Here is a 111697-nt window from a genome sequence, read left to right as displayed (position 1 = left end):
GCTCGGGGCGATCCTGCTGGAGGACCCGGTGCGCCCGGACGCCCGCCGCACCGTGCGGCGGCTGCGCGAGGCGGGGCTGACCCGGCTGGTCATGGTCACCGGGGACCGGCCCGGCACCGCCGACCAGGTCGCGCAGGCCGTCGGCGTCGACGACGTGCTGGCCCGGTGCACCCCGCAGGAGAAGACCGCCCGGGTCCGCGAGGAGTCCCGCCGGGCCGTGACCGTGATGGTCGGCGACGGGGTGAACGACGCCCCCGCCCTGGCGGAGGCCGACGTCGGGGTGGCGATGGGCGCGACCGGGGCGACCGCCTCCGCCGACGTCGCCGACGCGGTGCTCACCGTCGACCGGCTCGACCGGCTCGCCGACGCCGTGGAGATCGCCCGGTACGCCCGCCGCATCGCCACCCAGAGCGCCGTCGTCGGGATGGCGCTGGCCGTGGCGGCGATGCTGGTCGCCGCCGCCGGGAGGCTGCCGCCGGTGGCCGGGGCGTTCCTCCAGGAGGGCATCGACGTCGTGGTGATCCTCAACGCGCTGCGGGCCCTCGGCGGCGGGCTGCGCCGCCGGGACGTCCCGCCGGACACCCGGGAGCTGCTCGACCGGTACGCCGGCGAGCACGCCGCGATCCGCGACGTGCTCGCCGCCCTGCGCGACACCGCCGACCTGGTCGCCACGCACCCCGACTCGCCCGACTGCCTGCCGGCCCTGCGCGCGGTGCACGGGCGGCTCACCGCGCGGGTGCTGCCGCACGAGGCCGCCGAGGAGCGGCAGCTCTACCCGGCGCTGGCCGGGCCGCTCGGCAGCGACGAGGCGACCTCGCCGATGAGCCGGGGGCACGTGGAGATCCGCCGGCTGGTCGACCGGATCGGCGGGCACCTCGCCCAGGCCGGTGCCGGGCCGCTGCGCGGCGACCAGGTCACCGACCTGCTCGCCGCGCTGTACGGCCTCGACGCCGTCCTGCGCCTGCACCTGGCCCAGGAAGAGGAGGACTACTTCTCCCTCCCCGACTGAGGTGTAAGGAAGGGCCCCTTGTTAACGCATTCTGTAGAGGAAGGGCCCCCTCCTAACACCGGGTGTTAAGAGGGGGCCCTTCCTTGCGCGTCAGCGTTCGCGGACCACCGCGACCGGGCAGTGGGCGTGGTGCAGGAGCTGCTGGCCGACCGAGCCGAGCAGCATGCCGCGCAGCCCGCCCCGGCCCCGGCTGCCGACCACCACGAGCTGGGCGTCCCGGCTCGCCTCGACCAGCGCGCCGGCCGGGCGGCCGGCCACCACGTCGACGGTCACCGCGACGTCGGGGAACGTCTCCCGCCAGCCGGCCAGCGGCTCGTCCAGCGCGGCGCGTTCCGCCGCCGCCGCGTCGTCGGCGGCCAGTCCCCGGTCGGCCGACGGCTCCCAGGCCCGCACCACGTGCAGCGGCACGCCCCGCTGGGCCGCCCGCTCGACGGCGAACCCGAGGGCCAGCAGGGAGGTCTCGGAGCCGTCGACGCCCACCACGACCCGGCCGGTGCGCCCGGCGGGGGTGTCGCCGTCGCGGACCACCACGACCGGGCAGTGCGCGTGGGCGGTCACCGACACGGCCGTGGAGCCGGCGAGCAGGCCGCCGAACCCGCCGTGGCCCCGGCTGCCGAGCACCAGCAGGCCCGCCTCGGCGGAGCGTTCCTCCAGCACCAGGGCCGGCGGCCCGTCGAACACCTCCCCGCGCACGGTCACCGTGGGCCGCGCGGCGGCGGCGTCGGCGGCTGCCTTGCCGACCAGCTCCTCCACCTGTCGGCGGGCGGTCTCGTCGGGCCAGACTCCGGGGGCCACGCCGGGGCCGACCCAGCCGGCCACGGTCACCCACTCGAACACGTACGCCAGGCGGACCGGCCGGCCGCTGTGCTCCGCCTCGCCGAGCGCCCAGTTCAGGGCGACGGTGGCGTCGGCGGAACCGTCGTAGCCGACGAGGATCTCGTCACGGCTCACTTCTCGCTCCTCAGTTCGGCGTCGGTCTCCCGGATCCACCGCCACTCGGCGACCCGGGGGTCGTCGGAGCCGTGCTCGCGGGTGTAGTCGCGGCACGCCTGCCGGGTGTCCACCATCTCCTGCCGCAGGTGCGCGGCCCGCGCGGCCAGCCCCGGCACCCGGTCGATCACGTCGATGACCAGGTGGAACCGGTCCAGGTCGTTGAGCATCACCATGTCGAACGGCGTGGTGGTGGTGCCCTCCTCCTTGTACCCGCGCACGTGCAGGTTGTCGTGGTTGGCGCGCCGGTAGGTGAGCCGGTGGATCAGCCACGGGTAGCCGTGGTAGGCGAAGATGACCGGCTTGTCGCTGGTGAAGATGGTGTCGAACTCGTTGTCGGGCAGGCCGTGCGGGTGCTCCGACGGCGGCTGGAGGCGCATCAGGTCGACCACGTTGACCACCCGCACCTTCAGCTCGGGCAGCCGTTGGCGCAGCAGCTCGGCGGCGGCGAGGGTCTCCAGCGTCGGCACGTCGCCGGCGCAGGCGAGCACCACGTCCGGCTCCTCGCCGTCGTCGGTGCTGGCCCAGTCCCAGATGCCCAGGCCGCGCCGGCAGTGCTGGACCGCCTCGTTCATGGTCAGCCAGTTCGGGGCGGGCTGCTTGCCGGCCACCACCACGTTGATGTAGTGCCGGCTGCGCAGGCAGTGGTCCATGGTGGAGAGCAGGGTGTTGCCGTCCGGCGGCAGGTAGACCCGCACCACCTCGGCCTTCTTGTTGACCACGTGGTCGATGAAGCCCGGGTCCTGGTGCGAGAAGCCGTTGTGGTCCTGCCGCCACACGTGGCTGGACAGCAGGTAGTTCAGCGACGCCACCGGCTCCCGCCACGGGATGCCCCGGGTCACCTTCAGCCACTTGGCGTGCTGGTTGACCATCGAGTCGACGATGTGGATGAACGCCTCGTAGCTGGTGAAGATGCCGTGCCGGCCGGTCAGCAGGTAGCCCTCCAGCCAGCCCTGGCACAGGTGCTCCGACAGCACCTCCATCACCCGGCCGTCGGGCGAGAGGTGGTCGTCGCCGTCGACCCGGCCGGCGACGAACGCCCGGTCGGTGACCTCGAAGGCCGCGCCGAGCCGGTTGGAGGCGACCTCGTCGGGGCCGAACAGCCGGAACGTGCGCGGGTTGGCGGTGATCACGTCGCGGACCCACGCGCCGAGCGTCCCGGTCGCGCCCGCCACCGGCTCGCCGGGCTGCTGGACGTCGACGGCGTACCGGCGGAAGTCCGGCAGCTCCAGGTCGCGCAGCACCCGCCCGCCGTTGGCGACCGGGTTGGCGCTCATCCGCAGGTCACCGGTCGGCGGCAGCGCGGTCAGCTCGGCGACGGGCGCGCCGGTCGGATCGAACAGCTCCTCCGGCCGGTAGCTGCGCAGCCAGCGCTCCAGCTCGGCCAGGTGCTCCGGGTTGTCGCGCACCTCGGCGATGGGCACCTGGTGGGCGCGGTAGGTGCCCTCCACCTGCTTGCCGTCGACGACCGCCGGGCCGGTCCAGCCCTTCGGCGTACGCAGGACGATCATCGGCCAGCGGGGGCGCTCGACGGGCGCGCCGGAGCGGGCCCGGCGCTGGATGTCGGCGATCTCGTCGACGGCCCGGTCGAGGGTGGCGGCGAGGGCCTGGTGCACGGTGGCCGGGTCGTCACCCGCGACGACGTACGGCTGGTAGCCGAAGCCGCGCATCATGTCCAGCAGGTCGTCGGTGGGGATGCGGTCCAGCACCGTCGGGTTGGCGATCTTGTAGCCGTTGAGGTGCAGGATGGGCAGCACCGCCCCGTCGCGGGCCGGGTTGAGGAAGACGTTGGACAGCCAGCTACCGGCCAGCGGGCCGGTCTCGGCCTCCCCGTCGCCGATGACGCAGGCGACCAGCAGGTCGGGGTTGTCGAACGCCGCGCCGTAGGCGTGGCTCAGCGCGTACCCCAGCTCGCCGCCCTCGTGGATCGAACCCGGCACCTCCGGCGCCACGTGGCTCGGGATGCCGCCGGGGAAGGAGAACTGGCGGAACAGCCGCTGCATGCCGGTCTCGTCGCGGCTCACCGAGTGGTAGAGCTCGCTGTAGGTGCCCTCCAGCCAGGTGTTGGCCACCAGGGCGGGGCCGCCGTGGCCGGGGCCGGTGATGAAGATCGTCGGCAGCTTCCGGTTGACGATGACCCGGTTGAGGTGGGCGTAGAGCAGGTTGAGGCCCGGGCTGGTGCCCCAGTGGCCCAGCAGGCGGGGCTTGACGTGCTCGGGCCGCAGCGGCTCCCGCAGCAGCGGGTTGTCCAGCAGATAGATCTGCCCGACGGTCAGGTAGTTCGCGGCCCGCCAGTAGGCGTCCAGCCGGCGCAGCTCGTCTTCGGTCAGGGGGCTGTGCAGGTCTACAGCGGTGTCCATGCTGCGTTAGCCTCTCGCGGATCGGGGACGTTCGCATCCGGGGTGCCGGGTTTTCCCGGCCACGTCCAGCTTCGCGGCGCGGGCGGAGATCGATCAGGGCCGTAGGTCCTGGACCGTGGGGGCGTCATGCCCCGCCCGGCGCGGTGGCCACCAGTCCACGCACGACGATGACCGGCGCGGGGGAGTGGTAGAGCAGCGACTGGCTGACCGCGCCGAGCATCCCGCGCAGCGGCTCGTCGCCCCGGGGGGCGACCACGGTGAGCTGCGCGGAGCGGGACTGCTCGACCAGCACCCGGCCGGGGTCGCCGACGACGACGTGGCACTCGACCGGCACCTCCGGGTGCCGGCCTCCGCACCGGGCCACCAGGTCGGCCAGCTCGGCGTGCGCGCTGTCCAGGCCGTGCCGGTCGTACGCGTCGGGCCGGCCGGACGTGCCGTGCGGGCCGGGGCCCGGCGGCGGGGCGGCGGCGGGCGGCCGGTCCTCGGGCGGTGGCTCGACGACCCGCACGGCGAGCAGCCGGGCCGACCGGCGGGCGGCGCAGCCGAAGGCGAACGCCAGCGCCGTGCGGGAGCTGCGCGAACCGTCGACGCCGACGAGGACGGGGCCCTGCGGCGGCGGCTCGGGGCGCACCACCAGCACCGGGCAGCCGGCGCGGGCGGCGAGCTGCACCGCCGGGGCGTCGGCCGGGATGCAGGCCCCGCAGCGCGCCATGCCGCCGTCACCGACGACGACGAGGAACGCCGACTCGGAGCGGCGGACCAGGGCGGCGACCGGCGCGCCCTCGACGATCTCGCCGCTGACCGGCACCGCCGACTCCGCCTCGCCGGCGGCTGCGGCGGCCTCTTCGAGCAGCTCCTCGGCCCGGGCGCGCGGGTTGACCACCGACGGGGCCTCCAGCGCCGCCGACCAGTTGAAGGCGTGCAGCAGGCGCAGCGGGCGGCCGTGACCGGCGGCCTCCCGCGCGGCCAGCCGGGCGACCTGCGGCGCGGTCTCCGGTGAGCCGAGCGCGGCCACCACGGGCGCGTCGGCGGGCGGGGTCATCCGGCCTCACCTCCCCGACAGGCGTGCGCGGCGGGTCCGATCACTGCAACCGAGCGTAGTGGCCGCCGGCCGGGCCGGGGCGGGTATCGCGCCGGCTCCTGCCGACTCCGGTGACCGGCCGGTCCGGGCAACCCTGGCAACCCCGGAGATCCTGGCGATCCTGGCGATCCAGGCGGTCCTGGCGTCAACTTTGGTTGACGGCGGCCCGTTGTCAACGTATGTTGACAGCATGAGTCACGCGACGGAACTCGCGGCGGCGGCCGGCAGCACCGACCCCCGGGTCGGCCTGCGCGCCGTGCGCGCCCTGCGCCGGCTCCTCGAACGGCTGGAGGTGGTCCAGGTGGACAACGCCCGACGGCAGGGCTGGTCCTGGCAGGAGATCGCCGACGCGCTGGAGGTCAGCCGGCAGGCGGTCCACAAGAAGCACGCCGGGCGACCGGCGGTCCCGAGCACCTGGGAGGAATGATGTTCGAACGGTTCACCGGCCGGGCCCGCGAGGCGGTCAGGCAGGCCGCCCACGAGGCGCGGGCCGCCGGGCAGCGCCCGATCGGCACCGAGCACCTGCTGCTCGCCGTCCTCGCCGACCCCGACAACCTCGCGACCCGGGTGCTGCACGACGCCGGAGTCCGCGCCGCCGACCTGCGCGCCGCCGTGGCCCGGCACACCGCCGAGGGCGGCGCGGGGCTCGCCGAGGCCGACGCCGCCGCGCTGCGCGAGATCGGCATCGACCTGGCCGCGATCGTCGCCCGGATCGAGGAGTCCTTCGGCCCCGGCGCGCTGCGTGCCGCGCCGCCCGCCCCGCGCCGCCGCTGGGGGCGGCGGCACCGGCCCGGCGGCCCGTTCTCGCCCCGGTCGAAGAAGGCGCTGGAGCTCTCGCTGCGCGAGGCGCTGCGGCTGCGGCACCGGCACATCGGCACCGAGCACCTCCTGCTCGGGCTGCTGCGCGAGGGCGGCGGCCCGGCCGCGCTGGTGCTCGCCGAGGCCGGGCTGGAGCTGGACGACCTGCGCCGCCGGGTCGAGCTGGCCCTGCGGGCCGCAGCCTAGCCACCCGGCCCGGTAAACCTGTTTTCGGTGCGCGCAACCTCACCGGCCGTCGGCTCGCCGCCTGCACCGAGTTGCTGCACACTGACGCCGTGGATGCTGAGCAGAACACGCGTTCGACGCCGGACGCGCGCGCGACCGACCACCACGGCGGGCTGCGTTCCGCCGTGGTGGTCAATCCGGCGAAGGTCGCCGACCTCGACGAGCTGCGCGCGACGGTCGACGGGGCGCTCGCCGCCGCCGGCTGGCCGACGCCGCTGTGGTTCGAGACCACCCCGGAGGACCCGGGCCGCGGCCAGACCGGCAAGGCCGTTGCCGCCGGGGTCGACGTCGTCTTCGCCTGCGGCGGCGACGGCACCGTGATGTCCTGCGTCAGCGCGCTGGTCGGCACCGACGTGGCCCTCGCCGTCCTGCCCCAGGGCACCGGCAACCTGCTCGCCGCCAACCTCGGCCTCTCCACCGACCTGGCCGCTGGGCTGGAGGTGGCCGTCGAGCGGGGCCGCCGCCAGCTCGACGTCGGCGCGGTCGACGACGCCTACTTCACCGTCATGGCCGGGATGGGCTTCGACGCCCAGATGCTCGACGCCACCTCGGAGACGACCAAGGCCCGCATCGGCTGGCCGGCGTACGTGATGGGGGCCGCCCGGCACCTGCGCGACCGGCCGATGCGCGTCACCATCCGCCTCGACGACCGGCCGCCGCTGCGCCGCCGGGCCCGCTCGGTGCTGGTGGCCAACGTCGGCCGCCTCCAGGGCGGCGTCACCCTGCTCACCGACGCCGAACCGGACGACGGCTGGCTCGACGTCGCGGTGCTCACCCCGCGTGCCCTGCGGCACTGGCTGGCGATGGGCTGGGCGCTGGTGCGCCGCCGGGGCAGCGTCCCCCGGATGGAGGTCTACCGCGCCCGCCGGGTGGAGGTGACCAGCAACCGGGCCCAGCCGCGCGAGCTCGACGGGGACCTCATCGCCCCGGGCCGGCGGCTGGCCGTCGAGATCCGCCCCCGCGCCCTCTGGCTCTGCGTGCCGCAGCCGCAGGAGGCGCCCGACCTGGCCGCCGACGCCGAAGCCGCCGGGGAGCGGGGCGAGGAGCTGGTCGAGGAGGCCCGCCGTGAGTAGCACCCGGATGGTGCCCGAGACCCGGCTCATGGCCGCCGAGGAGCTCTCCGCCGACGACGCCTGGCACACACTGCGCCGCCACGGCGGCTGGCGGCTGCTGCGGGACGCGTTCGTCCGGTTCCGCTACGGCGACGGGTTCAGCCACTCCCGGGCCCTCGCGTTGCAGCTCTGCCTCGCCGTGGTGCCGTTCCTGATCGCCCTCACCGGCCTCATCACCGACCTCGGCGCCGACGAGGGCGGCCGGGTCGTCGCCGACACGGTGCTCGCCCTCACCCCCGGGCAGAGCGAGCAGGTGGTCGGTGAGCTGCTCGACTCCGGCGAGCGCACCGAGGACGCCGGCGAGTTGGCGCTGACCCTCGGCCTGCTGACCGGCCTCGTCGCGCTCACCACCACGATGGCCCAGATCGAGCGCGGCGCGAACCGGATCTACGGCGTGGAGCGGGACCGCCCGGCCCTGTGGAAATACCTGCGCGCCGCCGTCCTCGCGCTCGTCGCGGGCGTCCCGGCGCTCGCCGGGTTCCTCATCCTGGTCGGCGGCGGGACGATGGGCGACTCGGTACGCCGCAACTACGCCTGGGGCGACGTCGCCACCTTCGCCTGGGAGGTGGTCCGCTGGCCGCTGAGCCTCGGCCTGACCGTGCTCGCCGTGGCCCTGCTGTTCCGGCACGCCCCCCGCCGCAAGCAGCCCGGCCTGTCCTGGCTGTTCCTCGGCGCCGGCATCGCCACCGCCCTGTGGTGGCTGGCCAGCCTGCTGCTCGCCGCGTACGTGCGGTTCAGCGACGGGTTCGGGCAGACCTACGGCGCGCTGACCGGGATGATGGCGCTGCTGCTCTGGGCCAACCTCACCGGGATGGCGCTCTTCGGCGGGCTGGCCTTCGCCGCCCAGCTGGAGGCGATGCGGATCGGCGCTCCCGAGCCGGCCCAGCCGGACCTGTGGCAGCCCGAGACGGAGCGTGAGGAGATCCACGACACCGGCGAGATGACCGCCCTCTGACGGCGCGACGCCCCGCGCGACACCCCCGGTGTGCGGGCGGCCCGGATCGGGTAAAGGGCCTCGCCAGAGCCGACAAGGGAGGTGCGGGGTGACCGCGGTCAAAGAGGTGGTGCGGCGGCCACTCGGCCATTTCGCCGAGCGGAGCATCGCCGGCCTGGTGGCCGTCGTCGGCGCGGGGGTCGCCTTCGGCCTGCTGCTGATGCTGGTGCGGTTCCGGTGGAGCCCGCTCCAGCACGCCGACCACGAGGCCGCCGAGTGGTTCAACGGGCTCGTCGCCCCCCATCACGCCCTGGTCACCGTGTTGCAGGCGATCACCGACCTCGGCGGGCGGCCCGTGCTGATCTGGCTGGTCAGCGTCGCCGTCCTCGGGCTGCTGATCCGCCGTCAGGCCCGGCTCGCCGTCTACCTCATCATCACCGGGGTCGGCGGGCTGATCCTCGACCCGTCGCTGAAGACCCTGGTCGGCCGCCTGCGTCCCGTGGTGGACGTGCCGCTGGCCAGCGCCCCCGGCAACAGCTTCCCCAGCGGCCACGCCCTCGGCTCGTTCGTCGCGTACGGGGCGATCCTGCTGGTCTTCCTCCCCGCCATGGCGCCCCGCTGGCGCAGGCCCGCCATCGCCGTCGCCGCCGTGCTGGTGGCCCTGATCGGGCTGACCCGGATCGCGCTGGGCGTGCACTTCGTCTCCGACGTGCTGGGCGGCTGGCTGCTCGGCGCGGCCTGGCTGGGCGTCACCGCGTACGCCTTCCGGCTCTGGCGGCGCGAGCGCGGCCGGCCGGTGCCGCCGCTGACGGAGGGCCTGGAGCCGGAGGCGGGCCGCGACATCGCCCCGGCCCCCGCCGAGGAGCGCGTGCTGGAGCACCCCCGCTCGGCCGTCGCGGAGCTGCTGGTCGGCTGGGTGCTGGTGTTCGGCGCGCTGTACGCCTTCGGCATGTTCGTCAGCTACCACGCCAAGGACACGTTCTTCGGCACCCTCGACACCGGGGTCCCGCGCTGGTTCGCCGACCGGCACACCGCCGCGTCGACCGACCTGAGCTGGTGGTGGAGCAAGTTCGGCGACACCCACGCGATCCTGCTGGTGTCGCTGGTCTTCTGCCCGCTGGTGCTCGCCGTGTGGCGGCGCTGGCGGCCGGTGCTGTTCGTGGCGCTGGCGATGTTCGGCGAGCTGACCCTCTTCCTCGCCTCCGCCCGCGCCGTCGACCGGCCCCGCCCGCCCGTGGAGAACCTCGACGGGCAGATGCCCACCTCGTCGTTCCCGTCCGGGCACATCGCCGCCACCATCTGCCTCTGGCTCGCCATCGCCGTCATCGTGTTCCCCCGCACCGACCGCTGGTGGCGGTGGCTGTTCGTGGCCGCCGCGGTGGTCATGCCGGTCGGCGTGGCGGTCTCCCGGATGTACCGGGGCATGCACCACCCGACCGACTTCATGGGGGCGATCCTGCTCAGCGCCCTGTGGATCGGCCTGCTCTACTGGGTGATCCGCCCCAACGCCGACCTCGCCGAGGGCAACCGGCCGGCGATCGAGTCCGAACAGGTCGACGAGCTCGACGACGAGCTGGCCACCGCCGGCCGTCCCGACTGATCCGGCGATGCTGCGGGTGATGACCTGGAACATCAGGACCGGCGGCCGGGACCGGACGGGCCCCGGCCGCCTGGACCGGGTGGCCCGGGTCGTCGCCGCGCACCGGCCGGACGTGCTCGCCGCGCAGGAGCTGCGCGGCTTCGACTCCGGCGGCGTGCTGGCCGGCTTCGCCGCCGCCGTGGGCATGGAGCCGCACCTGGCCCGGTCGTGCTTCGGCCAGCCCGTGGCGGTGCTGGTCCGCCCGCCGCTGCGGGTCGTCGCGGCCGGCCCGGTCCGCCGCCCGTTCCACCACGCCGCCGTACGTGTCACCGTGGCCACCGACGCCGGGCCGCTCACCGTGCTCGCCGCGCACCTCGACCCGTACTCGGGGCTGCGGCGGCGGGTCGAGGCGGGCTGGCTGGCGCGGGCCGTCGGCCGGGCCCCCGGCGGGTCGGGCGCGCTGGCGCTGCTGGCCGGGGACCTGAACACCCTCGCCCCGGGCGTCGACCACACCGACCGCGTCGCCCGGCTGCCGGCCGCGTACCGTCGTCGGCACCTGCGCCGCGACGGGCGCACGGTGGACACCCGGGCGGTGGCCCGGCTCGCCGCCGCGGGCCTGGTCGACCTGTACGCCGCGCTCGCCCCCGGCGACGAGGGGCGCACCGCGCCGACGCGGCACGGCGGCGGCGCGGAGTTCTCCGGCATGCGGCTGGACTACCTGTTCGGCACGCCCACCCTGGCCGGGCTGGCCCGGTCCTGCGTCGTCGTGCGCGGCGGCGACACCGAGCACGCCTCCGACCACTACCCGGTGCTCGCCGACCTCGACCTGCACCCGGCCTGACCGCCCGCCCGGCCGCGCCGGCCCTGCGCCGCCCGCGCCGCCCGCGCCGCCGGGGGTTGCCGCCGGCCGCTACGCTCGCCGCCGTGACCGGCCACCCCGACGACCGACCCGCCGCCCGTCCCGAGCCGCCGCTCCCGCCGATCGCCCTGCTCGCCCGGGGCATCGCCCTCGTCGTGGTGCTGCCCGTGCGGCTGCTGTGGGAGCTGCTCGTCGCGGCCGTCCGGCTGCTGCGCCGCTGGCTGCTCAGCCCGCTGGGCAGGGCCCTGCGCGACTGGGTGCTGCGCCCGCTCGCCTGGCTGGCGCACCACCTGCTCTGGGTGCCCCTGGCCTGGCTGGCGCGACACCTGCTGTGGCGCCCGCTGGGCTGGGTGTTCCGGACGCTGGTCCGGCCCCTGGCGCGGTTGGTCGTGGTGGCGGTCGACTGGCTGATCCGGCACCTGCTGGTGCCCCTGCTGCGCCTGCTGCGGCGGGCGTTCGGCCCGGCGTTGACGGCCCTTGGGCGTGGCCTGTGGTGGCTGCTGCGGGTGGTCGCCGGTGCCCTCTGGCACGCCTGGCGGCTCGCCGGGCGCATCCTGCGCGCCGTGTACCGGCTGCTGCTGCGCCCGGTCGGGCGCGCGCTGCGCTGGGTCTGGCGGCACACGGTCGCCCCGCTCGGCCGCGCCCTGCGCGCCGCCTGGCGGGTCACGGTCGCCCCGGCGGCCCGCTGGCTGAACGCGTCGGTCCTGACCCCGGTCCGCCAGGCGACCCGGGCCCTCCTGGCCGCCCTGCGCCTCCGCCCCTGACACCCGCCCGCGTCGTTGTGGCGTCATCACCGTCCGTGAGGGCGGTGGCGTTCCGCTGCGAGGGCCGGCTGGCCTCACTCTGCGCGATGCCCCAGCGGCACCACCGGAGTGCCCTCGTTCCCTTTGCTCTGCACCCATCGGCGCACCACCCCGGCGAGCTGCGCAGGAAGGAGGGCTGCTGGCGGCGCGCGGCGGCCGGCTCGGTCGCGCTGCGTGAGCGCTGCGTATGTGGGTGCAGAGCAAAGGGGCCGGGGGGATTGGTGTCGCCGGGCGCGCGGGTGGCGCTGAGTCACCGGTGGATGCCCGGAGCGGGCGGGCCGTCGCCGGCCGGTGGACTACCGGGCCAGGTTGAGCAGGACGGTCAGCACGATCGAGGCGACGACCGAGAACAGGATCATCAGGAGACAGCCGAGGCCCCCGCCCGCCGGGCGGATCTCCGTGTTGCCGATGCGCATCAGGTCACCTTTCGAAGGGATGGGGCGAGCGGAGCGCGTACCGCCGCGGCGACCCCGACCGTCACAGCTCGCGGAGCCGGGGGAGCAGCTCCTCCCGGGCCCAGTCGAGGAACATCGCCTGGGTGTCGCCGCCGACCTGCACCAGCGCCACGTGGGTGAACCCGGCGTCGACGAAATTCTTGAACGCCGCGACGTGCCGGTCGGTGTCCGGGCCGCAGGAGATCCCGTCGGCGACGTCGTCCTCGCGGACGTACTGGGTCGCGGCGGCGAACGACTCCGGGCCGGGTAGCTCGGCGTTGACCTTCCACCCCATGCCGAACCAGCGGAACTGGTCGTGCGCGATCTTGCGGCACTCCGCCTCGTCGGGGCCGTAGCAGATGGCGACCTGGCCGAACCGGGGCTGCCCCACGCCGCCCGCGTCGTCGTACATCTGGATCAGTTGGGCGTCGGGCTCGGTGGCGACGAGGCCGTCGCCGTAGTCGGCGGCGAGCGTCGCCGACTGCCGGCCGGACGCGGCCACGGCCATCGGCACCGGACGGTCGGGCCGGTCCCAGACGTACGCGTCGGGCACGTCGAAGTGGTTGCCGGAGAAGGTTAGCGTCTCCCCGTTCAGCAGGGGCCGGATGATCTGGAGCGCCTCCTCGAACATCTCGTGCCGCTGCTGCACGTGCGGCCAGCCGCCGACGACGTGCTCGTTGAGGTTCTCCCCGGCGCCCAGGCCGAGGGTGAACCGGCCGTCCGACAGCACCCCGATCGTGCTGGCCTTCTGCGCCACCACGGCGGGGTGGTAGCGGCGGATCGGGCAGGTCACGAAGGACATCAGCTCGGCCCGGCTGGTGGCGTGGGCGACCGCGCCGAGCACCGACCAGGCGTACGGGGAGTGGCCCTGGGAATCCAGCCAGGGATAGTAGTGGTCGGAGATCACCAGCTGGTCGAAGCCGGCGGCCTCGGCGCGCACCGCGTAGTCGACCAGTTCCTTCGGCCCGGCCTGCTCGCACATCAGGGTGTAGCCGACGTTGACCATGGCGCATCTCCTTCGCTCTGCCGATCCACCCCGCTTACCCCCGTGGGCGTCGGTCAACCCTCGACGGCCGTCGAGGCCTTGACGGGGCGGCTCTGGGTGGTAAGGTCCGGCCTTAACCGGTTCAGGCTGGGGGCGTCGCATCCTGTGGTGGGGATGACCGCACCTGTGGCGGCTCGCTGCCCCGCGAGCCGCCACAGGACATCCCTCCGCTGAGTGGCGAGTCACTGAACCGGTTGCCCCCCCTCACTGATCGGCCTACGCTGATGCCTGCGCTGCCGCGGAGCCGGACGGCGGCTGACGGGCCAGCCGCCTTCTTCGTCACCACCGCACCCCCGCCGGGCACGGGGCTCGACCCTCCCTGAGGAAGGCCATGAGAAAACGTCTCTCCGTCGCGGGCGTCGCCCTGCTGACGGTCCTCGCCGCCGTGTTCGCCTTCGGGCAGCCCGCGCACGCCGCCGCCGGCTTCTCCGTCGCCAACGGCAAGCTCTACGACGCCAACGGCAACGAGTTCGTCATGCGCGGCGTCAACCACGCGCATACCTGGTACCCGCAGCAGACCAGCTCCTTCGCCAACATCAAGGCCCTCGGCGCGAACACGGTGCGGGTGGTGCTGGCCAGCGGGGACCGCTGGGCGAAGAACGACACGGCCGACGTCGCCAACGTCATCTCCCTGTGCAAGGCGAACAAGCTGATCTGCGTCCTGGAGGTGCACGACACCACCGGCTACGGCGAGCAGAGCGGCGCGATCACCCTGGACCGGGCGGTCGACTACTGGCTGAGCATCTCCAGCGCCCTCGCCGGCCAGGAGAAGTACGTGATCGTCAACATCGGCAACGAGCCCTACGGCAACCAGGGCTACGGCACCTGGGCCACCGACTCGGCCAACGCGATCAAGCGGCTGCGCGCCGCCGGCCTCGCGCACACCATCATGGTCGACGCCCCCAACTGGGGCCAGGACTGGTCGTTCACCATGCGCGACAACGCGGCGTCGGTGTTCGCGGCCGACCCGCAGAAGAACACCGTCTTCTCCATCCACATGTACGGCGTCTTCGACACCGCCGCCGAGATCTCCGACTACCTCGGCCGGTTCCGCACCGCGAAGCTGCCGATCGTGGTGGGCGAGTTCGGCTTCGACCACTCCGACGGCAACCCCGACGAGGACGCCATCCTGGCGTACACGCAGGCCAACGGCATCGGCTACCTCGGCTGGTCGTGGAGCGGCAACGGCGGCGGCGTCGAATACCTCGACATGACCACCAACTTCAACCCGAACGCCCTGACCACGTGGGGCCAGCGCATCTTCAACGGCGCCAACGGCATCAAGGCGACGTCGAAGGAGGCGTCGGTCTACGGCGGCATCGTCACGCCCACGCCGTCGACGACCGTGACCCCGACCCTCCCGCCGCCGACCACGACGCCCCCGCCGACCACCCCGCCGGCCAGCGGCGGCTGCACGGCGACGTACACGATCATCGGCCAGTGGCAGGGCGGCTTCCAGGGTGAGGTGAAGGTGACCGCCGGCTCCGCCGCCATCAACGGCTGGACGGCGAAGTGGACCCTCGGCAGCGGCCAGTCCATCAGCCAGGCGTGGAACGCGACGCTGACCAGCAGCGGGTCGAACGTCACCGCCACCAACGTCAGCTACAACGGCAAGCTCGGGGCCGGGGCCAGCACCAGCTTCGGCTTCCTCGGCAGCTCCACCGGCACCCCCGCCGCCCCCGCGGTGACCTGCACGGCGAGCTGACCCCTCCGCACCACCAGCGGTGGCCGGGCCCGCACGGGCCCGGCCACCGCGTCCGTCCGGGCTACGCCGCGACGACGTCGGCGACCACGCAGGCGACGTTGTCGGGCGCGCCGGCGGCGTACGCGAGTGCGACCAGCCGCTCCACGGCCTCGTCCGGTCCGCCGGCCCCGCCCAGCGCGTCGCGCACCGCCGCCGGGTCGACCACCGCCGAGAGCCCGTCGGAGCAGAGCAGGTACCGGTCACCGGGGCGGGCGTCGCGCAGCGCCAGGTCCGCCTCGACGTGCTCGCCGCCGGCCCCGAGGGCGCGCACCAGCACGGCCCGCTGCGGGTGGGCGGCGACCGCCTCCGGGGCCAGCCGGCCGGCGTCGACCAGCGACTGCACGTACGTGTGGTCCCGGGTGAGTTGGTGCAGCTCGCCCTCGCGCAGCAGGTACGCCCGGCTGTCGCCGACGTGCACCAGCGCCACCCAGGAGCCGGAGCGCAGCAGCGCGGTCAGCGTGGTGACCGGCTGGTGCGCGTCCACCGCCAGCCCGCGCACGGCCCGGTGGGCCTCGTCGACGCCGCCGGCCAGCAGCGCGAGCAGGTCGGCGGCCGGCACGTCGGCGGGCTCCAGCGCCCGCAGGACGTCGATCGCGGCGGTGCTGGCCGCCGCGCCGCCGGGCCCGCGCATGCCGTCGGCGACGGCCAACAGCCGCTCGTCGGCGTACGCGGCGTCCTCGTTGCTGTCCCGCGCGGCCCCGGTGTCGCACCGGGTGGCGTGGCGGACGGCGAGAGCGGTGTGGTCCATGGCGGACCCCTTTCCGGACAGGTTGCCGACGAGGAGGGTGGCGAGGCGACCGCGCTGCGCCGTGTCGGCGACGACCCGCCGCCAGTACGCGTCGACGGCCTCGGCCGCCGCCTCGGGCCGCAGCCCGCACACGGTGCGGATCTCGGCCAGCGGCATGCCGATGCGCCGCAGCGAGGCGATCAGCCGGGCCCGCTCCAGCTGGGCCGGGTCGTAGAGCCGGTAGCCCGACTCGGGATCGACCGCCGCCGGCCGGAGCAGGCCCAGCTCGTCGTACAGGCGCAGCGCCTTCGGCGTCAGCCGCGCGGCCCGGGCGAACCCTCCGATGGTCAGCAGCCCCACGTCACGTCCTCCTCGTGCCGGTCACCGCGACCGGCAGGCACCAGCCTGTGGCTTGCCCGAGGGGGAAGGTCAAGGCGGGGGATCAGTCGACCGCGTGGACCTCCAGCAGCAGGGTCTGCTCGGGGTGCAGGGCCGGCAGTTGCAGGCCGACGGAGGCGAGCACCGCGCCCGGCAGGGTCACCCCGGGCAGCCAGCCCGGCTCCGTCAGCTCCAGCGTCGCCGGCTCCGGCACGCCGGCCGCCGGCCGGACCGCGTACCGGCGGGCTGGGTCGAGCCCCGGCAGCCGCAGCGCGCCCGGCGTCTGGGCGACCGAGGTGGCGACGCGCGCCACGGCGTACACCGCGTGGGTGTGGTCTGCGGCGACGACGCCGTGCGCCCAGACGGCCGGGTCGGGGTGGTCGACCCGGACCACCCGGCCGGCGTGCAGCAGCGGTCGCAGCCGCTTGTGCAGCGCCACCCAGGCCGACAGCTCGACCCGGTCGGCGGCGCTGGCAGAGCCGATGTCCCACTCGACGCCGAAGTGGCCGAACAGCGCGGTGGCGGCCCGGAAGCCCAGGTCGTGCACCCGGCGCGTGGTGTGCGAGCGGTCGGGCCCGACGTGGCTGCCGACCAGCTCCGGCGGCAGCAGCAGCCCGGTCCACCGCTGGATGGCCAGCCGCTCCAGGGCGTCGTTGCAGTCGCTGGCCCAGACCCGGTCGGTGCGGCGCAGGATCTCCAGGTCGACCCGCGCGCCGCCGGAGGAGCAGCTCTCGATCTCCAGCCCCGGGTGGCGGGCGCGCAGCTCGTCGAGCAGCCGGTAGGCGGCGGCGGTCTGCGCGTGCACCCCGGGCCGCCCGGCGTGGCCGGCCTCCGTGAGGTCCCGGTTGTGGTCCCACTTCAGGTACGCGATGCCGTCGTGGTCGCGCAGCAGCGCGTCGAGCCGCCCCAGCACGTACGCGTACGCGGCCGGGTTGGCCAGGTCGAGCACCTGCTGGTGTCGCCACGGGGGCGGCAGCCGGCCGGGCACGGCGAGCACCCAGTCGGGGCGGGCGCGGAACAGGTCGGAGTCGGGGTTGACCATCTCCGGCTCGACCCAGAGGCCGAACTGCATGCCGTGCCCGCGCACGTGGTCGATCAGCGGTTGCAGCCCGCCCGGCCAGACCGTCTCGTCGACGTACCAGTCGCCGAGCCCGGCCCGGTCGTGCCGGCGGCCGACGAACCAGCCGTCGTCGAGCACGAACCGTTCCACCCCGACGGCGGCGGCGTGGTCGGCGAGGGCGCGCAGCCGGTCGAGGTCGTGGTCGAAGTAGACGGCCTCCCACACGTTGAGGGTGACCGGCCGCGCCGAACGCGGATGCCCCGGTCGGGCGCGCAGGTGGGCGTGCAGCGCGTCGCTGAGCCCGTCCAGGCCGGCGGTCGAGTGCGCGGCGTAGAGCAGGGGGGTGGCGTAGGACTCGCCGGGGCCGAGCGTGATCTCGCCGCTGCCCAGCAGCTCGCCGCCGCCCAGCGTGGCCTCCCCGGTGGGCCGCCGCTCGGCGAACGTGACGTGGTCGCCGCTCCACGCGGTGTGCACCGCCCACACCTCGCCGTGCCGGAAGCCGAACCCGGCCGTGCCGGCCACCAGCAGCAGCGTCGCGTCGTGCCCGGTGCGCCCGTGCCGGCCCTCCCGCACCCACGCGCCCATCGGCCACGGGTGCCGCTGCGGCGACCGTTCCCGGCACCACCGGCCGGTCAGGTCGAGCAGCTCGGTGGCGACCGCCGGCACCGGCAGCACGCCGGTCAGCTCCCGCAGCTCGTACGGGGTGTCGCCGTCGTTGCGCAGCCGGTGCCGCAGCAGCACCAGCCCGGCCGGGTCCAGCGCGACCTCGACGGTCAGCGTCAGCGCCGCGGCGGGGTCGCTGGCCGTCACGGTCACCCGGGCCGAGCCGGCCGGACCGGCCGGGTCGGCGGGGTCCCCGGTCCCGTCGGGCTCGTCGGTGACGGCGAGGGCGTCGAGGCGGAACGCCGTGGACCAGGCGGCGCCGGCGCGGTGCCCGGCCAGCCCGGGCCGCCCGCTCCAGCCGGCGCTGGCCTCGGGCAGCAGCGACAGGACGGTCGGGGCGTCGAAGCTGCTCGGCACCACCGGCGGCACGCCTGCCGCGACGAGCGCGGTCAGGTCGTCGGCGGCGAGTGGGCCGAGGTCGGCGCCCCAGTGTGCGACCCGGGGCAGCCCGGGGCCGCGCGCGTCGAGCACCAGGCTGGTCGCGGCCCGGCGCAGGTGGACGATCGTCATCCCTTTGAGGCTCCCAGCGTCAGGCCCCGGACGAACTGCTTCTGCAACAGGAAGAAGATCACCAGGGTGGGGATCGCGACCAGCACCGAGCCGGCCGAGACGAGGTTGTTGTCGGTGAAGAACTCGCCGCGCAGGTTGTTCAGCGAGCTGGTCACCGGGAACTTGTCGCCGGTGCGCATGAGCACGGTGGCCCAGAAGAACTCGTTGTAGATCCAGGTCACCTCCAGCGTGGCCAGCGCCGCCAGGGCGGGCCGGCACAGCGGCATGGTCACCTGCCAGTACTGCCGCCACACGCTGGCCCCGTCGACCATCGCCGCCTCGTACAGCTCGTGCGGCAGGGCCTTCATGTAGTTGCTGAGCACGAAGACGCAGAAGCCGCACTGGAAGGCGACGTTGACCAGGATCAGCCCCCAGTAGCTGTCGTAGAGCAGCTCGGAGTCGCTCATGAACGGCGGCAGCGGCACCTCGGTGAACAGCCGGAACAACGGGATCAGCAGGGCCTGCTGGGGCAGCAGGTTCGCGGCGGTGAACAGGCCGAGCAGGACGATGTTGAGCTTCCAGCTGAACCGGGCGATGACGAACGCGACGCAGGAGGCCAGGAACAGCGTCAGCAGCACGGCCGGGACGGTGATGTAGACGGAGTTGAGGAAGTGCTTGCCGAACTCGGCGGTGCGCCACGCGGTGACGTAGTTGTCGAGGGTCCAGCCGCCGAGGGAGACGTAGCCGTTGGCGGCGGTGTACTCGTAGGAGCGCAGCGAGGTCAGCACCGCCCAGAGGATCGGGAACAGCCAGCCGACGGCGACCGCGCCCAGGAAGAGGTGCAGGACGACCCGGGCGGGCCGCAGCGGGCGGCGGCCGGACGCGGCGGCGTCCGGCTCGCGGGTCGGGGCAGCGGCGGTCACTTCCGGTTCTCCCTCATGACGGTCGCCAGGTAGACGGTGATGAAGACCAGCGAGACGGCCAGCATGAGCGTCGCCAGCGCCGAGCCGAAGCCGATGCGGCTGGCCTCGCCGACGACGTTCTGGGTGACCAGCGCGGAGATCAGCTCCAGCCCGTTGCGGCCCTTGTTGACGACCCAGACCAGGTCGAACGCGCGCAGCGACTCGATGACGGTCACCACCAGCACGATGATGTTGATCGGCCGTAGCACCGGGAAGACCACCTTGAAGAAGGTGGTGGCCTCGGACGCGCCGTCGACGGCGGCGGCCTCCCGCAGCGACGGGTCGACGCCCTTCAGCCCGGCCAGGTAGAGCAGCATGATGTAGCCGACGTGCCGCCAGCCGGCGGCGACGAGCACCGCCCAGATGTTGACGTCCGGGTCGCCGTACCAGTCGGTGCTGGTGCCCAGCGCCGCGTTGAGCAGGCCCTGGTCGCGGGAGTAGATGAGCTGCCAGACGAAGCCGATGAGCGCCAGCGAGAGCACCACCGGCAGGTAGAGCGCGGTCTGGTAGAAGCGGCTGCCCCGGATCTCCTTGTCCAGCAGCACGGCGAGGAACATGCCGAACGGGGTGGCGACCACGAACAGCGCCGCGAGCCAGAGCAGGTTGTTCTGCACGGCCGGCACGAACGGCGGATAGATGTTGATCACGTCGGAGTAGTTGCGGCCGCCGACCCACTCGATCTCGCCGATCGGGCCGATGCCGTCCCAGTTCGTGCCGGACAGCGCCACCGTGGCCAGGGCCGGGAACCACACCAGGCCGACGACCAGCAGCAGCGGTACGAGCACCATCAGCGCGATCACCACGCGGTCGGTGCGGGACAGGAGCCGTGACCCGCGGCCGCGACCACCCTTGCGGGTGGTCGCGGCCGGCGACGACACGGCGGGATCCGCTTGGATCAGGGGCAGGTCGGACACGTGTCCTCGCCTCTCGCCGTCGTCAGTCGGTGAAGATCGACTTCTTCTGGTTCTCGATGCTGGTGAGCAGCCCGCCGATGTCCTTCGGGTCCTTGATGAACTGCTGGAGCGCCGGGATCATCACGGTGGAGGCGAAGTCGGGCCGGGTGTCCCGGTCGAGGAACTGGGCGATCTCGGTGGCCGAGCCGACCAGCTCGGCGGCCTTCTTCTGCAACGCGGTGTAGCCGCTGACGTCGGCCCCGCTGTTGGCGACGAGCGTGTTCGGGTCGTTCTTGACGGTGACGTCGGCGGCGTCCTTCGAGCCGAGGTACTCCATCAGCTTCTTCGCGTTGGCCGCGGACTTCGGCTTGCGGGCCATCATGTAGCCGTCGATCGGCGCGTCCAGGGCCTTCGCCCCGATCGCCGGGTCGATCTCGGGGAAGGTGAAGAAGTCGAGGTCGTCCTGCTCGTCGTCGTTGAACTGCTGGCCCACGAAGAGGCCGAGGAGGTACATGCCGGACTTCTTCTGCTGCAACGACTGGGCCGCCTCCTGCCACGTCCGGCCGAGGCTGTCGGCCTGGTGCAGCGGCAGCAGCCCCGCCCAGGTGTCGAAGACCTTCTTCACCTTGTCGGAGGTCCACGCCTCCTTGCCGGCCATCAGGTCGATGTGGAACTGGTAGCCGTTGATCCGCAGGTTGAGGATGTCGAAGGTGCCCATCGCCGGCCAGCCGTCCTTGTCGCCGAAGGCGATCGGGTTGAGGCCGTCCCGCTTCATCTGCGCGCCGAGGGCGTTCAGCTCGTCCAGGGTCTTCGGCACCTGGTAGCCGCGCTGCTGCCACACCGACTTGCGGTAGAACATCGCCCACGGGTAGTACGACGCCGGCACGAAGTACTGCTTGCCGTCGTCGCCGGTCGACGCCTTCTTGAACGCGTCGGAGTAGCCGGAGAGCTTGCCCCACACGTCGCTGACGTCGCCGGCCAGGCCCTTCGCCGCGAAGAACCGCATGCGGTAGCCGGCGAACCAGGTGTAGACGTCGTCCGGCTTGCCCTGGAGGTAGTTGTTGATGTTCTCCTGGAACGTGTTGTGGTCGACGGTGTTGATCGCGACCTCGACGCCGGAGGCGGTCTGGAACCCGGCCATGACCTTGGCGAGCACGTCCTTGGGCTTGGGGTCGGACTGGTTCGAGCCGAGCGACACCGTCTTCGACTCCGCCCCGCCGGACTCGGAGTCCGAGCCGCAGCCGGCGAGCAGGCCGGTGCCGAGCAGGGCGCCCGTTCCGGCCGCGCCGGCCAGCAGGGAGCGCCGGCGCAGGCCGGCGACGGACGGGGGTACGAGCCGGGCGAGGTACTCGGCCTGGGTGCGGGGACGGGACATGGTGCCTCCTGCGGCTGAGAAGGGGTGCGGCACCCGGGGGTGGGGTGGTGGGGGTGGTGGGTGTTCGGCGTTCGGGAATGCCACAGCGGATCCACCGTGAACCCACATCAGCGAACACGAACGGCCATAGGGGCCTCAAGCTACTCGTCCGTCGGGCGCTGTCAAGGGTCGATCTGTCGATCGAAACCGCGCTGTGACAAGGGGATCGGCGCGGTAAACGTTGTAAAGAAGCCCGATGTTGAAAAGTGTTGACTTGGGTGTGCTACGCGGGCACGCTGTGCCCTCATGCGGGATCGACACGACACCGGCGGGCAGCGCGACACCGGCTGGCAGGGCGACGGCTGGCAGGGCGACGGCATCTACTACGGCGCCGACTACAACCCCGAGCAGTGGCCCGAGCAGACCTGGGCCGAGGACGTGGAGCTCATGCGCCGCGCCGGGGTCAACCTGGTCTCCGTCGGCATCTTCTCCTGGGCGCTGCTGGAGCCCACCCCGGGCACGTACGACTTCGGCTGGCTCGACCGTGCCCTCGACACCCTGCACGCCGGGGGGATCTCGGTCGACCTCGCCACCGCCACCGCCAGCCCGCCGCCGTGGCTGGCCCACGCCCACCCCGAGACGCTGCCCCGCCGCGCCGACGGCACCGTCCTGTGGCCGGGCGGCCGGCAGGCGTACTGCCCCAGCTCGCCGGTGTTCCGCGAGCGTTCGCTCACCCTCGTCGAGGCCGTCGCCACCCGCTACGCCGACCACCCCGCCGTCGTCATGTGGCACGTCTCCAACGAGCTCGGCTGCCACAACGTGCACTGCTACTGCGACGTCAGCGCGGCCGCGTTCCGGGGCTGGCTGCGCGAGCGCTACGGCGACCTCGACGCCCTCAACGAGGCGTGGGGCACCCTCTTCTGGAGCCAGCGCTACGGCGACTGGGCCGAGGTCAACCCGCCGCGCGCCGCGCCGACCTTCGCCAACCCCACCCAGCAGCTCGACTTCCTGCGCTTCTCCTCCGACGAACAGCGCGCCCAGCTACGCGCCGAACGCGACCTGCTCAAGCGGCTCGTCGCCCAGCCCGTCACCACCAACTTCATGGTGGGCATGAGCAAGCACATGGACTACTACTCCTGGGTCGCCGACGTGGACCTGGTCGCCACCGACCACTACCTCTCGGCCGCCGACCCGCTCTCGCACGTCGGCCTGGCGCTGGCGGCCGACCACACCCGGGGCGTCGCCGGCGGCGCGCCGTGGCTGCTCATGGAGCACTCCACCAGCGCGGTCAACTGGCAGCCCCGCAACGTGGCGAAGGCACCCGGGCAGCTGCGCCGCAACAGCCTCGCGCACGTCGCCCGGGGCGCCGACGGGGTGCTGTTCTTCCAGTGGCGGGCGTCCCGGGCCGGCGCGGAGAAGTACCATTCGGCGCTCGTCCCGCACGCCGGGGCGGACACCAAGGTCTTCCGCGAGGTGTGCCGGCTCGGCGCCGACCTGAAGGCCCTCGCCGAGGTACGCGGCAGCCGCGTCGACGCCGACGTGGCGATCCTGTTCGACTACGAGGCGTGGTGGGGCGTCGAGCTGGACTCCCACCCCAGCGTCGACGTCACGTACGCCGACCGGCTCGCCGCCCTGCACGGCGCGCTCTGGCGGGCCGGCGTCACCGCCGACGTGGTGCACCCGTCGACCGACCTGTCCCGCTACCGCCTCGTGCTGGTCCCGACGCTCTACCTCGTCCGCGACGCCGACGCCGAGGCCCTGCGCCGGTGGGTCGCCGCCGGCGGCACCGCCCTGGTGACCTACTTCAGCGGCATCGTCGACGAGCACGACCACGTCCGGCTCGGCGGCTACCCCGGCGCGTTCCGGGAGCTGCTCGGCATCCGCACCGAGGAGTTCTTCCCGCTGCGCGAGGGCGAGCGGGTCACCCTCGACGACGGCTCCGCGGCCGACGTGTGGACCGAGTGGCTGCACCCGGCCGGCGCGCAGGTCGTCGCCGCGTACGCCGACGGGCCGCTGCCCGGGGTCCCGGCGCTGACCCGGCACGCCGTGGGCGCGGGCGCGGCCTGGTACGCGGGCACCCGCCTCGACGACGCCGCCACCGACCGCCTGGTGGCCCGGCTGCTGGCCGAGGCCGGGGTCGGGCCGGCGGCCGCCGCACCGCCCGGGGTGGAGGTGGTCCGCCGCTCCGGCGACGGGCGGAGCTGGCTGTTCGTCGTCAACCACACCGACCGCCCGGCCCGGATCGCCGCCACCGGCACCGAGCTGCTCACGGGCGTCCGCTGCGCCGGGGAGCTGGAGGTCGCCCCGGGCGAGGTGGCCGTGGTCCGGGAGGAGGGGTCCGATGCTCGCCCAGCAACGGCAGAGCGCCATCCTTGAGCTGATCCGGCAGCGCGGCGGGGTGCGGGTCAGCCACCTGGTGACCCGCTTCGGCGTCTCCGACATGACCATCCGCCGCGACCTGGAGGTCCTCGCCGAACGCGGGCTGATCGACAAGGTGCACGGCGGCGCGACCCTGGCCGGGCCGGGCTCGGCCGAGGAGCCCGGCTTCGCCGCGAAGTCGATCCGCCAGCGCGACGAGAAGCGGGCCATCGCCGCGCGGGCCGCCACCCTCGTCGAGCCCGGCATGGCGATCGCGCTCTCCGCCGGCACCACCACGGCCGCCCTGGCCACCCTGCTCGCCGACGTGCGCGGGCTGACCGTGGTGACCAACTCGATCCCCGTCGCCGACGCGCTCTACGCCGACCCGCGGGCCGACCGCACGGTCGTGCTCACCGGCGGCATCCGCACCCCGTCGGACGCGCTGACCGGGCCGGTGGCGGAGGCCGCCGTGAGCACGCTCAACGTCGACGTGCTCTTCCTCGGGGTGCACGGGATGAGCCCGCGCACCGGTTTCACCACCCCCAACCTGCTGGAGGCCGGCATCAACCGGCGGCTGGTGCACGCCGCCCGGCGGCTGGTGGTGCTGGCCGACCACACCAAGTGGGAGACGATCGGCATCGCCACCATCGCCCCGCTCGCCGACGCGGACGTGCTGATCACCGACGCGGGGCTCGACCCGGCGGCCCGTGCCCCGCTCGCCGAGCAGGTGGGCGACCTGGTCGTGGTGGAGGTGTAAGGAAGGGCCCCCTGTTAACGCATACGGTAGAGAAGGGCCCCCTTCTCACGCCCGCCGGACGCCGCCGAGCACGCCGAGCAGGGCACGGTGTGTTCCCAGGCATCTCACAGCGGTGTTGGCTAGGGTCGGTGCCGTGAGCTGCGACGCTCCAGGGTGGAGCGCGCACCTGCGGGAGTGGCGATGGTCTTCAAGAAGATGTTGAGCGCGTTCGGGGTGGGCGGTCCGACCGTGGACACCGTTCTCGCGAACCCGAACACCCGGCCCGGTCTGGCCCTCGACGGCCGGGTCAACCTGGTCGGCGGGGAGGCCCCGGCCGCCATCGAGCAGATCGCCGTCGGCCTGGTCACCCGTGTCGAGATCGAGAGCGGCGACAGCGAGTACGCGGGCATCATGGAGTTCCACCGGATGCCGGTCAGCGGGGCCTTCGAGCTCGCCCCGAAGCAGCAGCTGTCGATCCCGTTCCAGCTCCCGGTGCCGTGGGAGACCCCGATCACCGACGTGTACGGCCAGCGCCTGCACGGCATGACCATGGGGCTGCGCACCGAGGTGGCGGTGGCCCGGGCCGTCGACAAGAGCGACCTCGACCAGGTGGCGGTGCACCCGCTGCCGGTGCAGGAGCGGATCCTGGAGGCGTTCGCCCGGCTCGGCTTCCGGTTCAAGGGCGCCGACCTGGAGCGCGGCCACATCCACGGCGTGCAGCAGACGCTGCCCTTCTACCAGGAGATCGAGTACTTCGCGGCCCCGCAGTACGCGCAGGTCATCAACGAGGTCGAGCTGACGTTCGTCACCAGCCAGCAGGGCATCGACGTGATCCTTGAGTGCGACAAGCGGGGCGGCTTCCTCAGCGCCGGCCACGACGTCTTCGGGCGCTACACGGTCTCGCACGCCGACGCCGACCGCGTCGACTGGGCGCAGGTGGTCGACGGCTGGCTGAAGGAGACCACGTCGCGCTACGGCGGCCTGCGCGCCCAGGGCTTCGGGGCCCCGCAGGGCTACCCGCCGCAGCACGGCTACCCGATGCAGCACGGCCACGGTCGCGGCCGGGGTCCCGGGATGGGCGGGATCGTCGCCGGGGCGGCGCTCGGCGCGGTCGGCGGGATGGTCGCCGGCGAGATGATCGAGGACGCCATCGAGGGCGACTTCGCCGAGGACTGGGGCTTCGGCGAGGAGTAGTCCGGCACGTACGCGAAGAAACGCGACGGTGGCCCGCCGGGAATCCCGGCGGGCCACCGTGCTGCTCGGAGCTGGTCCGGCGTCAGTGCCGGGCCTTGCGCTCCGCGCCGCTGCGGAAGTTGCTGCCGGCCTTGGCCAGGCCCCGGCTGCCGAGGTAGCCGATGGTCAGCAGCGTGATGAAGAACCAGGCCTGCGGCGCGCGGAAGATGTCCACGCCGACCGAGTTCTTGCCGACCAGGTACGACGCGGCGAGCACGCCGATGACGGAGGCGACGTAGACCCAGAACTCCGTGGTCATGAAGGCCTGCTTGGTCTCCGTGCCCGGTGCCATCATCGGCTCCCGGTGCCCGTCGTGCATCATCGGCATCGGCCGGGTGGGCGCCTCCTGCATCGCGCGGTTCGGCATGTCGTTCATCGCCCGGTTCGGGGCTTCCTGCGTGCGGTTCATCGGCCTGGTGGATGCAGCCTGCGTGCTCATCTTGTCCTCCTCAGGATGCGATGAGTCCTTACTGCGCTCCCTCGCCCCGCTACCGCGTTTCGGCCACGGCACGGTTGACGTTCGTGGCGGGGGCACCCCCCGACTACCCGGCTCCCCGGCGAGGTAACACCCTCCTGTCGCCGGATAGCAGCAGCTCGGGGCGGGTGCGGGTGGCCGGGCTGGGCGGCGGGCGGAGCAAGCGGACCGGGCGGTGCGGGCGGACCGGGCGGTGCGGGCGGACCGGGTGGTGCGGTGCGCGGCCGGGGCGCGCGGCGCGGGCACGTTTGGTCGCCCCCGGGCCGGGCACGCAGCACGATTCCGACACTTCTGCGAGGTGATGGACGTGCGTGAGGACGACACGATGCGGGAGTCCGCCCGCAAGGCCGAGGAACGGATCGCCGGCGGCGTCTACGGCGAGGGGGCCCTCGACGAGGTCACCGTGCCGCAGACCGACGTGCAGCGGGTCATTCAGGACGAGGACCCGGACGACCCGGCGCACGTCCGGATCGACCCGGCGGTGCTGCGCGACGGCGGCCCCACCCGGGGCCAGGGCGCGGTCACCACGACCGGCGGCACGGCCGGGCCGGCGAGCGTCCGCCGGGTGGCCCGGCAGCCGGAGCGGCACCCGGGGAAGGTCGCGCCGACCACCACGGGCGACGCGACCACGGGCGGGCTGAGCACCCCGGCGGGCGGCGCGACCAGCGACCAGTCCAGCAGCGCCAGCCAGGTCGGCGACTTCACCGAGGACTGACCGGCCGCCAGGGCGACCAGACCTTGGACGGTTGCCGTCCACAGCAGACGGCAACCGTCCAAGCTTCCGGTAGCCGGGGCGGGTCAGGCGGGTCGCAGGACGCCGAGGCGCTGGGTGGCGCGGGTCAGCGCGACGTAGAGGTCGCTGTGCCCGCGTGGCGACTCCGCGACGATCCCGTCCGGGTCGACCACCAGGACGGTGTCGAACTCCAGCCCCTTGGCCTGGGCCACCGTCAGCAGCACCACCCGGCTCTCCAACTCCGGGTGGTCGCCGACGGCCGCCTCGGGCAGGACCGCCAGCAGCGCCGGGCCCAGCGCGTCGACCCGGCCGGCGGGCACGATCACCCCGAGCCGCCCGTCGGTCAGGTCGGCAGCCTCGGCGACGGCGGCGTCGGCCAGCTCGCCGGCCAGCCGGCCCCCGTCGACCGCGCGTTCCCACGGCGGCACCCCGCTGCGGCGCACCGAGCGGGGCGGGCGCAGGTGCGGGTCGATCTCGGCCAGCACCCCGGCCGCCACCGACATGATCTCGGCGGGGGTGCGGTAGCTGACCGTCAGCTCCTCCAGCCGCCACCGCTGCGCCACGTACGGCTCCAGCGCCTCGCCCCACGACGGGGTGCCGGCGAGCGCGCCGGTCTGCGCCACGTCCCCGACGATCGTCATGGACCGGCTGGGGCAGCGGCGCATCAGCAGCCGCCAGGCCATCGGCGACAGCTCCTGCGCCTCGTCGACGATGACGTGCCCGAACGCCCAGCTCCGGTCGGCGGCGGCCCGCTGGGCGGTGGTCAGCCCGTCGCTGGACTCCTGCCGCTCCAGCAGCCGGTCGGCGTCCAGCAGGTCGGCCACCCCGAGGATCTCGCCGCCCTCCGCCTCGTCCTCCACGTCGATCGACCGGGAGCCCCGGGCGATCTCCAGCACGCCTTCGGCGTACTCGCGTTGCAGGGCGCGCAGGCGGGCCCGGCGGGCCTCGGCGGCCCGGTCGTCCTCGCCGAGCAGCTCGGCGGCCTCGTCCAGCAGCGGCACGTCGGCCGGCGTCCAGCCGCCCGGCTCGCGGCGCAGCGCCGCCCGGTCGGCGTCGGTCCAGCCGGGCGTGGCGGCGGCGATGCGGTCCGGGTCGGCGTACAGGTCGGCGAGCAGGCGCTGCGGGGTGAGCACCGGCCAGAGCTGGTCCAGCGCGGCCCGCACCCCGGGCTCCTCGCGCAGCTCCCGGCGGATCTCCGCGACGTCGGCCTCCTCCAGGAGGTTGGCCCCGCCGAGCGGGTCCGCGCCGATGCGCTCGGCGACCTGGGCGGCGAGGGCGTGCACGACCTCGACGTCGAAGACCGCGCGGGCCAGGTTGTGCGGCCGTCCGGAGCGGCGGGCCCGGTCCCGGGCGGTCCGCACGGTCTCCGGGGCCAGCGGCAGCACCTCCCGCTCGACCTCGATCTCCAGCGGTTCGTCGGGCACCCACTGCCGGTCCCGCACGGCTGCGGCCAGCACCTGCGTCATCTCCGCCCGGCCCTTGAGCGCCGCCGTCCGCGCCGGCTCCGCCCGGCGGGCGCTGACGCCGGGGAACAGGTCCCCGGGGGTACGCAGCAGCACGCCCGTCTCGGCCAGCGCCGGCAGCACCTGGGAGATGTAGCGCAGGAACGTCTCGTTCGGGCCGACCAGCAGCACGCCCCGGGTGGCCAGCTCCCGTCGGTGGGTGTAGAGCAGGTAGGCCGCCCGGTGCAGGGCGACGGCGGTCTTGCCGGTGCCGGGGCCGCCCTGCACGACCAGGGTCCCGGGCAGGTCGGCGCGGATGATCCGGTCCTGCTCGGCCTGGATCGTCTCGACGATGTCGCGCATCCGGCCGGTGCGCCCGGCGTTGAGCGCGGCGAGCAGGGACGCCTCGCCGGTCAGCTCCTCGTGGGCGGTGGGGGAGGCGGTGGCGAGGTCGAGCACCTCGTCGTTGAGGGCGACCACCTTCCGCTGCCGGGTACGCAGGTGCCGGCGTCGCCGCACGCCCTGCGGGTTGGCGGCGGTGGCCAGGTAGAAGGCGCGGGCGGCCGGGGCCCGCCAGTCCATCAGCAGCGGATCGTAGTCGCCGCTGGTGTCGAAGATCCCGATCCGGCCGATGTAGTGGCGGGCGTCGTCGTCGGTGTCCAGCCGGCCGAAGCACAGCCCGTTCTCCACGGCGGAGTACTGCTCGACCTGCTCGGCGTACATCTTCACGGCGCTGTCGCGCTGGGACCGCGCCTGCTGGGTGCCGCCGCCGGCGCGGAGCTGTTCGGCGAGCCGCCGGGCGGACTGTTCCCGCAGGCCGTCCAGCCGGTCGTAGAGCATGGAGACGTATTCCTGCTCGTGGCCGATCTCGTCGGCGTGCCCGTTCTGGTCGTCGTTGCGCAGCTCGTCGGGACCCACGGAGTGCCTTGACAAGCCTTCTCCCCAATAATTAGAATTGCGTCAGGAACGGCATTCTGCACGCCGTTCCTTTTTTGTGCCTGAATTGCCAAAGATACCGCGCGGCGACCCCCCGGCCAAGCGATCGGGGCGGCGCTGCGCCACGGGTCGGGACGGAGTCGCGCGCATGCTGCTGGGTGCCGGTCAACGGGTCGTGTTCATCGGGGACAGCATCACCGACTGCGGCCGGCGCGACCACGCCGCCCCCTACGGCGACGGCTACCTGAGCCTGGTCCGCGCGTTCGTCGACGCCCGCTACCCGGAGCGCGAGCTGACCTGGGTCAACCGGGGCGTCGGCGGCGACACGATACGCGACCTCGCCGCCCGCTGGGACGCCGACGCCATCGCCGAGCGCCCCGACTGGCTCTGCGTGATGGTCGGCATCAACGACATCTGGCGCGCGTTCAGCCCCGGCCAGGAGGCCGAGGCCGTGCCGATCGACGAATACGAGCGCACCCTGCGCGCCCTGCTGCGCCGCGCCGTGACCGCCACCGGTTGCCGGCTGGTGCTGGCCGACCCGTTCCTCATCGAGGCCGACGTCGACGAGCCGCAGCGCGCCGAGACCGATCGCTACGCGGCGGTGGTGGCCGCCGTCGCCAAGGACTTCGAGGCCGTGCACGTCGCCACCCAGGCGGCCTTCGACCGGGTGCTGGCGCACAGCCCGTCGAGCCGCTGGGCCGACGACCGGGTCCACCCGGGACTGCCGGGCCACGCGGTGATCGCGGACGCCTTCCTGGCCGCCTTCGACGCCTGACCCCGCCCGACCCGCTGCCCCGACCCGCTGCCCCGGTCCCGGCCGGGGCGAGCGGTCAGCGGCGGCTGGTGCAGACCTGGCGGCTGCGGCCGACCGTCTCGGCCGACCACACCACCGCCACCGTGAAGCAGTAGTCGTCGGCGCGGTCCAGCCCGTACACGAGGAAGCTCGTGGTGCCCGCCGGCAGCGTCTCGAACGCGTTCGGCTGCCGCCCGGAGGGCGCACCGGCGAGCACGACGGGCCCGCTGGCCCCGGCCGGGTACGTCCAGCGCAGCGCGATGTTCTCCCGGTTGTCCCGCAGACTCACCCCGCCCGGCGGGCTGCCGGGGGAGGCGGCGGCTCGGGGGCTGGCCGACCGGCTGCCGGACGGCTTCGCGCCGGGGGACCGGCCCGAGGGCCCCGCGCCGGACGGGTCGGGCTCCGGCGGGGGGCTCGCCGAGGGCGACGGGCCGGGCGCGGGATCCGTGCCGCCGACCCGGGCCACCCCGGCCACCACCGCCGCCGTGCCCAGCACCACCACGGTCACCCCGGCGAGCACCACGAGCGGGGTGAGCCGGCGCGGCGGGGGCGCGGGCGGGCGGGGGACCAGCACGGGGAGCAGCCGGGCGCGGTCCTGCGCGGGCGGGGGCGGTCCCACGGCGCGTACCCCGGCGGCGGGGGCGTCGACGCCCGTGCCGGCGAGGCCGAGCACCGCGGGCGGCACCGGGCCCTCCGCCGGCCGGGGCTCCTGCGGCCACCGGTCGTCCCGCTCGGCCGGCCACCGGTCGTCCCGTTCGGCGTGGGCCGGCCCCGGATCGGCGTACGCCGGCTCGGGGCGGGCGTGCTGCCGGATCCACGGGTCGTCCTCGGCCCAGGGCCGGCTCTCCCCGCTCGCCCAGCGGTCGTCGTCCGGGGGGAGCCGGGGGGCGGGCACCACGGGCGGGGCGGGCTGCTCCTGCGCGGGCCGCTCCTGCTCCGCCGGCCAATCCTGGTCCGCCGGCCACGCCGACCGGTACGCCGGGACGTCGTCGTCGGCCGGGTGGGGCTCCTCGTAGGACGGCCACGTCGCGCTGGGGCGGGGCTCCTCGCGGGACGGCCACGCCGGCTCGTACGTCGGGGGGCCCTCGGCGGCCGTCGCCTCGCGGGCCGCCGGCACCGTGGGCGCGACGGGCGGCTCGGGCTCGGCGGTCGGCGCCTCCCGCTCGACGACGGGCGCGCGCCCGCAGACGTGGCCGGGGTTGGCCGCCGCCCGGGCCAGCGCCGACACCTGAGCGGCGAGGGGGTCGTCGGCGGCGAGGTGCTGCCGGCACAGCTCCCGGGCCAGGGCCAGGGTGTCGTGGGAGTCGGCGAACTCCCCGCAGTCGCGCTGCATCGAGCCGAGCCGGGCCAGCATCTTGATGCCGCTGGGGTGCCCGTCGCCGTAGACCTCGCGGTGCAGCTCCCAGGCGTCCTGGAGGCGTTCGCGGGCCACCTCGCACTGGCCCCGCGCGTATTCCACAGTGGCCAGGTCGGCGTGCGCGGCCAGCACCCGCAGCGACTCGGGTCCGTCGGACGCGGTCAGCTCGATGATGACGTCGGAGTAGAGCCGGGCGGCGCGGGCGTAGCTGCCGACCCGGTGCAGCACCGCCGCGAGGGTGGCCGCCGCCGCCACGGTGCGCGGGTCGTCGCGGCCGTGCAGCCGGGTCGCCGCCGCGTACGCGAAGGCGGCCCAGCCGCGCGCGGAGTGCGGCTCGCCCAGCGCGACCAGGACGCGGGCCTGGAGGCCGGCGGCCTCGGCCAGCTCGGGCGAGGCGTGGTCGGGGCGGGGGTCGGCGTCGCGCAGCGCATCGGAGAGCAACTGTTGCGCGCCGGCCAGGTCGCCGGCGGACACCAGCTGGTGCGCCTGGCCGGTCAATTCACCGAAGGCGGGGGACACGCCCCATCGTGGCCGCACCGCGACAATAAGTACAACCCCCCGACGATCGCGATTCGGTCATCATCCGGTCATCATCCGGTCAGGTGGTCCAGCATCGTCTCGCTGATGCGGCGCAGTTGGTCGACCTGGGCGGGGCTGAGCGCGTCGAAGAGGTGCCGGCGCACCCCCTCGACGTGGCCGGGCGCGGCGGCGGCCAGCGTGGCGAACCCGGCGTCGGTGAGCACGGCGATCTGCCCGCGCCGGTCGGTGGGGCAGTCCTCGCGCCGGATCCAGCCGGACGCCTCCAGCCGCGCGGCGGCGTGCGAGAGCCGGCTGCGGGAGGAGCCGGTGGCGTCGGCCAGCTCGCTCATCCGCAGCCGCCGGTCGGGGGCCTCGGAGAGCCGGACCAGGATCTCGTAGTAGGCGTGCGGCATGCCGGCGTCGCGTTGCAGCTCGCGGTCGAGCTTCTCCATCAGCGCCCGCGAGGCGGCCAGGTACGCCCGCCAGGTGCGTTGCTCGTCGGGGTTCAGCCAGCGGGTCATGACCACCATCATAGTGGTCATTGTTGAACGCTCAACTAAACCGCGCTACGGTGGGGTCATGGGAATCCACCGCCTCAACCACGCCGTCCTCTACGTCAGCGACCTGGAGCGCAGCGTCGCCTTCTACCGCGACGTCCTCGGCTTCCGGGCCATCCCGATGACCCCGGACGGGTTCCGGGGCGCGGCCTTCCTCCAGGCCCCCGGCTCCACCAACGACCACGACCTCGGCCTGTTCGAGATCGGCCGGGCCGCCGGGCGCTCCACCGCCGGCCGGGCCACCGTCGGCCTCTACCACCTGGCCTGGGAGGTCGACACCCTCGACGAGCTGGCCGTCACCGCCCAGCGGCTCGCCGCCGCCGGCGCCCTGGCCGGCAGCTCCGACCACGGCACCACCAAGAGCCTCTACGGCAAGGACCCCGACGGGCTGGAGTTCGAGATCGTCTGGCTGGTGCCGGCCGACCTCCTCGACGACGCCGCGCTCACCGCCCGCAAGCGGATCGGCCGCCTCGACCTCGACCGCGAGCGGCAGCGCTACGGCGGGCAGACCCGGGGCGGCGTCGGGATCTCCGTCCCGGCCTGACCGGCGCGCAGACCCGGGGATCGCCGCGCACCGGTGGCGGACGGTGCGGTAGAACGGCAGGATGCCGACCGACGCCGTCCTCCGCGAGCTGCTCGTCCGACAGCTCGACGCCTGGTTGCCCGCAGCGCTGCACCGCTCGCGGCGGGCCACCCTCGCCCTGGCGTACGCCGGGACCGACGCCGGTGGCGCGGACGCCGCGCTGCGGGTGGTGGGGGAGCACGCCGACCGGCTGCGCGGGTTCCGGCTGACCGTCCTGGTGCTCGCCGCGGGCGACGAGACCCTCCCGGCCCGCCTCGGCGCGGTCGAGGCGACGCTGCCCGCCGAGGTGGCCGTGCACGTGGTGCCCGGCGACCCGGCGCGGCTGCCCGTGGCCCTGAAGGCGGCCGGCGCGGCCGGCGCGCCGCTGCTGACCCTGGCCCACGGCGCGGCACCGACGCCCGCGCTGCTGGCCGCCGCCCGCTCCGGCCGCCCGGCCGACCTGCTGCTGGCGACCGCGCCCGGCGCGCCCCTGCGCCCGGCGCTGGACGCCGCCGGCTTCCCACTGGTGGCCGAGGTCGACCTGTTGGCCGACCCGGTGCCCGTGGGTCGGGGCGAGGCGGGCTCCCGCGACGACGCGGGGCTGCGGCTGGCGTTCGCGACCGGGTCGGACCGCGGCCTCCAGGCGTTCAAGGACGCCCTGTGGGCCGTCGATGGGCCCGCCGGTGTCCGCTACCGCGACCCGGCCGACCCGCAGGGGCGGGCCGTCGACGTCGCGCCGGAGGCGGACCCGGACCCGCTGGCCCACGAGCTCCTCGCCGAGCTGGCCCGCCGTGGTCCCCGCACGGTGACCGAGCTGCGCCGGTTCGCCCTCACCTCGACCCTCTACCGGGCGGCGGACGCCACCCGGGCGCTGGCCGGCCTGCTCGACGCGGGCGCGGTGGCCCGCGCCCCGGAGCACGGCAGGCTCGGCGGGGACGTGCTGATCAGCGCCGCCGGGCCTGGCGGGCCAACTGCCTGACCACGATGGACACCCCCGTGGTGACCACGCCGATGGTGAAGACCATCTGCACGCAGACCGCGACCCGGGCGAACTGGCCCTGCGCGTGCACGTCGCCGTAGCCGACGGTGGTGAGGGTGGCCAGCGTGAAGTAGAGCGCGTCGATCCGGGTGGTCAGGTTGACGAACTCGCCCGGGGCGCTGCGGGCGATCACGTAGTCGGCGAGGGCGAACGCGAGCAGGCCCCCGATCAGGGCGACCGCGAGTTGCAGCAGCGAGCGGACCTGCACCTGCTCGGGGTCGTCGGCCACCGCGAGCTGCCGGCGCACCAGGCGGGTGACCAGCCACGCGTCGGCGGCCACCAGCGCGACCGTGGCGACGCTGCGCGCGGCCAGCCGCAGCCCGTTCGGGTCCTGCTCGACCGGCACCAGGAAGTAGGCCACCAGCAGCAGCAGGGCCGCCAGCGTCGCCACCCGGCGCTGACGCCTCGGCGACCCTTCCCCCGTGCGCCCCGGCGCCCCGTCCCCCGTCATGCGGCGATTCTCCGCCGCCCTCCCGGGTCCCGGCGGCGATTCGGCCAACCCGGCCCGCGGGCCGCGCGGGCCCGCCGGTGGAACGCAAGACGGGGCGCCGGTGGGCCACCGGCGCCCCGTTCCACCCCGGGACGTCACGCCCGGGACTTGTCCTGCTTCCACGACAGCGGGCCGGGCAGGTCGACGCGGTGCGCCTTGGCGCGGGAGTTCCACGACCAACGACCGATCTTGATGCTCCAGGAGGAGAACCCGTTCTCGGTGAAGTTCAGGATGATCGGGCCGTACTTCTTGCGCTTGCGGAACATCAGACCCATCGCGGGCTCCCTTCGTGACCATTCCCTGCCGTGTCGGACTGGAACATGCCCGCAACGCCGATCCGGGAAACCCACGTCCGTCCGCACTGGACACGGCCGGGGCGTCTCGGCTGGTAATGCATAGTCAACAGATAGGTTTTCGGATCTTGTTTAGGCTGCGTGAAACGGATTCATGAGCCGCGTGCTGCGGAATTCTCATTTGATGGAAGGGGCGTTGACCGGCCGTCGGCGGCGGCGGCACCATGGGGTCATGGCGCACCGGGACGAGCTCCTCCGCGAGCGGACAGACCGGCGGCCCCCCGCGCGGCGGCCGGCGTGACCACCATGGACGGGCCCGGGGCCACCGAGCTGCGCCCCATCGACACCGACCTGCTCGACGCCCTGCTGCACCCGCAGGCGGCCACGGTCGCCGTCGTCACCACGCCCGGCGGCCCCGCCCGCCGGGGCCGACCGGCGCTGCCCCCGGCCGGGTTCACGGCGGCCTCGTTCACCGCCGTGTCGCTGGAGCCGCCGGTGGTCTCGTTCTGCCTCGCCTCGGCGACGGTGAGCTGGCCCGCCGTCGCGCGCGCCGAGCACGTGGCCGTGCACCTGTTCGCCGCCGGTCAGCAGGGCGCGGCCCGCGCCCTCGCCGCCGGCCGCCCCGACCGGTTCGCCGCGGGCCCTGGCTGGTCACCCGGCCCGTTCGGGGTGCCGCTGGTCGACGGCGCGCTCGCGGTGCTGCTCTGCCGCGTGACGCACCGGGTGCCGGCGGGCGACCACGCCGTCGTCATCGCCGCGCCGCTGGCCCTCGGCGGCGGGCGGCACGGCGCTCCGCCGCTGCGCGACCGGGGCGCGTTCAGCGCGGCCTGACCCCGCCGGGGCGCGGGTCCGGGGTCGCGGCGCGTCAGCGGCGGGGCGCGTCGTGGTGCGCCAGCGCCGCATCGGCGGTGCGCCAGCCCGGTGCGCCTTCAGTGCAGTCCGGCCCCCGGGGTCAGCGGGGCTCCCACGCGTCGGGGCGGGCGATCAGCCGCCGCACGTGCCCCGGCAGCCGCCCGCTGGCCATCTCCGCCAGGCTCACCTCGTCGACCACCTGCCGCACCGCCGCCCGCACGGCCACCCAGAGCCGGGGCAGGTTCTCCGCCGCCCCGTCATAGCTGGTCTCCTCGGGGCGCATGCCCCGCACCCCGGCGAGCGGGCCGTCGACCGCGCGCAGGATCGCCCCTATCGTGATCTCCTTCGGTGGCCGGGCCAGCGTGTAGCCGCCCTCGGCGCCCCGCTGGGCCCGGACCAGCCCGGCCCGGCGCAGGTCCGCCAGGACCGCCTCCAGGAACTTGCGGGGCATGTCCTGCTCCGCCGCGATGGCCTGGGTCGACAGCAGGGAAGGGTACGCGGTGGCCAGGCTCAGGGCCGCCCGTACCGCGTAGTCGCCGCGCGCGGAGATCTGCACCCACTCATCATGCCCGCCCTGTCACCCCCGCCGGGCCGGTGGGCGGCCGTTACCGGGCGGACCGCCCCGCGCCGCCCGGAACGCGCCCGGGCTCAGGCCCACCTCGCGGGTGAAGAAGCGGCCGAAGTTGGTCGGCTCCGGGAAGCCGAGCCGGCGACCGATCCGGGCGATCGGTTCGTCGGTCGCGGCGAGCAGCCGGCTGGCCTCCAGCGCCACCCGGTCGTCGATCACCTGCTTCGCGCTGCGCCCGGTCGCCGCCAGGCAGGCCCGGGTGAGGGTACGCACCGAGCAGCCGATCCGGGCCGCGTAGTCCTCCACCCGCCGGGTGTGCGGATAGCCGCGCTCGACCTCGTGGCGGAGCCGGCGGAACGTGGCATTCTCGGTGCGCTGCCCGCCCCCGGGGGCGTCCCCACCCGGCGGGGCCGGCGGCAGCAGCGCGAGCCGCAGCAGCAGCACGGCGAGCTGGTGGCGCAGCAGCGCGCGGGCGGCGGGCACGTCCGGCTGTCGCCGGCAGTCCGTCACCAACTGGGCCACCTCGGCGCGCACCACGTCGGCGTCGTCGCCGACGAGCTGCCGGAATGCGGGCACGTCGTCGGCGGCGTCGACGTCGAGGCCCCGCAGGGCGCGGGCCGTCCAGCGCACCACCACGGCGTCGAGCCGCGCGCCCTCGCACCGCAGCGCCTGGCCGGGGCGGAGGCGCAGCAGCGTGCCGGTGCGGCAGGGCAGCGGCCGGAAGTCCAGCTCGGCGGTGCCGTGGCCGCCGGTGACGAGGGCGACCAGGTCCGCGTCGAGCAGGACCGGGCGTCGCCAGTCGGCGTCCCCGGCGAGGTCGCCGAGGGCGAGCGTCGTGATGTCGTCGGGTCGGGGTGAGGCGGCGTCGGCGCGGGACGCCGGGGAAGGCTGACCGGAGGGGATCATCGCCTGCGACGGTATCCCGCGCGCGGGACGGTCGCATCCCGACGGGACTGTCAGGGTCGCCACCTGGCCCTGCGGCGCGCCCCGGCGTGGCGTCCGGCGGGACGGTGGCTTGTCGGGGTGCGGCCGGCGGGCTACGTTACCGATCGGTAGTGCCCGGGTCCGGCGGGTGCCCGGCGGCCCGCCGAACAGCGAGGGGATGGGCATGACAGATCTGTTCTCGGTCGAAGGCAAGACGGTCCTGGTCACCGGCGGATCGCGGGGGATCGGGCTGATGATCGCCCGGGGCTTCGTGCGGGCCGGCGCGCACGTGGTCATCTCGTCCCGCAAGGCCGACGTGTGCGAGGCCGTCGCCAAGGAGCTCTCGGCCGAGGGCCGCTGCGAGGCGATCCCCGCCGACCTCAGCCGCGACGAGGGCGCGCTCGGGCTGGCCGCCGCCGTCCGCGAGCGGACGGACCGGCTCGACGTGCTGGTCAACAACGCCGGGGCGACCTGGGGCGCGCCGCTGGAGACGTACCCGGAGAGCGCCTTCGACAAGCTGTGGGCCGTCAACGTCAAGGCCGTCTTCCGGCTCACCACCGCCCTGCTGCCCGAGCTGCGGGCGGCGGCGAGCGCCGACGACCCCGCCCGCGTGATCAACATCGGCTCGATCGACGGGATCCGGGTGCCGTGGCTGGAGGTCTACGCGTACTCGGCGACGAAGGCGGCCGTGCACATGCTCACCCGCAGCCTCGCCCACCAGCTCGCCGGCGAGCAGATCACCGTCAACGCGATCGCGCCCGGCCCGTTCGAGAGCAAGATGATGGCGTTCGCCCTGGACGACCCGCAGGCGCGGTCGGCCATCGAGAAGCAGGTGCCGCTGGGCCGCATCGGTCGCCCCGACGACATGGCGGGCGCGGCCATCTACCTGGCGTCGCGGGCCGGTGCCTACCTGACCGGCGCGGTCATCCCCGTCGACGGCGGGGTCACGACGCACGGCTGAACGCGCAGCGCGTACCCCATGGTCGGTGACAGCCCGGGGCCGCGCGGACTCGGCAGATCCGCGCGGCCCCGGGTGCGGCGTGGTCAGCGACCGGCGAGCAGCCGGGTCACCGCCGTGTCGACGTCCAGGTGGTCGGCCTCCCGGCCGCGCGGGACGACGACGTAGGTGCGCCGCAGGAAGCGCACCAGGACGCTGCGCGGCACCTCGAACAGGGCGTTGCCGTCCGGGGACGACAGCGCCAGCGCGACGAAGTCCCCGCGCGGGGTGGCCCACGGCCAGACCCGCACGTCGCCGATGCCGGCCGGCTCGTCGAGGCCGGTGACCAGCAGCTCGCGGGCGAACGACCAGCTCACCGCCTCGCCGCCGGCCGATTCGGCATGGAACAGGACATGGACCGCATACGGGTCAGCAGGGTCGTAACGCAGGCTGGCACGCACCGGCAAGGCGGTGGCGTCAGGCGCGACGAGCCTTAGCGACGTCTCGACCTCTACGGTCGTCGGTCGGATGACACTCATGGACGTTCTCCCCCCGGCACCGCTGCGGAACGCGCGTGTCCCGCTTTCCCCATACTCAGGTGCTACCTCTGGCTACGCTCCGCCATACGCTGACTTCACCCTGTGGTGGGAAGAGGGTCGGAAACGCCGTTAGAATGTGAAAATTCTTGTACGATATCCGGTTTTGCCCAATGCTTGATCCCGCCCGGCGTCGGGGTTGGTTCAGACGTCGACTTACTCCGGTAACGTCCAGTGGTCCGATGGAGTGACGGGCCGCGACGACACTGGGGGACGAAATGACCACGAACCGATCCTCAGTGGATGTCGCGGCCCGGTCCGGAAACCCGAACGGCGGGGTCCGGGCAGCCGAAAGGCGGGGGTACGCAGTGCCGAAGCAGCAACGTGGCCGGCGCGGCCCGGGAACACCCGGCGACGCGCCGACCGGGGGTGGGACAGCCGTCGCCGAACGGCGCGGTGGCCGCCTGCGGCAGCGCGTCGCCACCACCCTCGACCTGATCCGCGCCAACCCCACCGGCCGCGTCGCCCTCAAGATATTCATCGCCGTCGCCGGTGCGATCGTCGTCACCGTCGGCATCGCGCTCATCCCGCTGCCCGGCCCCGGCTGGCTGCTCGTCATCGCCGGGCTGGGCGTCTGGGCCGTCGAGTTCCACTGGGCCCGCCGGCTGCTCGCCTTCACCCGCCGGCACGTGCACGCCTGGACCCGGTGGGCCACCAGCCGGTCACTGCCCGTGCGCCTCGTCCTCGGGTCGGTGGGCCTCGTCTTCGTCGCCACGGTCGTCTGGCTGTCGCTCAAGTACAGCCTCGGCATCGACCTGGTGGCAGGGGTGCTGCACTACCTCGCGACGCACTGACCCCGGATTCGCGGTCCGGTCCCTCGATCAGGTAGAGTCATCGTCGCTGAGGGCGATTAGCTCAGCGGGAGAGCGCTTCGTTCACACCGAAGAGGTCACTGGTTCGATCCCAGTATCGCCCACCAGGCCAAGGGGCATGTCCGAATGTGGGCATGCCCCCTTGCTGTTCCTGGCTGACTGGCCTGAGTGGCTACCGTCTCTGAGCGATCGGGGTTTCAGCCCGTTCTGGTAGCGCTCCGCGGTCGCCGACCCCCAGCCGAGCACATCAGAGGCTGGATTCTGCCGTACAGCGCACAAGACCATCGCCAACGCTGTGTACGGCGGCAGCACCGGCGGCTGGCCTGTCGCCTCGTCCTGATCCGCACAAGTCCGAGTGATCAATCAGCCGGCCGCCGTTCTCGGCCCTCGACGATCCCGTTGGCTACAACGAGACCTTAGCCGCGTATCGTCACATCAGCACATGCGATAGTCGGCTTTTGGGATTCCTCCCGGCACGGCGTTGATAGCCGGACACGGCGCTCCACAGTGGCGTTGCGGCCCTGCCGCTCGACATTTCTACCGCGACTGCCCGCCCTGAGGCAATCGCCCGTAGGTGGATCTAGGAAACTCCCTAGAGAGCCCGGAAGCACTCTCAAAATTTGCTTTCCACCCGCTTGAATGACGGTGACCTAGAATCGCCACTCGCCTGCGGAGCCGCCATGCTCGACGACGCCTTTGGCCAAGTGACCCGGATCCTCGCGGACCCACCCTCGGTCCACCCCACCACCGCCGGGAATCCCGGCGACCCACCGGACGGCGTCTGGCGCACCGAGCAGGCGTGCTACGAGTTCATGGCCCAGCACTGCCCGCCAGGAACCCGAACCCTGGAAACGGGTCTGGGTGTATCTACGGCACTCTTCGCCTTATGGCAGTGCGACCACACCTGCATCACGCCATCCCCGCAGGAGAAGGAACACCTATCCGCCTACCTGGAATCCCGCGGCATAGACGCTTCCAGCCTCCGGATAGAGCTGGGCCTCTCCCAGTTCGTCCTGCCGACCCTGAACCGAACTCCGCTGGACCTGGTCTTCATAGACGGCTGCCACGGCTTTCCCGTTCCGATAATCGACTGGTTCTACACCTCTCAACGCCTCCGAGCCGGCGGGATAGTAGTGCTGGACAACCTCAACGCCCCATCGGTGCGCCTGGGCCTTCTCGACTTCCTCCAAGCCGACCCACGCTGGAACCTCCTCTCTCACGGTTCCTGGTGGGCGGCCTGGCAACGCCAAACCTCGCATCCCCTGCACGAAGATTGGATCACTCAACCCTTTCTGGGCCCCCTGACCGCCACCTGGGAAGTGACCATCTGAGATCACCGCCCGGCATGCCGAGGCCGCCAGCACCAAAACGGCGGTTCTGTCAAACAAGCGGCCCCTGTCTCACACTCGGTGGTGACGGAGCGTCTACCGGCCCGACCAAGTACCGTGCCAGCCCCGTCGACCCTACCGCGAACACCTACGCCAACGCCGGGCCGAGGACCCCGGCGTTGGCATCAAGCACCTTGTCGAGGAGATCAAGGCCCTCGGTTTTACCGGCTGCCTCGACCTCCTGCACAAGACTCGTTCTACGGTCCCGGCAGCGGTAGGCGCCCAACGACGCCAGCACTCGGCGGCCACGTCCGCTGGTCGAGTGGGTGTATCGGTTGATGGTGGCGGATATCTTTTCGTGGCCCATCACCTTGGCGACGTCGTTGATCGGGACGCTGTCGGAGGCGAGCCACATCGCGTAGGAGCGGCGCAGGTCGTGGAATCGCAGCCCGATCGAAAGGACACCCAACCGCGCCGAATATCACGTCTAGTCGGCTACCTGACGCTCTCACCGGATCGGGCCGCTTGGCCGCTACGGTGCCCGGCATGCCCACGCCTCCCCGGCCGTCAACGGCAAGCCGAACGCGCGCAAGCGTCAGGCCCTGATCACCTGCGGAGCCACCGTCGCAGTCCTCGCGATCGCTGTTGGCTCCTACGAGGCCGGTCGCGCCAGTTCCGATCCTGAGGTGTCTACCTCTACTACCCCCAGTCCGAGGTACAGCCGTGTGGGAATCGGTTACCTCTGCGAGAACACGAATGCATCAGCCGTCGGCGACGACGGCCGCACCTACAACTGCGTCTACGCTCAAGGGCGGGCCACCTGGCAGGTGCCCACCCCGAGCCCATCCCCATCGATTGCCTCACCCTCGGCTACGACGAAGCCGGCACCGCCTCCACCGCCCCCTCCGCCGACCATCGACGATGGTACCTGGACGGTTGGCCTCGACTTCCCAGCTGGCACGTACCGGGTGACCGCCCAAGTGCCCTCCGACTGCTACTGGGCAATCACGAAGAGCGGCAGCAACGGGGAGAAAATCATTGCCAACGACATCCCGGGAGGGGGCCGCCCGACTGTGGTGCTGAGGAAGGGGCAGGACTTCGAGACGAACGATTGCGGCACCTGGGAGAAGAGGAAGTAGCTCCGGATGCGACGAAGCCGCCTCGCCCGGACTAGGTGGGCGGGCGCGGGCTTTGTCAAACGTAGCGCGATTTCTCTCCCCTCCTGGAGGCAACCTGGCGGCAACTCTCCGGCTTCGAGCATGGTCTCGGATGGCGCTGCTGAGTGGCAGCGATCGGCGGGTAGAGGCTGAGATCCCTGGCGATGTCTATGCCCGCTTCGCTAGGAGTGATGAGCAGTTCGTCAATGCCGCGAAGGTGACCCACTTTCTCCCCATCTCGGCCTTGCAGGTCTTCAAGCGTCGCCACCTGGAGCCGGTTCGCTAGTCGCAAGTAACTGGACACGATGACGCGCCCCGCCGGCCGAGTGGCCAGCGTAGGTGGGGAATGGGTGACGTCGGTCCGGTCGAGGGCAAGGGTGGGCAGAATCGGGCAGGAGAAGCGGGTGCCTCCCGGCGTCCCGGGTGCCAGTGAGCCCTATTCGGCCACGAAAACGCCCACGCCCGGCAGTGTCTCGGTCATCCCCTTGATCCGTAGCACCTGCATGGCGCGGTCGATGACGGGCTCCGTCACGCCGTAGTGCTCGATCAACTCGCGGCGGCTGGGCAGCTTGGAGCCTGGCGGAAACTCGCCGGTCGCGATGCGTTCGGCGAGGTTGTCGGCAATCTGCTCGTAGCGGTAACGCGGTGGCACGGTGTTCCCCTCGGTTGGCAACACGAGTAGACCACCTACGCCAGCCCTTGACTACCCAACGGTACCTATGGGAGGTTGCGGAGGAGGGCGTTCCCCCCGGTTGGCGCTGTGGGCGTCCTCGCTGGTGTGGATGTCCGGCGCAGCCCCGCGACCGGGCATCCACGCCTCCGGCCACCTGTACCAACGGTTTCTCGGCTGGTCCCGATGAGCATTCCAAGGAGGAGCAGGTGCACGGTGAGGAGCGGGATCCGGCGCAGAGCCGGGGTGAGCAGATCCAGGCGGCCGAGCACGAGGCCGCCAAGCAACGACTCCTCGCGCAGGCGGAGGCCGAGCGGATACCGGCCGAGGAGACGACCAAGGCGGTGCCCGACCGGCGGTGGCGTCGTGGACAGCCTTGAGCCGCTGCCGGTCGGCCGGCGGGTCGCGTACTGGCGGGGGCGGCGGAGGTTGTCGCAGCAGGTGTTCGCCGATCGGTTGGGCAAGTCGAAGAGCTGGGTGGACAAGGTCGAGCGGGGTGTGCGGTCCCTCGACCGGGTGTCGACCCTGCACGAGGTCGCCGCCGTGCTGCGGATCGAGGCGGCGGTGCTGCTGGGCCGGGATGCCCGGCCTGCCGACGTGACCGGGCGGATCGCGGGCGTGGAGGGGATCCGGGAGGCGCTGTCGACGTACGACATGGCGGTGGGACGCCCGGTGGTCGGCTGCCCGGGGGTGCCGGCGGACCGGGTGGCGCGGGATGTCGGGCATGCCTGGATCACCTTTCAGCATGGCCGGTATCCGCGGGTGGCCGAGCTGCTGCCGGAGCTGCTGGCCGGGGCGCAACGCGCGCACGCCGACGATCCGGGGCGGGGTCGGGCGACGGTGGTGGAGACGTACCGGCTGACCACGTCGCTGCTGGTGAAGCTGGGCGAGGCCGAGCTTGCCTGGCTGGTCGCCGACCGGGCGATGCTCACGGCGGCCGGCGATCCGGTGTTGGTGGCTGGCGCGACGGTGCAGCTCGGCCAGGTGTTGCGCGCCTCGGGTCGGGTGCGGGCGGCGTTGTCGACGGCGCTGGCCGCCGCGTACCGGATCGCCCCGCCCGGCCCCGACGACGCGGCACCGGCGGAGTTGTCGCTGTGCGGGGCGCTGCTGGTGCAGGGGGCCCTGGCCGCCGCCCGCCACGGCGACGACCGCACGGTCGCCGACCTGCTCGACGAGGCCGCCGGCATGGCCGCCCGGGTCGGCGACGGCCACGACCACCATCGGACCGCGTTCGGGCCGACCGCCGTGGACCTGGCCCGGGTGGCCGCCGCCCTCGACCTCGGCCACGCCCACGACGCCGTCACCTGGCACGAGAAGACCCTCGCGCGGGACGGGTGGCGGTGGCTGCCCGCCGAGCACCGGGCGGCGCACCTGCTCGACGCCGCCCGCGCCTACCTGCACGCCGGCGACCCGGCCCGCGCCGCCCGCACGCTGGTCGAGGCCGACCGCGTCGCGCCGGCGGAGGTGCGCCACCGCCCCGCCGCCCGCGACATCGTGGCCCAGGTCGCCCGCGACCCGCACGCCCCCGCCACGGTCGTCCGGCTCGCCGCCGCGCTCGGGGTGACCTGAGGATGACCGCGCCGTTCCTGTCCCTGGCGCAGATCCGCAACCGGCTCATCCTCACCGCCCGCTGGGTCCTGCGCGAGCACCGACCCGCCTCCGACGGCCGCTGCCCGACCTGCCGTACGGCGGACTGCCCGCCGGCCGCCGCCGCCCGCCACGTGCTCCGCGCCGCCACGCGGGTGCACCTGTGGCACCCGACAGCCCAGCCCCCGGAACCCGACGGGGATGCCCCGCGCCGGGCCGGCGACGGTGGATGACCGGCGATCTTGCAGTTGTGCCCTTTCAGGTCGAGTGGGGCCGGACGCTGAGGTGGCCGAGGGCGTCCTCGACGACGCGCCGGACGAATGCGGCGTCGAGTGGTTCGCGGGAGAACCAGCGGCGGTAGAACAGCGGGCCGGCGATGGCGGCGGTGACGTCGGCCGGTTCCCTGTCTGCGGCGAGTTCGCCCCGGGCTCGCGCGCGTTCGGTCACCGCACCGAATGGAGCCATCAAGCGGGCGTGCAGATCCGCATGAAGCCCGGCCAGCTCCGGCTCGCGCTCGGCGGCATCCACGATGGAGGGCAGGACCGCCGCCCAGCGGGCGCTGCGTAGCTGCTCGGCCAGCTCCTCGGTCAGCGCGGCGAGATCGGCGCCGAAGCTGCCGGTGTCGGGAACCGGAGGCGCCGACCCGATGGTCGAGCAGGCCTCGACCAGCAGCGCGGCCCGCGATGGCCAGTGGCGATAGATCGTGGTCTTGGCCACCCCCGAGCGGCGCGACACCTCGTCGATGCTGACACCGCCGATGCCACCGGACGTCAGCAACTCGTACGTCTTGGCCAGCACCGCCGCCTTGGACCGCTGGACTCGGACATCGGCGGCGTCCCCGGATCGGTCCACGTGGTGATCTCCCTATCTCTGCACCCGAGAAACGCTACGCTACGGTAGCGTACTGTTTCTCGGGGCCGGACGGTCCGGCCCGCTGAAAAGCAGCCAGGAGAACGCCATGAAGCTCGCCTCGGTCCGCCTCATCACCGACGACCTGCCCACCCTGACCGCTTTCTACTCCGCACTCACCAACACCGCGCCGGTGACCCCCTTCGGACCCGACGACTACGCCGAACTGCACACCGACGGCAGCATCATCGCGCTGGCCGCCAGCGCGGCGGTCAAGCGTCACAACAACTTCGCGGCCGAAGCCGCCGCCAACCGATCCGCGATCCTGGAATTCGAGGTCGACGACGTAGACGCCGAACGCGTTCGCCTGAGCGAGCAGGTCACCGACTGGGTCCAGGAACCCACCACCCAACCGTGGGGCTACCGATCGATGCTGCTGCGCGACCCCGACGGCAACCTCATCAACCTCTACTCCACCGGACACTGAACGGCACCGGGCGGAGGAAAACCAGCGGCACCACCATCCTCATCGCCGGCGCCACCTCCGGCATCGGACTCGGCCTCGCCGTACGGCTGCGGTAACGGGGTAACACCGTCATCATCGGCGGCCGCCGTGTCGACCGACATCCCAACTCAACGGACTCGCCGCTATGGCCGGCGCCATGCAACCCGGCGTCCGGTCCCTGGACAGGGTGTCGACCCTGCACGAGGTCGCCGCCGTGCTGCGGATCGAGGCGGCGGTGCTGCCGGGTCGCGACGCCTGGCCCGCGGAGGTGGCGGAGCGGATCGAGGGCGTGGAGGGGATCCGGGAGGCGCTGTCGACGTACGCGACCCGCACGCCCCGGCCACGGCAGTCCGGCTCGCCACCGCCCTCGGGGTGGCCTGGGCGTGACCGCGCCGTTTCCGTCCCTGGCGCAGATCCGCAACCGGCTCATCCTCACCGCCCGCTGGGTCCTGCGCGACCACCGACCCGCCCCCGGCGTCGCTGCCCGACCTGCCGCACGCCGGACTGCCCGCCGCCCGCGCCGCCCTCCATGCCGCCACCCAGGTCCACCTGTGGCACGCCGCAGCCCACCCGTTACCTTTTTGATCGTCCCCAGTCGGGGACCCTCGGTCGCCCGGCCCGGTATGACTTCCTGCCCCTGTCGTTTCGATGATCCGGGGGGTGTTGTCGCCGGGTCGGGTGGCGTCGGCGGACCGCTGATAGGGACACGGCCGCCCCGTGTTGGGGTAGGTCTCTTCGTAACGTGGCTGCCGGCAGTCCGACGCCCAGACTGCGGCCGGGGCCACGAGTGATGCGTGGAGGCGGGTGTGGTGCACGACGGATACGGTGTCTACCTCGGCTTGGACGTCGGCAAGGGTGATCACCACGCGGTCGGGTTGACCCCGGACGGCAGACGGTTGCACGACGCGCCGCTACCGAACACCGAGGCCCGGCTGCGGCAACTGTTCGACAAACTCTCCCGTCACGGCCAGGTCCTGGTCGTGGTCGACCAACCCGCCTCGATCGGTGCCCTGCCGGTGGCGGTGGCTCGGGCGTGCGGGCATCAGGTGGCCTACCTGCCCGGGCTGGCGATGCGCCGGATCGCTGACCTGCACCCAGGTTCGGCGAAGACCGACGCCAGAGACGCGTACGTCATCGCTGACGCGGCTCGTACCCTGCCGCACACGCTGCGGCGGGTCGACACCGGCGACGAGACCCTGGCTGAGCTGGAAGTTCTCGTCGGCTTCGACGACGACCTCGCCGGCGAAGCCACCCGGATATCGAACCGGATACGGGGCCTGCTGACGCAGATCCACCCCGCGCTGGAACGAGTCCTCGGCCCTAAGGTGCACCACAAAGCGGTACTGGAGCTGCTGTCCCGTTGCGGAGGACCCGCCGGGCTGCGCAAAGCCGGCCGCCGCAAACTGACCTCGATCGCCACAGCACACGCACCCCGCATGGGTGAACGGCTCGTCGAGCAGATCATGACCGCCCTGGACGAGCAGACCGTCACCGTTCCCGGCACCCAAGCGGCCGAGACGATCCTGCCTCGCCTCGCCGACAGCCTCCGCGAGACTCTGCGCCAGCGTGACCAGATCGGCGCTCAGGTCGAGGGGATGCTTGATGCGCACCCTCTTGCCCCGGTCCTGACCTCGATGCCCGGCATCGGCGTCAGGACCGCAGCCCGGATCCTCCTCGAAGTCGGCGACGGCACCGCCTTCGCCACCCCCGGCCACCTCGCCGCCTATGCCGGCCTGGCACCGGTAACCCGACGATCCGGCAGCAGCATCCGCGGCGAACACCCGCCAAGGGGCGGCAACAAGAACCTCAAACGCGCGTTCTTCCTCGCCGCCTTCGCAGCCCTCGCCGACCCCGTGAGCAGGGCCTACTACGACCGCAAACGCGCCGAAGGCAAACGCCACAACGCCGCCCTCATCTGCCTCGCCCGCCGCCGCTGCGACGTCCTCCACGCCATGCTCCGCAACAAGATCCCCTACCAACCACGCCCCACCAGCCCCGCCACCGCTTGACGAAACCCATAGGGACACCCCCCCCGGGGCCGGCGCGCGGCCCGTCACTCCGCGGTCCCGTCACTCCTCGTCCGGGCCGACGCTGACTGACCGGCGATCTTGCAGTTGGGGCCCCGGCAAAAGGGGTGAAGCGGGCTTCTGAGGGGCCGAAAGTGCAAGATCGACGCGGCGAGGGGGAGGGCGGGGCGGGGGGAGGGAGGCGAGGGGGGCGAGGGGGGGCGAGGGGGGGCGAGGGGGGCTGGTTAGAGGTGGTTTGTGGCGCGGGCCAACTGGGCGAAGGCCAGGTCCGCGTCGGCGGCCGCCTCCGGGTGTACGTCGCGTGCGGTGCGTCCGGCGGCGATCTTCTGCCAGTTGGCGCGGGCGAGCACGCGTTGCACGGCGATCACCTGGGCGGCCAGCAGCCGGCCCCGGACGCCGGGGTCGAGGGCGGCGGCCAGGGCGTCCTCGTCGTCGCGCAGGTATTGCAGGAGCCGCCCCGCGAGGCTCGGGGTGCCGAACACCAGCCGGTGGAACGCCACCACCTCGGGGTGGTCGTTGAGGCCGGTGACGGGATCGAAGCGGTCGAGGCCGGCGCGGAAGTGCTGGTGCAGGGCCGCGATCGGCGGGGTGCCGGGGCGGCGGGCGCGGACCACGCGCGCGGCCTCGCCGCTGTGGTCGGCGAAGCGGTGCAGGACGAGGTCTTCCTTGGTGGGGAAGTAGCGGAACAGGGTGGGTTTCGACACCTCGGCCGCCGCGGCGATGTCGGACACGGACACCTGGTCGAACCCGCGCGCCAGGAACAGCGAGATCGCCGCGTCGGCGATCGCGTCCCGGGTTCGTGCCTTCTTGCGGGCCCGCAGCCCGACCGGCTCGCTCACCGCGCCAGCGTAACCTTTGTTACCGGGTTGCTTTCGTAACTTGGTAACGATTGGATGGCGTCATGGGACACGCTGACACCGTGACAACCACAGGGCCGCCGGTGCTGGTCACCGGGGCGACCGGGCGCATCGGCCGCGCCGTGGTCGACCGGCTGACCGGGGCGGGCGTGCCGGTCCGCGCCCTCGTGCGGCGGGCGGACGCGGCGGCGACGCTGCCCGCCGGCGTCGAGGTCGTCACCGGCGACCTCACCGTGCCCGGGTCGCTCGACGCCGCGCTGCCCGGCGTCGGCGCGGTCTTCCTGGTCTGGACCGCCCCGCCGCAGACCGCTCCGGCCGTCGTCGACCGGCTGGCCGCCCACGCGCCACGGGTCGTCTACCTGTCCGCGCCGCACCGGACCCCGCACCCGTTCTTCCAGCAGCCCAACCCGATGGCGGCGCTGCACGCCGGGAACGAGCAGTTCATCGCGGCCGCCGGGCTCGACGCGACGATCGTCCGGCCGGGCATGTTCGCGTCGAACGCCCTGTCGTGGTGGGCCGCCGCGATCCGGGGCGACGGCGTGGTCCGGTGGCCGTACGGCGCGGCCGAGACCGCCCCCGTCGACGACCGCGACGTGGCCGAGGTCGTCGCGCGGATCCTGCGCGACGGCGGGCACGTCGGCGGCGACCACGTCCTGACCGGCCCCGAGTCGCTCACCCAGGCCGACCAGGTGCGCATCGTCGGCGAAGCGCTGGGCCGCCGGCTCACGTTCGAGGAGATGCCACCCGACGAGTTCCGGCGCGCCGCCCCGGAGGCCGCGCGCCCGGCCGTGGACATGCTCCTGGCCGCGTGGCGGGCCGCGACGGGACGCCCGGCGTACGTCACCTCCACCGTGGCCGACCTGCTCGGCAGGCCGGCGCGCGCCTTCCGCCAGTGGGCCACCGACCACGCCCCGGAGTTCACCGGCGGGTGACGCCGGTCGGCTCCCGGCCGCCGCGCAGAACCGTGCCGGCGCAGCTACGGCTGTCGGTCGCCGCGGAGATAGCGGGTGATCATGTCGACCAGCTCGGTTTCGAGCGTCTCGACCGGGATGGCCCGGGGGCCGGCCATGAGCCGGTGGGTGTTGATCTCCACGGTGAAGGTGATCAGCTCGGCGGCGGTGTCGAGGTCCCGGACCGTGACGTCCGGGTGCCGGGCGAGGAGGTCGCGCACCTGGGCGACGCGGGTCCGTCCGTGCCGGTCGATCGCGTCGCGCAGCTCCTTCGACGCGGGCGCCTCTTCGATCATGATGCGGAGCAACTGGGGGTCGTCGTCGTGGTGGTCGATCGCGTCGCGGACCAGCGCCCGCACCAGCGCCTTCAGGCTCCCGGCGGACAGGTCGAGCTGGTCGGCCTGCGTCCAGACGCCGCGGTCGATGTGCTGCACCAGCAGCGCGGCGAGGATGGCGTCCTTGTTCGGGAAGTACTGGTAGAGCGAGCCGATGGAGACGCGGGCGTGCTCGGCGATGCGGTTGGTGGTGCCGGCGGCGTAGCCGTGCTCGGCGAAAATGTGAGCAGCGGCGGCGAGGATGCGCTTGCGGGTGAGCTCGGCGCGCACCTGCCGGGGCGTGCGACGTGGCTGAAGACGACGTTCGGCGGCGGCCATCCGCAGGCTCCTTCCAGGACGGAAAAGCGAGTAGCCAAGGACCTGAGCTGTTGCTCACAATAGTGTCATGAGCTGCGAAAACGGCAGCCCCTGATCATGGCGGGTCGGCCGTGCGGAGACGAGCCTCCATCCGACGGCTGCCCGGCATCCGGGCCGCTCCGCCCCGCCCGAGAGGACCTTCCCATGCGAGGGACAGACGATGCTGTCACCCCCCACCGGCTGACGACGGCGGACGAGGTGGAGGCGGTCGTCGGCCGCCCGGCGGCGATGGTCATGCTCAAGCAGGTCGACGCCCTCGACGAGGGCTGCCGCGCCCTCCTCGCCCGGTGCCCGATCGCGGCCTTCGGCTACCGGGACGCCCACGGCGTCAGCCGGACGACCTTCGTCGGCGGCACACCGGGGTTCGTCCGCGTCCACTCGCCCACGCGGGTCTCGTTCTCCCTGCCGGAACCGGGCGGACCGCGCGGCCCCGTCTCGTTCTTCTTCCTGCTGCCGGGCGTCGGGGAGGTCCTGCGCGTCAACGGCGCGGTGGCTGCCCGCAGGGGCGCGGCGACGACCGTCGACGTCAAGGAGGTCTGGGTCCACTGCGCGCAGGCCATCCTCCGGTCCCGGCTGTGGCAGTCGCCCGGCCCGGCCGAGTCGCCCGCCTCAGCCGAGTGGCCCGTCGTGGCAGAGCCGGCCGTCGTGGTCGCCGGGGACGGGCCCCTGTGCCAGCCCGGCGTCGCCGGGTTCCTGGCCGCCGCGCGGTTCCTCGCCCTGTCCACCTGGGACGCCCGAGGCGGGAGCGACACGAGCCCGCGCGGAGACCGGCAGGCGGTGGCGCGCATCCTGGACGGCCGCACGCTCGTCATCCCGGACCGCAGGGGCAACAGACGCGCCGACACGCTCCACAACCTGTTGCGGGACGACCGGCTCTCGCTCGCCGCGCTCGTCCCCGGCCGCAACGGCGTGCTGCACGTGCGCGGCCGGGGCGTGATCACCGACGATCCGGCCCTGCTGGAGACGATGGCGCTACGCGGGACGCCCCCACACGCGGCGTTGGTCGTCGACGTCGAGCACGCCGAGGTGACCGGCAACGACCCGATCGCCCGCTCCCGGATGTGGGCCGGCGACACGCACGTCGCGCGCGGCACGGTGCCGGACCTGATGGCGCTGGCGGGCGAACACCTCACCGCCAACGCGGCCACCTCCCGGGGAGGCCCGCCCGCGTTCCTGTTGAAGGCGGTCGGGGCGATCCCGGGGGCGACGCGGTTGATGCGGCTGGCGCTGGATCGTGCCTACCGCTCGGGGTTGCGCAAAGAGGGCTACGACGACGTCCCGCCCGGCGACGACAGGCCTCGGTGAGGAGCGGCTCGCCGGCAGGCCAGGATGTGCGGGTCAGGTGGCGGGTGCCGGCTCGGAGCGTCGTGGGGTGAAGAAGCGGACGAGGTCGTCGGCCGCCGTGGGCGACAGCATCATCGCCTGGACCCGGGCGGACATCTCGGCGATCGGCCGGATCCTGGTGAACATCGCCTCCTCGTACGCCCGGATCGCCCGGTCGGGGTCGGCGGGGTCGGCGGCGAGCGCGGCGGCGAGTTCGGCCGCGTCCAGCATGGCCTGGTTGGCGCCCTCGCCGACCGGTGGCATGAGGTGCGCGGCGTCGCCGACGAGGGTGACGCCCGGCCGGTGGGCCCAGCGGGCGTCGGCGGGCATCGCCTCGATGCGGCGCGGCAGCGGTGGGCCGTCGCTCGCCTCGATGAGCGCGGTGAGCCGAGGGTCCCAGCCGTCGAACAGCTCCAGCAGCGTGCGCCTGCTGCGGTAGTGGGCCAGGGGGCGGTCGTCCGCGCGCAGGGAGACGCCGATCCGGATGCTGCCGTCGCCGAGGCGCTGTGCCGACAGGACCCGGTTCGCGCCGACGCACCAGAAGTTGCCGGGGCCGACCAGCTCGGCGATGTCGGGGTGGCGGCGCGCGGCGTCGCTGATGCCCAGCTCCACGACGGTGGCCACGTGGGACAGCCGCGCGTCGGTCAGCAGCGGCCGGACGACCGAGCGTGCGCCGTCCGCACCGACGAGGACGTCGCAGCCGGCGCGGTGGCCGTCGGCGAAGGCCAGGTCGAACCCTCCGGCGGGTCGGGGCGTCGCCGCGACGAGTTGGCGTCGCCAGGCCACCGTGTCGCCGGGGAGCGAGTCGAGCAGCAGGTCACGCAGCACGCTGCGGTCGATCTCGGGGCGTCCGGAGAACGAGCCGGGCGACGGCCGGTGGTGGACGAGGGTGCGCCCGGCCGGGTCGAGGATGCGGTGTTCCTCGCCCTCCGGCCGCGCCGCCGCCCGGAAGCCCCCGGCGAGACCCGCGTCGGCCAGCGCCCGTTGCCCGGACTCCGGATGCAGGTCGAGCGATCCGCCCTGGGCCCGCGCGGATCGGCCGGCGTCGCGTTCGTAGACCGTCGCGTCGATGCCGTGCCGGTGCAGGATCCGGGCCAACGTCAGCCCGCCCATGCCGCCACCGACTATCGCCACTCGCATCGCCAGCTCCCTTGCCGTACGCTGTATTCCATGGATACACCGTACGGTAGCGTGCCGTTGCCCGTTTGGGAACGGCCCGAGCCTCAGCCCCGGGCGGCCTCGGTGACGCTGAGCCGGGCGAAGATCGCCGCTGCGGCGATCCGGATCGCCGACGCGGACGGCCTGGACGGGCTGTCGGTCCGCAAGATCGCCAAGGAGCTCGGCGTCGGCCCGATGCGCCTCTACGACTACGTGATCAACAGATCCGAGCTGCTCGACCTGATGGTCGACACCGTGTATGCCCGGATCGCCGAGGTCGGCCAGCAACCCGGGTGGCGCGACACGGTGCTGGCCGTCGCCCACCGGACCCGCGCCGCCGCCCTGGAGCACGAATGGTTCGTCGACCTGCTCGGCGCGCGACCGCACCTGGGCCCGCACGCGCTCGCCGTGGGCGAGGCGAACGCGGCGGCGCTCAGCCAGGCCCCCGGCGTGCGCGGCGTCGACGACCTCCAACGGGCCCTGGGCGTCCTCAACGCGTTCCTCGTCGGGGCGCTCCGCCGGGAGATCACCGAGCGCCGCACCGCCCGGTCGACCGGCACCGACGTGTCCGCCTGGCAGGCGGCCCACGGGCCCTACCTGACCCGGATGCTGGCCACCGGCCGCTATCCCACCGTCGCCCGGCTCGTCGTCGACGGGGCGCACCTCGACGCCGAGGAGACCTTCCACCGCAACCTGGCCGCCATCCTGGACGGCATCACCGCCCCGGGTAGCTGACGCCGGTCAGCTCCTCGGCCGCCGCCCAGAGCCGTCTGCCGGCCGCCGGGTCGGCGGCCTCGGAGCCGAGCCGGGCCTCGGCGACCGGCCCCCACGTCTCCCGCAGCCGGGACGGCCCGAAGAACTGGCCGCCCCGCACGCCGGGCGCCGTCGCCGCGTGCAACTGCGGCAGCGCGCCCTGCTCCACCGACTGGGTCGTCAGCAGGCCGAGCCGCGCGATCACCCGCCCCGCCCGGCCCCGGTGCTCCCAGGCGCGCGGGGTCAGGTTGGTGCGGCTGAGCCCGGGGTGGGCCAGCGCGCTGACGACCGGCGACCCGGCGGCGCGCAGCCGCCGGTCCAGCTCGACGCCGAAGATCGTGGTGGCGAGCTTGGACCGGCCGTAGGCGGCGGAGCCCCGGTAGTCGCGCTCGTACATCAGGTCGGCGAAGTCCAGGCGCGCGGTGCGGTGGGTGAGCGAGCTGAGGCTCACCACCCGGGCCTGCCGCGCCGCCGCCAGGCTGTCCAGCAGCAGCCCGGTCAGCGCGAAGTGGCCCAGCAGGTTGGTGGCCAGGTGCAGCTCGAAGCCGTCGGCGGAGGTGCGGCGGGGGCCGAGCAGCACCGCTCCGGCGTTGTTGACCAGCAGCTCGATGCGCGGGTGGTCGGCGACCAACTTCGCCGCGAAGGCGCGTACGGAGGCGAGGGAGGCCAGGTTTAGCTCGCGTACCTCGGTCTCGCCGCCGATGCGGCGGGCTGCCTCCCGGCCGGCGGCGGTGTCGCGGACGGCGAGCACGACGCGCGCGCCGTGGCGGGCCAGCTCGGTGGCGGTGACCAGGCCGAGGCCCGAGTTCGCGCCGGTCACGACGGCGACCCGGCCGTGCTGGTCGGGGATGTGGTCGGCGGTCCATGCGGTCATCTGCGGCTCCTCGAAGCGTCGGTGCGGCAGACGCTAGGCGCGGCGCGGGCCGGCTCCGGCGTTCCCGGTTGCCTAGGTTCGCCGGACCTACCCTCGGCGGTCCGGGCCGCGCCACACTGGCAGCATGAGCCATCCGTACGCCCGCGAACTGGGCGACTTCCTGCGCGCCCGGCGCGGCCGGCTGCGCCCGCGCGACGTCGGCCTGGAGCCGGGCGGCCGGCGCAAGGTGGCCGGGCTGCGCCGCGAGGAGGTGGCCCTGCTGGCGGGGCTGAGCACCGACTACTACCAGCGGATGGAGCAGGGCCGCGAGGTGCGCCCGTCCGACGACGTGCTGGCCGCGATCGCCGGCGCGCTCGGCCTCGACGAGAAGGAACGCCGGCACCTGTTCACCCTGGCCCGCGCTGCCCGCCGGCCGGTGCCCGCCCGCGGCGACCACGGCCCGGAGCGGGTGCCGGAGGGCACCCGGCGGCTGCTGCGGGTGCTGGACACCCCGGCGGTCGTGCTGGGCCGGCACCTCGACCTGCTCGCCTGGAATCCGATGGCCCGCGCGCTGCTCGGCGACCCGGACGGACATCCGCCCGAGCGGCTCAACATGCTGCTGCTGATGTTCGACGACGCGCTGACCGGGCAACGGAGCTGTCCCGACTGGGAGCGCCAGGCCCTCGACTACATCGGCATGATGCGGGTCGCCGTCGCCGCCGACCCCACCCACCCGCGCGCCACCGCCGTCGTCGGCGAGCTGAGCATCCGCAGCGCCGAGTTCCGCCGGTTGTGGGCCCGGCACGACGTGCGCGAATCGGTCAGCGGCACCAAGACCTTCCGCGTACCGGAGGTCGGCGACATCGTGCTGGACTGGGACACGTACCCGCTGCCGGGCCACCCCGGCCCGGTCATGCTGGTCTTCACCGCCGACCCCGGCAGCGCCGACGCGGACCGGCTGCGGCTGCTGGCGTCGCTGCACGCGACCCGGCGGCACGCCGGCGGAGGCCGCTGACCGGGCGTTCCGGCTCAGCCTCGGCGCACCGGCGCCCGACGCCTCCGGGCCGGGTGCGCGACAGCGCCGGACCCGTCGACCACGGACCGTCACCGGCAGCTCAGCCGTGCGGATTAATTGACCGACATGAATCACGGACGTAATGTGAGCGATAACATCGCGAGCTCGCCCGACACGTCGGCCGGGGCTGCGGTCCATGCCCGTACCCGGGGATCGCCACGGGACGGGCAGGGACGGGCACCCCCTCCACCGAACGCGGGCCTTGCCTGATCGAAGGAGGAACCAGTGGAGCTGCCAGCAGACGCGCCCTCGACGCCGAGAGTCAGGGGCCGTGCGCCATCCGCGCCCCGGCTGCGCATCGTCACGTGGCTGACGGCCGCGCTCGCGCTGGTCCTCGGCCTGACGATGGCGATGACCGCGCCGCGCGCGGCGTCGGCCGCCGACAACCCGTACCAGCGGGGCCCGGACCCGACCCTGGCCAGCGTCGCCGCCAGCCGGGGCCCGTTCGCCACGACGCAGGCGACCGTGCCGCCGGGCAACGGCTTCAACGGCGGGTACGTCTACTACCCGACCGACACCAGCCTGGGCACCTGGGGCGCGGTGGCGATCGTCCCCGGCTATTCCGCGCTGTTCGCCAACGAGGAAGCCTGGATGGGGCCCTGGCTGGCGTCCTTCGGGTTCGTGGTGCTCGGCATCGAGACCAACAGCCGCAACGACGGGGCCGACGCCCGCGCCACCCAGCTGCTCGCGGCGCTGGACTACCTCACCCAGTCCAGCCCCGTGCGCAACCGGGTCGACCCCAACCGGCTGAGCGTCATGGGCCACTCCGCGGGCGGGGCCGGGACGCTCATGGCGGCGCTGCGCCGGCCCTCGCTGAAGACCGCCGTCGGTCTCGCGCCCGGCGCGCCCGGCAACAGCCTGAACATGTCCACCACCAAGGTGCCCACGATGCTCATCTCCGGGCAGAACGACGGCACGGTCACGCCGTCGTACGTGCAGGGCATCTACAACACGCTGCCCGCCTCCGTGGAGCACGCCTGGGCGGAGCTGGCCGGCAACGACCACCTCTCGTTCACCCGGCCGAACCCCACCGAGATGCGGATCCTGATCCCCTGGCTCAAGATCTTCCTGGACAACGACACGCGGTACACGCAGTTCCTCTGCCCGCTGGCGGACAGCACCGGCGTCTCGCGCTACAACTCCACCTGCCCGCTGGTGCCGCCGGGCGTGCCGACGTCGCCGCCCACCACCCCGCCCACCAGCACGCCGCCGCCCACGGGCCCGCCGACGAGCCCCCCGCCGCCGACGACCACCCCGCCGCCCTCGGGTGCCGCCTGCACGGCGACCTACCGCACCGTCGGCTCGTGGTCCGGCGGCTTCCAGGGCGAGGTCACCGTGACCGCCGGCAGCGCCGCCATCAACGGATGGACCGTCCGCCTGGACCTCGGCGGCGGGCAGAGCATCAGCCAGGTCTGGAACGGCACCCTGAGCACCAGCGGCTCGACGGCGACCGTGCGCAACGTCTCCTACAACGGGTCGCTCGCCGCCGCCGGCTCGACGACCTTCGGCTTCCTCGGCTCCGGCACGCCGCCCGCGCCGACGCCGACCTGCACCAGCCCGTGACAGCGACCTGCACCAGCCCGTGACGGCGGCGACCTGCACCAGGCCGTGACCGACGACAGAGATCGATCCAGGGAGAGGAATCCATGCGAACGAGGGCAAGGTGGCTCGCGGCGCTCGCCGCGTTCGGGGTGGCGGTCGCCGGGGTGCTGGCCGCGCCGGCCGGACCGGCCAGCGCGGAGTCCAACGGCGGGGTGCGGGTGATGCCGCTGGGCGACTCGATCACCGAGGGCACCCAGGTGCCGGGCGGCTACCGCATCGGCCTGTGGCAGCGCCTCGCCGCCGGCCGCTACACGGTCGACTTCGTCGGGTCGCAGTTCAACGGGCCGGCGAGCCTGGGCGACCACGACCACCAGGGGCACCCCGGCTGGCGCATCGACCAGATCGACGCGAACGTCGTCGGCTGGCTGAACACCCAGCGGCCGAAGAGCGTCCTGCTGCACATCGGCACCAACGACATCCTCCAGAACTACAACGTGAGCACCGCGCCGAACCGGCTCTCCAGCCTGATCGACAAGATCACCAACACGGTGCCCACCGCCGAGGTGTTCGTCGCGCAGATCATCACGCTGTCCAACAGCAACCAGGCGGCGGCCGCGCGCACCTTCAATGCGGCGATCCCCGGCATCGTGCAGAGCAAGGTGAACGCCGGCAAGCGGGTGCGCCTGGTCGACATGCAGAGCGCCCTCACCACCGCCGACCTGATCGACGGCGTCCACCCCACCGCCGGCGGCTACGACAAGATGGCCGCCCGCTGGTACGCCGCGTTGCAGTCGGTGCCCGGCAGCATCGGCGACCCGGGCACCGGCAGCGGCCAGGGCACCGCGCTCGTGGGCACCCTGTCCGGGCGGTGCGTCGACGTCCCCGGCTCCACCACCACCAACGGCACGCAGGTGCAGTTGTGGGACTGCCACGGCGGCGCCAACCAGCAGTGGACGTACACGTCCGGCAAGGCGCTGACCGTCTACGGCAACAAGTGTCTCGACGCGGCCGGCTACGGCACCTCGCCGGGCACCCTGGTCACGATCTACGACTGCCACGGCGGGGCGAACCAGCAGTGGAACGTCAACTCCAACGGCACCATCACCGGCGTGCAGTCCGGCCTCTGCCTGGACCCGTACAACCTGGGCACCGCCAACGGCACGAAGCTCGTGCTGTGGACGTGCACCGGCCAGACCAACCAGCAGTGGAGCCGCCGATAGCGTGACGGCCGGGCGGCCTTCGGGGGAGGGCAGCCCGGCGGGTGTGCGGTGCGGGCGGGATCGTGCCCGATCGCGGAACGAGTGGCCTCCTGGCCGGAACCACCCCACTCGTTCCCGATCGGGCACGATCCCGTTCGGGGTGAGGGTCCGTGACCCCGCCGGTGGCGAAATGTGTGGGTTGAGTCGGCAGAAAACTTGATTGATTCCAGAACAGTGGGCTAGGTTCGGGGGGTGACGCCCGACTTCGAGACCCAGCTCCGGGCGGTCTCGTTGCGCGTGACCCGGCCCCGGTTGGCGGTGCTCGCCGCGCTGCGCGACCACCCGCACGTCGACACCGACACGGTGATCGCCCTGGTCCGGGCCGACCAGCCCACGGTCTCCCACCAGGCGGTCTACGACGTGCTCCGGGCGCTCACCGACGCCGGCCTGGTGCGGCGCATCCAGCCCGCCGGGGCGACCGCCCGCTACGAGTGCCGGGTGGGGGACAACCACCACCACGTCGTGTGCCGCTCCTGCGGCGCGATCGCCGACGTCGACTGCGCCGTCGGCCATGCACCCTGCCTCACCGCCTCCGACGATCACGGTTTCGACGTCGACGAGGCAGAGGTCGTCTACTGGGGCACCTGCCCCGGTTGCGCGACCGCACGCACCGCCCAGCCAACCCAACGCACCGCCCAGTGACCAGCCAGTCCGGAAGGAAACCGATGAGCGACACCCAGGACAACGCGCCCGTCAGCGCCCAGGGCGTGGACAAGAAGGAGGCGGCCGGCTGCCCGGTCGCGCACGACTCCGTCACCGCGCAGGGCAGCGAGAGCGAGAACCCGGCGATCGACTCGCCGACGCCGAAGACGGGCGGGCGTCCCCGCACCAACCGGGACTGGTGGCCCAACCAGCTCGACCTGTCGGTCCTGCACGCCCAGTCGCCCAAGGGCAACCCGCTGGGGGCCGACTTCAGCTACGCCCAGGAGTTCGCCAAGCTCGACGTCGAGGCGCTCAAGCGGGACATCGTTGACGTCCTCACCACGTCGCAGGACTGGTGGCCGGCCGACTTCGGCCACTACGGCGGCCTGATGATCCGGATGAGCTGGCACGCGGCGGGCACCTACCGCATCGAGGACGGCCGCGGCGGCGCCGGCGACGGCGGCCAGCGGTTCGCCCCGCTCAACAGCTGGCCGGACAACGCCAACCTCGACAAGGCCCGCCGGCTGCTCTGGCCGGTCAAGCAGAAGTACGGCCAGAAGATCTCGTGGGCCGACCTGCTCGTGCTCGCCGGCAACGTGGCCCTGGAGTCGATGGGCTTCAAGACCTTCGGCTTCGGCTTCGGCCGCGAGGACGTCTGGGAGCCCGAGGAGATCTTCTGGGGCCCGGAGGACACCTGGCTCGGCGACGAGCGCTACGCCTCCGAGAAGGAGATGACGCCCGGCGTCGGCGCGACCGAGATGGGCCTCATCTACGTCAACCCGGAGGGCCCGCGCGGCAACGCCGACCCGGCCGCGGCGGCGCACTTCATCCGCGAGACGTTCCGCCGGATGGCGATGGACGACGAGGAGACCGTCGCCCTCATCGCCGGCGGCCACACCTTCGGCAAGACGCACGGCGCGGGCGTCGCCGACGACCACGTGGGCCCCGAGCCCGAGGGCGCCCCGCTGGAGGCGCAGGGCCTGGGCTGGCTGAGCACCCACGGCAGCGGCAAGGGCGGCGACACGATCACCAGCGGCCTCGAGGTGACGTGGACCGACAAGCCGACGCAGTGGAGCAACCGGTTCTTCGAGATCCTCTTCGGCTACGAGTGGGAGCTGACCACCAGCCCCGGCGGGGCGAAGCAGTGGGTCGCGAAGGACGCCGAGGCGATCATCCCGGACGCCCACGACCCGGCGAAGAAGCACAAGCCGACGATGCTGACGACCGACCTGTCGCTGCGCGTCGACCCGGCGTACGAGAAGATCTCGCGCCGCTTCCTGGAGCACCCCGACGAGTTCGCGCTGGCCTTCGCCAAGGCGTGGTACAAGCTGCTCCACCGCGACATGGGCCCGGTCAGCCGCTTCCTCGGCCCGTGGGTGCCCGAGGCCCAGCTCTGGCAGGACCCGGTGCCGGCCGTCGACCACGACCTCGTCGGTGACGCCGACGTGGCCGCCCTCAAGGCCAAGGTCCTGGCCTCCGGCCTCACCACCGCACAGCTCGTCTCCACCGCCTGGGCGTCGGCCGCGAGCTTCCGCTCCACCGACAAGCGCGGCGGCGCGAACGGCGCGCGGATCCGCCTCGAACCGCAGCGCGGTTGGGAGGTCAACCAGCCCGAGCAGCTCGCGACGGTCCTGGCGACCCTGGAGGGCATCCAGCAGGAGTTCAACTCCGCCGGCGGCGCGAAGATCTCGCTGGCCGACCTGATCGTGCTGGCCGGCTCGGCCGCCGTCGAGAAGGCGGCGCGCGACGCCGGGGTCGAGGTGACCGTGCCGTTCCGGCCGGGCCGCACCGACGCCTCGCAGGAGCAGACCGACGTCGAGTCGTTCCGGGTCATGGAGCCGCGCGCCGACGGTTTCCGCAACTACCTGCGCCCGGGCGAGAAGACCCAGCCGGAGGTGCTGCTCGTCGACCGCGCCTACATGCTCGACCTGACCGCGCCGGAGATGACCGTCCTCGTCGGCGGCCTGCGCGCCCTCGGCAACAACGTCGGCGGCACCGCGCACGGCGTGCTCACCGACCGGCCGGGCGTGCTCACCAACGACTTCTTCGCCAACCTGCTCTCCCCGGGCACCCGGTGGAAGGCGTCGGAGTCCGAGGAGCACGTCTACGAGATCCGGGACCTGGCCACCGACCAGGTGAAGTGGACCGCGACGGCGGTCGACCTCATCTTCGGCTCCAACTCCCAGCTCCGCGCCCTCGCCGAGGTCTACGCCAGCGACGACGCCCGCGAGAAGTTCGTCGCCGACTTCGTCGCGGCCTGGACCAAGGTCATGGAGCTCGACCGGTTCGACCTGGCCTGATCCGCCGCTTCAACCGACGGGCCCCGGCCGATCGCTGACGATCGACCGGGGCCCGCCCGTCGTCGGGGCCGTCAGAACGGCCACCGGTCGTGGGACCCGGCCTCGACGAGGGGGATCATCGCGAACGCGGCGTCGGACAGGCCGCCGAACGTGTGCCGGTTGCCGCCCGTCGGCGCGTGCCCGACCCGGTAGCCGACCAGGTTCCAGGTGTACGTCGGCACGTGGGCCGGCACCGCGCCCGTGACGTCGGGCGCGCCGTGCCAGTGCGCCTGCTCGTCGGTGAGGACGACCACCCGGTCGTGCCCGGCGTAGTGCCGCCGGATCGCCTGCTCGGTCTGGGTGCCGCCGCCGTAGAAGTAGCCGCCCTCGCGGAACCGGCGCACCGCCGCCAGCACCGACTCGCCCGTCACGGCCGGGAACACCCGGCTGGCGTGGGAGAACGACACCACCGTCGCGTCCCGGGCGCGGGCGGCCAGCGCGAGACCGAACACGGTCGCCGCGTCCCAGCAGCGCAGCGTGCCGTCCCGGCTGAACGTGCTGTTCATCGACCCCGACGTGTCGATCAGGATCAGGGTGCGGCCGTCCAGGGCGGGCACGTTCGCCAGCGCCTGCTGCAACGCCCGCTCCAGCGGGTACGCCCACCGCAGGCTCGGCGCGGCGTTGTAGGCCGACAGGAAGCGCATCGGCAGCACGCGCGAGCGCGCGACCTCGCCCGGGTCGGACAGCTTCGCCGCCACCGCCTCGGCGACCGCGTCGCCGACGCCGGCCTGGTCGAAGTTGCGCAGGTTGCGCAGCAGCGCCAGGTAGCCCATGGTCGGGATGATCGCCTCCCAGGCGGCGGCGTCCATGGGGGCCTGCCGCCAGCCGGCGAGCGCCTCCCAGCTCATGCCGGCCGCGCCGAGCACCGCCGGGTCGGTGACCTCCTGTCGCCGCTGCACGGGCAGGGCCATCAGCCCGGCCCGGGCCGCCAGCACGGTCAGCGACTCCGGCAGCGGGTTGTCGCGCTTGTGCCGCCGGTCGAGGGCGTGCCGGAACAGGTCGCCCTGCCGCTCGTCCCGCGCGACCGGATGGGTCAGCTCGATGACGTCGCCGAACCGCACGGCGTCGCCCTCGGAGTCGTACCTGAGCAGGCTGCGCTCGTGGTAGAGCCGCACGACGGCGTCGGCGACGCCCCGCTTGACGGGCTTCGGCAGGGCCCGGCCGTAGCGGCCCAGCCAGTACGCCAGCGCCTCGCCCGGCTCGTCGGCGCGCTGCAACGCCGCCCCCACGACCGCCCGGGAGCCGGGCACCCCGGCCGCGACCTGCGCCCGGGCGCCCTCCAGCGCGGCCACCACGGACGCCGAGCGCAGCAGCGCGCCGGTGCGCAGCCACGGCACGAACCGCGCGAACCAGTCGGGGTCGGCGACCGCGACGGCGGCGACCAGCCCACGGAACCGGGCGTCCCGGTCGGCGGCGGCCTCGTAGAAGGTGTCGGCGCCGACCATGTTGGACACCGCGAGCAGGAACAGCTCGGCCCGCTGCCCGCGCAGGAACCCCGGCGCGCCCTCGGCGGTCATGGCCTTGGCGGCCGGGCGGTCGGCCCCGGGCCGGTGCCGGCGCAGCTTGAGGTTGAACCTGGCCATCACGTCCCCCGTGTCGGTCGAAGGCGGGGAGCCGCCGGCACACCGCACACCCGAGACCGAAGTCGGCGACGGACTTGTGCCCGCTGCTCTTTCCGGTTGAGCTAGCACGCCGGGGCGTGCGGGGGACTCGAACCCCCAACCCGCGGATCCGAGAAGTAACCGTTGCCTGCGCACCGGGTGTGCGGCGTGCCGACGCCTCCCGAGATCAAATCGGCGACGGCGACTGGCCCTCGCGGGCCAAGGTGACCTGGGCCGCTGGTCGACACCGCCGAGCGGCGGTGGCGGGATTCGAACCCGCGTCTCCCCGTTGGAAGCGGAAGTAGCCGTTGCCTGCGCACCGGGAGGTGCCGGAGGAAAGGGTAGGGGAGCCCGGTGGGGCCGGCAAACGGATTCGGACCTCGCCGCCTCGTTGTACAATTTCTTGTACACCACGCCAGGGAGGCATCATGCGCATGGTCCCCTACTCGGAGGTCCGGCAGAACCTCGCCAAGCTGCTCGACCATGTGGTGGACGACGCCGAGGAGGTGGTCGTCACCCGGTCGGGTCGTGAGGCCGCCGTCATCATCTCGCTGCGTGAGTACGAGTCGCTGAAGGAGACGGCGTACCTGATGGCCAGCCCCGCCAACGCGCGCCGCCTGAACGAGGCCGTCGAAGAGCTGCGCAACGGGGGCGGGGAGATGCACGACCTGATCGACCCCGATGCCAGTGCAGGTGAGGCGTCGGCGGCGTGAAGGTCCAGTTCGCCAGCCGAGGGTGGGAGGACTACCAGGCCTGGCAGCGGGACCGCCCGATGCTCAAGCGGGTGAACACCCTGATCGAGGAGATCCGGCGCAACGGCCACCAGGGCATCGGGAAGCCGGAGCAACTCCGGGGCAACTGGTCGGGATTCTGGTCGAGACGCATCGACCAGGAACACCGCCTGGTGTATCGGATCGTCGACGACACCGTGCAGATTGCGCAGTGCCGCTACCACTACGAGTGAACAAGCCGCGCCGCAACGGGGCTGGCGTCGCTGCGGCGCGGCTCAGGCGGCGGGTGCCGCCAGGCGGATCGCCTCGACCGCGCCGTCGAGCCGCAGCGGCCCGGCGGCGTGGGGGACCAGCAGCGTGTCGCCCCGGCGCACCGGCAGGTCGTCCCGCTCGCCGGTGAGCCGCCCCGCGCCGGCCACCACGACCAGGACCGCGAAGCCCTGCGCCAGGCGGTCGCCGCCGCGCACCCGGTCGGCGGCGAAGAACTCGTCGGCGGCCTCGGGCAGCAGCCGCGCCCCGGCGCCCCGCAGCCCGGCGAGGCGCGCAGGCGTCCACGCGCCCCGGTCGACGCAGTCCAGGGCCAGGTCGTAGCCGAGGCCCAGGTGCCCCTCGGTCAGGCCGAAGCCCTCGTATTCCAGGAGCACCGAGTAGTCGGTCGGCTCCTGGACCTCGACCATCAGGATGCCGTCGCCGATCGCGTGCGGCAGCCCGGCCGGGCAGAGGATCGCGTCGCCGGCCGCCACCGGGACCCGGTTGGTGGCGGCGAGCATCCGGTCGACCTGCTGGCCGGCGACCCAGCCGGCCAGCTCGTCGGCGGCGACGTCGCGGGCGAACCCCAGGTGGACGTACGCGTCGGGGCGCGCGGAGACGATCACCCACGCCTCGGTCTTCCCGTAGGGGGAGGCCAGGTGCGCGGTGGCGAAGCGGCGGTCGGGGTGCACGTGCAGCGGCAGCCGCTGGCCGGCGTCGAGCAGCTTCACCAGCACGCCGGTGTCGGTGCGGCGCGGGCCGAGCCACCAGCGCGGGTCGGCGGCGACGGCCTCGGCGAGCACCCGCCCGTCGGGCAGGGTGGACAGCCCGGCCGGGGCGAGCCCGAACCGGCTGGTCACGGAGCCCACCCAGTCCTCGGGGCGGTCGGGCAGCGCCGGCGCGTCGCGGAACCGCGCGATCCGGCCGGCGCCCCGGTAGAACGTGTCGGGCTGGTTGGCGGGCAGCGCCTCGATGGTCATCGTTCCTCCTGGCGGACGAGCGCGGCGAGGAAGCCGCCGACGAAGGTGTCGCCCAGGCCGATGGTGGTGGGGTCGGCGACGTCGAGGGCGAACCCGGGGACGCAGTGGACCCGGTCGCCGAGCCGCTCGTGCAGCGCGGCGGCGAAGGCGACGGACTCGGGCCGGCGGGGCTGCCGGCGCAGCCGGTCGACGTCGGCGTCGGTGAAGTCGTCGCCGTGGGCGTAGCGGGTCGCGGCCAGCAGGGTGCCGGTGTCGAGGGCGTCTGCGTAGCGGCGGGCGTCCGCGCCGAGCGCCGCCGCCCAGTACTTCGTGTGCAGCACCAGCGTCGGCGCGGGGACGAGGGCGTGCACGGCGGTGAGCGCGTCGGCGACCTGGTCGGGCGAGAGCAGGTCCACCGCACGCCCGAGGTAGGACTGCAACTCGTCCTCGTTGAGCCCGTACACGTCGATCGCGTCGAGCAGCGCGTCGCGGACCCGGCGGCTGAAGGCGGGCTCGTGGTAGGCCGCGTCCTCGAAGTAGGTCACCGCCTCAGGCGGCAGCCGCCGCATGTGGGCGCGCAGCTCGGCGAGCCGCCGGTCGAGTTCGGCCGCGTCGCGCATGGCGTTGAAGCCGGAGATCAGGAACACGTCGGCGCGGCCGAGCCGGTCGCCGAGGTCGCCGGTGAGCAGCAGCGCGCTGTTGGCCGGGTCGTTGACGTAGATCAGCCGGTTGGGGAACGGCGCGGTGACGTCGATGTCGCCGGCCCGGATCCGCAGGCCCTGGTGGTATTGGACGATCAGGTGGGGATGGTAGGTGTCCGCGACGCCGCTGGAGACGTACGCGGTGCCGGCCGGCAGCAGCCGCCGGACGGTGTCGTTGACGCTGACCAGGTGCAGCGTCGACGGCACGCCCAGCCGGCTGAGCAGGATCCCGGCCCGCACGGAGGTGCCGCCCAGGGTCGTGCGGTGCGGGAACCGGTCGGCGAAGGTCTCCAGGGCCGGGGCGGCGGCGACGAAGTGCTCGCCGCCCCGGCCCTGGGCCACGTAGCCGAGGATGGACACCACGAGGTCCCGCTCGCTGTTCACGGCGGTCGGCGGCGTCGCCAGTTCGGCGGCGGCGATGCCGTAGTCGGTGACCAGCCGTTCCAGGACGTCGGCGGTCAGCGTCAGCTCCTGGTCGACGCAGCCGCCGAGGCCGAGGACCACCCGGGAGGCGTCGGCCATGTCAGTAGAGCGAGCCCTTGCCGGTGGCGCCGAACAGGTCGATCTTGTGCGCGGCGACCTCCTTCATGGCGTCGAGGCAGGCCGGCTGGATGGCGTTGGGCTCGCGCACCTTCGAGTCGCTGCCCAGCACCTCGCGCATCTTGTCGTGGTAGGCGACCTTGATGTCCGTCGAGATGTTGATCTTGTTGATGCCGATCCGGGCCGCCTCGCGGATCTCGTCGTCCGGGTTGCCGGAGCCGCCGTGCAGCACCAGCGGGATCCCCACCCGGCTCTTGATCTCCTTGAGCAGGTCGAGCTTCAGCTCCGGCTTGAGGTGCGCCGGGTAGAAGCCGTGGAAGGTGCCGATCGCGATGGCGAGGCTGTCCACGCCCGTGGTCTTCACGAAGGTGACCGCGTCGTCCGGGTCGGTGTAGATGATCTCGGCCGCGCCGGCCTCGGCGTAGCTGTCGTTGCCGCCGATCGTGCCCAGCTCGCCCTCCACCGACACGCCGAGGACGTGCGCGGAGTCGGTGACCTTCTTGGTGATGGCGAGGTTCTCGTCGAACGGCTTCAGCGAGCCGTCGATCATCACGGACGTGAAGCCGTACTGGAACGCCTGGAGCATCTGCTCGTAGGTCGCGCCGTGGTCCCAGTGGATCGCGATCGGGACGGTCGAGCTGTGCGCGCGCTCGATGATGCCGGTGATCATCTCGCGGCCGATGTGCCGCACCTCGTCCGGGTGGATCCCGACGATCAGGGGAGCGTTCTTCTCCTCGCTGATCTCCACGATGCCCCGGAACATGGCCCAGTCGCTGATGTTGAACGCGGGCACGGCGAAGCTGTGCTCGTTGGCGACGTCCAGGATCGTCTTGCCGGTCGTCAGCATGTCGGTGTTGCTCCTTAGTGCAGAGAGGGTGTGGTCAGGCCTTCACGGCGCCGGCGGTGAGGCCGCCGATGAAGCGCCGCTGGAAGAGGAGGAAGAGCACCAGGACCGGGATGGAGCCGAGGATGCTCATCGCCATCATCTGGTTCCACTCGTACGAGTGCTGGCCCATGAGCATCTGGATGCCGATGGGCACCGTGCGCATGTCGTTGGTGCGGGTCAGCGTCAGCGCGAACAGGTACTCGTTCCACGAGATCATGAACGTGTAGACCCCGACCGCGATGAGGCCGGGCACCGAGACCGGCACGAGGATGCGCCACAGCGCCGTCCAGCCGGTGCCGCCGTCGACCTTGACCGACTCGTCCAGCTCCTTGGGCAGGGTGTTCAGGTACGCGGTGGTCATGATGATCGCGTACGGCAGGGTGAACACCATGTGGGTGAGGATCAGGCCGGGATAGGTGTTGTAGAGGCCGAGCGCGACGACGAGCCCGAAGTAGGGGATGACCAGCGTGATCGGCGGCACCGCCTGGACGCTGACGATCACGGCGTTGATGGTCCGCTGGAACGGGAACGTGAAGCGGCTGAACGCGAAGCCCGCCAGGACGGCGACCAGCAGCGTCAGCAGGGTCACCGCGCCGGCCACGATGTAGCTGTTGAGGAAGAACCGCAGCTGCTCGCCGTTGCCCAGGATCTCCCGGTACGCGTCGAACGAGAAGCCCTCGGTGATCAACTGCGGCGGGTTTGCGAAGACCTCCCCGTTGCCCTTGAACGAGGTGGAGAGCATCCACAGCACCGGTAGGGCGGCGAACAGCCCGCCGAGGACGAGGCCCGTGACGACGCCGGCCTTCGCGAGGGTGTGCCGCCGCTTGACGCCTGCCATCTCACCGCTCCCTTTGCTGCTGGCGAACGTAGAAGAAGGCCAGGACCATCGTCAGCAGCAGCACGATCACGGCGGCGGCCGAGGCGGTCGCGAACTCGTATTCGCTGAAGGCCTGCTTGTAGGTGTAGGTGCTGAGCATCTCGGTGGTGTTCAGCGGCCCGCCGCCGGTCATCATCCAGATCAGCGCGAACTGCTGGGAGGTCCAGATCAGGTCGAGCACCGCCATGCTGATGATCACGGGCCGCAGCTGCGGCAGCGTCACGTTGAGGAACCGCCGCAGCGGTCCGGCTCCGTCCACGGCGGCCGCCTCGTACAGGTCGGCCGAGATGCCCTGCAACGCGGCGAGCAGGCTGATCATGAAGAACGGGTAGCCGGACCAGACGTTGGCGAACGTGACCGCCCAGAGCGCGGTGCTCGGGTCGCCGAGCCAGTTCACGCCCTCCTGCACGAGGCCGAGCGTCTGGAGCACGTAGTTGACCACGCCGGCCGGGTCGAGCAGCAGCCGCCAGATCACCGCGATCACCGCGATCGTGAACAGCCAGGGCAGGATGTAGACGATCCGGAAGACCGCCTTGGTGACCCCGCTCAGCAGTTGCGTGTTGAGCATCAACGCGAAGCCGAGGCCGAGGACCAGGTGGGCGACGGTGCTGACCGAGATGAAGACGGCGGTGTTCTTCAACGCGACCAGGAAGTCCGGGTCGGTGAGCACCTTGGTGTAGTTGGCGAACCCGACGAGGACCGGGTTCTCCTGGACGATCACGTTGTCCCGGAACGAGTAGCCCACCACCATGACGATGGGGACCACCATCAGGACCATCATCAGCACGATGGTGGGGGACAGGTAGGCGTACGGGATCAGGCGCCGGGCCGGGTTGACGCGGGCCCGGCCCGGGGCGGGCCGCCCGGCCGGCGGCGCGACCGGCGGCGCGGTCACGGGCTCGACGTGCGCGGATGTCATCGCTGTCTCCTTGGTCGGGCGCCGCGCCGGTGGACCGGCGCGGCGCCCGGGTGGACTAACCGATCACCGAGGACCAGGACTCCTGCGACTTGGCCAGGGCGTCGTCGACGCTCTGCTTGCCGGTCAGCACGAGCTGGAGCTGCTCGTCGAAGCTGCGCATGAGGTCCTCGGCCTTGGGCAGGCCGACGAACTCGTTGGCGGGGTAGCCCTGCTTGTAGATGTCGAAGGCCGCCTTGAACAGCGGGTCGCTGTCGCTGAAGTCGGGCTCGGCGTTCTTGTTGCCGGGGAAGCCGTTGGCGATCGTGCTCAGCTTCGCGTTGGTCTCCTGGCTCATCAGGTAGGAGACGAACTTGAACGCCTCGGCCTTGTGCTTGGTGGAGTTGGAGATGCCGATGCCCCACGACGCGTACGGGATGCCGCGCTTGCCGGTGTAGCCGTCCTCGGCCGGCAGGGCCGCCACCTCGAAGTTCAGGTCCGGCTTGTTCTTCTTGATCAGGTTGATGTGCGCCAGCGAGTCGATCATCATGCCGACCTGGCCGTTGCTGAACTTCTCGACCTTGTCCTGCTCCTTCATGGTGAGGGAGCCGGGGGCGATGACGCCGGCGTCGTTGAGGCTCTTGACGTACTCGACGGTGCTCTTGACCTGGGGGCTGGTCAGGTTCGGCTTGCCGTCGGTCAGCATGCTGCCGCCCGAGGCCCACAGCCAGGACATGACGTCGTTCTGGATGCCGTTGGGCACGGCGGTGTCGAGCGGGAGCGCCCAGCCCTTGACGTTGTCGCCGGTGGCGCTGATCTTCTTCGCCGCGTCGAGGAACTCGCTGCGCGTGGCGGGCACGTCCGCGACGCCGGCCTTGGTCAACAGGTCCTTGTTGACGAAGAGCGGGTAGACGAAGTTGACCACCGGGATCATGTAGGTCTTGCCGTCGAGCTGGATCTGGCTGGCGAGCTGGCTGGGGTCGTAGCTCGCGTCCGTCATCAGCTTGGACATGTCGGCGATCGCGCCCTGCTTGGCGAAGTCGTTGACCCAGGCCCCGTCGAGGCCGACCACGTCGGGCAGCGTCTTGGACGCCGCGCCGGTGACGAGCTGCTGCTTGGTGGAGGCGTACGGCGCGCTGAGCAGCTTGATCTTGATGTTCGGGTTCTGCGCGGTGAAGTCGTTGATGATCTTGTCAAAGTCCCCGGCCGGGAGTTCGGCACCCCACCACTGGGCGAACTCCAGCGTGACGGTGCCGTCCGCGGCGGTGTCGCCCGAGTCGCCCGAGCCGCACGCCGCGACGGCGGCCACCGTCGCCGCCACCGTCACCGCCCCTATCAGTCGCTTCAGCCGGGTCGCGCGAGTCGTCATGGCGGGCTCCTTCTATATCTAGATCTTTCTGTTCTGTGCTGTGTTGGCGGCCACGTTAGCAGCGTGTTACGGATGGAGACAAGAGAAGAACGGCAGAAAACAGCGGAGTGCGGCACGGTGCCGCGCTGCAAGGCCGGCTGGGCGGCCGCCGGGCCCGCAAACTACCTGCTTGTGTGCAGGTGAGGGGCGTCTCTGCGGCCCTGCCCAGGCGGGCTGCTCCCTGCGGTTCTGTGCGGTGATGCGCGTGACTGGGTCGCATTTGTGGCATACTGCCGCACTGATGGAGGGAGATCAGTGAGCGAGGACAGGGACGAACGGCAGCGCCACCTGCCCGCCGGGCGCAAGGCTCAGCTTGCCGCGTACGTCGCCGACGCCGGCCAGGTCACGGTGGGCGAGCTGGCGGAGCGCTTCGGCGTCTCCATCGACACGGTGCGGCGCGACCTGGACCAGCTCAGCGCCGAGGGCATCCTCGTGCGCACCTACGGCGGCGCGGTCAGCCTCGCCACGGTCTCCCGCACCGACCGGGCCGTCGACCAGCGGCTCACCTTCCAGGAGCGCGAGAAGGAGAAGATCGCGACGCTGGCCGCGGGGCTGGTCAAGGACGGCTCGACCATCATGATCAATGGTGGGACGACCACGCTCGCGCTCGCCCGCAACCTGCGCCAGCACCGCGACCTCACGGTGGCGACGAACAACCTGCTGGTGCCCGGCGCGCTGCCGCCCACGGCCGTCCGCGACATCTACATCTTCGGCGGCGCGGTGCGCTCGCTCACCCTGGCCACGGTCGGCCCGGTCAGCTTCCGCGCCAACACCGGCGCGGAGCTGGACGTCAGCTGCGACCTGGCGCTGATCGGGGTCGGCGCGGTCGACGCCGACGCCGGCTACACGACGAGCAACCTCGCCGAGGCCGCGATGATGCAGGAGATGCTCTCCCGCGCGACCCGGGTGGCGATCCTCGCCGACTCGTCCAAGTTCGGCCGCCGGCTGTTCGCCCAGGTGTCGGAGCTGGGCGTCGCCGACTACCTGGTCACCGACCGGATGCCGGCACCCGAGCTGCGGGACGCCCTGGCGGCGAACGAGGTGGAGCTGGTCGTCCCGGCGACCCCGCCGCGACCGCGCGAGGCCCGGGGCTAGGCCGCCCGCAGCCACGCGGGCCCGGGGCTGGGCCGCGCGAGGCCCGGGGCTAGGCCACGCGGGCCCGGGGCTACGTCCAGGGCAGCCGCGACCGGTCGGCCCAGTAACGGTCGGCGGGCACCGCCAGGCCCGCCCACCGGGCGGGGTCGCCGGTGGGCTCCTCCTCCGCCCGCAGGTTCGAGGCCAACTGGTCGGCGGTCGCGGCCCCGGAGAGCACGACGGTCGCCCACGGCTGGCGCAGCGCGGCGGCGAGGGCGGCGGCGTCGCCGGGCGCGTGCCCGCCCACGGCGAGGCGGCCGTTGGCCAGCGCCTCCTTCACGATCACCAGGCAGCCGGCTGCGTGCGCCGCGGCCAGCGCCGGGCCGGCGCTGGGCTCCAGGAGGTTCCAGGTGGCCTGCACGCTGCGGAACAGCGGCCGACCGTCGACCCGCACGCCGAGCGCTGCCCGGACCGTCTCGGCCTGCGCCGGGCCGCTGGTCGACAGCCCGACGACCGTGCCTGCGGCGGAGAGGTCGGCGAGCCGCCGGTGCAGGCCCGTGTCGTGCAGCGCGGGGCTGTCCGGGGTGACCGAGTGGATCTGGTAGAGGTCGAGGCGGTCGCCGAGCAGCGCGCGTGTCTCGCCGAGCTGCCGGGTGAACGTGGCGACGCCGTGGTCCTTGGTCTCGTGCACCTCGGCGTCGACCCGCCACCCGGCCGTGTAGGTGTAGCCCCACTTGCTGCCGACGACGACGTCGTCCGCGTCCGGCCGGGCGTGCAGCCACTGGGCGAGGAACTCCTCCGCCCGGCCGTAGGAGCGGGCGACGTCGACATAGCGGACGCCGGCCGCGTACGCCCGGTCGAGCAGCTCGTGGGCGCGGGCCCGCATGGCCTCGACGGAGCGTTCGGCCGGCAGGTCCGTGGCCCGGCCGAGGTTGATGTAGCCCGGCCGGCCGACGGCCGCCAGCCCCAGCCCGATGCGCGAGGCCCCGGCCAGCCGCTCGACGATGTCCATGGCCCCCATCTAACACGCCGGCGCGACGTCCACTCCGGTGAGCTGCGCGGAGCGGGCCCACAGCCGCGCCGCGAGGTCGGGGTCGGTGGCCGCCCCGGTGAGCGTCTCGAACGTCGGCCGGGCCGGGCGTGGCGGCCGACCCGGGCCGAGGTGCCGGCCGGTGGGCGCCGCAGGCTCGGTGGCGGCGTAGAGGATCGACGTCACGGCGTCGTCGACCGGCCGGCCCAGGAGGAGCCCCAGCAGCCTGCCGACGACCCGGTCCAGCAGCGGCGCCTCGCGGTTCAGGTCGGTCCTGGCCACGCCGGGATGGGCGAGCAGGCTGCGCACCGGGGAGCCGGCGGCGCGCAGCCGGCGGTCGAGCTCCAGGGCGAAGAGCACGTTGGCGAGCTTGGAGGTGGCGTACGCGCGGCCCGGTGAGTAGCGGCGTTCGGCGGCGAGGTCGTCGAGGTCGAGGCGGCCGAGCCGGTAGAGGCCGGAGGCGACGGTGACCACGGCCGGGTCGCGCCCCTCGGCCAACCGGTCCAGGAGCAGGCCGGTGAGCGCGAAGTGTCCCAGGTGGTTGGTGGCGAGCTGGCTCTCCACGCCCTGCGGGCCCAGGCGTCGGGGCACGTTGCCGATGCCGCCGTTGTTGACGAGTGCGTCGACGGCGACCCGTTCGGCGCGCAGACCGTCGGCGAACCGGTGCACGGTGTCGAGGTCGAGCAGGTCCAGGTGGCGGACGTCGAGGTCCGCCTTCGGGTGCTCGGCGCGCAGCCGGTCGCGTACGCGCCGGCCCTTGCCGGTGTCGCGGACCGCCATGATCGCGCGGGCGCCGCGTGCGGCGAGGTGGCGGGTGATCGCGACGCCGAGGCCGCTGCTGGCCCCGGTGACGACGACGGTGCGGCCGGTCTGGTCGCGCAGGTCGGTGAGATTCCAGGCGGCGGTGCGGGTCATGGGTCCCTCCGGGGTTAAGTGGATTACCTATCCGATTCAAGGCGACCCGAAGCGGATTGTCAATCCGGTTCGGTAGGCTGTCGGGGTGACCACGCCACGTCGCGCCGACGCCGCCCGCAACCGCGACCGGGTGCTGGCGACCGCCCGCGCCGCGGTGGCCGCAGGCGACCTGTCCCTGCAACACAACGACCTCGCCCGCCGGGCCGGCATCGGGGTCGGCACGGTCTACCGGCACTTCCCGACCCGCCGCGCGCTGCTGGAGGCCCTCGCCGACGACGGCTTCGCCGCGCTGCTCGACGCCGCCCGCGCCGCGAGCCGGCACGCCGACCCCGCCACCGGCGTCGAGATCCTCCTGCGGGCGCTGCTGGCGCGACAACTGGCCGACCCGGCGTTCGCCGAGGTGATCGCCACCGACCCGGCGCAGGACGCCGACCCCGCCACCACCGCCCGTCGCGCCGAGCTCGGCGCGCTGGCCCACGCCGTGCTCGGCGACGCCCGGCGGGCCGGCGCGCTGCGCGCCGACCTCACCGACGACGACCTGCGGCACCTCGTCTGCGGCACGGCCTTCGCCCTGCGCATCGGCGACGGGCCCGACGAACGGGCCGAACGCTACCTGCGGGTCCTCCTCGACGGCCTTCGCCCCGGCGGTCAATCCGGTTGACCGGCCCGTCGCCCCGGGACATGCTGCCGGCGGTCGGCAGGCGACCGACCGGATCGGAGGGCGAACGGTGAGCGGCACGCAGGACGGTCACGTCGCGATCGTCACGGGAGCCAACCACGGCATCGGCGCGGCGGTCGCCCGGGCGCTCGCCCGGGAGGGCTGCGCGGTGCTCTGCGCGTACTGGCCGGTGCACGACCCGGCCGACGCCGGCCTGCCCGACGAGTACCGCCGGAGCCGGGCCCGCGACGCCGGGGCGGTGGTGTCGGCGATCCACCAGGCCGGCGGCCGGGCGCTCGCCGTCGCGCAGGACCTGCGGGCCCCGGAGGCCGCCGGCCTCCTCTTCGACGCCGCCGAGGAGGCGTTCGGGCCGGTCGACATTCTGATCAACAACGCGACCGGCTGGGTCGCCGACAGCTTCGCCCCGGCCCCGGCCGACCGGCACGGCCGGGCGCTGCAACCGGTCACCGCGGCCTCCTGGTCGCAGCAGTTCGCCGTCGACGCGATGGCGCCGGCGCTGCTGATCGGCGAGTTCGCCCGCCGGCACGCGGCGCGCGGCGCGCGCTGGGGGCGGATCGTCGGGCTGACCTCCGGCGGCAGCGGCGGTTTCCCGCAGGAGGTCTCCTACGGCGCGGCCAAGGCCGCGCAGGAGAACTACACGATGTCGGCGGCGGCGGAGCTGGCCCCGCTCGGGATCACCGCGAACATGGTCCACCCGCCGGTGACCGACACCGGCTGGATCACCGACTCCGTCCGGCGGTACGTCGCGGACAGCGGCACCCGCGTGGCCAGCCCGGAGCAGGTCGCCGAGGTGATCTGCCAGCTCGTCTCCGACGCCGCCGCCCTGATCAGCGGCAACCGCATCCAGCTGCGGTGATCCCGCAGCTCGGAACGGGTCCCCACGCCGTGCGCATCCGTGAGAGCCTGGCCGCACCTCGTCCCGTCTTCCCCCGACCGGAGGCATCCGTCATGCACCCGCACCCCGCCCGACGCTGGCTCGCCGGGCTGGCCGTGGCCGGCGCGCTCGTCGCGACCTCCGCCGGCACCGCCGTCGCCGCGGCGCCGGCCGACGAGGTGGCGCTCTACGCCAACGACGTGACCGTCGCCCCCGGTGGCCCGCAGAAGTGGGTCTCGTTGCGCGCGCTGCCCGACCGGGCCTTCGGCACGTACACGGTGCGGGTGAACCGCAGCGCGGTCGCCGCGTTCGCCGAGGTCGCCGAGGACGACCGGGGCTCCTGCACCACGGCGGGCGACGTCATCACCTGCTCGATCACCGACGACGGCGAGGATTCGAGCCTGGTCAGCCTCGCGGTGAAGGCGCGGGCGGGCGCGGAGCAGGGCCGGCAGGGCACCCTGGCGTTCACGGTGACCGCGCCCGGCCTGGGCCCGGCGACGTACGAGTCGACCGTCAGCACGGGCGAGGGGGTCGACCTCGTCGCCGAACGGCAGCTCTCGCTCGACGGTCGGCCCGGCTCCCGGGTCGACGTCCCGCTGGCGGTGACGAACCGCGGCACGACGACCGCGCGCGGCGCGGTGCTGTACCTCTCGGGCTCCTACGGGTTCACCCCGGGCAAGCGCTACCGCAACTGCGAGTACGCCGACCCGGCCCTCGACGACAGCAGCTTCGCCTGCACCTTCGACGACGAGCTGGCCCCCGGCGCGACGGTCCGGGTGGACCCGACGTTCGGCGGGACGATCCCGGTCGACGCGTGGGCCCCGAACCTGCACCACAGCTTCGCCGTGTGGTTCACCCCGGCCGACTGGGCGGAGTTCCGGGCCCAGTACGGTCCGGCCGAGCCGTTCGGCCGCAAGGGCGCCGACGCGGCCCTCGAACTGGTGCCGGCCGGCGGCGCGCAGGCCCGCGCGGCCGGCCAGACCGACACCGGCCCCGTCGACAACGAGACCCGGGTCGCGCTGACCGTCGCCGGTGACCAGCGCGGCGACGCCGCTGCCCAGGGCACCACCGTCACCGGCGCGGTCGGGGCAACCGTGCCGATGACCGTCGGCTACCGCAACAACGGCCCGGCGCGCGTCGGGCCCAACGGCCAGCGCGGGCTCAACGTCGCCACCATCGTGACCCTGCCCGACGGCGTCACGGCCGTGACGGTGTCGAAGTCCTGCGTGGACCCGGACGAGGACGAGTGGCAGCCCGGCAAGCCCGGCGCGCGGGTCTACGAGTGCTCCGCCCGGGGCACGATCCCCGAGGGCGGGCGGGTGACGTTCGAGTTCGCGCTGCGGATCGACCGGGCCGGCAGCCGGACCGGCACGGTGAAGCTGCACACCTTCGACGGCGACGGCCCGGTCAAGGACCTCGACCCGACCAACGACACCGCGAAGATCACGGTCGGGCAGGCCGGCGGCACCGGGGGCGGTGACGACGGCTCGCTGCCGATCACCGGTGTGCCCACCGGCCTGATCGCCGGCCTCGGCGGGCTGCTGGTCGCCGCCGGCGCGGGGGGCTACCTGCTGGCCCGCCGTCGCCGCACCCGCTTCGTCGCCTGATCCGCCGGGTCGGCACCGCCCGGAGTCGTCGCTGACCGCGAGGACTCCGGGCGTCGCGGGCGCTGCGTCGGTGGCCACCTTAAGCGGTTCGGCGAGTCGATCTGCGGCACCCGAGCCTGGTCCGACCACGGCGAGGGCCCCGCCCGGGGGAACGACGGCTTCCCGGCCGACGTCCCCGTCACCGCCGCGACGGTGCCGATCAGCGGCCGGAAGGTGTCCTGGAGCTTCGCACCGAACCGGTTAAGATTGACTGTGTTCTATGCATGTGGGAGTCTGCCAGGCAGAGCCGCAGCGGGAGCCACGCGAGCAGGCGCGGGAGCGGGCAACTCCCGACCGTCCGGGTGTCGTCGTCCGACCTTTCCCTGGAGGGCTCCGTGTCCCATCTCGTCCGACCACGTCGCATCCCCCTCGTGGCGTGGCTGCTCGCCGTCGGCGCGGCCGCCACGCTGCTGCTGACCACCGCGCTGGCCAACCCGGCCGCCGCCCACGGCTCCACCGTCGACCCGGCGTCGCGCAACTACGGCTGCTGGGCCCGGTGGGGCAGCGACTTCCAGAACCCGGCGATGGCCACCGAGGATCCGATGTGCTGGCAGGCCTGGCAGTACGACAGCTCGGCCATGTGGAACTGGAACGGCCTGTTCCGCGAGGGCGTCGCCGGCAACCACCAGGCCGCCATCCCCGACGGCCAGCTGTGCAGCGCCGGCCACACCAGCGACGGCAAGTACAACTCGCTCGACGCGCTCGGCGCGTGGAAGACCACCAACGTCGCCAACAGCTTCAAGGTCAAGCTGTGGGACCAGGCCAGCCACGGCGCCGACTACATCCGGGTGTACGTCACCAAGCAGGGCTTCAACGCCCTGACCAAGCCGCTGGCGTGGAGTGACCTGGAGCTGGTCGGCCAGATCGGCAACACCCCGGCGTCGCAGTGGCCGACCAAGGAGAGCCAGGGCGTGTCGATCCAGGTCCCGGCGAACGCGCCGGGCCGCACCGGCCGGCACATCGTCTACACGATCTGGCAGGCCAGCCACTCCGACCAGTCCTACTACCTGTGCAGCGACGTGAACTTCGGCGGCACCACCACCCCGCCGACCACCCCGCCGCCGACCACCACGCCGACCACGGCTCCGCCGACCACCCCGCCCGCGACGACCCCGCCCGCGACCACGCCGCCGGCCACCGCCGGCTGCTCGGCCGTCTACAAGCCCACCGGGCAGTGGTCCGGCGGCTTCCAGGGCGAGGTCGAGGTGACCGCCGGCAGCAGCCCGATCCGGGGCTGGACGGTCACCTGGACGTGGCCCGGCGGGCAGCAGATCGCGTCCTCCTGGAGCGCCACGGTCACCACCAGCGGGTCGACCGTGACCGCCCGCAACGTCGCCTACAACGGCACGCTGGCGGCCGGGGGGAAGGCCAGCTTCGGCTTCACCGGCTCGGGGGCGGCCAGCACCCCGACGCTGAGCTGCGCCGCGACGGCCTGACCGGCGGCCGGGCCGCCCCCGATCCAATGTCGGGGGCGGCCCGGCCCGTGGCCGCTCCCACCGGCGGTCAGACCTGCGCGTACGCGGCCCGCCAGGCGCCGTAGCCGCCGAGCAGGTCGGAGACGTCCCGCCGGCCGGCGCTGCGCAGCAGGCTCGCCGCGACCGAGGAGCGGTAGCCCCCGGCGCAGTGCACGACCACGGGCCGGTCGGCGGGCACCTCGTCGAGGCGGCGGGTCAGCTCGGCCAGCGGGATGTGCAGCGAACCGTCGACGGCCCCCTGCTCCCGCTCCCCGACGTTGCGGACGTCGAGCACCACCGGCGGCTCGGCGCGGTCGAGCGCGGCGCGCAGCTCCGTCGCCGTGACCCGGCTGGCCCGGCTCGTCTCGGACGCCAGCTCGGCCAGGGTCGCCCCCGCGTCACGCAGGTGGCCGAGGACCCGGTCGAAGCCGATGCGGGCGAGCCGTACGACGATCTCCTCCTCGCGGCCCTCCGGGGCCACGACGAGCACCGCGCGGTCGGGGGCCACCACGCTGCCGGCGGTCTCGGCGAACCGGCCGTCGGCCGGGATGTTGATCGCCCCGGCGACGTGCCCGGCGGCGAACTCGTGGGGGTCGCGGGCGTCGACGACGACCGCGCCGTCGGCGCGGGCCCCGGTGAACTCGGCGGCGGTGAGCGGGCGGGCCGTGGCGCGGGAGTCGAACAGCTCGTGCGCCCGCCGGTTGAGCACGGCGTCGAACGCGAAGTAGCCCGGCGCGGCCGGCTGGCCGCCGGTGACCAGGGCGAGGAACTGCTCCTGGCTCATCGGCGCGCAGGCGTAGTTGGTGCGGCGCTGCTCGCCGATGGTGGACTGCCGCTCGGTGGAGAGGTTCTTGCCGCACGCGGAGCCCGCCCCGTGGGCGGGGAAGACCCGCACCTCGTCGGGGAGGCCCATCAGCTTGCGCTGCACGCTGTCGTAGAGCATCGCGCCGAGCTCCTCGGCGGTGACGCCGAGGGACGCGAGCAGGTCGGGGCGGCCGACGTCGCCGATGAACAGGGCGTCGCCGGTGAGGACGCCGTGCGGCACCGGGTCGGCGGCGTGCTCGTAGACCAGCACGCTGATCGACTCCGGGGTGTGGCCCGGGGTCTCCATGATCTCCAGGGTGACGTCGCCGAGGCTGATCCGCTCGCCGTCGGCGAGCTTGCGGATCGGGTACTCGGTCTCGGCGCGCCGGCCGTAGCCGATCCACGCGCCGGTGGCGGCGGCGACCTCCAGGTGGCCGGCGAGGAAGTCGGCGTGGAAGTGCGTGTTGACCACTCCCTCGATGGTCAGCCCGTGCGCCCGCGCGTCGGCGAGGTATTCGCCGATGTCGCGGCGGGGGTCGACCAGCACGGCCCGGCCGGTGCGCTCGTCGGCCACGAGGTAGGACGCCTGGGACAGGCAGTCGAGGTAGTACTGCGTGAACAACATGGGCCGGTCTCCTCTGCGGTGATGGTCGGCGGTACACCGACTGTAGCGCATACCCCCGGGGGTATGTTCCAGGCCGAAGGTCCCGCCCTTCCCGGGGTGGCCCGGTGGTGGACCGGATACCCCTAGGGGTATGTTCGACCCGGTGGCCGCGGCCCGCATGGCGACGGCGGGCGCGGGTACGTGTGGGGTGCGCCCGGTCCCGGGCGCAGTCCGTCGACATCATACCCCCCGGGGTATATACGAAGGGAGCGCGCCATGACGCCCGACGTGTCCGTCATCGGGACCTCGTCGCTGGGCGACCGCAGCTACCTGGCCTCCGACGGCCGGGTGGCGGTCGTCGTCGACCCGCAACGCGACGTCGACCGCATCCTGTACCTCGCCGGCACGAAGGGCGTGCGGATCACCCACGTGGTCGAGACCCACCTGCACAACGACTACGTCTCCGGTGGCCTGGAACTGGCCCGCCTGACCGGCGCGCGATACCTGGTCGCCGCCGACGACGACGTCCGGTTCGACCGGGACCCGGTCGCCGACGGCGACACCGTCGCCATCTCCGACACCCTGCGGCTGCGGGCCGTGGCCACGCCGGGCCACACCTTCCACCACCTGTCGTACGTCCTCGACGAAGCCGCCGCCGGCGGGTGGCGGCCCGTGGGCGTCTTCACCGGCGGCTCCCTGCTGTTCGGCACCACCGGCCGCACCGACCTGCTCGGCCGGCGGCACGCCCACGACCTCGCCCACCGCCAGCACGACTCGGCCCGCCGGCTGGCCGACCTGCTCCCCGACGGGACGCAGGTGTGGCCCACCCACGGCTTCGGCAGCTTCTGCTCGGCCAGCCAGGCCGACGCGCCCGACTCCACCATCGGCCGCGAACGGCGGGTCAACCCCGTGCTGCGGCTCGCCGCCGACGACTTCGTCGCCGAGACCCTCGCCGGGCTCGACGCCTACCCCGCCTACTACGCCCACCTGGGCGCGGCCAACGCCGCCGGACCCGCGCCGGTCGACCTCACCCCGGTCGCCCGCGCCGACGCCGCCGAGCTGCGCGACCGGCTCGCCGCCGGGCAGTGGGTCGTCGACCTGCGCCACCGCAAGGCGTACGCCGAATCACACCTGGCCGGCACCGTCGCCCTCGGCCTCGACGGGCCGATGTCGACCTGGCTCGGCTGGCTGATCGACTGGGGCGCCCCGCTCACCCTGCTCGCCGAGACCCCCGAGCAGGTCGCCGACGCCCAGCGGGAACTGGCGCGCATCGGCATCGACCGGCCCACCGCCCAGGCCACGGGCGCGCCCGAGCGGTGGGCGGCCCGGCCGGAGCAGCTACGGCGGCTGCCCGTGGCCGACTTCCCCGCGCTCGCCGCCGCCCGCGCCGGACACCCGCCCGCCGGTCTGCCCGCGCCGGACGTCGTGCTCGACGTCCGGATGACCAACGAGTGGACCGCCGGCCACCTCGACGGCGCGGTGCACGTCCCCCTGCCCGAGCTGCCGAACCGCCTCGCCGACGTGCCCGCCGGCACCGTCTGGGTGCACTGCGGCTCCGGCTACCGCGCCACCGTCGCCGCGTCCCTGCTGGCCAACGCCGGCCGGGAGGTCGTCGTCATCGACGACCGGTTCGAGCGGGCCCAGACCCTACCGACCGAGACCGACAACAGGACCGAGGAGACATGAGCACTTCCGAGAACACCCGCCCGGCCACGCCCGACGCCGCCCGGCCCGCCACGCTCGACGCCGCCGGCCTGCGCGAGCTGATCGACTCCGGCCGCGCGCCCCGCCTGCTCGACGTGCGCACCCCCGCCGAGTTCGAGACCGCGCACATCCCCGGCGCGTACAACGTCCCGCTCGACCTGCTGCGGGAGCACCGCGAGGAACTGCGCAACCACCTCGACGAGGACGTGGTGCTGATCTGCCGCTCCGGCGCCCGCGCCACCCAGGCCGGGCAGACCCTCGCCGGGGTCGGACTGCCCCACCTCAAGGTCCTCGACGGCGGGATGCTGGCCTGGCAGGCCGCGCACGCGCCCGTCCGGCAGGGCGTCCCGCGCTGGGACCTCGAACGGCAGGTCCGCCTCGTCGCCGGCTCGATCGTCCTGGCCGCCGTCCTGGGTTCGGTGCTCGTCCCCGGCCTCAAGTGGGTCGCGGCGGCCATCGGCGCGGGCCTCACCTTCGCCGCCCTCACCAACACCTGCGCGATGGGCATGCTGCTGGGCAGGCTGCCCTACAACCGGGGCGCGAGCTGCGACCTCGACACCATCGTCGGCCAGCTCCGCGAGGGCTCGACCGCCGGGCGGCGGCCGTGACCGGCACCCTGGCCCTGACGGTCGGGCTGGCCGTCCTCATCGGCGTCAGCCTCGGGCTGCTCGGCGGCGGCGGCTCCATCCTCGCCGTGCCGCTGCTCGTCTACGTCGCCGACCTGCCGGCGAAGGAGGCCATCGCCACCTCGCTGCTCGTCGTCGGCGTCACCAGCGCCGTCGGCGTCCTGCCGCACGCCCGCGCGCACCGGGTGCGCTGGCGCACCGGCCTGGTGTTCGGCCTCGCCGGCATGACCGGCGCGTACGCCGGCGGCCGGCTCGCCGCGTACGTCCCGGCCGCCGTCCTGCTCACCGGCTTCGCGCTGATGATGCTCGCCACGGCGGTCGCCATGATCCGGGGCCGGCGCGACACCGGGGACCGGCCCGTGCCGCACGAGCTCGCCGTGCCGCGGGTGATCCTCGACGGGATCGTGGTCGGGCTGGTCACCGGCCTGGTCGGCGCGGGCGGCGGGTTCCTCGTGGTGCCCGCGCTGGCGCTGCTCGGCGGCCTGCCGATGCCGGTAGCCGTCGGCACCTCGCTGGTGGTCATCGCCATGAAGTCGTTCGCCGGCCTGGCCGGCTACCTCTCCACCGTCGGCATCGACTGGGGGCTGGCCGCCGCCGTCACCGCCGCCGCCGTGGTCGGCAGCCTCGCCGGCGGCCGGCTCGCCGGGCGCATCCCCGAGGCGGTGCTGCGCCGGGCGTTCGGGTGGTTCGTGGTGGTGATGGGCGTCTTCGTCCTGGCCCAGCAACTGCCCGCCGGGCTGCGCACCAACCCGGCGCTGTGGATCGCCCTCGGCATCGCCGTCGCCGCGGCGGTCACCGTCACCGCCACCCACGGTCGCCGGGCCGCCCCGGCGGAAGGGCCGCCGGCGACCGAGGCCGAGGTGGCGCACGCCGGCCCGCCCGCCTGACCCCGCCGCAGGGACGTCCGGCGTCGGCGCGGCTGGACCCCGGCTGCCAGGATGGCCCCGTGAGGACGTGGACCCGGCCGTACGCGGACCCGACGCGGTGGTTCACCGGGGCGGTCGCCTCGGCCGGCACGATGGTGTGCCTCTTCGTCGGGCTCCAGATCGTCACGCACTGGGAGCGGATCGCCCCGATCCAGGTGCTGCCGGTCGCCGTGTTCTTCTCGGTGTGGCTCACCATCGCATGGCGGCTGCACCGCACCGCGCTGGTGGTCAGCCCCGCCGGGGTGCGGGTGCGGTGGCTGTGGGCGACGCGGACGGTCCCGTGGGAGCGGGTGGGCGGCTTCCGTACCGGGCCCGACCGGCTGGTCGCCGACCGGCTCTGGATCGCGCTGAGCGACGGCACCGAGCTGCGTACCCCGGTGCGCCCGCGTCGGCCCGGGCCGGTCACCCTGCGCGACGGCGGCACGGCCCTCGCCGCCGGGCCCTACGCCGACCTGCTCGCCACGCTCGACCGGTGGCGGGCCGCCGCGCCTCCCGTGGCCCCGCCGGCCTGACGCCGGGCCGCAGGCAGCGGAGCCGTAACGCCGGGGTGGTTTGATGGTCCGATGGCGCACCCGGTGATCCTCTCGATCGACGACGACCCGGCGGTCTCCCGCGCGGTCGCCCGCGACATCCGCCGCCGCTACGGCGACCGGTACCGGGTGGTGCGCGCCGGCTCCGGCCCGGAGGCCCTCGACACGCTGCGCGAGATCAAGCTGCGCGGCGAGCAGGTGGCGGTGCTGGTCGCCGACTACCGGATGCCCGAGATGAACGGCATCGAGTTCCTCGAGGCCGCGATGGACCTCTTCCCCGCCGCGCGCCGGGTGCTGCTCACCGCGTACGCGGACACCGGCGCGGCCATCGACGCGATCAACCTGGTCGACCTCGACCACTACCTGCTCAAGCCGTGGCACCCGCCGGAGGAGAAGCTCTACCCGGTCGTCGACGCGCTGCTGGAGGCGTGGACGGCCAGCCCCGAGGCCGCCACCACGGAGATCCGGGTGGTCGGGCACCGCTGGTCCGCCCCGTCCTTCGCGGTGCGCGACTTCCTGGCCCGCAACCTGGTGCCGTACCGCTGGCTGCTGGCCGACGAGCCCGAGGGCGGGCGGCTGCTCGCGGCGGCCGGGGCGAGCGCCGCCGACGTGCCGGTGGTCGTCACCGCCGACGGCAAGGCCCTGGTGGCGCCCACGGAGACGGAGCTGGCCGGCCTCGTCGGCCTCAACGTCGTCCCGGCGGCGGACTTCTACGACCTGGTGGTCGTCGGCGGCGGGCCGGCGGGGCTGGGCGCGGCCGTCTACGGGGCGTCGGAGGGGCTGCGCACGGTGCTCGTGGAGCGGCGGGCCACCGGCGGGCAGGCTGGGCAGAGCAGCCGGATCGAGAACTACCTGGGCTTCCCCGACGGCGTCTCCGGGGCGCAGCTCACCGACAGGGCCCGCCGGCAGGCGCTGAAGTTCGGCGCGGAGCTGCTGACCACCCGGGAGGTCGTCGGCCTGGCGGAGGCCGGCTCGGCGCGGCTGCTGCGCTTCGACGACGGCTCCACCCTCGCCGCGCACGCGGTGGTGCTGGCCACCGGCGTGTCGTACCGGATGCTCGACGCCCCCGGCCTGGCCGACCTCACCGGCCGGGGCGTCTTCTACGGCTCGGCCGCCACCGAGGCGCCGAGCTGCGTCGACCAGGACGTCTACATCGTCGGCGGGGCGAACTCGGCGGGCCAGGCGGCCGTCTACTTCTCCCGGTACGCCGCCCGGGTGCACGTGCTGATCCGGGGCGCGGACCTCACGGCGTCCATGTCGAGCTACCTGATCGACCAGCTCGACCGCATCGACCGCATCACCGTGCACCCGCACACCGAGGTGGTGGCCGGCGCGGGGGAGGAGCACCTGCAACGGCTGACCCTGCGCGACACCCGCACCGGGCAGCGGCGCGACGTCGACGCGTCGTGGCTGTTCGTGTTCATCGGGGCGGAGCCGCGTACCGAATGGTTGGCGGGGGTCGTGGCCCGCGACGAGCGGGGCTACGTCGTCACCGGGCCGGACCTGGTGGCCGGTGGGAGCCGGCCGCCCGGCTGGTCGCTGCCCCGCGACCCCTACCACCTGGAGTCCAGCCTGCCCGGCGTGTTCGCGGCCGGCGACGTGCGCGCGGCCTCGGTCAAGCGGGTCGCCTCCGCCGTCGGCGAGGGCGCGATGGCCGTGTCGCTGGTGCACCGCTACCTGGAGGCGCAGTGAGCGGCCTGACTCCCGCCGAGGTGCGGACGCTGTTCCTGTTCGAGTCGCTCGACGACCAGCAGGTCGCCTGGTTGGCCGAGCACGGCCGGGTCGAGCACCGCACGGCCGGGGAGGCCGTCTACACCGAGGGCGAGCCGGCGACCTGCTTCTTCGTGCTGCTCGCCGGCGAGGTGCGGCTGTGCCGGACGATCCACGGCGAGGAGGTGGAGATCCTGCGCTCGGCGCAGCGCGGGGTGTACGGCGGGGCCACCCAGGCGTACCTGGACGACCAGCAGATCTACCGCAACGGGATGTGGGCGGTCACCGACACGGAGTTCTTCGTGCTGCCCGCCGAGACGTTCGCGCACGCGGTGCGGTCCTGGTTCCCGATGGCGATGCACCTGCTGGAGGGGCTGTTCATCGGGATGCGGGACACCCAGACGGTCGTCGGGGAGCGGGAACGCCTGGTGGCCCTGGGCGCCCTGTCGGCGGGCCTGACCCACGAGCTGAACAACCCGGCGAGCGCGGCGGTGCGGGCCACGTCCGCGCTGCGGGACCGGGTCGCCGGGATGCGGCACAAGCTGGCGATGATCGCCGACGGCCGGCTCGACGGGCGGCGGCTGCACGCCCTCGTGGCGTTGCAGGAGGAGGCGGTCGAGCGGGCGGCGAAGGCGTGCGCGCTGTCGCCCCTGGCCACCAGCGACGCCGAGGACGAGCTGACCGACTGGCTGGACGACCAGGGGATCGCCGCCGGCTGGGAGCTGGCCCCGACGTTGGTCGCCGGCGGGCTGGACGTCGCCTGGCTGGACCGGGTCCACGCGGAGCTCGGGGCCGACGACCTGGAGCCGGCGGTGCGGTGGCTCACCTACACCGTGGACACCGAGCTGCTCATGCGGGAGATCGCCGACGCGGCCACCCGGGTCTCCAAGCTGGTCGGCGCGGCCAAACAATATTCCCAGCTCGACCGGGCCCCCTACCAGGTGGTGGACGTGCACGAGCTGCTCGACGCGACGCTGGTGATGTTCAAGGGCAAGCTCCCGCCGGGGATCCGCATGGTCCGGGAGTACGCCCCGGCGCTGCCCCCGATCCCCGCGTACGCGGCCGAGCTGAACCAGGTGTGGACCAACCTGATCGACAACGCGCTCGCCGCGATGGGCGACGAGGGCACGCTGACCGTCCGCACCGGCCGGGTCGACGGCCAGCTGACCGTCGAGGTGGCCGACACCGGCCCCGGCATCCCGGCGGCCGTGCGCCCGCGCATCTTCGAGCCGTTCTTCACCACGAAGCCGGTCGGCGAGGGGACGGGGCTGGGGCTGGACATCTCGTACCGGATCGTGGTCAACAAGCACCACGGGGACATCCGGGTGACGAGCGAGCCCGGCCGGACGGTGTTCCGCGTGCTGCTGCCGATCGCGCCCGCCCCCGGCGTCGCCCCGGAGGCCGCCCCGCAGGCGTGACGCAGCGCGTGGCGCGTCGTCGATGCGCGGGGGCGGACACCTACTGCGCCGTCGACCGCTGTACGCACAGCCGGGGATGGTCCACCACCCGCGCCGGTGCCAGGGCCGACCCTGACCGGGCGGTCGTGGTCAGGGCGGGAGTGACCAGGGTGGGTGTGGTGGTCAGGGCGGGCGTGACCAGGGCGGTCGGGCGGTGGGCGGTCATCCGCTCCGCCGCGACCCGCAGGGCCAGCGGCCGACCGCCGCAGCGCCGGACCAGGTCGTAGGCGGACTCGGGGTCGGCGTCGACCCGGTCGCCGATCAGCCCGCGCAGCAGCTCGACGCCCGCCTCGGCGCTCAGCGGACCCAGCTCCAGCCGGCGCGCGCCGTGCCGCACGACCAGCTCGGCCAGGTCGTCCCGGCTGGTCACCAGGACCAGGCAGCCGGGCGAGCCGGGCAGCAGGGGGCGCACCTGCCCGACGGCGCTGGCGTTGTCGAGCACCACCAGCATCCGGCGGCCCGACATCCGGGTGCGGTAGCGGGCGGCCAGGGCGGCCGGCGTGGCGGGCAGGTCGGCGGTGGCGACGCCGAGGGCGTTGAGGAAGGCCGTGAGCACCTCGACCGGCGTCGGCGGCTGGCCGGGGCTCTCGCCGCGCAGGTCGGCGTAGAGCTGGCCGTCGGGGAAGCGGCCGGCGACCCGGTGCGCCCAGTGCACGGCCAGCGCGCTCTTGCCGATCCCGGTCGAGCCGGTCAGCAGCGCGGTCATCATCGCGGCGCGGGTGGCGCCCTCGGCGAGCAGGGCGTCGAGCGCGGCGCGGACCGGGCCGCGCCCGGTGAACGGCACCACGTCCGGCGGCAGCTCGTGCGGGACGCAGGCGGCGTCGGCCGACGCCCACGGCCGGGTGTGGGGCGGAGGGTCGACCAGGCTGTCGTCGTGGGACCGGCAGCGGTTGGCCCGACGCCACAACGCCGCGAACTCCTCGACGTCGCCGCCGAGCACCCGGACGATCTCGCCCACCACCTCCCACCGGGCCAGGCGGGGACGCGTGAAGACCGCGTGGATCGACGTCGGGTTGATGCCCCGGGGCCGCCGCTCGGCGCGGGTGAGCTGTTGCAGCCGGCGCACGCTGGGCTGACCGGCGGCGAGGTGCAGGGCGTGTAGTCGGTCGTAGAAGTCGGCGAGGGGACCTGCTGGCACGAGAGGGCGGGTGAGCCGGCCCATTGGCGTTCTCCCCACATCTTGGCGCTGGCCCGGAAGCCTCCGAGCCTCACTACCTTCCGATGTCGAAACCTCGCGGTCAGTCAGGTCGCGGACACACTGTCAGCGACAGTTTTGACGGCCGCCGACGCTTCCGCTGCCCATTCCCGGCCTTGCATGCTGTGCCGAGCGCTTAGACAAGCGCCGATGTATTTGGTGGGAGGAGAACGAATGCACTTTCCGGACATCCGGCGGGTGGTCACGGTCACCGCGTCCGCCGCGCTCGTCGCGGCGACGGTGCTGGTGGGCACCGGGCCCGCGCAGGCAGCCCCCGTCGGCGGAGCGTCGGCCACCACGGTGGCGGCGACCACCTCCACCACTGCGGCCCGCAGCGGGCTGACCGCCGCCCAGCAGGCGGGCGACTACTGGACCACGGAGCGGATGCGCACCGCGATCTCGGCGGACGTGCTGGTCAAGAAGGCGGGAGCCGTGGCCGGCAAGGGCCTGAAGCCGACCGGGCCGGCCCGCTCCGTGCCGCCGGCCGCGCCCACCGTGACGGCCGCCTCCAGCGTCGCGTCGCAGGCCGGTGGGGACATCAGCGCCTACGTCGCCGCGTCCGCCACCGTCGGCAAGGTCTTCTTCTACAACCCCGTGGACGGCAAGAACTACGTCTGCTCGGCCGGTGCCGTGAACAGCACCTCCAAGCTGCTCGTCATGAGCGCCGGGCACTGCGTGCACGGCGGCCGGGGCGGCCAGTGGATGCAGAACTGGATCTTCGTGCCGCTCTACAACTACGGCGCGGAGCCGTACGGCCGGTGGTCGGCCAAGTACCTGACCGCGTTCAACGCGTGGATCAACGACAGCAATCTCGACCGGGACGTCTCGTACATCACCGTGTACCCGAACGCGTCGGGCCAGCGGCTCGTCGACCGGGTCGGCGGCAACGGGCTCTCGGTCAACTACAGCTACACCCAGGCCGTCACCATCCTCGCCTACCCGGCGGCCCCGCCGTACGACGGCGGGTGGCAGCAGTACTGCCAGGGCACGACGTACCGGCCCGGCAGCGAGAACAAGATCGCCCTCAACTGCGGCTTCACGGGCGGCTCCAGCGGCTCGGTCTGGTTGCGCCTCTACAACGACGTGTACGGCTACGTCAACGGAATCATGAGCACACTGAACAGCGCCGGGGTGAACAAGAGCTCCTACTTCGACACCGCGGTCATGGACGTCTACAACTCGGTCGCGGCCCGCGTCTGAGTCATCCGATCGGGTGAAGCCCGCCCCCGGCCGAGATCCGACGGATCCGGTCGGGGGCGGCGCGCGTCCAAAGGGCGTGGTCGTGGGCCGGGGCGTCGGACCCCGGTCCCGCGTCGCCGCCGGGGCGGCGGAGAGGAGCGCGGGATGAGGCAGGGCTGGGGTGCGGCGGTGGCGGTGGCCGTCGCCGTGGTGGTGGTCGCCGTCGTGGTGACCGGGGTGGTGGCCCGCCGCTCCGGGCCGGGGGAGCGGCCGGCGGCCCCGACGTCCGTCGGGGACACCGGCGCGTCGAGCAGCCGCCTGCCGTCGCCGGACGGCTCCTACTGGGACCCGGGCCGGATGGGCAGCGCCGAACCGGCCCCGATGCCCACCGAGTGACCGGCACCGTCGGCGGGCCCCGGCTCAGGGGCGGGGCCGGCCCCGGCCGAGGTCGGCCAGCTCCCGGTCGAGCAGCTCGGCCAGGAACGCGGAGCGGTCAGAGGCGTTCTCCGGGGTCATCCCCCGGCTGGGCATCTCCACGACCATCAGCAGGTAGAGATGCAGCCGGTAGAGGCCGAGGCGCACCCGGGCCGCCGGGTCGAACACCGCCGGCTGCCCGCCGGCCGCCCGCCAGCCGCGCACGAAGGGGTGGTCCGGCTCGTCCTCGGCCCGCCGGAACAGCAGCGGCGAGACCAGGTCCAGCAGCGGGTCACCCCACAGGTAGCGCTCGCCGTCCACCAGCCCGCACATCCGGTACGCGCCGGTCGCGTCCGGCGCGGCGAGCACGTTGCCGTCCCAGCCGTCGAAGTGCAGCAGGGCGGGGCGGCGCACCTGGTCCAGCGTCCCCGCGTGGTGGCGCACCAGCTCCCGGATCAGCCGTGGCCCGCCGGGCGGGGCGACGCCCCAGTCCGCCGCGTCGGCGAGCAGGTCGTCGATGATCGCGGCGAACGCGCGCGACCACGTCGACGCGCCGGCCCGGCCGCCGTCGTAGCCGTACCGGTCACCGGTGATCCGGTGCAGCGCGACGATGGCGGCGCCGAAGTCGGCGCGGGCCGGGCCGGCTTCGGCGTCCCCCGGCAGCTCGGCGAGGGGCCGCCCGGGCAGCCGGTCGGTGAGCAGCCACTCGCCGCGCTCCGGGTCCCGGCCGTGGTGCAGCACCCGGGGCACGGGCACCTGCGGCGCGTGCGCGGCCACCAGCCGGAAGTAGCGCGCCTCCGCCGCCGCCAGGCCGCGCTCGTAGCGCAGCAGGCGCGCCCCGGGCGGCGGCGCCACCTTCAGCACGGCCGCGCCGCCGTCGTCCAGCGCCAGCCACCACACGGTCGCGAAGCCGCCCCCGCCGAGCGGCCCGCAATCGGCCACGCTCCGCCCGGCGCCGAGGGAGGCCCGGACGTACCAGGCCACGTCGTCCCGGGTGAGGGATCGTTGGGTGGGGCTCGGCCCGCTCATTCCGCACCTCCGCGCCGTGTGCCGGGTGGACAGTCCGCCCGGCAGGGAGCCTAGGCAGGGCAGCCGAGTGGCCGGGTCCGACCCCGCTGCGGGCCGCGTCGGTTAGCGTCGCGGCATGGAACACATGCTGGTCACCGGGGGTGCGGGGTTCGTCGGCACCAACTTCGTGCGCCGGGCGCTGGCCGCCCGGCCGGGCCTGCGGCTGACCGTCCTCGACGCGCTCACCTACGCCGGGAGCCGGGACAGCCTCGCCGAGGTCGCCGACCGGATCACCTTCGTCCGCGGCGACGTCTGCGACGGCGACCTGGTCGACGCCCTCGTCTCGGACTGCGACACGGTGGTCCACTTCGCCGCCGAGTCCCACGTGGACAACTCGTTGCAGGATCCGACGCCGTTCCTGCGGACCAACGTCGAGGGCACGTTCGTGCTGCTGGAGGCGGTTCGCCGGCACGACCGGCGGCTGCACCACGTCTCCACCGACGAGGTGTTCGGCAGCCTGCCGCTGCACGGCGGCGGGGCGTTCACCGAACAGAGCCGCTACGACCCGTCCAGCCCGTACTCGGCGACGAAGGCGGCCTCGGACCTGCTGGTCCGGGCGTGGGTCCGGTCGTACGGGGTGCGGGCGACGACATCGAACTGCGCGAACAACTACGGGCCGTACCAGAACGTGGAGAAGTTCCTGCCCCGGCAGATCACCAACGTGCTGCGCGGGCAGCGGCCCAAGCTCTACGGCACGGGCGCGAACGTGCGGGAGTGGACCCACGTCGACGACCACAACGACGCCGTGCTGCTGATCCTCGACGCGGGGGTGTGCGGGGAGACGTACCTGATTGGCTCCGGGGCCGAGTGGAGCAACCGGGCCCTGCTGGAGTTGACCCTGACGCTGCTCGGCCGGCCCGCCGACGACTTCGACCACGTGCCGGACCGCCCCGCCCACGACCTGCGGTACGCCTGCGACAGCTCCAAGCTCCGCCGGGAGCTGGGCTGGCGGCCCCGCCACCCGGACCTGGCCGACGGGCTGGTCGCCACCATCGACTGGTACCGCCGCAACGAGTGGTGGTGGGGGCCGCAGAAGGCCGCCACGGAGGCCCGCTACGCGGCGATCGGCCGGTAGCGGCGTCGCCATCGCCCGCTCCGTACCTGTTACCGTATCTTGTACGGCAGCGTTGGTCGGGTGCGGCGGAGAGGGTGACGTGACGGTGGGCGGATACGCGATCGCGGCGGAAGGGCTGCGCAAGCGGTACGGGGACACCCCGGCCCTGGACGGCTTCGACCTGCGGGTCCGGCCGGGAACGGTGTGCGGCCTGCTCGGCCCGAACGGGGCGGGGAAGACCACCGCCGTGCGGATCCTGTCGACCCTGCTGCGCCACGACTCCGGCCGCGTCGAGGTCGCCGGCTTCGACGTGGCCCGCCAGGCCGACCAGGTGCGCCACCGCATCGGCCTGGTCGGGCAGCGCGCCGCCGTGGACGAGGTGCTCAGCGGCCACGAGAACCTGGTCATCTTCGGCCGGCTGTGCCACCTCGGCGCGAGGCGCGCCCGGCAGCGCGCCGGCGAACTGCTCGACCGGTTCGGGCTCGCCGACGCGGGCGGCAAGCCGGTCAGGGCGTACTCCGGTGGCATGCGCCGACGGCTCGACCTGGCCGCCGGGATGATCCTGGCCCCGGCGGTGCTCTTCCTCGACGAGCCGACCACCGGGCTGGACCCGCGCAGCCGCAACGAGGTGTGGGAGGCGGTCCGCGAGCTGGTCCGCGCGGGGACCACCGTCCTGCTCACCACCCAGTACCTCGACGAGGCCGACCGGCTCGCCGACCGGATCTCGGTGCTCGACAGCGGGCGGGTCATCGCCGAGGGCACCCCCGACGACCTGAAGGCCCGGCTCGGCGGCGACCGGATCGACCTCGTCGTCCGCGACGCCGCCGACCTGGCCGCGGCCGGCGCCCAGCTCGGCCGGGTGGCCGGCGGCGAGCCGGAGGTCGACCCGGACCGGCGGCTCGTCAGCGCCCGGGTGGAGCACCGGGCCGGCGCGCTGACCGAGGTGCTGCGGGCGCTCGACGCCGCGGATGTCGCCGTCGAGGACGTGGCGCTGCGCCGGCCGACCCTGGACGAGGTGTTCCTGCACCTGACCGGCCGCCGCACCGAGACCGCCGAGGAGGTTCCCGCGTGACCAGCGCGACCCTGCCCGACACCGCGTCCCCGCACGTGGCGCCCGGCCGCTCCGCCCTGCTGGCCGACAGCGTCACGCTGACCCGGCGCAGCCTGGCCCACTGGCGTCGCGACCCGGGGCCGCTGGTCGCGTCCCTCGGGTTCGACATCGTCATGGTGCTGATGTTCGCCTACCTGTTCGGCGGCGCGTTGCGGGTGCCCGGTGGCGGCGACTACCGGGAGTTCCTGATGCCCGGCATGTTCGCCATGACCATGGTGTTCGGCATCAGCCTCACCACGCTCGCCGTCTCCACCGACCTGGACCGGGGGGTCACCGACCGGCTCCGCTCGATGCCGGTCTCCCCGCTGGCCCCGCTGGTCGGCCGGGCGGCGGCCGACCTGCTCTTCGCGGTGCTCACCCTCGCGGTGATGCTGCTCGCCGGCCTCGCGGTCGGCTGGCGGGCGCACGGCGGCGTCGGCGACACCGTCGCGGCGTTCGGGCTGATCCTGCTGCTGCGCTTCGCCCTGGTCTGGGTGGGCGTCTTCCTCGGCCTCGTGCTGAAGGGCCAGCAGGCCGTGGCCGGGGTGCAGACGCTGGAGTTCCCGCTCGGCTTCCTGTCCAGCGCGTTCGTCGCCCCGGCCACCATGCCCGGCTGGCTCGGCGCGGTCGCCGAGTGGAATCCGCTGTCGGCGACCGTCGGCGCGACCCGGGAGCTCTTCGGCAACCCCGGCTGGGGCGGCGACTCCTGGGCCGTCCAGCACGCGCCGGAGCTGGCGCTGATCTGGCCGGTCGCGCTGGTCGCCGTCTTCCTGCCGCTGTCGGTGCGCAGGTACCGGGCGCTGGGCCGCTGACGTCCGCCCCGATCGTGCCGCTTACGGTACGACGTACGCTAGGGTTGTCCTTCCCTCGGCGGGCGGTCGCCGCCCGCCCGATCACCGCAGGAGGCACGGTGCGACTCGGCCGGTTCGCGGTCGTCTTCGAGCCGGGCGACCCGCCCCGGACCGGCACGGTCGGCTTCTACGACCCCGCCGGGCACGCGCTGCCCGAGGGGTTCGACGCGCTGGGGGAGCACGTCGAGTTGGACCTCGCCCTCCGGCTCGACGGTCCCGTGGCGGCCTGGACGGTGCCCGCCTGCGCCGTGCCGGTCGGCGACGCGGTCCGGCAGCTCGCCGCGCTGCGCGACGCCGACGACCTCACCCCGGCCGCCGCGTTCTGGTCGGCGGTGGCGATCACCGGCCTGCACCTGGCCGCCCGGGGGCGGATCCTGCCCGGCGTCTCCCCGCAGGGCTGGGACGCCTGGCGGGTGGGCCCCCTCGACGTCGCCGACGTGGCACGCATCCGGGCCCTCGCGGCGGCGATGCCGCCCGAGGCCCGGGCGATACCGCTCGACGCCGCCGCCGAACGCCTCGCCCTGCCCGAGCCGGAGGGGCTGGTCCGCGCCTTCCTCGACGCGGTGGCCGACACCCTGCCGCGCAGCCCGGCCGCGACGTGGCTGACCGGCGACGCCCGGTTCACCGGCCTGGACCCGGAGCCGGTGGACGACCTGCGCGACTGGGCCCGGGAGGTCTCCGTCGGCGTCGACACCGGCCTGCGGGTGGCGCTGCGGCTGGAGGGCCGGGGCGACCTGGGCGGCACGCCGTTCGTCGCGGTGGTGCGGCTGCGCAGCCTCGCCGACCCGACGCTGGTCGCCGACGCGGGGGTCCTGTGGGAGGGCGACGGGCACGGCCTCGGCGAGCAGGCCACCTTCGAGGCGATGCGTGCCGTGCGCCGCGCCGCCGCCACGTGGCCGCCGCTGGAGCGGCTCCTCGACCACGCCGCGCCGGTCGAGCTGGAGCTGCTCGACGAGGACCTGGTCGACCTGCTCGGCGGGGCCGAGGCGCGGCTCGCCGCCGCCGGCATCGACGTCGAGTGGCCGTCCGGGCTGTCCCGCGAGCTGGCCGCCCGGGTGCTGGTCAGCTCGCCGCCGGAGCAGCCCGCCGACGTGGCGGGGTTCTTCCGGTCCGCCGCCGCGCTGCCGCTGAGCTGGCAGCTCACCCTGGCCGGCGACGCGCTGACCGACGCCGAGATGGACCTGGTGGCGAAGTCCCGGCCGATCGTGCGGCTGCGGGACCGGTGGGTGGCGGTCGGGCCGGAGCTGGCCCGCCGGGCCCGCGAGCGGCAGCTCCCGCCGCGCAGGGCGTACGACGCCCTGGCCGCGACGTTGATCGCCAGCACCGAGGTCGAGGGGGAGCGGGTCGAGGCGGTCGCCGACGGCTGGCTGGGCGCGCTGCGCGAGCGGATCGCCGAACCCGACGGCGGCCCCGAGCCGCTGGAGCCGCCGGCCGGGCTCCACGGCACGCTGCGCGAATACCAGCTACGCGGCCTGCGCTGGCTGGAGCGGACGACCTCGCTCGGCTTCGGCGGCTGCCTCGCCGACGACATGGGCCTCGGCAAGACCGTCACCGTCATCTCGCTGCACCTGCGCCGCCAGGCGGACGCGGCCACCACCGGGGCCACCCTGGTCGTCTGCCCCGCGTCGGTGCTCGGCAACTGGGAGCGGGAGATCCGCCGGTTCGCCCCCGACGTCGCCGTCCGCCGGTTCCACGGCGCCGCCCGGTCCCTCGACGGGCTGACCGGCGGGTTCGTGCTGACCAGCTTCGGCACCATGCGCGTCGACGCGGGCAGCCTCGCCGGGCACGGGTGGGGCCTGGTGGTCGCCGACGAGGCGCAGTACGTCAAGAACCGGCTCAGCGGCACCGCGAAGGCCCTGCGGGCGATCCCCGCCCGCGCCCGGGTCGCGCTCACCGGAACGCCGGTGGAGAACAACCTCTCCGAGCTGTGGGCGATCCTCGACTGGACCACCCCCGGCCTGCTCGACTCCGTCGGCGCGTTCCGGGCCACCTGGGCCCGGCCGATCGAGGTGGACCGCGACGGTGCCGCCGTGGCGCGGCTGTCCCGGCTGGTGCGCCCCTTCCTCCTGCGGCGGCGCAAGTCCGACCCCGGCATCGCCCCCGAACTCCCGCCGAAGACCGTCACCGACCACCTCGTGCCGCTCACCGGTGAGCAGGTGGACCTCTACCAGCGGGTCGTCGCCGACGTGCTGGCCGAGATCCGCGCCAGCGCCACCACCATCGCCCGGCGCGGCCTGGTGCTCAAGCTGCTCGTCGGCCTCAAGCAGGTCTGCAACCACCCCGCGCACTACCTGAAGGAGCCGCACGGCCAGCTCACCGGCCGGTCGGAGAAGCTGCAACTCCTCGACGACCTGTTGGAGACCATCCTCGCCGCGGGCGGCGCGGCGCTGGTCTTCACCCAGTACGTCCGGATGGCCCGGCTGCTCCAGCGGCACCTGGCCGAGCGGGGCGTGCCGGCGCAACTGCTGCACGGCGGCACGCCCGTGCCGCAGCGGGAGGAGATGGTGCGCCGGTTCCAGGCCGGCGAGGTGCCGGTGTTCCTGCTCTCGCTCAAGGCGGCCGGCACCGGCCTCAACCTGACCCGGGCCGACCACGTCGTCCACTACGACCGGTGGTGGAACCCGGCCGTGGAGGAGCAGGCCACCGACCGCGCGTACCGGATCGGGCAGACCCGGCCGGTGCAGGTGCACCGGCTGATCGCCCAGGGCACCCTGGAGGAGCGGATCGCCGCCCTGCTGGAGTCCAAGCGGGAGCTGGCCGACGCGGTGCTCACCGGCGGCGAGACCGCCCTGACCGAACTCTCCGACGCCGAGCTGCTCCGGCTCGTGCGGCTGCGCCACGAGGGATGAGGGGCCGCGACGTGGACTTCGACCTGGACTTCGACGCCGCCGACGACGAGCGGGACCCCGACGACGACACGGAGCTGTCCGCCGACGAGCGGCGGGCGCGCAGCTTCCCCAGGTTCGGCCCCGGCCGGCGGATCGGCAGGAAGTTCGCCGACACCTGGTGGGGCAACGCCTGGATCGAGTCGATGGAGCGCACCGCCCTCGACCAGGAGCAGCTCAGGAAGGGCCGCCGGTACGCCTTCGCCGGGCAGGTCGGGTCGATCACCGTCAGCCCCGGCCGGATCTCCGCCGCCGTGCACGACGGCGACCAGTACACCCCGCACGACACCATCGTGCGCGTCGGCACCCTCGCCGCGGCCGAGTGGGACCGGCTGCTCGACCGGGTCGCCGCGAAGGCCGGGCACATCGCCGCCCTGCTCGACCGGGACATGCCGCACGACCTGGCGCAGACCGCCGACGACGCCGGGGTGCGCCTGCTGCCCGGCTACGGCGACCTCGAACCCGAGTGCGACTGCCCGTCCTGGGACCACCCGTGCCGGCACGCCGCCGCGCTGGCGTACCAGGCGGCGTGGCTGCTCGACCGGGACCCGTTCGTGCTGCTGCTGATGCGCGGCCGGGGCGAGGCGGAGCTGACGGAGGACCTGCGTCGGCGCAACGCCCGCCGGTCCGTCGCCGCCGTCGCCGCCGCCGACCAGGCCGGCACGCCGGCCGAGGAGGCGTACGCCGCGCCGCCCGTCGCCCTGCCCGCGCCGCCGGGGCCGGTGACCGGCGAGCCCCTCGCGCTCGCCCCGCTGCTCGCCGGGCACGAGGCGGCCGGCATCGACGCCGAGGCGCTCGGGGCGCTCGCCGCCGACGCGGCGCACCGGGCCCGGGACCTGCTCGCGGGCGTCGCGCCGACGGGGGCGTCGATGCCGGGCGCGACCGGGGAGGTGCCGCTCGCCCCCGAGGCCGACGCCTGGTGCGACGCGGTGCGGCTGGCCGCCCGGCTGCCACGCTCCCCGGCAGTGAAGCGGCTGGGCGAGGCCAGCGGCCGGGCCGCCGAGCTGCCCCGGGCCGTCAGGGCCTGGGAGTACGCGGGCGCGGCCGGCGTGGACGTGGTCGACGCGGTGTTCAGCCCGCCGAGGGAGCTGGTCGCCCGGGCTACCGAAGCGCTGCGCGAGGCGGGCGGGGTCGACGGGGCCGCGCCCGAGGTGCGCAACTGGCGCAACCGGTGGACGGTCGGCCGCGACGCGCAGGTGCGCTACGGCCGCGACGGCCGGTGGTATCCGTTCCGCAGGCGCTCGGGGCAGTGGTGGCCGGCGGGGCCGCCCGGCCCGGACCCGGCGGACGCGCTGCTCGACCTGCCCCAGGGCTGACGCCGTCGGCCCGCCGCCTGCCCGTACGAGGTACGGTATCGCGCCGATAGGATGGCGGCACTATGTCGAACGCGCGCAAGGGCAAGGTCGACCCCGCCCGCAGCCTGGCGATTCTCTGGCGCACCCGGGAGCCGGCGAGCCGCAGCGCCGGGCCCGGCCTCAGCGTCGACCGGATCGTCCGGGCGGCGATCGAGATCGCCGACGCCGAGGGCATCGACGCGTTGACCATGCGCCGGGTCAGCGAGGCGCTGGGCGTCGGCACCATGTCGGTCTACACGTACGTGCCCGGCAAGGCCGAGCTGCTCGACGTCATGGTCGACACCCTCTACGGCGAGATGAGCCGCCCGGCCGACGTGCCCGGCGGTTGGCGGGCCCGGCTGGAGCAGATCGCCCGGGAGAACCTGCGCCTCTACCGCGCCCACCCGTGGCTGCTGCGCGCGGAGACGACCCGGCCGGTCCTCGGCCCGAACCTGCTCGCCAAGTACGACTACGAGCTGGGTGCGGTGGCCGACACCGGCCTCGACGACGTCGAGATGGACGCGGTGCTCACCCTGCTCCTCGGCCACGTCCGGAGCGCGGCGCGGGCCGAGCTGGACGTGGTCGACCTGGAGCGCGAGACGGGCCTGACCGACGGCCAGTGGTGGCAGTCGCACGCGCCCTGGCTGGAGCGGTTCATGAAGTCGGGCAGCTACCCGACGGCCGCCCGGGTCGGCGCGGCGGCCGGCGCGGCGCACGGCGCGGCGTACGGGCCGGAGCACGCGTTCGAGTTCGGCCTGCAACGGGTGCTCGACGGCATCTCCGTGGTGGTCGACGACCGTCAGGGCACTTGATCCGGGCGGGCCCGGACAGGGAAGCTGTAACGCATCCACGCACGCCGATACATGGAGGTTCGGATGCGCCGCTTCCCCCTGCTCGCCCTCCTGCTCGCCGCACCCCTGCTCGCGCCACCGGCGACCGCCCACGCCGCCCCGGCCGTCGTCGCCCCCGCCCCGGCCGTCGTCGCCGACGCGCCGGCCGTCGCCGCCCACGCCCCCGCCGGCACCGCGTGGACCGTCGACCCGGCCACCGGCCGGACCACCGTCACCGCCGACGACACCGTCAGCGAGAGCCGGCTGGCCGCGCTGCGCGCCCGGCTCGCCGGCACCGACGCCGTGGTCCGCCGCGAACCCGGGCGGCTGAGCACCCTCATCGCCGGCGGGCAGGCCATCTACGGCAGCGGCGGCGGGCGCTGCTCGCTCGGCGCGAACGTCCGCAGCGGCAGCGTCTCCTACTTCGTGACCGCCGGCCACTGCACGACGACCGCCGCCACCTGGTACGCCGACAGCGCCGGCAGCAGCGTGCTCGGCTCCCGCGCCGGCAGCAGCTTCCCCGGCAACGACTACGGCATCGTCCGCTACACCTCCACCACCATCGCCCACCCCAGCGCCGTCCACACCTACCCCGGCACGCTGACCATCACCGGCACCGCCACGCCCGTCGTCGGCATGGCCGTCTGCCGCAGCGGCGCCACCACCGGCGTGCGGTGCGGCTCGATCACCGCGCTCAACGCCACCGTCAACTACGCCCAGGGCTCCGTCACCGGCCTGATCCGCACCAACATCTGCGCCGAGCCCGGCGACAGCGGCGGCCCGCTCTACGTCGCCGCCACCGGCAGGATCGTCGGCATCCTCTCCGGCGGCAGCGGCAACTGCGCCACCGGCGGCACCACCTACTACCAGCCGATCGCCGAGATCCTCAGCGCGTACGGGGTGACGATCCCCTGAGCCGGCGGGCCGGGCGGCCTCACGCGGCGAAGTGCGGGTTGCCCGCCGTCAGCCGCAGCGTCCAGCCGCCCGGCCCCCGGTGCGCCGACACGTGGTTGCAGGACTGGTGGGTGATCCACAGGCCGAGGCCGCCGTCGGCGCCGTCGCCGGCCGGGAGCAGGCCCGCGAACGGGTCCTTCGGCCCGTCGCCGCCGTCGGAGACCGTCACCACCAGCCGGTCGGGCCCCACCCACAGCCGTACGCACACCGGCGGCAGGCCGTGGCGCAGCGCGTTGGTCACCGTCTCGCTGACCGCCACCACCAGATCCTCGACGTCGTCGGCCGGCAGCCGGCCCCCGTCGACGGAATACACGGCGGCGCGGGCCTGCGCGGCCGTGGGCGCGGACAACTCGACCACCGGCGGCGTCGACTGGAGCGGGTCCGGCGGGGCCGGCCGGTTCTCCCGCAGGTAGGTGGTCGGCTCCGTGTAGTCGGGACTCGGCACGTGCCGCCCGTCGGGGGTGGCGTGCCGGGGATGGGTGCGCGCCACGTCCCGCAGCACCGACGCGGGCGTGCTGCGCGCGTCGTACGCGCACATGCTCCACAGCGGGAACTCGTCGTAGGCGTGGTTGATCGCCGACTCGTAGCGGGCCCACCAGTCCCAGGTCACCCCCAGGGCGCTCGGCGGCAGCTCCCCGACGATCCGGATCTGCCGGGCCCCGTCGGCCACGTGCCCGGCGAGCATCTCCCGGTAGGAGCGGATGGCGGCGGTCGGCCGGGCGTAGACGTCGCCGCCGGGCAGGAAGGTGACCCCGCAGCCGGTGGGCAGGGCGCCCCGCACCAGGGCCGCGTTGCGCGCGCCCAGCGACACCACGGTCGGCTCCCCGGCGGCGACCCCGCCGAGCAGGAACGGCACCACGACCGCCAGCAGCTCATCCTCGGAGGAGTAGCAGACCGCCTCGTGGAAGTAGCCCCGGTGGCCCGCCGCCGCGCCCGTCCTCATCGCGCGGCCTCCACGCGTAGCCCGGGCAGGCCCAGCAGGTCGACGATGTGGGCCACGCCGACGCCGGGCAGGCCGCGCAGCACCGCCACGGCGCCCAGGCCGCGGGCGTACTCGCCCAGCAGCAGCAGGCAGCGGTGGTCGGCGAAGCGCAACCGGCCCGCCTCGAACACCACCCGCCCGTCGACCGGGCGGGGCGCGGCCCGCTCCAGCGCCGTGGCGAGCAGGTCGCGGGCCGACCGGTCCAGCTCGCCGGCCAGCCCCGCCCGGCCCCGGCCCGCCGCGTAGAGCCGGAACAGCACGTCGTCGGTGTTGCCCGCCGGGTGCAGGCAGGCCAGCTCGGCGACCGCCGCCGCGCCCAGCTCGCGGGGATCGTAGACGCACATGGCGGAGAACGGGTGGGCCCGCATGTAGCCGTCGATCAGGTGCTCGTAACGGGTGAAGGCCGCCCGCTGCCGGGGCGTGCGGACCAGCCCGGTGGCCTCCGCGACCACCCGCAGCCCGGTGCGGCCGGCGGCCAGGGCCGCCTCGGTCGCCTCCGCGTAGGCCCGCACCTGGGCGGCCGGGTCGGCGACGCGGTCGTCGACGTAGGTGTCGCCGAGCGGGACGACCCGGGCGGCCCCGTCGCGCAGGGCGTCGGCCAGCACCGGACCGGCGGCCAGCCACGCGCGGACCTCGGCCGGATCCCGCTCCGTCACATACCACACCTGCTCGTCGGCGGAGAGGCCGGCGGCGAGGAACGCGCGGGCGGCGACCTCGAAGGCGGCCGGGTCGTCGCGCCGCCAGCAGACGTGGTCGGTGGGCAGCGCAGGGCAGCCGTCGCCGCTCACCGGTGCCGCCCCATGCCCGCAGTCTAAGCCCACCTGGGCCGGCGGGACGGGCAGCCCGGGGGCGGTGGGACGGGCGACCCGGGCCGGTGCGGCTTCAGTGGGGCGCGGCCAGGTCCCGGGCCAACGCCACCGCGCCGTGCAGCGAGGAGAGCCCGCCCAGGGCGGCGGCCCGCACGGCGGGGGCCGGACGGCCCGGCCGGGCGAGCCGGACCACCTCCCGGCCGACCAGGTCGACGAAGCCGGGCAGCCCGGCGGCGAAGCCGCCGCCCAGCACCGCCACCGCCGGGTCGAGCAGCTCGCCCAGGCTGACCACGGCCGCCGCGAGGGCCGTGGCCGCCGGCCGGACCGCGTCGTGGGCCCACGGCCGGCCCCGCTCCAGCCCGTCGCGCAGCTCGCCGAAGCCCACCTCGCCGCCCCGGGCCGCGCCGGCCCGGCGCAGCGTCGCCGGCCCGGAGGCGACCGCCTGGAGGCAGCCGTGCCGACCGCAGTCGCACCGGGGCCCGTCGACGTCGACGACCAGGTGGCCGACCTCGGGGGAGCCCCGCCCCGGCGTCGGCAGGGCCCGGCCGCCGAGCACCACGCCGCCGCCCACGCCGGTGCCGACCCCCAGGTAGACGACGTCCTGCGCGCCCAGGTGCCGGGCCTCGGCCAGCGCCGCCAGGTCACCGTCGTCGGCCCAGGCGGTGCGGCTGCCCGGGAAGAGACGACGCAGCGTCTCGTCGAAGGGCAGCCCCGCCCAGCTCGGCCGGCCCGGCCACACGACCACCCGGCCGGTCGGGCCGGTGGTGCCGGGCATCGCCACCCCGACGGCCGCGAACCGCAGCCCCGACTCCGCGCGCAGCGCGCCCACCGCGTCGGCCAGCGCCGCCACGTCGGCGTCGACGCCGCCGCCGGGCCAGGTCAGCACCCGCTCGTACGCCCGCCCGCCCGCCGTCGGCGCGGCCCGGCCCTCCCCGGCGCGGGGGACCTCCGCGGGCCCGGCCGCGACCTCCCGCGGGTCCGCCGCGACCTGCTCGGCGCGCAGCGCGACCTTGGTGCCGCCGATGTCGACGCCGAGGACGCCGAGGCCCGCCCCGTCGCCGCCGCTGCCCCCGGTCACCGGGGTCAGCCCTGGAGCACGTGCAGCACCGCGAGCGCGGCGGCCGCCACCCCGAACGCGAGCGGCATCACCGTCACCGCGAACGGGTCCCGGGCGCGCACGTGGTAGACGGCCGCGCCGATCATCAGCGGGACGAGGCCGACCGCCGCCGCGAGCCCGGCCGGCGACCAGTACAGCCCGACGAGCAGGCCGACGACGGCCGCCAGCTCCAACGCCCCGATGACCCGGGTGAGGCCGGCGGAGACGCCGAGGTGGTCCATCCGCTCGCGGGTCTTGCGCTCACCGAGGAGCTTCTGCACGCCCGTGGCCATGAACACGGCGGCCAGGATGATGCTGAGGGTGATGGTGGGAGTCCGCACGGAAACATCCTTAGTGGAGGGGGTGACGGGTCGCCGGCGACCCTATCGGGCTGCCGGGCTCAGCCGACCGTGGCGACGAGGGCGCGGGCCGCCAGCCGGTAGCCCAGCGGGCCGAGCCCGACGATGACCCCGCTGGCCAGCGGGGCGAGCACCGAGTCGTGCCGGAAGCTCTCCCGGGCCCACACGTTGGACAGGTGGACCTCCATCCACGGCCGGGGGTAGTTGGCGAGGGCGTCGCGCAGGCTCCAGCCCGCGATCATCAACGCCCCCGGGTTCACGATCGCGCCCACCGTGTCGTAGTGCTCCTGCACCGTGCGCACCAGCGCGCCCTCGCAGTCGTGCTGGACGGCCACCACGTTCCAGCCCCGCGCGGCGACCTCCTCGCCGACCGCCCGCTCGATGTCGGCGAGGGTGTCGGTGCCGTAGATCTCCGGCTGGCGTCGACCGAGGATGCCCAGGTTCGGGCCGTTCAGCAGGAGCACGTCGGACACAGCTCACCTCGCGTGGGGCGACCCGGCGGGGCCGGCGACAGATTCCCCGCAGTCTTACTACGCCACCCGCCGACCACGGGCCGGGCACCGCCGCCCGACCGGCGAACTAAGGGGTGGGTAGGGGCCCGCTAGGGGAAGTGAGCAGGCTGCCGGGTCGGTTAGCGTCCACCGCGAGCCGATGACGTTGCCAGCTGGAGACCGCTGCGTCCAGCCGCCGCGGGACGGCCGGGGAACCGCTGGTCCTCCTGGATTGGGAAGTGGGAAGTCATGAGTGGTCAGCCGTCGACGGTGCCGGAGTTCCCCGAGTGGCCGCAGTTCGGTGACGAGGAACGAGCCGGCCTGATCCGCGCCCTCGAACAGGGCCAGTGGTGGCGGATGGGCGGGAGCGAGGTCGACACCTTCGAGGCGGAGTTCGGGGCGTACCACGGCACCCCGCACGCCCTCGCCGTCACCAACGGCACCCACGCCCTGGAGGTGGCCCTCGAGGTGCTCGGCGTCGGGCCCGGCACCGAGGTCATCGTCCCGGCCTTCACCTTCATCTCGTCGTCGCTCGCGGCGCAGCGCCTCGGCGCGGTCGCCGTGCCGGTCGACGTCGACCTCGACACCTACTGCGTCGACCCGGCCGCCGTCGCCGCCGCCGTCACCGACCGCACCAAGGTGATCATGCCGGTGCACATGGCCGGGCAGTTCGCCGACATGGACGCGCTCGACAAGATCGCCGCCGACGCCGGGGTGGCGCTGCTCCAGGACGCCGCGCACGCCCACGGCGCGCAGTGGCAGGGCCGCCGGGTCGGCGAGCTCGGCTCGATCGCCGCGTTCAGCTTCCAGAACGGCAAGCTGATGACCGCCGGCGAGGGCGGCGCGGTGCTCTTCCCCGACGAGGAGACCCGCGAGCGCGCCTTCCTCGTGCACAGCTGCGGCCGGCCGCGCACCGACCGCGACTACCTGCACCGCACCACCGGCTCCAACTACCGGATGGGCGAGTTCACCGCCGCCGTGCTGCGCGCGCAACTCGCCCGCCTCGCCGGCCAGATCGACGTACGCGAGCAGCGCTGGCCGCTGCTGGCCGGGCTGCTCGCCGAGATCCCCGGCGTCGTCCCGCAGACCATCGACCCGCGCACCGACCGCAACCCGCACTACATGGCCATGTTCCGCATCCCGGGGATCACCCCGGAGCGTCGCCGCGCCGTGGTCGACGCGCTCATCGCCCGGGGCGTGCCCGCGTTCGTGGCGTTCCGGGCCATCTACCGGTGCGAGGGGTTCTGGAAGGCCGGCGCCCCCGACGAGACCGTCGAGCAGATCGCCGCCCGCTGCCCCAACGTCGAGCAGATCCACTCCGACTGCGTCTGGCTGCACCACCGCACCCTGCTCGGCACCGAACAGCAGATGCACGACATCGCCGCCGTGCTGGCCGACGTCCTCGCCGGATGACCACCCCGCCGCCGGCCGTCTCCGGCGTCGCCGTGCCGCCCGGCGGCCCCATCCGGATCGCCGTGGTCGGCCTCGGCTGGGCCGGGCGGGAGATCTGGCTGCCCCGGCTCGCCGCGCACCCGGCGTTCGAGGTGACGGCCCTGGTCGACCCCCAGCCGGCCGTCCGGGACACCGCCCGCGACACCCACGCGGTGCCCTTCGCGTACGCCGACGTCGACGACCTGCCCGTCGGCGCGGCGGACCTGGTGGTGGTGGCCGTGCCCAACCACCTGCACGCCGCCGTCGCCGCCCGGCTGCTGCGCCGGGGCGTACCCGTGTTCCTGGAGAAGCCCGTCTGCCTCAGCGCCGCCGAGGCGACGCTGCTGGCCGACGCGGAGCGCGCCGGCGGCGCGGTGCTGCTCGCGGGCAGCGCCGCCCGGTGGCGCGCCGACGTGCGGGCCCTCGCCGACGCCGCCGCCGGACTCGGCCCGATCCGGCACGTCGACGTGGCGTGGGTCCGCGCCCGGGGGGTGCCCGACGCGGGCGGCTGGTTCACCCGCCGCGACCTCTCCGGCGGCGGCGCGCTCGTCGACCTCGGCTGGCACCTGCTCGACACGGTGCTGCCGCTGCTCGGCCCGGCCACCCGCATCACCCACGCCGTCGGCAGCGTCTCCGCCGACTTCGTCAACGACGCCGCCGCGCACGCCGTCTGGCGCGACCCCGCCGGTTCCGTCGGTGCCGCAGCCGCGCCACGGGGCGACGGTTCGGTCGGCGGGTCGCGGGGCGACGTCGAGGACACCGCCCGGGGATTCCTGCTCACCGCCGACGGGGCGTCCGTCGCCGTGCACGCCTGCTGGGCGTCGCACGAGGCGCTGGACCGCACCACCATCACCGTGCACGGCGTCGCCGGCACGGCCACCCTGCGCTGCACGTTCGGGTTCAGCCCGAACCGGGAGCCGACGCCGGTGCTCACCCGCACCCGCGACGGCCGGACCGTCGCGCTGCCGCTGCCCACCGAGCCGATCGGCGCCGAGTACGACCGCCAGCTCGACGCCCTGCCCGACCTGCTCGCCGCACCGGCCAGCCGGGGCGCGGCCGTCGCCGAGGCACACCGCACCATCGACATCATCGAACGGATCTACCGCACCGCCCGGCCCACCGAGCCGGAGCGGGAGCACGCGCTGGCGGGCCAACGCGACCGGTGAGAACCACCGGCGACCTCACTCGCTCCGGGGAGCAGCCATGACCCATCCACCGTCCACCGTCGACGTCACCCTCCCGCCGCCGTCCGCCCGGGGCCCGATCCGCGCGGTCGTGTTCGACCTCGACGGCGTCGTGGTCGACAGCTCGGCCGTCATGCGCGAGGCGTTCAGCATCGCGTACGCCGAGGTGGTGGGGGACGGGCCCGCGCCGTTCGAGGAGTACAACCGGCACATGGGCCGGTACTTCCCGGACATCATGCGGCTGATGGGGCTGCCGCTGGAGATGGAGGAGCCGTTCGTCCGGGAGAGCTACCGGATGGCGCACCTGGTGCCGCTGTTCCCCGGCGTACGCCAGACCCTGGAGGAGCTGCACGGCCGGGGCGTCCGGATGGCCATCGCCACCGGCAAGAGCGGCCCCCGGGCCCGCTCGCTGCTCGACACGCTCGGCGTGCTCGGCCTGTTCGACCGGGTGCTCGGCTCCGACGAGGTGGCCCGGCCGAAGCCGGCCCCGGACATCGTCCTCGCCGCCCTGGGCCACCTCGACGTGCCACCGGAGCAGGCCATGATGGTCGGCGACGCGGTGATCGACCTGCTCAGCGGCCGGGACGCCGGCGTCACCACGGTCGCCACCACCTGGCACGGCGGCGATGTCGCCGCCCTGCTCGCCGCCGGCCCGGACGTGGTCGCCCACGCGCCGACGGACCTGCTGGCGTACTGCCCGGCGGCCCTGGTCCCCTGACCTGCGCGCCCCGCCGTCCTCGCCCGCCGGCCCGTCTCGCCCGCCGGCCCGTCTCGCCCGCCGGCCCGTCTCGGGCCGGCGTGGCGGTGCGCGGCCGGGCGCGGCGGTGCGCCCCGCCATGTCGGCGACACCGCGGGGTCCGGGTCGGCTCGATACCGCCATGTCGCCGACATGGCGCGGCGACCCCCGACCCCGACCCCGGCGGGCCGGTGGCCCGTCGGCCAGGGACCCCGCCGGCCCGGCTCCCCTGACCGGCCCGGCGGCCGGTCAGGGGAGCCGGTATACGGACACGTGGCTGCGCGACTCGGCGGTGAACTCGCCGCCGGCCCAGTCCGCGTGCCGCGACTCCAGCTCGAAGCCGGCCAACTGCGCCATCAGGTCGAGCTCCGCCGGCCAGACGTAGCGGTGCGGGGTGCGGAACAGGCGCGCCTCGGTGCCCTCGCCGAACCTGAAGTGGTGCGACACGACGCGCTGACGCAACACGTCGTAGGTGTCCAGGCCGAGGTAGCCGGGCTCGCAGTGCCAGACCGTGGCCTGCCGGCCCGGCGGGAGCTGGCGCAGCTCCGGCACCCAAAGCTCGATCACGAACCGGCCCCCCCGGGCCGAGGTGGCGGGCCGCGTTGCGGAAGCAGGCGACCTGCTCGGCCTGGGTGAGCAGGTTGGCGATCGTGTTGAAGACCAGGTAGACGAGCGAGTACGCCCCCGGCGCGACGGCGGTGGCCATGTCCCCCACGACCACGGGCAGCGTGGCCTCGTCCACCTTGGTCCGCAGCCTGTCGAGCATGGCGGTGGACAGCTCGATGCCGGTGACGGGCACCCCGCGCTCGGCGAGCGGCACGGCCACCCGGCCGGTGCCGACGGCGAACTCCAGCGCCGCCCCGTCGCCCGCGAGCGTGGCGAGCCGGTCGACGGTCGGCCCCAGCACCTCGGGGGCGAACATGCCGACCCCCGGCGTGTCGTAGCGCTCGGCGGCGTCGGCGTCCCAGATGTCCTCTTGTCGCATGAGCCGACAGTCGTCCCCGGGGTGCGCGCTGTCCACCGGATTACGGCTTGTTAGGAGGGGGCCCCTGTACAACAGAAAGCGTTAACAAGGTGCCCTTCCTTTCACCTCAGTGCGGTGTGGACGGCCTCCGGGGGGACGTCCGCCACCAGCTCCGGCCCGGCCGGGCCGTCGAGGACGAACGACAGGCCCGCCGTGGCCTTCTTGTCGCGCCGCATGAGCGCGACCAGCTCGTCGTGGTCCACCCCGGCGGGCAGCTCCGGGTCCAGGCCGTAGCCGGCGACCACCTCGCGGTGCTCGGCGACCCGCTCGGGGCCGATCCGGCCCAGGACACCGGCGAGCCGGCCCGCGAAGACCGTGCCGACGCCGACGGCCTCGCCGTGGCGCAGCCGGAAGCCGGTGGCGACCTCCAGGGCGTGCCCGAGGGTGTGGCCGTAGTTGAGGATGTGCCGCAGCCCGCCGTCGCGCTCGTCGGCGGCGACGACCCGCGCCTTGAGCGCCACGCAGGCGGCGATCTGCTCGGCGACGGGCCGGCCGCGCAGGTCGCCCGCGCCGATGAAGTGGGCGCGGGCGATCTCCCCGTACCCGTTGCGCCGTTCCCGCTCCGGCAGGGTCGTCAGGTGTTCGGTGTCGCAGAGCACCGCGCGGGGCTGCCAGTAGACGCCGACGAGGTTCTTGCCCTCCGGCAGGTTCACCGCCGTCTTCCCGCCGACGCTGGCGTCGACCTGGGCCAGCAGCGACGTCGGCAGGTGGATGACGGCGATCCCCCGGTGGTAGAGGCCGGCGGCCAGCCCCACCACGTCGGTGGTGGTGCCGCCGCCGCAGGAGACCACCGCGTCGGTGCGGGTCAGCCCGAACTCGGCGAACGCCCGGCACAGGTGCTCCACCGTGGCGAGGGTCTTGTCGTGCTCGCCGTCGCGGGCCGGCACCACCCGGTGCGGCACGCCCGGGTCGGGCGTCCACTCCGGCGGCCGGGCCGACACCACGACGACCCGCCGCGCGCCGATCCGCGCCACCTCCGCCGGCAGGCGGTGGCGCACGCCCGGCCCGATCAGCACCGGGTACGCGCGCTCGCCGAGCGCCACCTCGATCCGTGCGGGATGCTCCGTCGTCATGTGGCTGTCTTCTCCTCTGCACCGGTGGGGCGGCGGACCAGCGTCAGCCGCAGCGCCAGCGCGGCCAGCGCGTCGACGTCCGGCGCGATGCCCCACCGGTCGTGGCTGAGCTGGGCGTGGTGGGCCAACAGGAAGCCGCGCGGCGCGCCGGGGTGGTCCCGCCCGGCCACGTCGGCGACCCGGTCAAGGTAGCGCCGCCACGCGACCCCGGCCGCCCCGCCCGGCGGCAGGTCGCCCGCCGTCAGGACGATCTTGTCCGCCCCGGCGGCGGCCTGCGCGGCCAGTTCCCGCCGGTGCGCCCCGGTGAGCGCCGTCGCACGGTCCTGCCAGTGCAGGAAGAGGAACGCCGGCCGGTCGGCCGCCGGCAGCAGCCCGGCCAGGTGCCGCAGGTGCGCGACGGCCAGCGGCAGCTCCGCGCCGGGCAGCCACGGCCCGTCCCCGGCGAGCAGGGCCAGCGCCAGGTCGCTGCCGGCCTGCGCGAGGGGCCCACCCCGGGCGGCGTCGCGGACCGCGTGCGGCTCGTCGACCAGAAAACACCCCTGGTCGTACGCGCGCAGCCCGGCCCGGACCGCGTCGAGCCCCGCCGCCGACGCGCAGAAGCCGAGGCGCAGCCGCTGCCCGGCGGCCGGGGCGACGGGGACGCCGGTGGGGCCGAGCCGGTCGTAGAACCAGCCGGACCCCGGGTCGGCGCGGCGGACGGCGGCGACCAGCCCGGCGACGACGGTGCCGACCAGCTCGGCCGCCCCGGCGTCCGGGCAGCCGCCGGCCGGCACGGGCAGGCGGGCGAACAACCACGAGCGTTCCAACGACGACACCTCGACTGACGGAAGGTGGGGCATGGGCACGACGGTCTGCGCGGGCCCGCCCATCATCGCCCCCGCCGCAGGTCGCGCCGGTCGATCGGCGGCCGGAACTGGGGACGGGTTAGGGGTGCGACAGGGGTAGGTCGCCGCCACGGCCCTCGGAAGACTTGTGCCGTTACGGCGAGCGAGGTCTACGCCGCGGATGGGGAGTCTCGCCGAGCGGACGGATGGTGACATGCTTCGGAGCGACCTGGTCCAGCCGTTGCCCGGTCTGCTGAGGGCGCACGCGGAGGAGTTCGGGGACCGGGTCGCGTTCCGCGACGACCGCCGCGCGGTCCGGTACGCCGAGCTGGCGGCGCGTACCGCCCGGCTGGCCGGGCACCTGGCGGCGGCGGGGGTGGGCCGGGGCGAGCGGGTCGCGTTCTGTCTGGGCAACCGGGTGGAGACGGTCGAGACCTGGCTGGCGGTCACCCGGGCCGCCGCGGTCGGCGTGCCGCTGAACCCGCGCTGCACCGACGCGGAGCTGGCGCACCTGCTGGACGACTCCGGCGCGGTGCTGGTCGTCACCGACCCGGAACACCTCGACCAGCTGCTGCGGCTGCGCGCCGACCGCCCCGCCCTGCGCCTCTGGGTCACCGGCGACGGCGTGCCCGGTGACGGCGTGCCCGGCGAACCCGTGGCCGCCTGGGGCGAGCTGGTCGACACCGACCCGGGCGTGGCGGCCCGGGACGACCTGGGCCTCGACGAGGTCGCCTGGATGCTCTACACCTCGGGCACGACGGGCCGGCCCAAGGGCGTGCTCTCCACGCAGCGCACCTGCCTGTGGTCGGTGGCGTCCTGCTACGTGCCGATCCCCGGCCTCACCGGCGACGACCGGGTCGTGTGGCCGCTGCCGCTGTTCCACAGCCTGTCCCACATCGGCTGCGTGCTCAGCGTCACCGCGGTCGGCGCGAGCGCCCGGCTCGTCGACGGCTTCTCCGCCGACGACGTGCTGGCCGCCGTCGCCGAGGACTCCGCGACGGTGCTGGCCGGGGTGCCCGCCATGTACCACCACCTGGTCACCGCCGCCCGCAGCACCGGCTTCCGCGCCCCCGACCTGCGGGTGTGCCTGGTCGGCGGGGCGATCACCACGGGGGCGCTGCGTCGGGCGTTCGAGGAGGTCTTCGACGCGCCGCTGCTCGACGCGTACGGCAGCACCGAGACCTGCGGGTCGATCGCGATCACCCGGCCGGACCGGCCCCGGGTCGAGGGCTCCTGCGGGCAGCCCGTGCCCGGCGTCGAGGTGCGTCTGGTCAGCCCGCAGACCGGGGTGGACGTCCCGGTCGGCGGCGAGGGCGAGGTGTGGGTACGCGGCCCGAGCGTGATGCTCGGCTACCACGGCCTGCCGGAGGTGACCGCCGCCGCGCTGCGCGACGGCTGGTACCGCACCGGGGACCTGGCCCGCCGCGACGCCGGCGGCAACCTCTTCGTCACCGGCCGGCACCAGGAGCTGATCATCCGGGGCGGCGAGAAGATCCACCCGGCCGAGGTGGAGGAGGCGCTGCGGTCGGTGCCCGGCGTCGCCGACGTGGCGGTCACCGGCCGACCGCACGAGGTGCTCGGCGAGGTGCCGGTGGCGTTCGTCGTCCCCGGCCCCGACGGGTTCGACCCCGCCGCCGCGTACGCGGCCTGCCGGGAGCGGCTGTCCTACTACAAGGTCCCCGACGCGCTGTACGAGATCGACCAGGTGCCCCGCACCGCGTCCGGCAAGGTCACCCGCCGGCTGCTGCTGGCCCGGCCGGCCCGGCTGCGCGCCGTCAACGGGGGACACCACGAGGCGCTGAGCCGGGTCACCTGGCAACCGCTGGACCTGGCCGCCGCCGCAGCGGAGAGCACCGCCGACCCCGCCGCCGCCGACTTCGCCCCCGGGCCGCGCCGCTGGGCGGTCGTCGGGCCGGGCGGCGCGGCCCTCGTCGAGGCGCTGGCCGTGGCCTCGGCGGGCGACGTGTTCCGGGCGTACCCCGAGCTCGCCGCCCTCGACGACGACCCGGACGCGCCCGACGTGGCGCTGCTGCCGGCCGGCGTCGCCGACCCGCCGGACCTCGCCGGGCGGCTGGGCGACCTGCTCGCCGACGCCCGGTACGCCGGCACCCGGCTGGCGCTGCTGACCACCGGCGCCGTCGACGCGTCCACTTCTGACCGGCCCGACGACCCCGACCTGGTGCCGGCGGCCGTGGCGGCGTGGGCGTGGGGGCGCTGCCTGCGCGCCGCGTACCCGGACCGGGTCGTGCTTGTCGACCGAGACGCCGACGACCTGTCGCTGGCCCTGGTGCCGGCGGCCGTGGCCGCCGGTGTCGCGCAGGTCGCGCTGCGCGCCGGCGCGGCCCGGCACCCGGCTCTCGGCCCGGCCCCCGCCCGCGCGCCCCGCCTGCCGGCGACGGTGGTCGACCCGGCCGCCCCGGCGGTGGTGACCGGGGTCGACGGGCCGACCGGTGCGGCGCTGGCCCGGCACCTGGTCGCCGCGCACGGCGCCCGCCGGCTGTTGCTGGCGCCCGCCGGCCCGACCGACGACGCCGCCCTGCGGCGACTCGTCGCGGACCTGACCGACGCGGGCGCGACGGTGACCCCGCTGGACGCCGCCGCCGATGCCGGTTCCGCGCCCGCCGACACCGCGTTCGCCGCGCCCGCCGACACCCAC

General features: G+C 74.2%; 106 protein-coding genes, 1 tRNA gene and 2 pseudogenes (2 of these 109 running past the window's edge). 63 read left to right on the top strand and 46 right to left on the bottom strand.

From position 1 onward, the window contains the following. Nucleotides 1–1009 carry the final stretch of a heavy metal translocating P-type ATPase gene (locus HDA31_RS20035; RefSeq protein WP_178063998.1) on the top strand. 1313 nt of this gene lie to the left of the window's left edge, so 1009 of the gene's 2322 nt are visible here — the last part of the coding sequence; its start codon lies off the left edge, out of view; its stop codon occupies nucleotides 1007–1009. A 90-nt stretch (nucleotides 1010–1099) separates the two neighbouring features. On the opposite strand, the gene HDA31_RS20030 is transcribed toward HDA31_RS20035, so the two are convergent. From HDA31_RS20030 to HDA31_RS20020, 3 genes are all read right to left on the bottom strand, one after another. Beyond that, entirely contained in the window at nucleotides 1100–1960 is an 861-nt protein-coding gene (locus tag HDA31_RS20030) for a universal stress protein (RefSeq protein ID WP_074479162.1), read from the bottom strand. Next, the gene (locus HDA31_RS20025; protein ID WP_178063999.1) at nucleotides 1957–4359 is read right to left on the bottom strand and encodes a phosphoketolase family protein; all 2403 of its coding nucleotides are present in this window, start codon (nucleotides 4357–4359) and stop codon (nucleotides 1957–1959) included. Before HDA31_RS20025 ends, HDA31_RS20030 begins: the two co-directional genes overlap by 4 nt. A gap of 124 nt (nucleotides 4360–4483) precedes the next feature. Then, nucleotides 4484–5401 carry a universal stress protein gene (locus tag HDA31_RS20020; protein ID WP_178064000.1) on the bottom strand — a complete coding sequence of 306 codons (918 nt, stop codon included), beginning with the start codon at nucleotides 5399–5401 and terminating at the stop codon, nucleotides 4484–4486. Nucleotides 5402–5630: 229 nt separating this feature from the next. Here HDA31_RS20020 and HDA31_RS20015 point away from each other — a divergent pair, with 229 nt between their 5' ends. From HDA31_RS20015 to HDA31_RS19985, 7 genes are all read left to right on the top strand, one after another. Further along, complete coding sequence (locus HDA31_RS20015) at nucleotides 5631–5867, top strand: HTH domain-containing protein (protein WP_043962604.1); 237 nt, start codon at nucleotides 5631–5633, stop codon at nucleotides 5865–5867. Then, the gene (locus tag HDA31_RS20010) at nucleotides 5867–6445 is read left to right on the top strand and encodes a Clp protease N-terminal domain-containing protein (RefSeq protein ID WP_178064001.1); all 579 of its coding nucleotides are present in this window, start codon (nucleotides 5867–5869) and stop codon (nucleotides 6443–6445) included. Before HDA31_RS20015 ends, HDA31_RS20010 begins: the two co-directional genes overlap by 1 nt. A gap of 152 nt (nucleotides 6446–6597) precedes the next feature. Continuing rightward, nucleotides 6598–7557: a diacylglycerol/lipid kinase family protein gene (locus HDA31_RS20005; protein ID WP_246384662.1), complete on the top strand. Its 960-nt coding sequence runs from the start codon at nucleotides 6598–6600 to the stop codon at nucleotides 7555–7557. Then, nucleotides 7550–8551 (top strand): YihY/virulence factor BrkB family protein, encoded by a 1002-nt coding sequence (locus tag HDA31_RS20000; RefSeq protein WP_178064003.1) that lies wholly within the window; start codon nucleotides 7550–7552, stop codon nucleotides 8549–8551. Before HDA31_RS20005 ends, HDA31_RS20000 begins: the two co-directional genes overlap by 8 nt. Nucleotides 8552–8639: 88 nt before the next feature. Further along, complete coding sequence (locus HDA31_RS19995) at nucleotides 8640–10130, top strand: phosphatase PAP2 family protein (protein ID WP_178064004.1); 1491 nt, start codon at nucleotides 8640–8642, stop codon at nucleotides 10128–10130. Between the two features lie 7 nt (nucleotides 10131–10137). Further along, nucleotides 10138–10950: an endonuclease/exonuclease/phosphatase family protein gene (locus HDA31_RS19990; protein ID WP_178064005.1), complete on the top strand. Its 813-nt coding sequence runs from the start codon at nucleotides 10138–10140 to the stop codon at nucleotides 10948–10950. An 83-nt stretch (nucleotides 10951–11033) separates the two neighbouring features. After that, the gene (locus HDA31_RS19985; RefSeq protein ID WP_178064006.1) at nucleotides 11034–11732 is read left to right on the top strand and encodes a hypothetical protein; all 699 of its coding nucleotides are present in this window, start codon (nucleotides 11034–11036) and stop codon (nucleotides 11730–11732) included. Nucleotides 11733–12248: 516 nt separating this feature from the next. Here HDA31_RS19985 and HDA31_RS19980 read toward each other — a convergent pair. Then, a complete protein-coding gene (locus tag HDA31_RS19980) occupies nucleotides 12249–13211 on the bottom strand; it encodes a TIGR03557 family F420-dependent LLM class oxidoreductase (RefSeq protein ID WP_178064007.1) in 963 nt (320 codons plus the stop codon). A 370-nt stretch (nucleotides 13212–13581) separates the two neighbouring features. Between HDA31_RS19980 and HDA31_RS19975 the strand changes: the two genes are divergently transcribed. Then, a complete protein-coding gene (locus HDA31_RS19975; protein ID WP_178064008.1) occupies nucleotides 13582–14955 on the top strand; it encodes a cellulase family glycosylhydrolase in 1374 nt (457 codons plus the stop codon). 61 nt (nucleotides 14956–15016) lie between these two features. Here HDA31_RS19975 and HDA31_RS19970 read toward each other — a convergent pair whose 3' ends face one another. The 5 genes from HDA31_RS19970 to HDA31_RS19950 all read right to left on the bottom strand — a co-directional run bounded on the left by HDA31_RS19970 (nucleotide 15017) and on the right by HDA31_RS19950 (nucleotide 21541). Further along, nucleotides 15017–16081, bottom strand: coding sequence for a MerR family transcriptional regulator (locus HDA31_RS19970; RefSeq protein WP_178064009.1), 1065 nt, complete (start codon nucleotides 16079–16081; stop codon nucleotides 15017–15019). An 82-nt stretch (nucleotides 16082–16163) separates the two neighbouring features. Next, nucleotides 16164–18332, bottom strand: a complete 2169-nt coding sequence (locus HDA31_RS19965) for an alpha-galactosidase (RefSeq protein ID WP_178064010.1) — start codon at nucleotides 18330–18332, stop codon at nucleotides 16164–16166. Further along, a complete protein-coding gene (locus tag HDA31_RS19960; protein WP_178064011.1) occupies nucleotides 18329–19234 on the bottom strand; it encodes a carbohydrate ABC transporter permease in 906 nt (301 codons plus the stop codon). Before HDA31_RS19960 ends, HDA31_RS19965 begins: the two co-directional genes overlap by 4 nt. After that, nucleotides 19231–20187: a carbohydrate ABC transporter permease gene (locus HDA31_RS19955; protein WP_074479175.1), complete on the bottom strand. Its 957-nt coding sequence runs from the start codon at nucleotides 20185–20187 to the stop codon at nucleotides 19231–19233. The genes HDA31_RS19960 and HDA31_RS19955 overlap by 4 nt, the downstream gene beginning before the upstream one ends. Before the next feature lie 22 nt (nucleotides 20188–20209). Then, nucleotides 20210–21541 (bottom strand): ABC transporter substrate-binding protein, encoded by a 1332-nt coding sequence (locus HDA31_RS19950; RefSeq protein ID WP_178064012.1) that lies wholly within the window; start codon nucleotides 21539–21541, stop codon nucleotides 20210–20212. Nucleotides 21542–21826: 285 nt separating this feature from the next. Here HDA31_RS19950 and HDA31_RS19945 point away from each other — a divergent pair, with 285 nt between their 5' ends. The 3 genes from HDA31_RS19945 (at nucleotide 21827) to HDA31_RS19935 (ending at nucleotide 25808) form a co-directional block, all read left to right on the top strand. After that, nucleotides 21827–23896: a beta-galactosidase gene (locus HDA31_RS19945; protein WP_221486645.1), complete on the top strand. Its 2070-nt coding sequence runs from the start codon at nucleotides 21827–21829 to the stop codon at nucleotides 23894–23896. Further along, a complete protein-coding gene (locus tag HDA31_RS19940) occupies nucleotides 23862–24635 on the top strand; it encodes a DeoR/GlpR family DNA-binding transcription regulator (RefSeq protein WP_178064013.1) in 774 nt (257 codons plus the stop codon). Before HDA31_RS19945 ends, HDA31_RS19940 begins: the two co-directional genes overlap by 35 nt. 180 nt (nucleotides 24636–24815) lie before the next feature. Beyond that, nucleotides 24816–25808, top strand: a complete 993-nt coding sequence (locus HDA31_RS19935; protein WP_178064014.1) for a sporulation protein — start codon at nucleotides 24816–24818, stop codon at nucleotides 25806–25808. Nucleotides 25809–25890: 82 nt separating this feature from the next. On the opposite strand, the gene HDA31_RS19930 is transcribed toward HDA31_RS19935, so the two are convergent. After that, nucleotides 25891–26286 (bottom strand): hypothetical protein, encoded by a 396-nt coding sequence (locus HDA31_RS19930; protein WP_074479179.1) that lies wholly within the window; start codon nucleotides 26284–26286, stop codon nucleotides 25891–25893. A gap of 343 nt (nucleotides 26287–26629) precedes the next feature. Here HDA31_RS19930 and HDA31_RS19925 point away from each other — a divergent pair, with 343 nt between their 5' ends. Continuing rightward, nucleotides 26630–27037, top strand: a complete 408-nt coding sequence (locus tag HDA31_RS19925; protein WP_178064015.1) for a hypothetical protein — start codon at nucleotides 26630–26632, stop codon at nucleotides 27035–27037. An 83-nt stretch (nucleotides 27038–27120) separates the two neighbouring features. Here HDA31_RS19925 and HDA31_RS19920 read toward each other — a convergent pair whose 3' ends face one another. Beyond that, on the bottom strand, nucleotides 27121–29430 hold the full coding sequence (locus HDA31_RS19920) for a HelD family protein (RefSeq protein WP_501039828.1): 2310 nt from the start codon (nucleotides 29428–29430) through the stop codon (nucleotides 27121–27123). 151 nt (nucleotides 29431–29581) lie between these two features. Between HDA31_RS19920 and HDA31_RS19915 the strand changes: the two genes are divergently transcribed. Beyond that, a complete protein-coding gene (locus HDA31_RS19915; protein ID WP_178064016.1) occupies nucleotides 29582–30208 on the top strand; it encodes an SGNH/GDSL hydrolase family protein in 627 nt (208 codons plus the stop codon). 55 nt (nucleotides 30209–30263) lie between these two features. Here HDA31_RS19915 and HDA31_RS19910 read toward each other — a convergent pair whose 3' ends face one another. Together HDA31_RS19910 and HDA31_RS19905 are read right to left on the bottom strand one after the other, a co-directional pair. Beyond that, nucleotides 30264–32102, bottom strand: a complete 1839-nt coding sequence (locus HDA31_RS19910; protein WP_178064017.1) for a tetratricopeptide repeat protein — start codon at nucleotides 32100–32102, stop codon at nucleotides 30264–30266. A 71-nt stretch (nucleotides 32103–32173) separates the two neighbouring features. After that, nucleotides 32174–32632 carry a MarR family winged helix-turn-helix transcriptional regulator gene (locus HDA31_RS19905; protein WP_074479201.1) on the bottom strand — a complete coding sequence of 153 codons (459 nt, stop codon included), beginning with the start codon at nucleotides 32630–32632 and terminating at the stop codon, nucleotides 32174–32176. 49 nt (nucleotides 32633–32681) lie between these two features. On the opposite strand from HDA31_RS19905, the gene HDA31_RS19900 reads away from it, so the two are divergent. After that, on the top strand, nucleotides 32682–33203 hold the full coding sequence (locus HDA31_RS19900; RefSeq protein WP_043962622.1) for a VOC family protein: 522 nt from the start codon (nucleotides 32682–32684) through the stop codon (nucleotides 33201–33203). A gap of 61 nt (nucleotides 33204–33264) precedes the next feature. After that, a complete protein-coding gene (locus HDA31_RS19895; RefSeq protein ID WP_178064018.1) occupies nucleotides 33265–34200 on the top strand; it encodes a hypothetical protein in 936 nt (311 codons plus the stop codon). Here HDA31_RS19895 and HDA31_RS19890 read toward each other — a convergent pair. Both HDA31_RS19890 and HDA31_RS19885 read right to left on the bottom strand, forming a co-directional pair. Beyond that, nucleotides 34166–34711 carry a potassium channel family protein gene (locus tag HDA31_RS19890; protein ID WP_178064019.1) on the bottom strand — a complete coding sequence of 182 codons (546 nt, stop codon included), beginning with the start codon at nucleotides 34709–34711 and terminating at the stop codon, nucleotides 34166–34168. The genes HDA31_RS19895 and HDA31_RS19890 overlap by 35 nt on opposite strands. A gap of 134 nt (nucleotides 34712–34845) precedes the next feature. Further along, entirely contained in the window at nucleotides 34846–35025 is a 180-nt protein-coding gene (locus HDA31_RS19885) for a DUF4236 domain-containing protein (RefSeq protein ID WP_007075522.1), read from the bottom strand. 324 nt (nucleotides 35026–35349) lie between these two features. Here HDA31_RS19885 and HDA31_RS19880 point away from each other — a divergent pair, with 324 nt between their 5' ends. After that, nucleotides 35350–35874 carry a flavin reductase family protein gene (locus tag HDA31_RS19880; RefSeq protein WP_178067219.1) on the top strand — a complete coding sequence of 175 codons (525 nt, stop codon included), beginning with the start codon at nucleotides 35350–35352 and terminating at the stop codon, nucleotides 35872–35874. A gap of 121 nt (nucleotides 35875–35995) precedes the next feature. Here the strand turns inward: HDA31_RS19880 and HDA31_RS19875 are convergent, their stop codons facing one another. Both HDA31_RS19875 and HDA31_RS19870 read right to left on the bottom strand, forming a co-directional pair. Then, nucleotides 35996–36451: an RrF2 family transcriptional regulator gene (locus HDA31_RS19875; RefSeq protein WP_043962626.1), complete on the bottom strand. Its 456-nt coding sequence runs from the start codon at nucleotides 36449–36451 to the stop codon at nucleotides 35996–35998. 21 nt (nucleotides 36452–36472) lie between these two features. After that, nucleotides 36473–37369 (bottom strand): helix-turn-helix transcriptional regulator, encoded by an 897-nt coding sequence (locus HDA31_RS19870; protein ID WP_178064020.1) that lies wholly within the window; start codon nucleotides 37367–37369, stop codon nucleotides 36473–36475. Nucleotides 37370–37571: 202 nt separating this feature from the next. On the opposite strand from HDA31_RS19870, the gene HDA31_RS19865 reads away from it, so the two are divergent. After that, on the top strand, nucleotides 37572–38348 hold the full coding sequence (locus HDA31_RS19865) for a RhlG family 3-oxoacyl-ACP reductase (protein WP_178064021.1): 777 nt from the start codon (nucleotides 37572–37574) through the stop codon (nucleotides 38346–38348). An 83-nt stretch (nucleotides 38349–38431) separates the two neighbouring features. Here HDA31_RS19865 and HDA31_RS19860 read toward each other — a convergent pair whose 3' ends face one another. Next, complete coding sequence (locus tag HDA31_RS19860) at nucleotides 38432–38863, bottom strand: SsgA family sporulation/cell division regulator (protein ID WP_007075525.1); 432 nt, start codon at nucleotides 38861–38863, stop codon at nucleotides 38432–38434. A 275-nt stretch (nucleotides 38864–39138) separates the two neighbouring features. On the opposite strand from HDA31_RS19860, the gene HDA31_RS19855 reads away from it, so the two are divergent. From HDA31_RS19855 to HDA31_RS19845, 3 genes are all read left to right on the top strand, one after another. Beyond that, nucleotides 39139–39714 carry a TIGR02611 family protein gene (locus tag HDA31_RS19855; protein WP_178064022.1) on the top strand — a complete coding sequence of 192 codons (576 nt, stop codon included), beginning with the start codon at nucleotides 39139–39141 and terminating at the stop codon, nucleotides 39712–39714. Nucleotides 39715–39764: 50 nt separating this feature from the next. Continuing rightward, nucleotides 39765–39839, top strand: a tRNA-Val gene (locus tag HDA31_RS19850). A gap of 573 nt (nucleotides 39840–40412) precedes the next feature. Next, nucleotides 40413–41063, top strand: coding sequence for a class I SAM-dependent methyltransferase (locus HDA31_RS19845; RefSeq protein WP_178064023.1), 651 nt, complete (start codon nucleotides 40413–40415; stop codon nucleotides 41061–41063). A 325-nt stretch (nucleotides 41064–41388) separates the two neighbouring features. Here the strand turns inward: HDA31_RS19845 and HDA31_RS32375 are convergent. Continuing rightward, nucleotides 41389–41529, bottom strand: a pseudogene (locus HDA31_RS32375) (tyrosine-type recombinase/integrase); the annotation flags it as partial. Nucleotides 41530–41746: 217 nt separating this feature from the next. On the opposite strand from HDA31_RS32375, the gene HDA31_RS33450 reads away from it, so the two are divergent. Together HDA31_RS33450 and HDA31_RS19835 are read left to right on the top strand one after the other, a co-directional pair. Next, entirely contained in the window at nucleotides 41747–42199 is a 453-nt protein-coding gene (locus HDA31_RS33450) for an Rv1352/Rv1906c domain-containing protein (protein ID WP_501039827.1), read from the top strand. Nucleotides 42200–42329: 130 nt separating this feature from the next. Further along, nucleotides 42330–42503, top strand: coding sequence for a hypothetical protein (locus tag HDA31_RS19835; RefSeq protein WP_178064024.1), 174 nt, complete (start codon nucleotides 42330–42332; stop codon nucleotides 42501–42503). A 150-nt stretch (nucleotides 42504–42653) separates the two neighbouring features. Here the strand turns inward: HDA31_RS19835 and HDA31_RS19830 are convergent, their stop codons facing one another. Beyond that, entirely contained in the window at nucleotides 42654–42893 is a 240-nt protein-coding gene (locus HDA31_RS19830; protein WP_178064025.1) for a winged helix-turn-helix domain-containing protein, read from the bottom strand. Nucleotides 42894–43096: 203 nt separating this feature from the next. Here HDA31_RS19830 and HDA31_RS19825 point away from each other — a divergent pair, with 203 nt between their 5' ends. Genes HDA31_RS19825 through HDA31_RS19815 form a run of 3 tightly spaced genes read left to right on the top strand, consistent with a single transcriptional unit; the run spans nucleotide 43097 to nucleotide 44707 of the window. Then, nucleotides 43097–43267, top strand: a complete 171-nt coding sequence (locus HDA31_RS19825; protein WP_178064026.1) for a hypothetical protein — start codon at nucleotides 43097–43099, stop codon at nucleotides 43265–43267. Then, nucleotides 43254–44456, top strand: a complete 1203-nt coding sequence (locus HDA31_RS19820; RefSeq protein WP_246384515.1) for a helix-turn-helix domain-containing protein — start codon at nucleotides 43254–43256, stop codon at nucleotides 44454–44456. The genes HDA31_RS19825 and HDA31_RS19820 overlap by 14 nt, the downstream gene beginning before the upstream one ends. Before the next feature lie 2 nt (nucleotides 44457–44458). Then, entirely contained in the window at nucleotides 44459–44707 is a 249-nt protein-coding gene (locus tag HDA31_RS19815) for a hypothetical protein (protein ID WP_178062713.1), read from the top strand. 25 nt (nucleotides 44708–44732) lie between these two features. On the opposite strand, the gene HDA31_RS19810 is transcribed toward HDA31_RS19815, so the two are convergent. Further along, nucleotides 44733–45326: a TetR/AcrR family transcriptional regulator gene (locus tag HDA31_RS19810; protein WP_178064027.1), complete on the bottom strand. Its 594-nt coding sequence runs from the start codon at nucleotides 45324–45326 to the stop codon at nucleotides 44733–44735. Nucleotides 45327–45432: 106 nt separating this feature from the next. On the opposite strand from HDA31_RS19810, the gene HDA31_RS19805 reads away from it, so the two are divergent. Both HDA31_RS19805 and HDA31_RS19800 read left to right on the top strand, forming a co-directional pair. Then, nucleotides 45433–45810, top strand: coding sequence for a VOC family protein (locus tag HDA31_RS19805; protein ID WP_178064028.1), 378 nt, complete (start codon nucleotides 45433–45435; stop codon nucleotides 45808–45810). 827 nt (nucleotides 45811–46637) lie between these two features. Further along, the gene (locus HDA31_RS19800) at nucleotides 46638–47837 is read left to right on the top strand and encodes an IS110 family RNA-guided transposase (RefSeq protein ID WP_178067049.1); all 1200 of its coding nucleotides are present in this window, start codon (nucleotides 46638–46640) and stop codon (nucleotides 47835–47837) included. A gap of 242 nt (nucleotides 47838–48079) precedes the next feature. Here HDA31_RS19800 and HDA31_RS19795 read toward each other — a convergent pair whose 3' ends face one another. After that, complete coding sequence (locus HDA31_RS19795) at nucleotides 48080–48694, bottom strand: TetR/AcrR family transcriptional regulator (protein WP_178064029.1); 615 nt, start codon at nucleotides 48692–48694, stop codon at nucleotides 48080–48082. An 80-nt stretch (nucleotides 48695–48774) separates the two neighbouring features. Between HDA31_RS19795 and HDA31_RS19790 the strand changes: the two genes are divergently transcribed. Next, entirely contained in the window at nucleotides 48775–49644 is an 870-nt protein-coding gene (locus HDA31_RS19790) for an SDR family oxidoreductase (protein WP_246384517.1), read from the top strand. A 44-nt stretch (nucleotides 49645–49688) separates the two neighbouring features. On the opposite strand, the gene HDA31_RS19785 is transcribed toward HDA31_RS19790, so the two are convergent. Then, on the bottom strand, nucleotides 49689–50315 hold the full coding sequence (locus HDA31_RS19785; protein ID WP_178064031.1) for a TetR/AcrR family transcriptional regulator: 627 nt from the start codon (nucleotides 50313–50315) through the stop codon (nucleotides 49689–49691). A 183-nt stretch (nucleotides 50316–50498) separates the two neighbouring features. On the opposite strand from HDA31_RS19785, the gene HDA31_RS19780 reads away from it, so the two are divergent. Further along, nucleotides 50499–51659 carry a pyridoxamine 5'-phosphate oxidase family protein gene (locus HDA31_RS19780; RefSeq protein ID WP_178064032.1) on the top strand — a complete coding sequence of 387 codons (1161 nt, stop codon included), beginning with the start codon at nucleotides 50499–50501 and terminating at the stop codon, nucleotides 51657–51659. A gap of 33 nt (nucleotides 51660–51692) precedes the next feature. On the opposite strand, the gene HDA31_RS19775 is transcribed toward HDA31_RS19780, so the two are convergent. Continuing rightward, nucleotides 51693–52817: an FAD-dependent oxidoreductase gene (locus HDA31_RS19775; RefSeq protein ID WP_178064033.1), complete on the bottom strand. Its 1125-nt coding sequence runs from the start codon at nucleotides 52815–52817 to the stop codon at nucleotides 51693–51695. Between the two features lie 30 nt (nucleotides 52818–52847). Between HDA31_RS19775 and HDA31_RS19770 the strand changes: the two genes are divergently transcribed. Then, nucleotides 52848–53570: a TetR/AcrR family transcriptional regulator C-terminal domain-containing protein gene (locus HDA31_RS19770; RefSeq protein WP_178064034.1), complete on the top strand. Its 723-nt coding sequence runs from the start codon at nucleotides 52848–52850 to the stop codon at nucleotides 53568–53570. On the opposite strand, the gene HDA31_RS19765 is transcribed toward HDA31_RS19770, so the two are convergent. Next, entirely contained in the window at nucleotides 53551–54462 is a 912-nt protein-coding gene (locus HDA31_RS19765; RefSeq protein ID WP_178064035.1) for an oxidoreductase, read from the bottom strand. The genes HDA31_RS19770 and HDA31_RS19765 overlap by 20 nt on opposite strands. A 124-nt stretch (nucleotides 54463–54586) precedes the next feature. Between HDA31_RS19765 and HDA31_RS19760 the strand changes: the two genes are divergently transcribed. From HDA31_RS19760 to katG, 5 genes are all read left to right on the top strand, one after another. Further along, nucleotides 54587–55456, top strand: coding sequence for a helix-turn-helix domain-containing protein (locus HDA31_RS19760; RefSeq protein ID WP_178064036.1), 870 nt, complete (start codon nucleotides 54587–54589; stop codon nucleotides 55454–55456). Between the two features lie 285 nt (nucleotides 55457–55741). Next, on the top strand, nucleotides 55742–57079 hold the full coding sequence (locus HDA31_RS19755) for a poly(ethylene terephthalate) hydrolase family protein (RefSeq protein WP_376701399.1): 1338 nt from the start codon (nucleotides 55742–55744) through the stop codon (nucleotides 57077–57079). Nucleotides 57080–57162: 83 nt separating this feature from the next. After that, nucleotides 57163–58278, top strand: a complete 1116-nt coding sequence (locus HDA31_RS19750; protein ID WP_178064037.1) for a ricin-type beta-trefoil lectin domain protein — start codon at nucleotides 57163–57165, stop codon at nucleotides 58276–58278. A gap of 231 nt (nucleotides 58279–58509) precedes the next feature. Further along, nucleotides 58510–58959: a Fur family transcriptional regulator gene (locus HDA31_RS19745; protein WP_043962656.1), complete on the top strand. Its 450-nt coding sequence runs from the start codon at nucleotides 58510–58512 to the stop codon at nucleotides 58957–58959. Nucleotides 58960–58982: 23 nt separating this feature from the next. Then, nucleotides 58983–61259 carry a catalase/peroxidase HPI gene (katG, locus tag HDA31_RS19740; RefSeq protein WP_178064038.1) on the top strand — a complete coding sequence of 759 codons (2277 nt, stop codon included), beginning with the start codon at nucleotides 58983–58985 and terminating at the stop codon, nucleotides 61257–61259. A 71-nt stretch (nucleotides 61260–61330) separates the two neighbouring features. Here the strand turns inward: katG and HDA31_RS19735 are convergent, their stop codons facing one another. Continuing rightward, nucleotides 61331–62881 carry a TROVE domain-containing protein gene (locus HDA31_RS19735; RefSeq protein WP_178064039.1) on the bottom strand — a complete coding sequence of 517 codons (1551 nt, stop codon included), beginning with the start codon at nucleotides 62879–62881 and terminating at the stop codon, nucleotides 61331–61333. A 446-nt stretch (nucleotides 62882–63327) separates the two neighbouring features. Here HDA31_RS19735 and HDA31_RS19730 point away from each other — a divergent pair, with 446 nt between their 5' ends. Further along, nucleotides 63328–63612 carry a type II toxin-antitoxin system Phd/YefM family antitoxin gene (locus HDA31_RS19730; RefSeq protein ID WP_178064040.1) on the top strand — a complete coding sequence of 95 codons (285 nt, stop codon included), beginning with the start codon at nucleotides 63328–63330 and terminating at the stop codon, nucleotides 63610–63612. Further along, on the top strand, nucleotides 63609–63863 hold the full coding sequence (locus tag HDA31_RS19725) for a Txe/YoeB family addiction module toxin (protein ID WP_178064041.1): 255 nt from the start codon (nucleotides 63609–63611) through the stop codon (nucleotides 63861–63863). The genes HDA31_RS19730 and HDA31_RS19725 overlap by 4 nt, the downstream gene beginning before the upstream one ends. A gap of 42 nt (nucleotides 63864–63905) precedes the next feature. On the opposite strand, the gene HDA31_RS19720 is transcribed toward HDA31_RS19725, so the two are convergent. From HDA31_RS19720 to HDA31_RS19695, 6 genes are read right to left on the bottom strand one after another with little or no spacing between them, the layout of a single operon-like run. After that, on the bottom strand, nucleotides 63906–64859 hold the full coding sequence (locus HDA31_RS19720; RefSeq protein WP_178064042.1) for a class I mannose-6-phosphate isomerase: 954 nt from the start codon (nucleotides 64857–64859) through the stop codon (nucleotides 63906–63908). Continuing rightward, a complete protein-coding gene (locus HDA31_RS19715; RefSeq protein WP_178064043.1) occupies nucleotides 64856–66061 on the bottom strand; it encodes an ADP-dependent glucokinase/phosphofructokinase in 1206 nt (401 codons plus the stop codon). Before HDA31_RS19715 ends, HDA31_RS19720 begins: the two co-directional genes overlap by 4 nt. 1 nt (nucleotide 66062) lies before the next feature. Further along, nucleotides 66063–66926 (bottom strand): ketose-bisphosphate aldolase, encoded by an 864-nt coding sequence (locus HDA31_RS19710; protein WP_178064044.1) that lies wholly within the window; start codon nucleotides 66924–66926, stop codon nucleotides 66063–66065. 34 nt (nucleotides 66927–66960) lie between these two features. Then, nucleotides 66961–67803 (bottom strand): carbohydrate ABC transporter permease, encoded by an 843-nt coding sequence (locus HDA31_RS19705; protein ID WP_178064045.1) that lies wholly within the window; start codon nucleotides 67801–67803, stop codon nucleotides 66961–66963. 1 nt (nucleotide 67804) lies between these two features. Beyond that, nucleotides 67805–68761, bottom strand: coding sequence for a carbohydrate ABC transporter permease (locus tag HDA31_RS19700; protein ID WP_178064046.1), 957 nt, complete (start codon nucleotides 68759–68761; stop codon nucleotides 67805–67807). 55 nt (nucleotides 68762–68816) lie between these two features. Further along, entirely contained in the window at nucleotides 68817–70106 is a 1290-nt protein-coding gene (locus HDA31_RS19695) for an ABC transporter substrate-binding protein (protein ID WP_178064047.1), read from the bottom strand. 294 nt (nucleotides 70107–70400) lie between these two features. Between HDA31_RS19695 and HDA31_RS19690 the strand changes: the two genes are divergently transcribed. Continuing rightward, a complete protein-coding gene (locus HDA31_RS19690) occupies nucleotides 70401–71240 on the top strand; it encodes a DeoR/GlpR family DNA-binding transcription regulator (RefSeq protein WP_074478973.1) in 840 nt (279 codons plus the stop codon). 70 nt (nucleotides 71241–71310) lie between these two features. On the opposite strand, the gene HDA31_RS19685 is transcribed toward HDA31_RS19690, so the two are convergent. Next, a complete protein-coding gene (locus HDA31_RS19685; RefSeq protein ID WP_178064048.1) occupies nucleotides 71311–72231 on the bottom strand; it encodes an aldo/keto reductase in 921 nt (306 codons plus the stop codon). Between the two features lie 9 nt (nucleotides 72232–72240). Further along, nucleotides 72241–73164: an oxidoreductase gene (locus tag HDA31_RS19680; RefSeq protein WP_178064049.1), complete on the bottom strand. Its 924-nt coding sequence runs from the start codon at nucleotides 73162–73164 to the stop codon at nucleotides 72241–72243. A gap of 85 nt (nucleotides 73165–73249) precedes the next feature. Between HDA31_RS19680 and HDA31_RS19675 the strand changes: the two genes are divergently transcribed. From HDA31_RS19675 to HDA31_RS19660, 4 genes are all read left to right on the top strand, one after another. After that, nucleotides 73250–73825: a TetR/AcrR family transcriptional regulator gene (locus HDA31_RS19675; RefSeq protein WP_219825017.1), complete on the top strand. Its 576-nt coding sequence runs from the start codon at nucleotides 73250–73252 to the stop codon at nucleotides 73823–73825. Nucleotides 73826–73892: 67 nt separating this feature from the next. After that, complete coding sequence (locus HDA31_RS19670; RefSeq protein ID WP_178064050.1) at nucleotides 73893–74699, top strand: SDR family NAD(P)-dependent oxidoreductase; 807 nt, start codon at nucleotides 73893–73895, stop codon at nucleotides 74697–74699. A 92-nt stretch (nucleotides 74700–74791) separates the two neighbouring features. Next, entirely contained in the window at nucleotides 74792–76324 is a 1533-nt protein-coding gene (locus HDA31_RS19665) for a COG1361 family protein (protein ID WP_178064051.1), read from the top strand. A gap of 374 nt (nucleotides 76325–76698) precedes the next feature. Then, on the top strand, nucleotides 76699–77799 hold the full coding sequence (locus tag HDA31_RS19660; protein ID WP_376701398.1) for a lytic polysaccharide monooxygenase: 1101 nt from the start codon (nucleotides 76699–76701) through the stop codon (nucleotides 77797–77799). Nucleotides 77800–77866: 67 nt separating this feature from the next. Here HDA31_RS19660 and HDA31_RS19655 read toward each other — a convergent pair whose 3' ends face one another. Then, the gene (locus tag HDA31_RS19655; protein WP_178064052.1) at nucleotides 77867–79246 is read right to left on the bottom strand and encodes an MBL fold metallo-hydrolase; all 1380 of its coding nucleotides are present in this window, start codon (nucleotides 79244–79246) and stop codon (nucleotides 77867–77869) included. A 255-nt stretch (nucleotides 79247–79501) separates the two neighbouring features. On the opposite strand from HDA31_RS19655, the gene HDA31_RS19650 reads away from it, so the two are divergent. From HDA31_RS19650 to HDA31_RS19625, 6 genes are read left to right on the top strand one after another with little or no spacing between them, the layout of a single operon-like run. Next, nucleotides 79502–80911, top strand: a complete 1410-nt coding sequence (locus HDA31_RS19650; protein ID WP_178064053.1) for an MBL fold metallo-hydrolase — start codon at nucleotides 79502–79504, stop codon at nucleotides 80909–80911. Continuing rightward, nucleotides 80908–81537 carry a rhodanese-like domain-containing protein gene (locus tag HDA31_RS19645; protein ID WP_178064054.1) on the top strand — a complete coding sequence of 210 codons (630 nt, stop codon included), beginning with the start codon at nucleotides 80908–80910 and terminating at the stop codon, nucleotides 81535–81537. Before HDA31_RS19650 ends, HDA31_RS19645 begins: the two co-directional genes overlap by 4 nt. Further along, entirely contained in the window at nucleotides 81534–82442 is a 909-nt protein-coding gene (locus HDA31_RS19640) for a sulfite exporter TauE/SafE family protein (protein WP_178064055.1), read from the top strand. Before HDA31_RS19645 ends, HDA31_RS19640 begins: the two co-directional genes overlap by 4 nt. A 59-nt stretch (nucleotides 82443–82501) precedes the next feature. After that, nucleotides 82502–82993 (top strand): PH domain-containing protein, encoded by a 492-nt coding sequence (locus tag HDA31_RS19635; protein WP_178064056.1) that lies wholly within the window; start codon nucleotides 82502–82504, stop codon nucleotides 82991–82993. Between the two features lie 51 nt (nucleotides 82994–83044). Further along, on the top strand, nucleotides 83045–84703 hold the full coding sequence (locus HDA31_RS19630; RefSeq protein WP_178064057.1) for an NAD(P)/FAD-dependent oxidoreductase: 1659 nt from the start codon (nucleotides 83045–83047) through the stop codon (nucleotides 84701–84703). After that, a complete protein-coding gene (locus HDA31_RS19625; protein WP_219825018.1) occupies nucleotides 84700–86139 on the top strand; it encodes an ATP-binding protein in 1440 nt (479 codons plus the stop codon). Before HDA31_RS19630 ends, HDA31_RS19625 begins: the two co-directional genes overlap by 4 nt. A gap of 40 nt (nucleotides 86140–86179) precedes the next feature. Here the strand turns inward: HDA31_RS19625 and HDA31_RS19620 are convergent, their stop codons facing one another. Beyond that, complete coding sequence (locus tag HDA31_RS19620) at nucleotides 86180–87316, bottom strand: NB-ARC domain-containing protein (protein WP_178064058.1); 1137 nt, start codon at nucleotides 87314–87316, stop codon at nucleotides 86180–86182. Nucleotides 87317–87547: 231 nt separating this feature from the next. Here HDA31_RS19620 and HDA31_RS19615 point away from each other — a divergent pair, with 231 nt between their 5' ends. After that, entirely contained in the window at nucleotides 87548–88573 is a 1026-nt protein-coding gene (locus tag HDA31_RS19615) for a trypsin-like serine peptidase (RefSeq protein WP_074478958.1), read from the top strand. Between the two features lie 144 nt (nucleotides 88574–88717). Next, complete coding sequence (locus HDA31_RS19610) at nucleotides 88718–88948, top strand: hypothetical protein (protein ID WP_178064059.1); 231 nt, start codon at nucleotides 88718–88720, stop codon at nucleotides 88946–88948. Between the two features lie 24 nt (nucleotides 88949–88972). Here the strand turns inward: HDA31_RS19610 and HDA31_RS19605 are convergent, their stop codons facing one another. Further along, nucleotides 88973–89995, bottom strand: coding sequence for a phosphotransferase family protein (locus HDA31_RS19605; RefSeq protein WP_178064060.1), 1023 nt, complete (start codon nucleotides 89993–89995; stop codon nucleotides 88973–88975). Nucleotides 89996–90110: 115 nt separating this feature from the next. On the opposite strand from HDA31_RS19605, the gene rfbB reads away from it, so the two are divergent. The 7 genes from rfbB to HDA31_RS19570 all read left to right on the top strand — a co-directional run bounded on the left by rfbB (nucleotide 90111) and on the right by HDA31_RS19570 (nucleotide 98993). Beyond that, complete coding sequence (rfbB, locus tag HDA31_RS19600; protein ID WP_178064061.1) at nucleotides 90111–91109, top strand: dTDP-glucose 4,6-dehydratase; 999 nt, start codon at nucleotides 90111–90113, stop codon at nucleotides 91107–91109. Nucleotides 91110–91188: 79 nt separating this feature from the next. Next, nucleotides 91189–92160 (top strand): efflux ABC transporter ATPase subunit, DrrA-related, encoded by a 972-nt coding sequence (locus HDA31_RS19595; RefSeq protein WP_178064062.1) that lies wholly within the window; start codon nucleotides 91189–91191, stop codon nucleotides 92158–92160. Further along, nucleotides 92157–92990, top strand: a complete 834-nt coding sequence (locus tag HDA31_RS19590; RefSeq protein WP_178064063.1) for an ABC transporter permease — start codon at nucleotides 92157–92159, stop codon at nucleotides 92988–92990. The genes HDA31_RS19595 and HDA31_RS19590 overlap by 4 nt, the downstream gene beginning before the upstream one ends. Nucleotides 92991–93088: 98 nt before the next feature. Then, the gene (locus HDA31_RS19585) at nucleotides 93089–95878 is read left to right on the top strand and encodes an SCO1167/SCO6262 family helicase (protein WP_178064064.1); all 2790 of its coding nucleotides are present in this window, start codon (nucleotides 93089–93091) and stop codon (nucleotides 95876–95878) included. 11 nt (nucleotides 95879–95889) lie between these two features. Further along, on the top strand, nucleotides 95890–97230 hold the full coding sequence (locus tag HDA31_RS19580; RefSeq protein ID WP_246384523.1) for an SWIM zinc finger family protein: 1341 nt from the start codon (nucleotides 95890–95892) through the stop codon (nucleotides 97228–97230). A gap of 62 nt (nucleotides 97231–97292) precedes the next feature. Further along, a complete protein-coding gene (locus HDA31_RS19575) occupies nucleotides 97293–98060 on the top strand; it encodes a TetR/AcrR family transcriptional regulator (protein WP_178064066.1) in 768 nt (255 codons plus the stop codon). Between the two features lie 63 nt (nucleotides 98061–98123). Next, a complete protein-coding gene (locus HDA31_RS19570; protein ID WP_178064067.1) occupies nucleotides 98124–98993 on the top strand; it encodes a S1 family peptidase in 870 nt (289 codons plus the stop codon). 19 nt (nucleotides 98994–99012) lie between these two features. Here the strand turns inward: HDA31_RS19570 and HDA31_RS19565 are convergent, their stop codons facing one another. The 5 genes from HDA31_RS19565 to HDA31_RS19545 all read right to left on the bottom strand — a co-directional run bounded on the left by HDA31_RS19565 (nucleotide 99013) and on the right by HDA31_RS19545 (nucleotide 102751). After that, nucleotides 99013–99975 (bottom strand): anti-sigma factor RsbA family regulatory protein, encoded by a 963-nt coding sequence (locus HDA31_RS19565; protein WP_178064068.1) that lies wholly within the window; start codon nucleotides 99973–99975, stop codon nucleotides 99013–99015. Then, entirely contained in the window at nucleotides 99972–100802 is an 831-nt protein-coding gene (locus HDA31_RS19560) for an MEDS domain-containing protein (RefSeq protein WP_219825019.1), read from the bottom strand. Before HDA31_RS19560 ends, HDA31_RS19565 begins: the two co-directional genes overlap by 4 nt. A gap of 94 nt (nucleotides 100803–100896) precedes the next feature. Continuing rightward, nucleotides 100897–101901 (bottom strand): ROK family protein, encoded by a 1005-nt coding sequence (locus HDA31_RS19555; RefSeq protein ID WP_178064069.1) that lies wholly within the window; start codon nucleotides 101899–101901, stop codon nucleotides 100897–100899. 5 nt (nucleotides 101902–101906) lie between these two features. Beyond that, the gene (locus HDA31_RS19550) at nucleotides 101907–102260 is read right to left on the bottom strand and encodes a DoxX family protein (RefSeq protein WP_074478947.1); all 354 of its coding nucleotides are present in this window, start codon (nucleotides 102258–102260) and stop codon (nucleotides 101907–101909) included. A gap of 59 nt (nucleotides 102261–102319) precedes the next feature. After that, the gene (locus tag HDA31_RS19545; protein ID WP_043962699.1) at nucleotides 102320–102751 is read right to left on the bottom strand and encodes a type II 3-dehydroquinate dehydratase; all 432 of its coding nucleotides are present in this window, start codon (nucleotides 102749–102751) and stop codon (nucleotides 102320–102322) included. 267 nt (nucleotides 102752–103018) lie between these two features. On the opposite strand from HDA31_RS19545, the gene HDA31_RS19540 reads away from it, so the two are divergent. Genes HDA31_RS19540 through HDA31_RS19530 form a run of 3 tightly spaced genes read left to right on the top strand, consistent with a single transcriptional unit; the run spans nucleotide 103019 to nucleotide 106102 of the window. After that, nucleotides 103019–104182: a DegT/DnrJ/EryC1/StrS family aminotransferase gene (locus tag HDA31_RS19540; protein WP_178064070.1), complete on the top strand. Its 1164-nt coding sequence runs from the start codon at nucleotides 103019–103021 to the stop codon at nucleotides 104180–104182. Beyond that, nucleotides 104179–105366, top strand: a complete 1188-nt coding sequence (locus HDA31_RS19535; RefSeq protein WP_178064071.1) for a Gfo/Idh/MocA family protein — start codon at nucleotides 104179–104181, stop codon at nucleotides 105364–105366. Before HDA31_RS19540 ends, HDA31_RS19535 begins: the two co-directional genes overlap by 4 nt. 37 nt (nucleotides 105367–105403) lie before the next feature. Then, a complete protein-coding gene (locus HDA31_RS19530) occupies nucleotides 105404–106102 on the top strand; it encodes an HAD-IA family hydrolase (RefSeq protein ID WP_178064072.1) in 699 nt (232 codons plus the stop codon). Between the two features lie 267 nt (nucleotides 106103–106369). Here the strand turns inward: HDA31_RS19530 and HDA31_RS32370 are convergent, their stop codons facing one another. Together HDA31_RS32370 and HDA31_RS33090 are read right to left on the bottom strand one after the other, a co-directional pair. Next, on the bottom strand, nucleotides 106370–106687 hold the full coding sequence (locus tag HDA31_RS32370) for a hypothetical protein (protein ID WP_246384525.1): 318 nt from the start codon (nucleotides 106685–106687) through the stop codon (nucleotides 106370–106372). Nucleotides 106688–106754: 67 nt separating this feature from the next. Beyond that, nucleotides 106755–106919: pseudogene (locus tag HDA31_RS33090) on the bottom strand (class I SAM-dependent methyltransferase); the annotation flags it as partial. Between HDA31_RS33090 and HDA31_RS33085 the strand changes: the two are divergent. Then, complete coding sequence (locus tag HDA31_RS33085; protein WP_311774392.1) at nucleotides 106885–107064, top strand: hypothetical protein; 180 nt, start codon at nucleotides 106885–106887, stop codon at nucleotides 107062–107064. The pseudogene HDA31_RS33090 and the gene HDA31_RS33085 sit on opposite strands and share 35 nt — an antisense overlap. A 142-nt stretch (nucleotides 107065–107206) precedes the next feature. Here the strand turns inward: HDA31_RS33085 and HDA31_RS19520 are convergent, their stop codons facing one another. Both HDA31_RS19520 and HDA31_RS19515 read right to left on the bottom strand, forming a co-directional pair. Beyond that, nucleotides 107207–108217 carry a 3-dehydroquinate synthase family protein gene (locus tag HDA31_RS19520; protein ID WP_178064073.1) on the bottom strand — a complete coding sequence of 337 codons (1011 nt, stop codon included), beginning with the start codon at nucleotides 108215–108217 and terminating at the stop codon, nucleotides 107207–107209. Beyond that, a complete protein-coding gene (locus HDA31_RS19515) occupies nucleotides 108214–109056 on the bottom strand; it encodes a hypothetical protein (protein WP_246384526.1) in 843 nt (280 codons plus the stop codon). The genes HDA31_RS19520 and HDA31_RS19515 overlap by 4 nt, the downstream gene beginning before the upstream one ends. A 199-nt stretch (nucleotides 109057–109255) precedes the next feature. On the opposite strand from HDA31_RS19515, the gene HDA31_RS19510 reads away from it, so the two are divergent. Continuing rightward, on the top strand, nucleotides 109256–111697 hold the 5' portion of the coding sequence (locus HDA31_RS19510; RefSeq protein ID WP_178064074.1) for a type I polyketide synthase. The gene runs 12747 nt beyond the window's last position; 2442 of the gene's 15189 nt are visible here — the first part of the coding sequence; its start codon is at nucleotides 109256–109258; its stop codon lies beyond the right edge, outside the window.

It is taken from the genome of Micromonospora carbonacea (assembly GCF_014205165.1).
Classification (GTDB): domain Bacteria; phylum Actinomycetota; class Actinomycetes; order Mycobacteriales; family Micromonosporaceae; genus Micromonospora; species Micromonospora carbonacea.
Note: the sequence above shows the minus strand (reverse complement) of the source record. Positions and strands in the feature narration are given on the sequence as shown.

What these genes read in the sequence shown, in the direction of transcription:
- HDA31_RS19760 (WP_178064036.1), top strand. Translation starts at nt 54,587, where the DNA reads ATGAGCCATCCGTACGCCCGCGAACTGGGCGACTTCCTGCGCGCCCGG.
- HDA31_RS19905 (WP_074479201.1), bottom strand. Translation starts at nt 32,632, where the DNA reads ATGGTGGTCATGACCCGCTGGCTGAACCCCGACGAGCAACGCACCTGG.
- HDA31_RS19890 (WP_178064019.1), bottom strand. Translation starts at nt 34,711, where the DNA reads ATGACGGGGGACGGGGCGCCGGGGCGCACGGGGGAAGGGTCGCCGAGG.
- HDA31_RS19835 (WP_178064024.1), top strand. Translation starts at nt 42,330, where the DNA reads ATGGCGCTGCTGAGTGGCAGCGATCGGCGGGTAGAGGCTGAGATCCCT.
- HDA31_RS19540 (WP_178064070.1), top strand. Translation starts at nt 103,019, where the DNA reads ATGAGTGGTCAGCCGTCGACGGTGCCGGAGTTCCCCGAGTGGCCGCAG.
- HDA31_RS19965 (WP_178064010.1), bottom strand. Translation starts at nt 18,332, where the DNA reads ATGACGATCGTCCACCTGCGCCGGGCCGCGACCAGCCTGGTGCTCGAC.
- HDA31_RS19655 (WP_178064052.1), bottom strand. Translation starts at nt 79,246, where the DNA reads ATGTTGTTCACGCAGTACTACCTCGACTGCCTGTCCCAGGCGTCCTAC.
- HDA31_RS19570 (WP_178064067.1), top strand. Translation starts at nt 98,124, where the DNA reads ATGCGCCGCTTCCCCCTGCTCGCCCTCCTGCTCGCCGCACCCCTGCTC.
- HDA31_RS19980 (WP_178064007.1), bottom strand. Translation starts at nt 13,211, where the DNA reads ATGGTCAACGTCGGCTACACCCTGATGTGCGAGCAGGCCGGGCCGAAG.
- HDA31_RS19775 (WP_178064033.1), bottom strand. Translation starts at nt 52,817, where the DNA reads ATGCGAGTGGCGATAGTCGGTGGCGGCATGGGCGGGCTGACGTTGGCC.
- HDA31_RS19650 (WP_178064053.1), top strand. Translation starts at nt 79,502, where the DNA reads ATGACGCCCGACGTGTCCGTCATCGGGACCTCGTCGCTGGGCGACCGC.
- HDA31_RS19645 (WP_178064054.1), top strand. Translation starts at nt 80,908, where the DNA reads ATGAGCACTTCCGAGAACACCCGCCCGGCCACGCCCGACGCCGCCCGG.
- HDA31_RS20025 (WP_178063999.1), bottom strand. Translation starts at nt 4,359, where the DNA reads ATGGACACCGCTGTAGACCTGCACAGCCCCCTGACCGAAGACGAGCTG.
- HDA31_RS19815 (WP_178062713.1), top strand. Translation starts at nt 44,459, where the DNA reads ATGACCGCGCCGTTCCTGTCCCTGGCGCAGATCCGCAACCGGCTCATC.
- HDA31_RS19575 (WP_178064066.1), top strand. Translation starts at nt 97,293, where the DNA reads ATGTCGAACGCGCGCAAGGGCAAGGTCGACCCCGCCCGCAGCCTGGCG.
- HDA31_RS19785 (WP_178064031.1), bottom strand. Translation starts at nt 50,315, where the DNA reads ATGGCCGCCGCCGAACGTCGTCTTCAGCCACGTCGCACGCCCCGGCAG.
- HDA31_RS19895 (WP_178064018.1), top strand. Translation starts at nt 33,265, where the DNA reads ATGCCGACCGACGCCGTCCTCCGCGAGCTGCTCGTCCGACAGCTCGAC.
- HDA31_RS19710 (WP_178064044.1), bottom strand. Translation starts at nt 66,926, where the DNA reads ATGCTGACGACCGGCAAGACGATCCTGGACGTCGCCAACGAGCACAGC.
- HDA31_RS19885 (WP_007075522.1), bottom strand. Translation starts at nt 35,025, where the DNA reads ATGGGTCTGATGTTCCGCAAGCGCAAGAAGTACGGCCCGATCATCCTG.
- HDA31_RS19945 (WP_221486645.1), top strand. Translation starts at nt 21,827, where the DNA reads ATGCGGGATCGACACGACACCGGCGGGCAGCGCGACACCGGCTGGCAG.
- HDA31_RS19720 (WP_178064042.1), bottom strand. Translation starts at nt 64,859, where the DNA reads ATGACCATCGAGGCGCTGCCCGCCAACCAGCCCGACACGTTCTACCGG.
- HDA31_RS19805 (WP_178064028.1), top strand. Translation starts at nt 45,433, where the DNA reads ATGAAGCTCGCCTCGGTCCGCCTCATCACCGACGACCTGCCCACCCTG.
- HDA31_RS19865 (WP_178064021.1), top strand. Translation starts at nt 37,572, where the DNA reads ATGACAGATCTGTTCTCGGTCGAAGGCAAGACGGTCCTGGTCACCGGC.
- HDA31_RS19845 (WP_178064023.1), top strand. Translation starts at nt 40,413, where the DNA reads ATGCTCGACGACGCCTTTGGCCAAGTGACCCGGATCCTCGCGGACCCA.
- HDA31_RS19990 (WP_178064005.1), top strand. Translation starts at nt 10,138, where the DNA reads ATGCTGCGGGTGATGACCTGGAACATCAGGACCGGCGGCCGGGACCGG.
- HDA31_RS19535 (WP_178064071.1), top strand. Translation starts at nt 104,179, where the DNA reads ATGACCACCCCGCCGCCGGCCGTCTCCGGCGTCGCCGTGCCGCCCGGC.
- HDA31_RS19855 (WP_178064022.1), top strand. Translation starts at nt 39,139, where the DNA reads ATGACCACGAACCGATCCTCAGTGGATGTCGCGGCCCGGTCCGGAAAC.
- HDA31_RS19630 (WP_178064057.1), top strand. Translation starts at nt 83,045, where the DNA reads ATGGCGCACCCGGTGATCCTCTCGATCGACGACGACCCGGCGGTCTCC.
- HDA31_RS19615 (WP_074478958.1), top strand. Translation starts at nt 87,548, where the DNA reads ATGCACTTTCCGGACATCCGGCGGGTGGTCACGGTCACCGCGTCCGCC.
- HDA31_RS19735 (WP_178064039.1), bottom strand. Translation starts at nt 62,881, where the DNA reads ATGGCCAGGTTCAACCTCAAGCTGCGCCGGCACCGGCCCGGGGCCGAC.
- HDA31_RS20010 (WP_178064001.1), top strand. Translation starts at nt 5,867, where the DNA reads ATGTTCGAACGGTTCACCGGCCGGGCCCGCGAGGCGGTCAGGCAGGCC.
- HDA31_RS19900 (WP_043962622.1), top strand. Translation starts at nt 32,682, where the DNA reads ATGGGAATCCACCGCCTCAACCACGCCGTCCTCTACGTCAGCGACCTG.
- HDA31_RS19765 (WP_178064035.1), bottom strand. Translation starts at nt 54,462, where the DNA reads ATGACCGCATGGACCGCCGACCACATCCCCGACCAGCACGGCCGGGTC.
- HDA31_RS19975 (WP_178064008.1), top strand. Translation starts at nt 13,582, where the DNA reads ATGAGAAAACGTCTCTCCGTCGCGGGCGTCGCCCTGCTGACGGTCCTC.
- HDA31_RS19515 (WP_246384526.1), bottom strand. Translation starts at nt 109,056, where the DNA reads ATGCCCCACCTTCCGTCAGTCGAGGTGTCGTCGTTGGAACGCTCGTGG.
- HDA31_RS19695 (WP_178064047.1), bottom strand. Translation starts at nt 70,106, where the DNA reads ATGACGACTCGCGCGACCCGGCTGAAGCGACTGATAGGGGCGGTGACG.
- HDA31_RS19715 (WP_178064043.1), bottom strand. Translation starts at nt 66,061, where the DNA reads ATGGCCGACGCCTCCCGGGTGGTCCTCGGCCTCGGCGGCTGCGTCGAC.
- HDA31_RS19770 (WP_178064034.1), top strand. Translation starts at nt 52,848, where the DNA reads ATGGATACACCGTACGGTAGCGTGCCGTTGCCCGTTTGGGAACGGCCC.
- HDA31_RS19915 (WP_178064016.1), top strand. Translation starts at nt 29,582, where the DNA reads ATGCTGCTGGGTGCCGGTCAACGGGTCGTGTTCATCGGGGACAGCATC.
- HDA31_RS19680 (WP_178064049.1), bottom strand. Translation starts at nt 73,164, where the DNA reads ATGACCCGCACCGCCGCCTGGAATCTCACCGACCTGCGCGACCAGACC.
- katG (WP_178064038.1), top strand. Translation starts at nt 58,983, where the DNA reads ATGAGCGACACCCAGGACAACGCGCCCGTCAGCGCCCAGGGCGTGGAC.
- HDA31_RS19705 (WP_178064045.1), bottom strand. Translation starts at nt 67,803, where the DNA reads ATGGCAGGCGTCAAGCGGCGGCACACCCTCGCGAAGGCCGGCGTCGTC.
- HDA31_RS19930 (WP_074479179.1), bottom strand. Translation starts at nt 26,286, where the DNA reads ATGAGCACGCAGGCTGCATCCACCAGGCCGATGAACCGCACGCAGGAA.
- rfbB (WP_178064061.1), top strand. Translation starts at nt 90,111, where the DNA reads ATGGAACACATGCTGGTCACCGGGGGTGCGGGGTTCGTCGGCACCAAC.
- HDA31_RS19880 (WP_178067219.1), top strand. Translation starts at nt 35,350, where the DNA reads ATGGACGGGCCCGGGGCCACCGAGCTGCGCCCCATCGACACCGACCTG.
- HDA31_RS19565 (WP_178064068.1), bottom strand. Translation starts at nt 99,975, where the DNA reads ATGAGGACGGGCGCGGCGGCGGGCCACCGGGGCTACTTCCACGAGGCG.
- HDA31_RS33085 (WP_311774392.1), top strand. Translation starts at nt 106,885, where the DNA reads ATGGCGGTGGACAGCTCGATGCCGGTGACGGGCACCCCGCGCTCGGCG.
- HDA31_RS19665 (WP_178064051.1), top strand. Translation starts at nt 74,792, where the DNA reads ATGCACCCGCACCCCGCCCGACGCTGGCTCGCCGGGCTGGCCGTGGCC.
- HDA31_RS19605 (WP_178064060.1), bottom strand. Translation starts at nt 89,995, where the DNA reads ATGAGCGGGCCGAGCCCCACCCAACGATCCCTCACCCGGGACGACGTG.
- HDA31_RS20015 (WP_043962604.1), top strand. Translation starts at nt 5,631, where the DNA reads ATGAGTCACGCGACGGAACTCGCGGCGGCGGCCGGCAGCACCGACCCC.
- HDA31_RS19860 (WP_007075525.1), bottom strand. Translation starts at nt 38,863, where the DNA reads ATGAGTGTCATCCGACCGACGACCGTAGAGGTCGAGACGTCGCTAAGG.
- HDA31_RS19520 (WP_178064073.1), bottom strand. Translation starts at nt 108,217, where the DNA reads ATGACGACGGAGCATCCCGCACGGATCGAGGTGGCGCTCGGCGAGCGC.
- HDA31_RS19935 (WP_178064014.1), top strand. Translation starts at nt 24,816, where the DNA reads ATGGTCTTCAAGAAGATGTTGAGCGCGTTCGGGGTGGGCGGTCCGACC.
- HDA31_RS19950 (WP_178064012.1), bottom strand. Translation starts at nt 21,541, where the DNA reads ATGTCCCGTCCCCGCACCCAGGCCGAGTACCTCGCCCGGCTCGTACCC.
- HDA31_RS19530 (WP_178064072.1), top strand. Translation starts at nt 105,404, where the DNA reads ATGACCCATCCACCGTCCACCGTCGACGTCACCCTCCCGCCGCCGTCC.
- HDA31_RS20020 (WP_178064000.1), bottom strand. Translation starts at nt 5,401, where the DNA reads ATGACCCCGCCCGCCGACGCGCCCGTGGTGGCCGCGCTCGGCTCACCG.
- HDA31_RS19610 (WP_178064059.1), top strand. Translation starts at nt 88,718, where the DNA reads ATGAGGCAGGGCTGGGGTGCGGCGGTGGCGGTGGCCGTCGCCGTGGTG.
- HDA31_RS19685 (WP_178064048.1), bottom strand. Translation starts at nt 72,231, where the DNA reads ATGGACATCGTCGAGCGGCTGGCCGGGGCCTCGCGCATCGGGCTGGGG.
- HDA31_RS19700 (WP_178064046.1), bottom strand. Translation starts at nt 68,761, where the DNA reads ATGACATCCGCGCACGTCGAGCCCGTGACCGCGCCGCCGGTCGCGCCG.
- HDA31_RS19780 (WP_178064032.1), top strand. Translation starts at nt 50,499, where the DNA reads ATGCGAGGGACAGACGATGCTGTCACCCCCCACCGGCTGACGACGGCG.
- HDA31_RS19730 (WP_178064040.1), top strand. Translation starts at nt 63,328, where the DNA reads ATGCGCATGGTCCCCTACTCGGAGGTCCGGCAGAACCTCGCCAAGCTG.
- HDA31_RS19870 (WP_178064020.1), bottom strand. Translation starts at nt 37,369, where the DNA reads ATGATCCCCTCCGGTCAGCCTTCCCCGGCGTCCCGCGCCGACGCCGCC.
- HDA31_RS19750 (WP_178064037.1), top strand. Translation starts at nt 57,163, where the DNA reads ATGCGAACGAGGGCAAGGTGGCTCGCGGCGCTCGCCGCGTTCGGGGTG.
- HDA31_RS19940 (WP_178064013.1), top strand. Translation starts at nt 23,862, where the DNA reads ATGCTCGCCCAGCAACGGCAGAGCGCCATCCTTGAGCTGATCCGGCAG.